The 112,963-nt window shown below is 63.0% G+C and carries 106 protein-coding genes, 2 tRNA genes and 2 pseudogenes (2 of these 110 cut by a window edge); 63 read left to right on the plus strand and 47 right to left on the minus strand.

The window, feature by feature from the left end; translation table 11 throughout:
- The 7 genes in view from ABVK50_RS12165 to ABVK50_RS12195 are tightly spaced (at most 34 nt apart) and all read left to right on the plus strand, a layout consistent with a single transcriptional unit that may run on beyond the window.
- Window positions 1-1,648: the 3' portion of a tape measure protein gene (locus ABVK50_RS12165; protein ID WP_353641317.1), read on the plus strand. It extends 248 nt beyond the left edge of the window; the window shows 1,648 of its 1,896 coding nt (coding positions 249-1,896); its start codon lies off the left edge, out of view; the stop codon is at window positions 1,646-1,648.
- A complete protein-coding gene (locus tag ABVK50_RS12170) occupies window positions 1,648-2,370 on the plus strand; it encodes a hypothetical protein (protein ID WP_353641316.1) in 723 nt (240 codons plus the stop codon). Before ABVK50_RS12165 ends, ABVK50_RS12170 begins: the two co-directional genes overlap by 1 nt.
- A gap of 2 nt (window positions 2,371-2,372) precedes the next feature.
- Window positions 2,373-2,948 (plus strand): transcriptional regulator, encoded by a 576-nt coding sequence (locus tag ABVK50_RS12175; protein ID WP_353641315.1) that lies wholly within the window; start codon window positions 2,373-2,375, stop codon window positions 2,946-2,948.
- Window positions 2,945-3,349, plus strand: a complete 405-nt coding sequence (locus tag ABVK50_RS12180; RefSeq protein WP_353641314.1) for a hypothetical protein — start codon at window positions 2,945-2,947, stop codon at window positions 3,347-3,349. Before ABVK50_RS12175 ends, ABVK50_RS12180 begins: the two co-directional genes overlap by 4 nt.
- 1 nt (window position 3,350) lies before the next feature.
- Window positions 3,351-5,531 carry a phage tail protein gene (locus tag ABVK50_RS12185; protein WP_353641313.1) on the plus strand — a complete coding sequence of 727 codons (2,181 nt, stop codon included), beginning with the start codon at window positions 3,351-3,353 and terminating at the stop codon, window positions 5,529-5,531.
- 34 nt (window positions 5,532-5,565) lie between these two features.
- On the plus strand, window positions 5,566-7,227 hold the full coding sequence (locus ABVK50_RS12190) for a hypothetical protein (protein ID WP_353641312.1): 1,662 nt from the start codon (window positions 5,566-5,568) through the stop codon (window positions 7,225-7,227).
- Window positions 7,227-8,213 carry a hypothetical protein gene (locus tag ABVK50_RS12195; RefSeq protein WP_353641311.1) on the plus strand — a complete coding sequence of 329 codons (987 nt, stop codon included), beginning with the start codon at window positions 7,227-7,229 and terminating at the stop codon, window positions 8,211-8,213. Before ABVK50_RS12190 ends, ABVK50_RS12195 begins: the two co-directional genes overlap by 1 nt.
- 240 nt (window positions 8,214-8,453) lie before the next feature.
- Here ABVK50_RS12195 and ABVK50_RS12200 read toward each other — a convergent pair whose 3' ends face one another.
- The 4 genes from ABVK50_RS12200 to ABVK50_RS12215 all read right to left on the minus strand — a co-directional run bounded on the left by ABVK50_RS12200 (window position 8,454) and on the right by ABVK50_RS12215 (window position 13,627).
- A complete protein-coding gene (locus ABVK50_RS12200; RefSeq protein ID WP_353641310.1) occupies window positions 8,454-8,621 on the minus strand; it encodes a hypothetical protein in 168 nt (55 codons plus the stop codon).
- Window positions 8,618-10,504, minus strand: coding sequence for a hypothetical protein (locus ABVK50_RS12205; RefSeq protein WP_353641309.1), 1,887 nt, complete (start codon window positions 10,502-10,504; stop codon window positions 8,618-8,620). Before ABVK50_RS12205 ends, ABVK50_RS12200 begins: the two co-directional genes overlap by 4 nt.
- Complete coding sequence (locus tag ABVK50_RS12210) at window positions 10,497-12,479, minus strand: hypothetical protein (protein ID WP_353641308.1); 1,983 nt, start codon at window positions 12,477-12,479, stop codon at window positions 10,497-10,499. The genes ABVK50_RS12205 and ABVK50_RS12210 overlap by 8 nt, the downstream gene beginning before the upstream one ends.
- Window positions 12,480-12,640: 161 nt before the next feature.
- Complete coding sequence (locus ABVK50_RS12215; protein WP_353641307.1) at window positions 12,641-13,627, minus strand: putative sugar O-methyltransferase; 987 nt, start codon at window positions 13,625-13,627, stop codon at window positions 12,641-12,643.
- A gap of 364 nt (window positions 13,628-13,991) precedes the next feature.
- On the opposite strand from ABVK50_RS12215, the gene ABVK50_RS12220 reads away from it, so the two are divergent.
- From ABVK50_RS12220 to ABVK50_RS12275, 12 genes are all read left to right on the plus strand, one after another.
- The gene (locus tag ABVK50_RS12220) at window positions 13,992-14,867 is read left to right on the plus strand and encodes a hypothetical protein (RefSeq protein WP_353641306.1); all 876 of its coding nucleotides are present in this window, start codon (window positions 13,992-13,994) and stop codon (window positions 14,865-14,867) included.
- On the plus strand, window positions 14,867-15,001 hold the full coding sequence (locus ABVK50_RS12225) for a hypothetical protein (RefSeq protein WP_353641305.1): 135 nt from the start codon (window positions 14,867-14,869) through the stop codon (window positions 14,999-15,001). Before ABVK50_RS12220 ends, ABVK50_RS12225 begins: the two co-directional genes overlap by 1 nt.
- The gene (locus tag ABVK50_RS12230; protein WP_353641304.1) at window positions 15,001-15,294 is read left to right on the plus strand and encodes a hypothetical protein; all 294 of its coding nucleotides are present in this window, start codon (window positions 15,001-15,003) and stop codon (window positions 15,292-15,294) included. Before ABVK50_RS12225 ends, ABVK50_RS12230 begins: the two co-directional genes overlap by 1 nt.
- Before the next feature lie 125 nt (window positions 15,295-15,419).
- Window positions 15,420-15,800 carry a DUF1515 family protein gene (locus ABVK50_RS12235; protein WP_353641303.1) on the plus strand — a complete coding sequence of 127 codons (381 nt, stop codon included), beginning with the start codon at window positions 15,420-15,422 and terminating at the stop codon, window positions 15,798-15,800.
- Between the two features lie 49 nt (window positions 15,801-15,849).
- Window positions 15,850-16,068 carry a hypothetical protein gene (locus ABVK50_RS12240; protein ID WP_353641302.1) on the plus strand — a complete coding sequence of 73 codons (219 nt, stop codon included), beginning with the start codon at window positions 15,850-15,852 and terminating at the stop codon, window positions 16,066-16,068.
- An 81-nt stretch (window positions 16,069-16,149) separates the two neighbouring features.
- Entirely contained in the window at window positions 16,150-16,440 is a 291-nt protein-coding gene (locus ABVK50_RS12245; RefSeq protein WP_353641301.1) for a hypothetical protein, read from the plus strand.
- A gap of 180 nt (window positions 16,441-16,620) precedes the next feature.
- Window positions 16,621-17,295, plus strand: coding sequence for a protein-L-isoaspartate O-methyltransferase (locus ABVK50_RS12250; protein WP_353641300.1), 675 nt, complete (start codon window positions 16,621-16,623; stop codon window positions 17,293-17,295).
- A 158-nt stretch (window positions 17,296-17,453) separates the two neighbouring features.
- A complete protein-coding gene (locus ABVK50_RS12255) occupies window positions 17,454-18,854 on the plus strand; it encodes a TolC family outer membrane protein (RefSeq protein ID WP_353641299.1) in 1,401 nt (466 codons plus the stop codon).
- A 271-nt stretch (window positions 18,855-19,125) separates the two neighbouring features.
- Window positions 19,126-19,974: a PopZ family protein gene (locus tag ABVK50_RS12260; RefSeq protein WP_353641298.1), complete on the plus strand. Its 849-nt coding sequence runs from the start codon at window positions 19,126-19,128 to the stop codon at window positions 19,972-19,974.
- Between the two features lie 151 nt (window positions 19,975-20,125).
- Entirely contained in the window at window positions 20,126-22,909 is a 2,784-nt protein-coding gene (locus ABVK50_RS12265) for a valine--tRNA ligase (protein WP_353641297.1), read from the plus strand.
- Between the two features lie 362 nt (window positions 22,910-23,271).
- The gene (locus ABVK50_RS12270) at window positions 23,272-24,528 is read left to right on the plus strand and encodes an OmpP1/FadL family transporter (protein ID WP_353641296.1); all 1,257 of its coding nucleotides are present in this window, start codon (window positions 23,272-23,274) and stop codon (window positions 24,526-24,528) included.
- Between the two features lie 503 nt (window positions 24,529-25,031).
- A complete protein-coding gene (locus ABVK50_RS12275) occupies window positions 25,032-25,847 on the plus strand; it encodes a tetratricopeptide repeat protein (protein WP_353645954.1) in 816 nt (271 codons plus the stop codon).
- A gap of 10 nt (window positions 25,848-25,857) precedes the next feature.
- On the opposite strand, the gene ABVK50_RS12280 is transcribed toward ABVK50_RS12275, so the two are convergent.
- From ABVK50_RS12280 to erpA, 5 genes are all read right to left on the minus strand, one after another.
- Entirely contained in the window at window positions 25,858-26,268 is a 411-nt protein-coding gene (locus ABVK50_RS12280; protein ID WP_353647033.1) for a GFA family protein, read from the minus strand.
- A complete protein-coding gene (xth, locus tag ABVK50_RS12285) occupies window positions 26,268-27,059 on the minus strand; it encodes an exodeoxyribonuclease III (RefSeq protein ID WP_353641294.1) in 792 nt (263 codons plus the stop codon). Before xth ends, ABVK50_RS12280 begins: the two co-directional genes overlap by 1 nt.
- Window positions 27,060-27,160: 101 nt before the next feature.
- Window positions 27,161-28,627 carry an NCS1 family nucleobase:cation symporter-1 gene (locus ABVK50_RS12290; protein WP_353641293.1) on the minus strand — a complete coding sequence of 489 codons (1,467 nt, stop codon included), beginning with the start codon at window positions 28,625-28,627 and terminating at the stop codon, window positions 27,161-27,163.
- Between the two features lie 369 nt (window positions 28,628-28,996).
- Window positions 28,997-29,392, minus strand: a complete 396-nt coding sequence (locus tag ABVK50_RS12295; protein ID WP_353641292.1) for a VOC family protein — start codon at window positions 29,390-29,392, stop codon at window positions 28,997-28,999.
- 4 nt (window positions 29,393-29,396) lie between these two features.
- Entirely contained in the window at window positions 29,397-29,747 is a 351-nt protein-coding gene (gene erpA, locus ABVK50_RS12300; RefSeq protein ID WP_353641291.1) for an iron-sulfur cluster insertion protein ErpA, read from the minus strand.
- A gap of 75 nt (window positions 29,748-29,822) precedes the next feature.
- Here erpA and ABVK50_RS12305 point away from each other — a divergent pair, with 75 nt between their 5' ends.
- From ABVK50_RS12305 to ABVK50_RS12375, 15 genes and pseudogenes are all read left to right on the plus strand, one after another.
- A complete protein-coding gene (locus ABVK50_RS12305) occupies window positions 29,823-31,037 on the plus strand; it encodes a deoxyguanosinetriphosphate triphosphohydrolase (protein ID WP_353641290.1) in 1,215 nt (404 codons plus the stop codon).
- Window positions 31,038-31,098: 61 nt separating this feature from the next.
- Window positions 31,099-32,856, plus strand: coding sequence for an arginine--tRNA ligase (gene argS, locus ABVK50_RS12310; protein WP_353641289.1), 1,758 nt, complete (start codon window positions 31,099-31,101; stop codon window positions 32,854-32,856).
- Between the two features lie 103 nt (window positions 32,857-32,959).
- Window positions 32,960-36,430 carry an SPOR domain-containing protein gene (locus tag ABVK50_RS12315; RefSeq protein ID WP_353641288.1) on the plus strand — a complete coding sequence of 1,157 codons (3,471 nt, stop codon included), beginning with the start codon at window positions 32,960-32,962 and terminating at the stop codon, window positions 36,428-36,430.
- Window positions 36,431-36,523: 93 nt separating this feature from the next.
- Window positions 36,524-37,543: a beta-N-acetylhexosaminidase gene (gene nagZ / locus ABVK50_RS12320; protein ID WP_353641287.1), complete on the plus strand. Its 1,020-nt coding sequence runs from the start codon at window positions 36,524-36,526 to the stop codon at window positions 37,541-37,543.
- A 63-nt stretch (window positions 37,544-37,606) separates the two neighbouring features.
- Window positions 37,607-38,404 (plus strand): ScpA family protein, encoded by a 798-nt coding sequence (locus ABVK50_RS12325; protein ID WP_353641286.1) that lies wholly within the window; start codon window positions 37,607-37,609, stop codon window positions 38,402-38,404.
- Complete coding sequence (gene scpB / locus ABVK50_RS12330; protein ID WP_353641285.1) at window positions 38,401-39,126, plus strand: SMC-Scp complex subunit ScpB; 726 nt, start codon at window positions 38,401-38,403, stop codon at window positions 39,124-39,126. Before ABVK50_RS12325 ends, scpB begins: the two co-directional genes overlap by 4 nt.
- A 40-nt stretch (window positions 39,127-39,166) precedes the next feature.
- Window positions 39,167-40,291: an ABC transporter ATP-binding protein gene (locus ABVK50_RS12335; protein WP_353641284.1), complete on the plus strand. Its 1,125-nt coding sequence runs from the start codon at window positions 39,167-39,169 to the stop codon at window positions 40,289-40,291.
- 35 nt (window positions 40,292-40,326) lie between these two features.
- A complete protein-coding gene (locus ABVK50_RS12340; RefSeq protein ID WP_353641283.1) occupies window positions 40,327-40,557 on the plus strand; it encodes a twin-arginine translocase TatA/TatE family subunit in 231 nt (76 codons plus the stop codon).
- 44 nt (window positions 40,558-40,601) lie between these two features.
- The gene (gene tatB / locus ABVK50_RS12345; RefSeq protein ID WP_353641282.1) at window positions 40,602-41,261 is read left to right on the plus strand and encodes a Sec-independent protein translocase protein TatB; all 660 of its coding nucleotides are present in this window, start codon (window positions 40,602-40,604) and stop codon (window positions 41,259-41,261) included.
- Window positions 41,262-41,305: 44 nt separating this feature from the next.
- Window positions 41,306-42,106 (plus strand): twin-arginine translocase subunit TatC, encoded by an 801-nt coding sequence (gene tatC / locus ABVK50_RS12350; protein WP_353645953.1) that lies wholly within the window; start codon window positions 41,306-41,308, stop codon window positions 42,104-42,106.
- A 378-nt stretch (window positions 42,107-42,484) separates the two neighbouring features.
- Window positions 42,485-43,177, plus strand: a pseudogene (locus ABVK50_RS12355) (serine--tRNA ligase); the annotation flags it as partial.
- 222 nt (window positions 43,178-43,399) lie between these two features.
- A pseudogene (gene serS, locus ABVK50_RS12360) lies at window positions 43,400-43,966 on the plus strand (serine--tRNA ligase); the annotation flags it as partial.
- 4 nt (window positions 43,967-43,970) lie between these two features.
- Complete coding sequence (gene surE, locus ABVK50_RS12365; RefSeq protein ID WP_353641281.1) at window positions 43,971-44,729, plus strand: 5'/3'-nucleotidase SurE; 759 nt, start codon at window positions 43,971-43,973, stop codon at window positions 44,727-44,729.
- Window positions 44,726-45,379 carry a protein-L-isoaspartate(D-aspartate) O-methyltransferase gene (locus ABVK50_RS12370; RefSeq protein WP_353641280.1) on the plus strand — a complete coding sequence of 218 codons (654 nt, stop codon included), beginning with the start codon at window positions 44,726-44,728 and terminating at the stop codon, window positions 45,377-45,379. Before surE ends, ABVK50_RS12370 begins: the two co-directional genes overlap by 4 nt.
- Before the next feature lie 127 nt (window positions 45,380-45,506).
- A complete protein-coding gene (locus tag ABVK50_RS12375; protein WP_353641279.1) occupies window positions 45,507-47,033 on the plus strand; it encodes a peptidoglycan DD-metalloendopeptidase family protein in 1,527 nt (508 codons plus the stop codon).
- A 93-nt stretch (window positions 47,034-47,126) separates the two neighbouring features.
- Here ABVK50_RS12375 and ABVK50_RS12380 read toward each other — a convergent pair whose 3' ends face one another.
- The gene (locus tag ABVK50_RS12380) at window positions 47,127-48,002 is read right to left on the minus strand and encodes an ATP-binding protein (protein ID WP_353641278.1); all 876 of its coding nucleotides are present in this window, start codon (window positions 48,000-48,002) and stop codon (window positions 47,127-47,129) included.
- 169 nt (window positions 48,003-48,171) lie between these two features.
- On the opposite strand from ABVK50_RS12380, the gene yajC reads away from it, so the two are divergent.
- The 6 genes from yajC to ABVK50_RS12410 all read left to right on the plus strand — a co-directional run bounded on the left by yajC (window position 48,172) and on the right by ABVK50_RS12410 (window position 53,845).
- The gene (gene yajC, locus ABVK50_RS12385) at window positions 48,172-48,507 is read left to right on the plus strand and encodes a preprotein translocase subunit YajC (RefSeq protein WP_353641277.1); all 336 of its coding nucleotides are present in this window, start codon (window positions 48,172-48,174) and stop codon (window positions 48,505-48,507) included.
- A 54-nt stretch (window positions 48,508-48,561) separates the two neighbouring features.
- Window positions 48,562-51,117, plus strand: a complete 2,556-nt coding sequence (gene secDF, locus ABVK50_RS12390; protein WP_353641276.1) for a protein translocase subunit SecDF — start codon at window positions 48,562-48,564, stop codon at window positions 51,115-51,117.
- 6 nt (window positions 51,118-51,123) lie between these two features.
- Window positions 51,124-51,513, plus strand: coding sequence for an Mth938-like domain-containing protein (locus ABVK50_RS12395; protein ID WP_353641275.1), 390 nt, complete (start codon window positions 51,124-51,126; stop codon window positions 51,511-51,513).
- A gap of 1 nt (window position 51,514) precedes the next feature.
- Complete coding sequence (locus tag ABVK50_RS12400) at window positions 51,515-52,372, plus strand: phytoene/squalene synthase family protein (protein WP_353641274.1); 858 nt, start codon at window positions 51,515-51,517, stop codon at window positions 52,370-52,372.
- Window positions 52,373-52,444: 72 nt separating this feature from the next.
- Entirely contained in the window at window positions 52,445-52,873 is a 429-nt protein-coding gene (locus ABVK50_RS12405; protein ID WP_353641273.1) for a hypothetical protein, read from the plus strand.
- A gap of 3 nt (window positions 52,874-52,876) precedes the next feature.
- Window positions 52,877-53,845 (plus strand): sterol desaturase family protein, encoded by a 969-nt coding sequence (locus ABVK50_RS12410; protein ID WP_353641272.1) that lies wholly within the window; start codon window positions 52,877-52,879, stop codon window positions 53,843-53,845.
- On the opposite strand, the gene ABVK50_RS12415 is transcribed toward ABVK50_RS12410, so the two are convergent.
- The 3 genes from ABVK50_RS12415 to trmFO form a co-directional block, all read right to left on the minus strand.
- Complete coding sequence (locus ABVK50_RS12415; protein WP_353641271.1) at window positions 53,846-54,172, minus strand: type II toxin-antitoxin system RelE/ParE family toxin; 327 nt, start codon at window positions 54,170-54,172, stop codon at window positions 53,846-53,848.
- Window positions 54,144-54,449, minus strand: coding sequence for a type II toxin-antitoxin system ParD family antitoxin (locus tag ABVK50_RS12420; RefSeq protein WP_353641270.1), 306 nt, complete (start codon window positions 54,447-54,449; stop codon window positions 54,144-54,146). The genes ABVK50_RS12415 and ABVK50_RS12420 overlap by 29 nt, the downstream gene beginning before the upstream one ends.
- A gap of 80 nt (window positions 54,450-54,529) precedes the next feature.
- Window positions 54,530-55,939 carry a methylenetetrahydrofolate--tRNA-(uracil(54)-C(5))-methyltransferase (FADH(2)-oxidizing) TrmFO gene (trmFO, locus tag ABVK50_RS12425; RefSeq protein WP_353641269.1) on the minus strand — a complete coding sequence of 470 codons (1,410 nt, stop codon included), beginning with the start codon at window positions 55,937-55,939 and terminating at the stop codon, window positions 54,530-54,532.
- A 306-nt stretch (window positions 55,940-56,245) separates the two neighbouring features.
- Between trmFO and ABVK50_RS12430 the strand changes: the two genes are divergently transcribed.
- Window positions 56,246-56,665 carry a hypothetical protein gene (locus ABVK50_RS12430; RefSeq protein WP_353641268.1) on the plus strand — a complete coding sequence of 140 codons (420 nt, stop codon included), beginning with the start codon at window positions 56,246-56,248 and terminating at the stop codon, window positions 56,663-56,665.
- Between the two features lie 319 nt (window positions 56,666-56,984).
- Here the strand turns inward: ABVK50_RS12430 and ABVK50_RS12435 are convergent, their stop codons facing one another.
- Window positions 56,985-57,125, minus strand: coding sequence for a DUF1127 domain-containing protein (locus tag ABVK50_RS12435; protein WP_353641267.1), 141 nt, complete (start codon window positions 57,123-57,125; stop codon window positions 56,985-56,987).
- Between the two features lie 49 nt (window positions 57,126-57,174).
- Window positions 57,175-57,315: a DUF1127 domain-containing protein gene (locus tag ABVK50_RS12440; RefSeq protein ID WP_008838146.1), complete on the minus strand. Its 141-nt coding sequence runs from the start codon at window positions 57,313-57,315 to the stop codon at window positions 57,175-57,177.
- A 238-nt stretch (window positions 57,316-57,553) separates the two neighbouring features.
- Here ABVK50_RS12440 and ABVK50_RS12445 point away from each other — a divergent pair, with 238 nt between their 5' ends.
- Both ABVK50_RS12445 and ABVK50_RS12450 read left to right on the plus strand, forming a co-directional pair.
- On the plus strand, window positions 57,554-58,666 hold the full coding sequence (locus tag ABVK50_RS12445; protein WP_353641266.1) for a DUF2157 domain-containing protein: 1,113 nt from the start codon (window positions 57,554-57,556) through the stop codon (window positions 58,664-58,666).
- Entirely contained in the window at window positions 58,666-59,247 is a 582-nt protein-coding gene (locus ABVK50_RS12450) for a GDYXXLXY domain-containing protein (RefSeq protein ID WP_353641265.1), read from the plus strand. Before ABVK50_RS12445 ends, ABVK50_RS12450 begins: the two co-directional genes overlap by 1 nt.
- Window positions 59,248-59,281: 34 nt before the next feature.
- On the opposite strand, the gene ABVK50_RS12455 is transcribed toward ABVK50_RS12450, so the two are convergent.
- Together ABVK50_RS12455 and ABVK50_RS12460 are read right to left on the minus strand one after the other, a co-directional pair.
- Window positions 59,282-59,707, minus strand: coding sequence for a BA14K family protein (locus ABVK50_RS12455; protein ID WP_353641264.1), 426 nt, complete (start codon window positions 59,705-59,707; stop codon window positions 59,282-59,284).
- 102 nt (window positions 59,708-59,809) lie between these two features.
- Window positions 59,810-59,894 (minus strand) — tRNA-Leu (locus ABVK50_RS12460).
- A gap of 349 nt (window positions 59,895-60,243) precedes the next feature.
- On the opposite strand from ABVK50_RS12460, the gene tig reads away from it, so the two are divergent.
- The 3 genes from tig to ABVK50_RS12475 all read left to right on the plus strand — a co-directional run bounded on the left by tig (window position 60,244) and on the right by ABVK50_RS12475 (window position 63,009).
- Complete coding sequence (gene tig / locus ABVK50_RS12465; RefSeq protein WP_353645951.1) at window positions 60,244-61,719, plus strand: trigger factor; 1,476 nt, start codon at window positions 60,244-60,246, stop codon at window positions 61,717-61,719.
- 126 nt (window positions 61,720-61,845) lie between these two features.
- A complete protein-coding gene (locus tag ABVK50_RS12470) occupies window positions 61,846-62,382 on the plus strand; it encodes a hypothetical protein (RefSeq protein WP_353641263.1) in 537 nt (178 codons plus the stop codon).
- 108 nt (window positions 62,383-62,490) lie between these two features.
- Window positions 62,491-63,009 (plus strand): DUF1772 domain-containing protein, encoded by a 519-nt coding sequence (locus ABVK50_RS12475; protein WP_353641262.1) that lies wholly within the window; start codon window positions 62,491-62,493, stop codon window positions 63,007-63,009.
- On the opposite strand, the gene radC is transcribed toward ABVK50_RS12475, so the two are convergent.
- The 7 genes from radC to phaC all read right to left on the minus strand — a co-directional run bounded on the left by radC (window position 63,006) and on the right by phaC (window position 71,351).
- Complete coding sequence (gene radC / locus ABVK50_RS12480; protein ID WP_353641261.1) at window positions 63,006-63,761, minus strand: DNA repair protein RadC; 756 nt, start codon at window positions 63,759-63,761, stop codon at window positions 63,006-63,008. The two genes, ABVK50_RS12475 and radC, sit on opposite strands and share 4 nt — an antisense overlap.
- A 98-nt stretch (window positions 63,762-63,859) precedes the next feature.
- Window positions 63,860-64,684: a type I methionyl aminopeptidase gene (gene map / locus ABVK50_RS12485; protein WP_353641260.1), complete on the minus strand. Its 825-nt coding sequence runs from the start codon at window positions 64,682-64,684 to the stop codon at window positions 63,860-63,862.
- A 175-nt stretch (window positions 64,685-64,859) separates the two neighbouring features.
- Complete coding sequence (locus ABVK50_RS12490; RefSeq protein WP_353641259.1) at window positions 64,860-66,557, minus strand: sulfatase-like hydrolase/transferase; 1,698 nt, start codon at window positions 66,555-66,557, stop codon at window positions 64,860-64,862.
- Between the two features lie 290 nt (window positions 66,558-66,847).
- Window positions 66,848-67,189, minus strand: a complete 342-nt coding sequence (locus ABVK50_RS12495) for a hypothetical protein (protein WP_353647034.1) — start codon at window positions 67,187-67,189, stop codon at window positions 66,848-66,850.
- A 533-nt stretch (window positions 67,190-67,722) separates the two neighbouring features.
- Window positions 67,723-67,797: transfer RNA gene (locus ABVK50_RS12500), tRNA-Glu, on the minus strand.
- A gap of 78 nt (window positions 67,798-67,875) precedes the next feature.
- Window positions 67,876-69,300: a YcbK family protein gene (locus tag ABVK50_RS12505; protein WP_353641257.1), complete on the minus strand. Its 1,425-nt coding sequence runs from the start codon at window positions 69,298-69,300 to the stop codon at window positions 67,876-67,878.
- Window positions 69,301-69,521: 221 nt separating this feature from the next.
- Complete coding sequence (gene phaC / locus ABVK50_RS12510) at window positions 69,522-71,351, minus strand: class I poly(R)-hydroxyalkanoic acid synthase (protein WP_353641256.1); 1,830 nt, start codon at window positions 71,349-71,351, stop codon at window positions 69,522-69,524.
- A gap of 107 nt (window positions 71,352-71,458) precedes the next feature.
- Between phaC and ABVK50_RS12515 the strand changes: the two genes are divergently transcribed.
- From ABVK50_RS12515 to recJ, 5 genes are all read left to right on the plus strand, one after another.
- Window positions 71,459-71,887 carry a hypothetical protein gene (locus ABVK50_RS12515; RefSeq protein WP_353641255.1) on the plus strand — a complete coding sequence of 143 codons (429 nt, stop codon included), beginning with the start codon at window positions 71,459-71,461 and terminating at the stop codon, window positions 71,885-71,887.
- Window positions 71,888-71,957: 70 nt separating this feature from the next.
- Complete coding sequence (locus ABVK50_RS12520; protein WP_353641254.1) at window positions 71,958-73,175, plus strand: LL-diaminopimelate aminotransferase; 1,218 nt, start codon at window positions 71,958-71,960, stop codon at window positions 73,173-73,175.
- 38 nt (window positions 73,176-73,213) lie between these two features.
- Window positions 73,214-74,527: a homoserine dehydrogenase gene (locus ABVK50_RS12525; RefSeq protein ID WP_353641253.1), complete on the plus strand. Its 1,314-nt coding sequence runs from the start codon at window positions 73,214-73,216 to the stop codon at window positions 74,525-74,527.
- Window positions 74,528-74,666: 139 nt separating this feature from the next.
- Window positions 74,667-75,647, plus strand: a complete 981-nt coding sequence (gene glpX / locus ABVK50_RS12530) for a class II fructose-bisphosphatase (protein ID WP_353641252.1) — start codon at window positions 74,667-74,669, stop codon at window positions 75,645-75,647.
- Between the two features lie 69 nt (window positions 75,648-75,716).
- Window positions 75,717-77,525 (plus strand): single-stranded-DNA-specific exonuclease RecJ, encoded by a 1,809-nt coding sequence (recJ, locus tag ABVK50_RS12535; RefSeq protein WP_353641251.1) that lies wholly within the window; start codon window positions 75,717-75,719, stop codon window positions 77,523-77,525.
- On the opposite strand, the gene ABVK50_RS12540 is transcribed toward recJ, so the two are convergent.
- From ABVK50_RS12540 to folE, 3 genes are all read right to left on the minus strand, one after another.
- Window positions 77,522-78,484 carry a patatin family protein gene (locus ABVK50_RS12540; protein ID WP_353641250.1) on the minus strand — a complete coding sequence of 321 codons (963 nt, stop codon included), beginning with the start codon at window positions 78,482-78,484 and terminating at the stop codon, window positions 77,522-77,524. The two genes, recJ and ABVK50_RS12540, sit on opposite strands and share 4 nt — an antisense overlap.
- An 84-nt stretch (window positions 78,485-78,568) precedes the next feature.
- On the minus strand, window positions 78,569-79,027 hold the full coding sequence (hisI, locus tag ABVK50_RS12545) for a phosphoribosyl-AMP cyclohydrolase (RefSeq protein WP_353641249.1): 459 nt from the start codon (window positions 79,025-79,027) through the stop codon (window positions 78,569-78,571).
- A 20-nt stretch (window positions 79,028-79,047) separates the two neighbouring features.
- Window positions 79,048-79,686 (minus strand): GTP cyclohydrolase I FolE, encoded by a 639-nt coding sequence (folE, locus tag ABVK50_RS12550; protein ID WP_353641248.1) that lies wholly within the window; start codon window positions 79,684-79,686, stop codon window positions 79,048-79,050.
- 230 nt (window positions 79,687-79,916) lie between these two features.
- Between folE and ABVK50_RS12555 the strand changes: the two genes are divergently transcribed.
- From ABVK50_RS12555 to thrS, 5 genes are all read left to right on the plus strand, one after another.
- Window positions 79,917-80,363, plus strand: coding sequence for an iron-sulfur cluster assembly scaffold protein (locus tag ABVK50_RS12555; protein WP_353641247.1), 447 nt, complete (start codon window positions 79,917-79,919; stop codon window positions 80,361-80,363).
- Between the two features lie 12 nt (window positions 80,364-80,375).
- The gene (locus ABVK50_RS12560) at window positions 80,376-80,669 is read left to right on the plus strand and encodes a nucleotidyltransferase domain-containing protein (protein ID WP_353641246.1); all 294 of its coding nucleotides are present in this window, start codon (window positions 80,376-80,378) and stop codon (window positions 80,667-80,669) included.
- Window positions 80,669-81,037: a HepT-like ribonuclease domain-containing protein gene (locus ABVK50_RS12565; RefSeq protein ID WP_353641245.1), complete on the plus strand. Its 369-nt coding sequence runs from the start codon at window positions 80,669-80,671 to the stop codon at window positions 81,035-81,037. The genes ABVK50_RS12560 and ABVK50_RS12565 overlap by 1 nt, the downstream gene beginning before the upstream one ends.
- Entirely contained in the window at window positions 81,027-81,356 is a 330-nt protein-coding gene (gene yidD, locus ABVK50_RS12570) for a membrane protein insertion efficiency factor YidD (protein ID WP_353641244.1), read from the plus strand. Before ABVK50_RS12565 ends, yidD begins: the two co-directional genes overlap by 11 nt.
- Window positions 81,357-81,476: 120 nt before the next feature.
- A complete protein-coding gene (gene thrS / locus ABVK50_RS12575; RefSeq protein WP_353641243.1) occupies window positions 81,477-83,447 on the plus strand; it encodes a threonine--tRNA ligase in 1,971 nt (656 codons plus the stop codon).
- Between the two features lie 67 nt (window positions 83,448-83,514).
- Here thrS and ABVK50_RS12580 read toward each other — a convergent pair whose 3' ends face one another.
- The 3 genes from ABVK50_RS12580 to ABVK50_RS12590 form a co-directional block, all read right to left on the minus strand.
- Entirely contained in the window at window positions 83,515-84,510 is a 996-nt protein-coding gene (locus tag ABVK50_RS12580; protein WP_353641242.1) for a hypothetical protein, read from the minus strand.
- A 194-nt stretch (window positions 84,511-84,704) separates the two neighbouring features.
- Window positions 84,705-86,225: a winged helix-turn-helix domain-containing tetratricopeptide repeat protein gene (locus ABVK50_RS12585; RefSeq protein WP_353641241.1), complete on the minus strand. Its 1,521-nt coding sequence runs from the start codon at window positions 86,223-86,225 to the stop codon at window positions 84,705-84,707.
- A 63-nt stretch (window positions 86,226-86,288) separates the two neighbouring features.
- On the minus strand, window positions 86,289-87,200 hold the full coding sequence (locus ABVK50_RS12590) for an agmatinase (protein WP_353641240.1): 912 nt from the start codon (window positions 87,198-87,200) through the stop codon (window positions 86,289-86,291).
- A 234-nt stretch (window positions 87,201-87,434) separates the two neighbouring features.
- Here ABVK50_RS12590 and ABVK50_RS12595 point away from each other — a divergent pair, with 234 nt between their 5' ends.
- The 5 genes from ABVK50_RS12595 (at window position 87,435) to mazG (ending at window position 92,177) form a co-directional block, all read left to right on the plus strand.
- A complete protein-coding gene (locus ABVK50_RS12595; RefSeq protein ID WP_353641239.1) occupies window positions 87,435-87,776 on the plus strand; it encodes a metalloregulator ArsR/SmtB family transcription factor in 342 nt (113 codons plus the stop codon).
- Window positions 87,773-88,699 carry an SRPBCC domain-containing protein gene (locus ABVK50_RS12600; RefSeq protein ID WP_353641238.1) on the plus strand — a complete coding sequence of 309 codons (927 nt, stop codon included), beginning with the start codon at window positions 87,773-87,775 and terminating at the stop codon, window positions 88,697-88,699. Before ABVK50_RS12595 ends, ABVK50_RS12600 begins: the two co-directional genes overlap by 4 nt.
- Window positions 88,700-89,197: 498 nt before the next feature.
- Window positions 89,198-89,407: a DUF1127 domain-containing protein gene (locus tag ABVK50_RS12605; protein WP_353645950.1), complete on the plus strand. Its 210-nt coding sequence runs from the start codon at window positions 89,198-89,200 to the stop codon at window positions 89,405-89,407.
- A 690-nt stretch (window positions 89,408-90,097) separates the two neighbouring features.
- Window positions 90,098-91,264: an MFS transporter gene (locus tag ABVK50_RS12610; RefSeq protein ID WP_353641237.1), complete on the plus strand. Its 1,167-nt coding sequence runs from the start codon at window positions 90,098-90,100 to the stop codon at window positions 91,262-91,264.
- An 88-nt stretch (window positions 91,265-91,352) separates the two neighbouring features.
- Complete coding sequence (gene mazG / locus ABVK50_RS12615) at window positions 91,353-92,177, plus strand: nucleoside triphosphate pyrophosphohydrolase (protein ID WP_353641236.1); 825 nt, start codon at window positions 91,353-91,355, stop codon at window positions 92,175-92,177.
- Between the two features lie 6 nt (window positions 92,178-92,183).
- On the opposite strand, the gene hflX is transcribed toward mazG, so the two are convergent.
- The 10 genes from hflX to dusB all read right to left on the minus strand — a co-directional run bounded on the left by hflX (window position 92,184) and on the right by dusB (window position 104,508).
- On the minus strand, window positions 92,184-93,557 hold the full coding sequence (gene hflX, locus ABVK50_RS12620; RefSeq protein WP_353641235.1) for a GTPase HflX: 1,374 nt from the start codon (window positions 93,555-93,557) through the stop codon (window positions 92,184-92,186).
- An 18-nt stretch (window positions 93,558-93,575) separates the two neighbouring features.
- Complete coding sequence (gene hfq / locus ABVK50_RS12625) at window positions 93,576-93,824, minus strand: RNA chaperone Hfq (RefSeq protein ID WP_008838101.1); 249 nt, start codon at window positions 93,822-93,824, stop codon at window positions 93,576-93,578.
- Between the two features lie 136 nt (window positions 93,825-93,960).
- Window positions 93,961-94,821 (minus strand): D-amino-acid transaminase, encoded by an 861-nt coding sequence (locus ABVK50_RS12630; RefSeq protein ID WP_353641234.1) that lies wholly within the window; start codon window positions 94,819-94,821, stop codon window positions 93,961-93,963.
- Between the two features lie 39 nt (window positions 94,822-94,860).
- The gene (locus ABVK50_RS12635) at window positions 94,861-95,622 is read right to left on the minus strand and encodes an MBL fold metallo-hydrolase (protein ID WP_353641233.1); all 762 of its coding nucleotides are present in this window, start codon (window positions 95,620-95,622) and stop codon (window positions 94,861-94,863) included.
- A gap of 25 nt (window positions 95,623-95,647) precedes the next feature.
- Entirely contained in the window at window positions 95,648-97,024 is a 1,377-nt protein-coding gene (gene trkA, locus ABVK50_RS12640; protein WP_353641232.1) for a Trk system potassium transporter TrkA, read from the minus strand.
- Window positions 97,025-97,058: 34 nt separating this feature from the next.
- Window positions 97,059-98,420, minus strand: a complete 1,362-nt coding sequence (locus tag ABVK50_RS12645; RefSeq protein WP_353641231.1) for a sigma-54 dependent transcriptional regulator — start codon at window positions 98,418-98,420, stop codon at window positions 97,059-97,061.
- On the minus strand, window positions 98,410-100,698 hold the full coding sequence (locus ABVK50_RS12650) for a PAS domain-containing sensor histidine kinase (RefSeq protein WP_353641230.1): 2,289 nt from the start codon (window positions 100,696-100,698) through the stop codon (window positions 98,410-98,412). The genes ABVK50_RS12645 and ABVK50_RS12650 overlap by 11 nt, the downstream gene beginning before the upstream one ends.
- A gap of 191 nt (window positions 100,699-100,889) precedes the next feature.
- The gene (gene ntrC / locus ABVK50_RS12655) at window positions 100,890-102,344 is read right to left on the minus strand and encodes a nitrogen regulation protein NR(I) (protein WP_353641229.1); all 1,455 of its coding nucleotides are present in this window, start codon (window positions 102,342-102,344) and stop codon (window positions 100,890-100,892) included.
- Complete coding sequence (locus ABVK50_RS12660; RefSeq protein ID WP_353641228.1) at window positions 102,344-103,483, minus strand: nitrogen regulation protein NR(II); 1,140 nt, start codon at window positions 103,481-103,483, stop codon at window positions 102,344-102,346. The genes ntrC and ABVK50_RS12660 overlap by 1 nt, the downstream gene beginning before the upstream one ends.
- On the minus strand, window positions 103,480-104,508 hold the full coding sequence (gene dusB / locus ABVK50_RS12665; RefSeq protein WP_353641227.1) for a tRNA dihydrouridine synthase DusB: 1,029 nt from the start codon (window positions 104,506-104,508) through the stop codon (window positions 103,480-103,482). Before dusB ends, ABVK50_RS12660 begins: the two co-directional genes overlap by 4 nt.
- Before the next feature lie 140 nt (window positions 104,509-104,648).
- On the opposite strand from dusB, the gene ABVK50_RS12670 reads away from it, so the two are divergent.
- Together ABVK50_RS12670 and ABVK50_RS12675 are read left to right on the plus strand one after the other, a co-directional pair.
- A complete protein-coding gene (locus tag ABVK50_RS12670; protein WP_353641226.1) occupies window positions 104,649-105,878 on the plus strand; it encodes a bifunctional 2-C-methyl-D-erythritol 4-phosphate cytidylyltransferase/2-C-methyl-D-erythritol 2,4-cyclodiphosphate synthase in 1,230 nt (409 codons plus the stop codon).
- Window positions 105,875-106,372, plus strand: coding sequence for a CinA family protein (locus ABVK50_RS12675; RefSeq protein ID WP_353641225.1), 498 nt, complete (start codon window positions 105,875-105,877; stop codon window positions 106,370-106,372). The genes ABVK50_RS12670 and ABVK50_RS12675 overlap by 4 nt, the downstream gene beginning before the upstream one ends.
- On the opposite strand, the gene ABVK50_RS12680 is transcribed toward ABVK50_RS12675, so the two are convergent.
- From ABVK50_RS12680 to ABVK50_RS12710, 7 genes are all read right to left on the minus strand, one after another.
- Entirely contained in the window at window positions 106,369-106,827 is a 459-nt protein-coding gene (locus tag ABVK50_RS12680; protein ID WP_353641224.1) for a type II toxin-antitoxin system RatA family toxin, read from the minus strand. The genes ABVK50_RS12675 and ABVK50_RS12680 overlap by 4 nt on opposite strands.
- A 12-nt stretch (window positions 106,828-106,839) precedes the next feature.
- Complete coding sequence (lipA, locus tag ABVK50_RS12685; protein ID WP_353641223.1) at window positions 106,840-107,805, minus strand: lipoyl synthase; 966 nt, start codon at window positions 107,803-107,805, stop codon at window positions 106,840-106,842.
- Between the two features lie 4 nt (window positions 107,806-107,809).
- Window positions 107,810-108,094, minus strand: coding sequence for a GlsB/YeaQ/YmgE family stress response membrane protein (locus ABVK50_RS12690; protein WP_353641222.1), 285 nt, complete (start codon window positions 108,092-108,094; stop codon window positions 107,810-107,812).
- An 81-nt stretch (window positions 108,095-108,175) separates the two neighbouring features.
- The gene (gene lpdA / locus ABVK50_RS12695; protein WP_353641221.1) at window positions 108,176-109,621 is read right to left on the minus strand and encodes a dihydrolipoyl dehydrogenase; all 1,446 of its coding nucleotides are present in this window, start codon (window positions 109,619-109,621) and stop codon (window positions 108,176-108,178) included.
- A gap of 17 nt (window positions 109,622-109,638) precedes the next feature.
- Complete coding sequence (locus ABVK50_RS12700) at window positions 109,639-110,277, minus strand: SGNH/GDSL hydrolase family protein (protein WP_353641220.1); 639 nt, start codon at window positions 110,275-110,277, stop codon at window positions 109,639-109,641.
- 73 nt (window positions 110,278-110,350) lie between these two features.
- On the minus strand, window positions 110,351-111,754 hold the full coding sequence (locus tag ABVK50_RS12705) for a pyruvate dehydrogenase complex dihydrolipoamide acetyltransferase (protein WP_353641219.1): 1,404 nt from the start codon (window positions 111,752-111,754) through the stop codon (window positions 110,351-110,353).
- A gap of 13 nt (window positions 111,755-111,767) precedes the next feature.
- Window positions 111,768-112,963 carry the 3' portion of a pyruvate dehydrogenase complex E1 component subunit beta gene (locus tag ABVK50_RS12710; RefSeq protein ID WP_353641218.1) on the minus strand. The gene runs 238 nt beyond the window's last position, so 1,196 of the gene's 1,434 nt are visible here — the last part of the coding sequence; the start codon falls outside the window, past its right edge; the stop codon is at window positions 111,768-111,770.

Below are 112,963 nucleotides of genomic sequence, written 5' to 3' on the forward strand. Positions count from 1 at the left end.
GAATGCGTTGAAGGTCGCCGGCTTGTCCGGCGATGAACTGACGCGGGTCTACGATCGGCTGTTCGAAAGCGCGACGAAGAATGCCGCGCCGATCGAGAGCCTGGTGACGCTCTACGGCCGCGCTGCGCTGGTCCAGAAGGAACTCGGCGTCTCGACGGAGGAATTGCTCGGCTTCACGAACAATGTCGCCTTGGCATTGCGGGTTGCCGGTTCCGATGCGCAGTCGGCATCGGGCGCACTTCTGCAGCTGTCGCAGGCCCTCGGCTCAGGTGTGGTTCGGGCGGACGAATTCAATTCGATCCTGGAGGGCGCGCCGACCATCGCTCAGGCGGCCGCAGCCGGCCTTGAAGAGGCTGGCGGCTCTGTCGCCAGGCTGCGGCAGCTGGTGGTCGACGGTGCGGTGTCCAGCGAGGCGTTCTTTCGTGCCTTCGAGGCCGGTGCGCCGATCCTGGAGCAGAAGGTCGCCGGTTCGGTCCTGACGATCGACCAGCGGCTTGTCAACCTGCAGAACTCGCTGATCGACGCGGCCGGCAGGTTCAACGAATCCACGGCGGCAGCCGAAACGTTCGGCACGGCGATCGACAACACGGCGGCATTCGTCAACAGCATCAACTTCGACAGCCTGATCGCGCAGATATCCGCCGTGATCGCGCAGATGGGCGCGGGCATCGATGCCGCGAATGCCTTCGCTTCCGCAATCGGCCGGATCACCGGGCTTGAAAACATCGGCGCGGCCATAACCGGCGGCACCGGCTACAAGGAATTTCTGGGCGGTGCGCTCACCGTGACCTCATCCAAGGGCATCGAAAACCGCATCAACGATGCGTTCGCCGGAGAAATCCAGAAGGCCGGGAAGCTCACCGAAGAAGCCATCCGCAACAGTGTGCTGGGCGAGGGCGGAGCAGCCACGACGAACAAGACTGGCCGGCTTCCGGAAGCGCCTTACGTCACGCCGGTTTCGCTTTCCGATTTCGCGCCGCCTGTTGCCAAAGGCGGCGGCAGCGGAGGAGGCGGTGGCAAAAGCGCCGCCGCCGCCAAACGGCGGGAAGAGGCTGCGGCGCTTCGCGAGGCGGCCAAGGCGGCGAAAGAACTTGAGCGCGCTGAGCGCGAAGCAGAGCGCGCCGCTCAGGACATGGGGAGCGCGATCGGTGACGCTGTTGGCGGCATCATCAGTGCTCTTTCCGACGGCAAGCTCGAGGCGAAGGAACTGCTTGGCATCGTCGCGCAGATCGCGACGCAACTTCTGAGCATGAACGGCGGCGGCGGCTTCGCCGGCGGCTTTTTGTCCAGCATCCTCGGCAGCGTATTCCACGAAGGCGGCGTGGTCGGATCCGGCGGAAGCAAGCGCAGCGTGCATCCGGCGACTTTCGCCGGCGCACCGCGATATCATTCCGGCGGCGTTGCCGGACTCCGTCCCGGCGAGGTTCCGGCCATCCTTCAACGCGGCGAGATCGTGATCCCCAAGGGGCGCGCCCAAGCGCAATCCGCCGGTCAGTCGATCATGATCCACGCGCCGATCAACGCGCCGGGCGCCGACGCTGCGGCACTCGCTCGCGTCGAGAGGTCGGTGAAGGAACTCGGAAAGAACATCCCGAAAATGGTCGACACGCGCACGGATACCCGCAAGATCCGCAAGGTTCGCGCCTGATGGCTCGGATAGTCTCCTGGCCTGTGGGCCTTCGGGCGAAATTCCGCGAGCCGCTGTCCGGACCGCGTGCGGTCAGTGGCGGCGCGACCCAGTCGATCGGCAATTTCGTGCAGACCTTCGCGTCGCCGTTCGGGTTGTGGCGCTGGCGGTTCTCCTTCCCGTCGATCCGGGGCCAGATGTTCCGGCGCTACCGGGGCTGGATCACTTCGCTGCATGGCGGGGCGAACGCCACACGCGTGCCGTTCTGTGACTGGGACGGGCTCAACTTCGCGCAGCGCGGGATCGTCACGACGTCGGCCGAATGGCGAGAAGGGGAGCCCTGGTCGAACGGTCAGCCCTGGTCGAACGGAGAGAACTGGGCGTCGAGCAATCCGGTCGTCGCAGTGACGGCGCCTGCGGCATTCGACACAGACGAAATCCAGCTGGCCGATTCCTTCTGGGGGCACGGGCTCGACATCGGGGATTTCCTCGGCTTCTTCCCGTTCCATTTGGGGCTCTACATGGTTACCGAACGGATCGACGCCGGCCACTACAGGATATGGCCGCCGCTCCGGGTGGCGCTCACCACGTCCGACTTTGCGACCCTCGATCCGGTGCTGGCGATGCGGCTCGAAAGCGAGGAAGCGGCCAATGCGCCTCGCGGTGCGGCTTTCGCCGAAGGCCTATCCGTCACCATGGTCGAGACGCTCGACTATGACGTGCGCGACTATTTCGCGGGCTGACAGTGGCGATCTTTTCGGAAGCCGATCTTGACCGCCTGGCGGGGCCGCATGTCGCCCGGGCGTGGTTCCTCGAAATGGACCTGCCGGCCGGGCTGACCAGGCTGCACAGCGGCACCGGGCGCAAGACGGTCGGCGGCTTCGAGTGGCGCGGGGTCACGGACCCGATTGGGGGGCAGCTGGTCTCTCTGTCCGGGATAGAGGAGCCGCGGTTCGGCCAGGCGGTGGCGGTCAGCGTGACACTTTCGGGCGCAAACGCCGACTTCTTCAAGTCCGTGCACACCGATGCGCGGGCGATCGAGGGCAAGCGCGCCGATCTCTACTGGGCGACGTTCGATGGTGAGACCGGTGAAGTGCTGATCGGACTGAAGAAGCTGTTTCCGGGCAAGATCACCTCGCCGTCGCTGCAATGGCAGGGGATCGGGCTTCGCACCGTGTCCATCACGATCGAAAGCATCTGGTCGAGCCAGAACTATGCCGTGGGCGGCAAGTGGAACGGTGCTGACCAGCGCCGCCGCTATCCCGGTGACAAGGGCCTCGATTTCGTAGGGGTCAAAGTTTCGGAGAACTGGTCAGCATGACACGCGCCGAGCAGCTGCAGGCCTTCGTGATGGCGGTCGAGGGTAAGCCCGTCGAATGGGGCCGCGACGACTGCACGACCTGGGCCGCGGCCTGGGTGAAAGAGGTTACGGGCAGGGCCGTGCCGCAGCTCGGCTCCTACGCGACGCTCGAGGAAGCCCACACGCTGATCGACGAGGCTGGCGGCCTCGACGTTCTCTGGTCGATGGCGCTGGCGCCGCTCTCGATCTACGAAACGCCGGACCAGCCGCAGCTGGGCGACGTCGGCATCGTCAACACGGCGCGGCTCGGCCATGTCGGGGTGATCTTCGCCCAGGACGGCATAGCGCTGTGGCGCGCGATCGAGGGCACGGCGCTGCTTCGCCCGCGCTCACGGGATATCGTCAAGGTCTGGCACATCTGACATGCGGATCCTGCGCAAGCTCCTGCTGGCAAACATCTGCCTGCCGCTGGCTGCCATGCCCGCCGCGGCCGATCCGGTCTCGATCGGCAGCTTCGTCATCTCATCGCTACTGTCGATCGGGGCAGGGGGCATCTTGCCGGCGGTATCGGCGGCGGCGATCGGCAACGCCGTCATCGGCGCGGCGATCGTGGGCGCATCGCTATTGTCTTCGGTTCTCGGCAGTGCACCGAAGATCAACCCGGGCGATTTCAAGTCGACCTTCGAGACTGGAGACAGTGCGGAAATACGCGGCGTTGGCCGCACGCGCGTCGGCGGTCTGAAGGCCTTCGGCAACACCGCCGGCGGCACGCGCCGGTTCCGGCTGATCTGCCACACCAGGGGAAAGGTCACGGCCGTCGAGGAACATTATCTCGGCGGGCGCGAGGTGACGGTCGAAAGCGATGGCGCGGTCTCCTCGCCGCCCTGGGCGCGCTCCGGCGGCTCGTGGTGCTTCATCAAGTCGAAAGTCGGCGACGGGACGGAAACGGCATGGGACGATCTCTTGACCTATTTTCCTGTGCTCTGGACGGTCGATCATCGCGTGCGGGGAATAGCGCAGTCGCTGGTTCAATACATTTCGCCTGGCATAGCCGACGACAAGTTCACCAAACTCTATCAGCAGGGGCCTCCCGATTACGAGCGGGTCCAGCGCAACGAACCGGTTTATGATCCGCGCGAGGTCGGACAGGACGCCGAGGACGAAGGCACTTGGGCCTATGAAGACAATGGCCCGCTCTGCGCCGCGCATATATTGCGCAGCTATCCGAGCCTCGCCGTCGCGGACTTCGATTACGACGGCATAGCGGCCCAGGCGACGCTTGGGGATACGCTGGTGGCGACGAAGACCGGTACCGAACCGCGCTCGCGCTGCTGGGGCATGTGGGCCTCAGAAACACCGCGCGGCGACGTGATGGACCAAGTGCTGAAGTCGATCGGCGCGGAGATTGTCGCTACAGACGACAACACCTTCAACATCCGGCTGATCGACGACGTGCGCACGCCGGAGATCACCTTCACGGCAAAACACATCATCGACCTGCAGTGGCGTTCCGGTCCGGAGAGTGTCGAGCGGCCGAACATCTGCCGGGTGAAGTATTATTCGCCCGAGCGCAATTACGAGATGACGGAGATCGACCTCACCGGCATCGCCTGGGCTCGCAATCAGGACGAGATCGATCGCGTCGGCGAGCAGATCATGGACGTCGACCTGCCGTTCTGCCCCTCGGCCAGCCAGGCGCAGCGCATCGCGCGACGGCTTTTTGCGCTGGCCCGGGCTGACGCTGGCATCGTCACGACGAACTTCGCCGGGCTGGCGGCCTGGGGCCTGACCGTCGCCGACATCGAGCTGCCGGACCTGGACGTGACGGAAACCTGCGCGATTGGCACGCCGCGGGTGAACGATGACGAGGGCACGGTCGAAATCCCCTTCGTGGTCTGGCCGGTGCTGACGCCCTGGAACCCGGCTGTCGACGAGGCCGCCGCGCCGCCAGAAGTCCCGGAAATGACCTATGAAAGCGAGCTGGACACGCCGGTGGCGCCGAGCGAAGCGTCAGTCGTCCAGTATGCAGACCTGTCATACGAAACACGGGTGAAGTTCACCGGCGTCGACGGCGGGTCGATCGCGGAGGCGGTCTATCGAACCTATACCGGCGGGGAGCCGGACGCCTATTCCAGCATGACAGAATATGGCGGGACCACGACTTGGTATGCCTATGCCGCAGTCGACACCACCGGCGAGAAGGTCGATTTCAAGTGCCGCTTCTTCACGAGTGACGATGAAGGCTCCTATTTCTCGCCGCTGCTGACGATCGACCCGATGGCGATCGACAACACCGCTCCGGCCGCTCCTGGCCTCGACGTCGTCAGCACCGGGCCGACAGAAGGTACGCAATACCACGTCACCGCCACCGCAATCCTCAACGGGATGAACGCCGTCAGCTTCAAGATCCAGCAAAAGATATTCCTCGACTGGACTGATGTCGCGACGAGCGAGGGCAGGCCGGGGACAACGCTGATCTATGAAACGGACGTAGGCGCCGACGCGGAGCCCCAAGAGATTGAGTTCCGCGCTATGGCTTACACGTCGAACGGCACTGAAAGCGCTATCGCAACCGACAACGTGACCATTCCCGGCACCGGCTGAAACGCCAAAACACCTGACAATCTGGAGACTTTGAATGAGCATCTTCACGAAGCTCGCGAACGTGTGGGCGTCGCCTTTCAATGCGGACGGAACCTCGCGGCAGATCGCGCCGAAGGACATGCAGGTCTGGGGAACGGAGATCGAGCGGCTGATCGCGGCGGTTCTCGCAGCGGGCGGCAAGATCTATGAAGACAAGGCGGCGATGGACGCCGATGCTGCTCCTGCGATCGATACGCCGGCGCTTGTGCTTGGCGACGCCACCCAAGCAAACAACGGCCTTTACCGCAAGTCATCGGCGGCGGGCGTAGCTGGCTGGACGCGCGAGGGCGACGTGCCCGGATACGGCGTAGTCAAGTTCGCCAATGCCGGCGCGGGCACCGCCGATGCGATCGTGGCGACCGCGACAGGGCCGGTCTACACGACGGCCGGGGCGCAACTCTATTCAGTCAATATCACGGCCGCCAACACCGGCAATGTGACGCTGAACGGTATCCCGCTGCTGACGAATTCCGGCAACCAGATCGCGGCGGGCGGTCTGACGATTGGGATGAACCCATCGTTCTCGTTTGATGGCACCAGCTACCGGTTGCTCTCTGATCAGGCAAACGCTGCTATTCAAGCAGCTGCCGAGGCGGCGGCTGTCCTCGCGGAGGCGTGGGCTGAAGGCACGGAGCCGGATGGCCCTGGCACAAAATCGGCGAGGGAGTACGCGCTCGAAGCTGCGACCTATTCCGGCGATCTGATACCGGAACTGGTAACGGCCGCCACCTATACCCCGGTCATCGGAGACGCCACGAGCAAGATCAAGCGCCTGTCTGACCCGACTGGAGTGGCGCTGACGATCCCAGCTAACGCCGACGTTGCCTTTGACCTTGGAACGGTACTGACGTTCGAGCAGGTGGCTGCCGGGCAAATCACCGTAGCCGGCGGGGTTGGCGTTACTGTTCGCTTTCCTGACGGCGTGATTGCTAAGTCAGCCAGCGAAGGCGCTGTTTTCCAAGCCGTGAAGATGGCCACCGATGAATGGACTCTCCTTGGCGCTCTTGAAAGCAGCCAGATCGGATACCTTCTCGGCTCAAGGCAGATATTCACAACAAGCGGCACATGGACGAAGCCGGCCGGTTGCCGGGCGGTCATGATCGAAATTGTCGGCGGCGGCGGCGGCGGTGGGGGCGCCGCTGATTCCACGACTGGCAACGCATGCGCTGGTGGTGGCGGCGGCGGTCAATACGGCAAGAAGTGGATCACTTCCGCTCTGGGAGCAACTGAGACGGTAACGCGAGGTGCGGGCGGCGCGGGCGGCTTGGCTGGAAACAACAACGGGTCGGCGGGTACGGCATCAAGCTTCGGCTCTCACGCCTCGGTCAATGGCGGCTCTGGAGGCACAGGTTCATCGGCCTCGACGGGCACACTGCTAAATACCGGGGGCGCCGGCGGAACCGGTGGCACCGGCAGTGACTTCCAGATCAGAGGAGGTGCCGGAGGCCCAGGCATTGTTTCTGCAGGACTACGCATCCCGACGGGCTCGGGCGGCGAGACCGTCTTGGGCTCTCGTGTCGGGCAACCAACCAACAATATAGGCACTGCTGGCCAGAATTACGGCGGTGGCGGGTCCGGAGCGGTCGGCGCTGCTGCAGCCGCTCGGGCCGGCGGCAACGGCGCCGATGGCATCGTAATAGTTTGGGAGTACTACTGATGTTGATGCCAGGCATTGTCGGGCTTGGCGGCGTCAGATTCCTCCAAGGCATCGGCTCCAACGTCTCTCCGGGGCTGCTTCCATTAGAGCGGGCGACCTGGCTACGCGCCGCCGCACCGGCGCTGGTTCCTGATGGCAGCGGCTTTGACGGCACGAACATCTTTATGCCGGTCATCGCCCGCAATCTAGACCGCAGCCCATATCAGGACGGCGACGGCAAATATTATCAGTACTATATCGCGACCAGCGTGGAAGATCGCAGCGGGCTTGCGCTCGGAACGGATTTCGACACATGGACGCGGTATTCTGCCGACCCTGTTCTCGATCTCGGCCTAGAAGGTTCGCCAGATTGGGGCGATGCCCAAATCACTTCCGTCTACTTCGACGGAACCGAGTTCGTCGGCTACTACCAGGGCAACGCCAACGGCAGCGGCTCCGGTGGCGATGAGGTCACGGTTTGCCAGTTCACCTCGGCAGATGGAAAAACCCTGACCAAGCAGGGCATTGTTCTTGACCGAGGACCGGTCGGGGACGCGCTTGATTTGTATGTGCCCCGTCTGGTTCCAGCCGGCCACGATGGCTTGCCGAGGCTCTACTACACCGGGCAGGACGCTTCATCGGTGCGCGGCCTTATGTGTGCCGTTTCATTGTCAGGTAATATTCGAGGGCCATGGACGCGGTTGCGGGACGATCACCTTTACCGGGACGGGTCGAGCTTTCTCGGTGATGCCTGGTACGACGCAGACGACGAGCTCTATCACATCCTGTACAGCCCGCTCGATACCGTTCGGGCCATCATGTACGCCACGTCGGAGGACGGGGAGAACTTCACGCTCCGCAGAGAATTGGTCCCGCGCAATATCGGAGAGTGGGATACGAACCCCTTCAATGCCGGATTTTATGAGCTGAACGGGACTTGGTACATCTGGTTCAACAGCTCGTCATCGATCGGCAACGGCTATCACTACGCCGTGCCGCCAGCATAAACATTGGAGAGGAAATCGCAATGAAGACACAGCTATTCACCACATCAGGCACTTGGGTGAAGCCTCAGGGGTGTGCCGTCGTGACAGTCGCAGAAGGCGGGAGAGGTGGTATAGGCAGTGCCGCCGATAACCAGGCTGGCGGAACAAGCGGGTTCGGTTCTCACGTCACGGCAGAAGGCGGGAGACGTTGCGCCGGTTCGGCCACCGTGACGAAAGATGACATAAGCAGCTAGCGCGGTCCTACGCCGTGCCGGCGTGAGGCGTTTCAAGTAGCTGTTCCTCGCTCCAGTGACGGCGCTCGTATTCCTCGAACGCCTCATCCTCGATGTCATCGCAGAAGCTAGGAAGCGGACCGTCGTGTACGGATTTGACCGCCTCATAGGCGATATCTCTCTTTTTCTTGTTCATGCGCGCTTTCTCTTTTTCTTGGTTGCTCGATTAGTGCGAGTAAACCAGAAGAACCGCTGAGCGGCCCGTTCCACATATGGGTCGCCGCGCTTCTCCAGGCTGTCGAGTTCGTCTTCGTACAAAATTGGGGGCCCGACGTAAGCGTTGACGGCGGCGCGGCGTACATACCGGAATGGTATCCCCATGCTGTCGCTGCGGAGGAAGCGCAGATAACCCGCACACAGTCTGCGCAGTTCGGGAGTGACGGCGATCTGCCGCTTTCCTGACAGAAACTGTTCATACTCCTGGCGTGTTTTCAGGACGTCTGTCCCCACCGGATAGTCATGCTCGTTCCAGATGCTAGCTGGCACCACCGGAACGCCCAGGATCGGAAATTCGACGGTGCCCATCCCGTTCCAGAGAAAGACCGCATCGATATCGCTTGCCATTTCGTGGCTATTGAAGGCGCTGTGGGGCAGAAATATCACGTTGTCCGGAAGGTCACTAGGGATCAAATCCCTAAGCATCTGGACTCCGTCGACGACGATCTCTTTACGCAGTTCATGAGGGTGGGGCTTGATCAGAAGGAGGTTGTCCGTCTTCGCAACTGACGCAATGAGATGGCTCATCCAATCAATGAAATCGGAATGAGCCAATCCTCTGTCGCCCGGTGCGGCAAAATCGATGCTCACTTTGCCCATGGAGAGAAAGACTTTTCTGCCTTTCGATCGAACGTCCCGGATCCGCTTGATGATCGCTTGCCGTTCCTCCGAGCCGGCCTCGGAAAGGCTGCGGTTTTGGGTGATCCACGAAAGGACAGTCTCGTCCGCGTCTTCAGCCATATGGGGATTTTCGGCGAGGAACTGCTTGAACCGGTAGGCCCCTCCGAGGACAGGCGCCCGAAGGTTCGGTTGAGCCGTCATGTCATCTATGACGAGAGTGCTGGCTGCCGAAGTACTCAGATTGCTGAAATAGTTCTCGTAAGAGACGCCCATCGCGACGGCATGGATGTCATGTTTCGCTCCCACTTCATAGCACCACTGACGGATGATGCCGGCTGGCGCAAAATGGCTGTCCATTACCCCTATACGGATGGGAAGCCCGGTTTCCGAAAGCCGGAGTAGTTTTTCGCACAGCGTCAAAGCGACATCGGACTGCTTCAGGAGCACCGCAAAGTACTGCGAGGAATCGGGATCCTCGGCAATATCGATCGTGTATCTTCTGGCCTTTTGTGCGACCCGCTCGTGGAGGTAGGCGAAGTAGTTGATGCCATTCACCTCTGCGACGCCCGCCCGCCAGTCAATGTTCCATTTGTGCCGCAGTTGGTCTGTGGATGTCTCCTCGACAAATGACTGCCCGTCGGGAGCGATGCAGCCGCTTAGGTCGTCGAATGCCTGTATGCCAGTGGCGGGTGTGGCGATGGTAGAGGCGACCGCGGCCACGGATGGATAGCCTTGTTTGCTCAACTCGAACGCCAGCGGAACCATCAAACCCGACACGATTGGGTTCTGCACGTTGTAGAAAATCACGAGACCCTTCGGGGAAGCTGGGCGCGGAGCTCGGGCCAGGAACTCTGAGCCCACCCGAAACTGCTGTATGAGGCCCAGTGTGTGGCCTGCCATGTGCTCTATTTTGGGATGGTTTGTGGCGATATCAGCTTCGTTGATAATCGATGTGCATATCTCTGCGCTGCGATCGTACAACCCACCGTTCAGGAGCGTCCGCAGCAGGCGGTGTCGATTCAGGGCGGAAGAACGCGACCACCGTGCTGAATTCACGATGTTAGCCGCGCGGCGTAGGGAATTCTGCTTACCTAGGCGCTGAACGGTTTGCTGAATGTCCTTTTCAGTGGAGTTTTCAGCAAGCCAATCGGCGACATCCACAGGCAAATGCAATTCAACCATTCGCAGTGTCTCCTGCTATAATCGCTGCGATCTTGTCATGCACCACGCCGACCAGCCTCCGGCCAGTCAGATCGAGAGAAAGCGGCACTTGAGCGTGGACAACGTTGCTGAACCAAATATCGCGGGAATCCTCGAGGATACGCCATGAGACGTGATTGCTGCGAGACATTAATACCGCCGGCGTTCCGACCGCGCCGGCCAGCTCCAGATTAGCGGTAGCTGGAGCTACAACAACGTCCAGGCACTTCAAAAAGGCCGCGGTGCCGTCCATGTCATCTCTGATGTCGCATATATCCTTGGCGAAAACAGCATTGCCGCCGGCGGCCTCAAGCACGCGCTGCCTCTCTTCGTCGGTAAGCTCGCTCTGCAGGATATACCAGTGGGCACGCCGTGACCGGATCAAATCGAGGATGGAGTCGATTTCGGTATAATGTTGGGTGCGGGCGTAGCTTAGAAGGTCGCTTCGCCACGAAAGCCCGATCTTCGGCAGATTATTCGTCGGCAGCTTGGCGGCCCACTGCTTCACCTTCTCAGGGTCAGCAATCAAAAGGGGCTCCTTTTGGCCAAACGCCTCCCTCGCCGGAAGCAATGAGCCCACGGCGTCATACATCGTGGTCACGCGGTCGGAACGGAGCGCTGCATCCCAGCCGCTGTTGTCGAAGAAATACGTGAGCTCCGCAGTCGGAACGTTGTCGTAATTGGGGCCTGCAATCCGGTTCACCACCTTGTATCGCCGCTTGACCGGCAGGAACTGCAGGGAGGGGAACGATCGCACGAATAGGGGGTGAAGTCGCGGATCACAGGTGATCACCTGTTGTTCCCGTCCGTAGGGGAGGTGAGAATACCCCGAAGACCAGCGTATCTCATCGCCGAGGCCGGAAACCGCAACAAGCATGCGATTGTCGGAAGCCAGCCACTTATCGAAGTTGGAGTAGTACCGGTCCTGAAGGTAGCCCTGCTGCATCTGCTGATGGGTGGCCCGCTTTTTGTACAACGACCACGCGGTGTCGAACTTTCCCATTGCGGCGTATGCGGTGAACTCAGCCGGGGAGAACAATAGCTTGTCGGCCGGCGTGAGCTGTCGAGCCTTACCAACGAGCTTCAGGGCCCGCCTGTAATCGCCGTCTTCAATGGCGATCTCGGCCAGCTCCAGATGGGGCTTTGGGTTTTGCGCGTTCTTTTGCGCCAGGGCAGAGAACATCGCGGCTGCTTCGGGCAGATAACCGGCGTGGCGCAGGTATCGAGCTATCCAATAGGCCGAGTTTTCCGAGAGCTTCTTGTCATGCAGAAGGGCGGCCATCTCTCTCATGCCAACATTGGGATCGTCACCGAATTCGTATATCTGCCTTGCAACCGTAAGTCGGTGGGCGCCGTGTGCGATCTCCTGCATTTTTTGCAGGAACTGCGGAATCAGTTCAGAGCAGGTCCCGTCCGCCAGGCTCAACCCGCTCACTAGGTCTTTGAATGTGGCCTCCGGATGATCGAGGATCTTGGAGATTGCGGTAGAAGCGGTTCCGGCATCTTCCACCATCGATGCCAAAGTGGCCTCAGCGATTTCCAACTCGATGGCTCGATGTGCGCCTTCCAAATCTCTAGCTTTGCCGAGGGACCCACGGGCAGTCGCGATGTCGCCGCACTCCATTGCCCGATGTGCGATCTTTATATGAAGCGATGGATCCTTATCCGCCTCCTCAAATGATGAGAGGAATTCGGGGATACGCCTTGGGGCGATGAGCGTCAGGAGCACCATGATGATCGTCTTTTGATCAGCTGGAGGTGCCCCTAAGTGTGCAGTCACAAGCCGCTTGGCATCTCCATCAATTCGCCCCTTTCTCAAGGAGGACAAGAGGCTGGCTTTCAGCATTTCCGCGTTTAGCGGGACGAGCTCAACCGGGAGAGCTTCAACGGCCTTGGCGATAACTGCCTCTGCGGGAGCCGCCGTGGCTTGCCGCGCCGCTCGGAGCGCGGGTGCCATTGTGGCCTGCCGCGCTGCTCGTAGCGCCCGCGCTGGGTCCCGCAGCCGTTTCACGGCGCGGTAGACTCTCCCCAGGGGCCCGTGGAACTGAACCGGGATCAGTTTTTTTATGCGTTGAATGGTCGTCACCCTTTTTGGGAGAGCCGATTTTGTTGACTGTGTCATGATTTAGGACTGCGCCTTGACCAGAAGGAATCGACGTAGTGGTAGTTTATCGGGTGAATCGGGGTAGCAAGTGGTGCCGCGAACATGTCCTGAAGTTCGTAGTTCTTCAAGGCAGATCGATATGTTTCGAATGTTGTAGGTTTCAGCACGCCGTGTTCTCCTGCGCTAGGCGCAACAGTTTGTCCAGTCATGGTCTCCATCAAATAGACATTGGACGCCTTTGAGCAGGCTTTCAGATAATGGCGCACGACATCGGGCTCCATTTCCTGGAAACTCGCGGCGTTCCAAAGCAAGTCGAATTTGAAGTTTCTGATGATTTCTATCTGCCAGTTGCACAGGACGTGCACCTTACCTGGGATGAAATCCGCAGCGGAACTGAAGTTTCGTGTTTTGTCATAGCCGATCAGATCATCGCCAAGCACTGCCGAGAGGTACTGGTTTGCCACATATGATTGGGGCGGAATATCGAGAACGACGATGGTGCAGTTTGGGTGGGCGAGCTTCAGCAAATGGGCCTGCTTTCCGCTCCCGGGACCGATCTCAATAATGACCTTTCGAGACAGGTTTATGAATCGGGAAACATAGACGTATCTAAGGTAGTAGTTGAGCCACGATGTCGTATAAAAGCGCCCCCGGAACATAAACCCCAATGGTCCGCCAACTTTTGAGGCCGGCATGAAACGGACGTCTCGTGCGGGCGATCCGCCGGAATGGCGCTGGAGCAGTTTCATCATCGCATCGGGTGACAACTGCGGCTCGTCGTCAGTCGCGCCGAAAGACGTGAAAACCCGCCGCGGGTCTGCCGGATCCCTTGATGGTGTTCGGAAGTTCACGAGCCCATGCGTGCGGAGATACTCAACAAGGCGCGCATTTTTATCGGCCCAATAATTGGTGGTCTGGTAGATCGAGCCTGCCTGCTGATGATCGGACAGCATTTGCTCAAGAAGAGGCAAATCGTCGTCTACTTGTTTGCGATCAGTCACAAGATCTCCCTAAGCCGACAGTCGCCGCCCAAACTACTCGCATTGACGCGCGACGCGCGCCGCCGAGCCCCCGGCCGGGCTCGTCTCGCACAAGCTTTATGAAAACTCAACGCCGAACAGCAACGAACACGCGCTACTGGATCTCCAGAGTGCGCAAACTCACCGCCTTCCCCTGGGTCGGCTGAGTAGGCGGCCGATCAGTCGGTCAACAGTGACTATGGCGACAACCATCACCAGTGCGCCCAGCCAAAATCCACCATCTATGTAGGTGAACATTAGCATACCCTCCTGAGGTGGCGCCCCACCAGCCCCGCTCACCCCTCGCATACCCCCTCTGAAAACTCAACGCTGAAAGGAAACAGCAATGACCGTGCTCGCTCTGCGCGTCGACTACGACGTCGCCATGGAAGTGGCCTCGCACGAGGCGATCGTGCGCCAGGCCTACAAGGACAGCGTCGGCAAGTGGACCTGGAGCGTCGGGCTGACATCCGCGACGGGCCACATGGTCGAGCGCTATATCGGCAAGCCGCAGTCGCTCGAGCATTGCCTGCGCGTCTATGTCTGGGCGCTCGACAACTATGCCGAAGAGGTGCGCCGCGTGTTCAAGGGTGTGGCGCTGACCCGGGCGCAGTTCGCCGCCGCGCTGTCCTTCCACTGGAATACCGGCGAGATCGGCAAGGCCGTCTGGGTCAAGCATTTCAAGGCGGGCCGGATCGCAGAGGCGAAGGAGGCCTTCATGAACTATTCCAAGCCCAAGGAAATCATCCCTCGCCGGAAGGCCGAGCGCGACCTGTTCTTCGATGGCAAATGGTCGAACGACGGCAGGATGACCGAGTGGACGCGCGTCAAGCCGACCGGCCACATCGACTGGAAGAGCGGCAAGCGCATCGATGTCAGCCGCGAGCTGCGCGCCGCGCTGGCCGGCGAGATCCCTGCATCCGACAAGGTGATCGTCGAAAGGCCGGTGAAGGTGGAGGTTCCTGTCCAAGTCCAAGTCGATAAACCGGTCGTGCCGGACAAGGTCGAGGAGAAGGTCAAGGAGAAGTCCGGCTTCTGGCAGTGGCTGACCGGGCTTTTCGGCTCCGGCGCGCTCGGCCTCGGCTGGCTGGCGGGAATGGACTGGCAGGCGATCGTGGCGGGCGGCGTGGTGCTTATCGTCGTTCTGCTGATCCTGATCGCGCTGCGCAGCCAGATCATCGCGGCCGTCAAGGACATCCGCGATGCGGTGGAGGCGGGCTGATGGGCGGCAACGATCCCATTTTCTGGGCGCTGCTCGCTCCGCGTATTGCCGCCGGTCTGTCCTGGCGTATCGCGCTGCACCACTGGCCGGCGTCGTTGGCGGTCGTGGCGGCCGTCGTGTGGTTGGTGCTCTGATGTTCGGTCTGTTCGACTGGATCAAGCTCGGCGCCGGCTTCACGGCCGGGGCGCTCGCCACCGGGTCAGCGGCGTACCTGGTCGGATACGCGGAAGGGGATGGTGCCGGCTATGACCGGCGCGTCGCTGAGGTGGCCGTCGCTGACGGCAAGGCAACACTGGAAAGGAAGGGCGACGATGCGACGCTCCAAACTCTGTCTGACTATGATCTTTGTGTGGTGGGCATGCGCGGGAGCGGCCTGCCGGTCGACGCCTGTGAGCAGCTGCGGCCCGTTCGTGAAGGCGAACCTTAGTCCGGCCGGCACGGTGGCGCTCATCCAGGCTGATCGGTCGGGGTATGAGCGCGTGCTCGGCAACGATCGCGCCGGCAGCCGGGCAGGGTGCTGGAAATGATCTGGCTCGGGCAGGGGCAGGACTGATGGCGGCGAGCCTGAACGAAATCTACAAGATGCTTGGTGAACTCACCGGAACCGTCAGAGCAATCAACGAAAAGGTCGACGATCTCAAGAACGACATGGGCGAATCGGAGGTTGCCAGCGCCACCAGCCGCGCCAATGTGCACAGGCGACTGGATGAGGTGGTGCTGCGAACCACCCACCTCGAGACCGATATGCTTACGGTCAAGAACAAGGTGGAAGGCGTGGAGGCAGTCACGGAAGACGTCATTTCCCTGCGCCAGCAGGCGCTCGGCGCGGGCACGCTCGGCCACTGGCTGATCAGGATAGGCATCGGCGTGGTCACACTCGCCGGCTGGGCGATCGGGATCTACACCTGGATGACCGGCCGGCCGCCGCCGTAAGAATCCGAGCCGGGGCGGTTTCCTCGGCATTCAACGAAGGAGAAGACCGATGACGGTCCGAGTAAGAGCGAAGTTCAGATGCAGTGCTAAAGAGGGGACTACCGTCTTCCTGCACACCGTCTATTCCGAAGACATCCAGTCCGAGAATGGCCGCTTCACCCAGGCGACGCCCTGGGGAGAGCTTCGCATGAACGTCGACAATCCGAACGCTGCAATCCAGTTCGAGCCCGGTAAGGAGTACTATCTCGAGTTCACGCCGGCCGACTGATCCCGTCCGGCGCAATGGCCCGCTGCTCCGAAAAGAGTAGCGGGCTTTTGCGTTTCAGAAAGGCTGCCATATAAATCCGGCATGATCAGCTTCAACACGGTTCAGGAACTCATCGACGGCGGCTATAAGCTGCATGCCCATTGCCACAATTGGAACTGCCAACACAATCAGGCGCTTGACCTGGTGAAGCTGCGCGAAAGGCTGGGCCCGGATCATTCGACCCTGCACGACGACCTGGTGCCAAAGCTGAAATGTTCGAAATGCGGCGGCAAGAAGATCGGCCTCATCAAGACACCGCCTTCGAGCTCGACTGGCTGGGTCAATCCGTACATCAAGTCGAAGGGTCGATGGGTGTGGCAGCACGTCCGCTAAGTCATTGATTGACGGTGATCGCGAATTTTGCCACACCGTCGCCGAAGTGGTTGAACGGATTGAGATCGCGGCTTCCGGGCGAGGCCTCCAATGCCGCCGCAGCCTTCAGCACGTGAAGGTTGTCCGTTCTACCCGGAATGAAAACGCGTTTGAAATGCGCCGCCAGCGGGTCGTTTGGACATGAACACTGACTATTCCGAACAACGCCGGAAAATGGTCGACGGCCAGATCCGCACCACGGACGTGACCAACCCGGCCTTGCTCGACGCCATGCTGACCGTGCCCCGCGAAGCCTTCGTCAGGGCCAGGCAGCGCAGCCTAGCCTATATCGACGAGGACATTCAGATCGCGGCGCCGGACGGCGACCGCTGCCCGCGTTATCTGATGGAGCCGTCGCCCTTTGCCAAGCTGGTGCAACTCGCCGAGGTGAAACCTTCCGATTTCGTGCTCGATGTCGGCTGCGGCACCGGATACTGCTCCGCCGTACTCTCCAGGCTCGCCAGTTCCGTGATCGCGCTCGAAAGCGATTCCGCGCTCGCCGAATTCGCCACAGACGCCCTTGCCGAACTCGGCTACGACAATGTCGTGGTGGTGCAGGGCCCATTGCGTGAAGGTTACGCCTCGGAGGCGCCCTATGACGTGATCTTCGCCGGCGGTTCCGTGGAGGAGGTGTCTCAGGCGTTTTTCGATCAGTTGAAGGAGGGCGGACGTCTGGTTGTCGTGGTCGGGCAGGGCAATGCCGGCGTTGCCCGCATCTACCTGAAGACGGCCGGAGAGGTCAGCGGACGCAGCGCCTTCAATGCGGCAATTAAGCCACTGCCGGGGTTTGAACGCGTCCGCACATTTGAATTCTGAGCCGATTCTTATTGTCTTGCGCCTGTCGCATCGCCATGTTGGCTTTGAGTTTTGAATTGTCGAATCGTCGTAACCGGGGACGGGAGCGATCGGCAGCAAGCAGAATACGTTACGGCTGACGGCTGCATCAGGCGGTGAGCCAGCGGCTTTCTGCCGAAATGAATGAGGGGATTCTACTCGTGTCTGTACGCCAGGGTATTCTTGCCGCGATCTTCTTTTCAACGACGGCGCTTTCTCCACTGACCGCATCCGCCGAGACAATCTTCGGCGCGCTCACCAAGGCATATCAGCTCAATTCGACGCTCAATTCGGCCCGCGCCGGCGTGCGGGTGACCGATGAAGGCGTGGCGATAGCCAAATCCGGCTACCGGCCGACGATAAACGGCGTGGCGAGCATCGACTACTCCTCGCAAATGGGCACCAGGCTCACCACCGGATCGTTCGGCGTCCAGATCAACCAGATGCTGTTCGACGGATTCCAGACCAAGAACAATGTCGCGGCCGCCGAATCGCGGGTGTTCGCCTCCAATGAAAGCCTGCGCAACACCGAGCAGAACATCCTGTTCAACGCGGCCAGCGCCTATATGGACGTGATTCGCGACCGGCAGGTGGCGGTGCTGCTGGAGCGCAATCTTGAGTTCCTGTCGGAGCAGGCGCGCGCCGCCCGCTCGCGCTTCGAAGTCGGAGAAGGCACCCGCACCGACGTGGCCCAGGCCGACGCCAGCCGTTCGGCCGCCGTCGCGCGGGTCGCCGCGGCGCGGGCGCAGGCGCGGTCGAGCGCCGCAATCTACCGTCAGATCGTCGGCGAGGAGCCGGGCCGGCTGGAGGCGGCAGCGCCGCTCGCCAAGCTTCTCCCGAACAGTCTCGACCAGGCGATCGGCATCGCCTCGAGTCGGCATCCCGCCATCATGGCGACGGAGCATCTGGTCGACGCAGCCGGCTTTACGGTGAAGTCGGCCGAAGGCCAGTTGCTGCCGCAGGTTTCGGCCAACGCAAGCGTAGGGCGGAGTTTCACCGAACGGCATGCCGTTGACCAACTGGGACTTCCGGGCGTCACCGAAGGGTCGGGCAATGTCGCCAGCATCGGCGCGACGCTGACAGTGCCGATCTATCAGGGCGGCAGGACCTCGGCGCAGGTGCGCCAGTCCAAGGAATCACTCGGCCAGGCGCGCATCGAGGTCGACGTGCAGCGCGATCAGGTGCGCGCCGCGGTCACGTCGGCCTGGACACAATACATCGCCGCGCAGCAAACGCTCGCCGCGACGCGCGAAGCCGTAACGGCGGCGCAACTTGCGCTCAACGGCGTCATCGAGGAGCGCAATGTCGGACAGCGCACCACGCTGGACGTGCTCGACGCGCAGGCCGATGTCATCGACGCCCAGATTGCCGTCGCCAATTCGCAGCGCGACCTGGTGGTGGCGAGCTATGCCATTCTGTCGGGCGCGGGCGATCTTTCCATCCGCCGCCTCGGGCTCAAGGTCGCCGAATACAAGCCCGAAGAGCATTACAAGGCCGTCAAGGACATGTGGTTCGGCCTGAGAACGCCGGACGGCCGCTAAGCACGTTCGCTGCCTCCATAATCGCTTGAAGGCCGGCAATTTTCACTTGTGGACCTGACCTGGCCCGGGGCCTGCTTCAGGATAGGCGGGATTCAGGGCAGGCCGGCCTCACCTCAATCACAACACGCCTTAATCTGTTGAAATCACAGAACGCCCGTCTGGGGGGATTCTCGTATCTGCCTGCATCCGCTACGCTGACGCCATGATTCGTTTCCGGCCGTTTTTGGCGGACGGAACATGGCAACAGGTCACAAGGGCGGCGGATGTGACGATGGCACAAGCAGGCAGCGCACAGCGCGAACCTTCGATGGAAGAAATTCTCGCTTCCATCCGCAGGATAATCGAAGACAGCGACACGGGCCGCAAACCCGGTGACGAAACCGCCCGCGCCGAGCTCGATGCGGCAAACAGCGCCGCTTCAGTTTATGAGCCGGCGGGGCGCGACGCCGCACCGGTCCAGGGCGAGGGCGCCGTCATCGAGGTCGACGCCTTCCGGGCCGAGCTCCGCGCGCCAAATCCGGCCCCGGAGCCGAGGAAGCCGGTGACGCTGGCGGAAGTGCAGGCGCAGATCGCCGCCGATGCGCGCAAACGAGCCGGCGAGACTATGCCGGCTGCGGAGCCCGAAGCCGCGCCCGCGATCGAGCCGGCCCGCGAAAACCCGCAGCCGGCCGAAGCGCCGGCGCAACCACATTGGCGCGAAGCGTCGGCAGCCCCGGAGGCGTCAATGGCATTGACCACTGCGGACATCGGCACTTCCGGCTGGGAGCGGCGGGAGGATATTGCGGCCTCGGCGCAGCCAGAAGCCAGTTCGTCGGACCGGCCAACCTCCGCAACAGAACCCTCTGCGGGTCCTGACCTCGTCGGCGAGAACCCTCCCGCGGCCACGGAGAGCAATGTCGCCCGGCCGGCGATCATTTCCGAGCATGCAGGCCGCCAGGTCGCCGCCGCCTTCGGCGAATTGTCGGAGGCGTTCGCCGCGCGAAGCAAGAAGACCTTCGACGAGATGGCCGAAGAAATGATGCGGCCGATGCTGCAGGACTGGCTGGACAACAATCTGCCGACTTTGGTCGAGCGGCTCGTGCGCGAAGAGATCGAGCGCGTCGCGCGCGGAGCGCAATAGATCCCGGGCAAAATCGTCGACGGAACGCGCCGCCCACGGGCGGCGTTTCCTTTCGGGAGCCGGCCGGGCAGGCGCCCGCTGTTGACTCGACCAAGCCCTTCCGATTTACACCGGACCGACTAGATTTCCGGACAAATGCGGACCGCTTCCCATGCTTGAAAAGACCTATGACGCCGGCGTCGTCGAGCCGAAAATCGCCAAGCGCTGGGCGGAGGCCGACGCTTTTGCCGCCGGCGCCGGCGCCGAGCCGGATGCGGAGCCGTTCACCATCGTCATTCCGCCGCCCAATGTCACCGGCTCGCTGCATATGGGCCATGCGCTCAACAACACGCTGCAGGACATTCTCGTCCGCTTCGAGCGCATGCGCGGCAAGAACGTGCTGTGGCAGCCGGGCATGGATCACGCCGGCATCGCCACCCAGATGGTGGTCGAAAGGCAGCTTATGGAGCGCCAGATCCACCGGCGCGAGATCGGCCGCGAGCAGTTCATCGAAAAGGTCTGGGAGTGGAAGGCCGAATCCGGCGGCATGATCTTCAACCAGCTGAAGCGGCTCGGCGCGTCCTGCGACTGGTCGCGCGAGCGCTTCACCATGGACGAGGGGCTGTCCAAGGCGGTGATCGAGGTCTTCGTGACCCTCTACAAGCAGGGCCTGATCTACAAAGACAAGCGGCTTGTGAACTGGGATCCCAAGCTTCTGACCGCGATCTCTGACCTCGAGGTCGAGCAGGTCGAGATCAACGGCAATCTCTGGCATTTCCGCTACCCCATCGAGGGCGAGACCTTCGATCCGGAAAACCCCGCCACCTACATCACGGTCGCGACCACGCGGCCCGAGACGATGCTCGGCGATACGGCGGTCGCGGTCCATCCGGACGATGACCGCTACCGGAAGCGGGTCGGCAGGAACGTGTTGCTTCCGATCGTCGGCAGGAAGATCCCGGTCGTCGCGGACGAATATTCCGATCCCGAAAAGGGCAGCGGTGCGGTCAAGATCACGCCGGCGCACGATTTCAACGATTTCGAGGTCGGCAAGCGCCACAGGCTGCGCGCAATCAACATCCTCACGGCCGAGGCGAGGATAAACCTCAAGGATAACGACGACTTCCTCGAAGGTGTTGATGCAAACCCGCTGCGTCAGGGGGTGTGGGACCAGCTTCACGGCCTCGACAGGTTCGAGGCGCGCAAGCTGGTGGTCAGGGTCATGGAGGAGGGTGGCTTCCTCGAAAAAGTCGAGCCGCACCGTCACGCCGTGCCGCACGGCGACCGCGGCGGCGTGCCGATCGAGCCGTTCCTGACCGACCAGTGGTACGTCAACGCCGAGGAACTGGCCCGGCCCGCATTGGATTCGGTGCGCGAAGGCCGCACGAATTTCGTCCCGAAGAACTGGGAAAAAACCTATTTCGACTGGATGGAGAACATCCAGCCCTGGTGCATCTCGCGCCAACTCTGGTGGGGCCACCAGATACCTGCCTGGTACGGCCCGGACGGCGCCGTCTTCGTCGAGCGCACGGAGGAAGAGGCGCTGGGCGCGGCGATCCAGCATTACATCGCCCATGAAGGGCCGATGAAGGCGGTGGTCGAGGATCTGCTCGAAAATTTCAAGCCCGGCGAAATCCTGACCCGCGACGAAGACGTGCTCGACACCTGGTTTTCTTCGGCGTTGTGGCCGTTCTCGACACTCGGCTGGCCGGACGAGACGCCGGAGTTGAAGACCTACTACCAGACGGATGTTCTGGTCACCGGCTTCGACATCATCTTCTTCTGGGTCGCCCGCATGATGATGATGGGCCTGCATTTCATGGATGAGGAGCCGTTCCACACGGTCTATGTCCATGCGCTGGTCCGCGACAAGAACGGCGCCAAGATGTCGAAGTCCAAGGGCAACGTCATCGACCCGCTCGAACTGATCGACGAATACGGCGCCGACGCGCTGCGCTTCACGCTCGCCAGCATGGCAGCGCAGGGACGTGACGTGAAGCTTGATCCGGCCCGCATCGCCGGCTACCGCAATTTCGGGACAAAGCTCTGGAACGCGACACGCTTTGCCGAAATGAACGGCGTCGCGCGCAATGACGAGCTCTGGCTCGGCGACGCGAAACTGACCATCAACCGCTGGATCCTTACCGAGCTGACGCGCGCAACCCGCGAGATTACGGAAGGCATCGAAACGTTCCGCTTCAACGAGGCCGCCAACGCCGCCTATCGCTTCGTCTGGAACCTCTTCTGCGACTGGTATCTGGAACTGCTGAAGCCGGTTTTCATGGGCGACGATGAAGCCGCCAAGGCCGAAAGCCAGGCGGTCGCCGCCTTCGTGCTCGACGAAATCTACAAGCTGCTCCACCCGATGATGCCGTTCATCACGGAAGAGCTCTGGGCCCACACGGCGGGCGAAGGGCAGGAGCGGCAGTCGCTCATCTGCCATGCGCGCTGGCCCGATCCCGATTTCGAGGATGCCGAGGCGGCGGCCGAGATCAACTGGCTTGTGGAATTGGTGTCAGGCATACGCTCGGTGCGCTCCGAAATGAACGTGCCGCCGGCGGCGATCGCACCGCTGGTCGTTGTCGGGGCGAGTGATCTAACCCGCGCCCGTCTTGAACGCCACGATTCGGCGATCAAGCGGCTGGCGCGGATCGGCGCGGTCACGCATGCCGACGCCGCGCCGCAGGCCTCTGCGCAGATCGTCGTCGGCGAAGCGACTGTTTGCCTGCCGCTCGGCAGCCTAATCGACCTCGATGCGGAGGCCGCGCGGCTGCAGAAGGAACTGGCCAAGGTGACCGAGGAGGTCGCGCGCATCCACAAGAAGCTGTCGAACGAGAAATTCGTCGCCAATGCCGCGCCCGAAGTGGTGGCTGGCGAGCGCGAAAAGCTCGCCGAATATCAGGAAGCGCAGGCCAGGCTGAACGTGGCGTTGGCGAGGGTTCGCGGCGAGGCCTGAGCCCGCTTCGATACTGATTCCTGGCCGGAGCCGAAACTGCCGATTTCGGCTCCAAAACCGGCATGACGTAACGTAACCTGTGGTTGCCCGCATATTTTCCACCCCATTGTTGCCGGAATGTAACAACTTCGCAAAAGCCAGCCAAAATCACACAGTTTTGGTCGATTTTGCAGGTGTATTAGCGATTTTGCGGTCTGTTTTTGCCGAAACCGGGTCGATTTGCGGCAATTTAGAGGTTCGCGTTCTGCCTGCATCCGGCTTCCAACGGCCGCATCAAACCCGCATCGGCAAAAACGCTGTTGCACCCTTTTTACGAAATGGTTCTAGCTTCTTCCCACGTACTTTTGGGGAGAGGGACTTTTATGAATAAACCGCTTTTGAAAACGCTCCTGGGGGCAGGCTGCGTTTCGCTGGCCGTAGTCGGAACGGCGAGCGCCGGCGGCCTCGAGCGCGGCGGCTACAACATTGATCTTTTGTTCGATCCGGCGCGCTTCGCGAGCGAAGCCTCGGTCACGTATGTGATGCCGCAGCGCGAACTCGACGACGTGGTCGACATCAATCCGCTCAATGGCATCGGCTCCAACGGCATTGGTGGAGGGGCCACCAATGGCGTCGAAGATACCGAATCCTACGCAATACCGCGCATCGGCTTCAAGGCTTCCATCGGCGACAGCGTTGATTGCATGGTCGATTATTCGCAGCCTTGGGGAGCGCACAGCAATCCCGGCGCCAACTGGATGGGCGCCAACAGCAACATCGAGACCAAGGTCAACAGCGACAACATAGCCGGCACCTGCTCCTACAAGATGCAGGCGGGCAAGGGACAGTTTCGCGTTCTCGGCGGCGTATTTTACCAGCAGGTCGACGGCTTCAAGGAACGCCTCGTAGCTCCGGTGCCGCTCATTGTGGGATCGGACGCTCTCGGCAATGGCATCGGCCGTCTCGAACTGGAAGGTGAGGGGGTTGGCTGGCGCATTGGTGCGGCCTATGAAATTCCCGAAATCGCATTCCGCGCCAGCCTCGTTTACAATTCCGAGGTCGATCTCGGCGATATTACTGGTACCGTCGATCTGACGCAGATACCGTTTATACCCGGCTCTCCGCTCACCAATCCGCTTTTCGGCAGGGTGACCGATGTTGTAGGCGAGCAATCCATGCCGGATTCGGTCGAATTCAAGATCCAGTCGGGGATAGCGCCTGACTGGCTAGCATTCGGTTCGATCAAATGGGTCGACTGGAGCACGTTCCAGGAGATCAGCTTCTGCGCCGTCGGCACACCGGGTCCATGCACGACGGACAACCAAGTGACTTCTCTCGAACTTCTCTATCGCGACGGCTGGACGGTTTCGGGCGGCGTCGGGCACAAATTCAACGATCAGTGGAGCGGGGCGGCGAGCATTGCCTGGGATCGCGGCACGTCGACCACGGTCGGCATTCAGAGCGATACCTGGACGTTCTCGGCCGGCGCCGCCTACACGCCGACCAAGAATATGGAATTCCGTCTCGGCGGCGCTCTCGGCGTGCTGACCAGCGGCGAGTCGGAGGACGACGAGATCACCTACGAATATGGCAACGATCTCGTGGCGGCGGTTTCGGCTTCCGCCAAGATCAAGTGGTAAGCAAACATTCGCGATGATCAAGCCCGGCCTCGGCCGGGCTTTTTTGTATCCGGCTGCAAGGGCGCATCCTGATTCAGCCCTGTCGATTTGTGATGAATCTGCAACAGTCTCCGGCCAAGCCCTTTGCTACAGTGAGACGGACAAAATCCGCCCATTTCCCGCCATAAACCGGGCGCACGGCGGATTGTGGACGGGCATGCAAGACAAAAGGCCGCGGCGAACGCGGCGAGGACAAGAAATTGGACGCCAAGGTAAATTCCAGGGTGGAACTGCCGAGCAGCGCGGCGGCTCAGGGATACGCACCCCAAAAAACCGGGAACGGCGACGCGATCGGCGCGTTTAAAGCTGCCTGCCTGCCGCAGGCTCCGGGCGTCGCCGGGCGTGGCCGTAGTTTGGCCGAAAATCCGGAGCAGTTTTACCGGAACGGTCGACCGGACATGGCCCGCCCCGCCAAAGGGTCGACAGCGCCGCATTTCGCGGCGGTACGGAAGAAGCATGCTGTGATGCGTATGTCGGATGCTTTGAGAACGACTGTTTTGTCGGCGCTGGTTGCAGCCGCTACCTTTGGCTCGGCAGGCGCGGCGCTTTCATTCGAAAACGATATTTTTGACGATTCTGGTGAGGTGAAGGCCGAGTCGAACCCGTGGTCGGTGTTCCAGTTCGGCTATTCCGCCTACAAGAGCGGCCACAAGGATCAGGCCGTCGAGGCCTATCGCTATGCCGCCGAAAACGGCCAACTCGGTGCGACCTGGAAGCTGGCGCGCATGTACGCCGAGGGCGACGGCGTGGCGCGCGACGATTACGAGGCGTTCAAGTTCTTCTCCGAGATCGCCAAGCAAGATGTGGAGCCGGGCAGTCCCGAGGAAAGCTACATGTCCGACGCGCTTGTGGCGCTCGGCAGCTACTGGAAGAAAGGCATCCCGGGCAGTCCGGTCAAGCCCAATCCCGCCGCCGCCCAGGAATACTACATGCGCGCCGCGGCCAACTACCGCAATCCCAATGCCCAGTTCGAGATGGGGAACATGTTCCTCAAGGGCGAGGGCGTGAAGGCGAGCGTGCGCCAGGCCGGCCGCTGGTTTCAGCTAGCGGCCGAAAAGGGCCATGCCGGCGCGCAAGCCACGCTCGGCAACCTCCTTTTCCAGAGTGGCAAGGTCGTGCGCGGATTGGCCATGATGACGGCAGCCCTCGAACGCGCATCGCCGAATGACCGGCCCTGGATCCGCGGCATGCAGGAAGAGGCCTTTGCGCTCGCCGCAGAAGCCGACCGGCGCACCGCGATCGCGCTTGCCGACGACATCCTGACCAAGGGCAACCAATAAAAGCCTGGTTCTAGGTTCGCGGCGAGAACCCGTCATGTTGCGGCAGGTCGGAATCGAAACCCTTCAGCAGGGGGAGCCGCGCGCTGACCCAGATATTGTCCAGCGCCTGGATGGCGTCGGCCGCGTCGAGCGTTCCGATCGAAACGTCGATCGTCGATGAGTCCTGGTAGTCCATGTAGATCTGAGCGCCGCAATCGGGACAATGCGCCCGATGGACTTCGGCTGACGTGCGTCGCACGGCCGGCTGTTCGTTCGTGAAGCTGAAACTCTCGCGGGGAAAGCACACCCAAGTCATGAACGCCGCGCCTGACGACCGGCGGCACATGCTGCAATGGCAATGAACGGCATATCGGTAAGGCAGGCGTGAGCGGTAACGGATCTTCCCGCAAAGGCAGCCGCCTGTTGCAGCCGCGACGCCCATCAGGCGGCTGTCAGCGCCAGCTCCACCGCCACAGGAACGTGGTCGGACGGCTTTTCCCAGGCCCGCACGTGCTTTTCGATCGCCGCCGATGAAAACCGGTCGGCGGCTTCCGGCGACAGCAGCAGGAAATCGATGCGGATGCCGTTGTTCTTCTGCCAGGCGCCTGCCTGATAATCCCAGAACGTATAGGTGTCCGGCGCGTCGGTGACGGCGCGAACGGCTTCGGTAAAGCCGAGATTGCAGAGCCGCCGGAAAGCCTGGCGCGATTCCGGCTGGAACAGCGCATCGTTCACCCAGGCCGCCGGGTTCTTCGCGTCGACCGGCTCTGGGATGACATTGTAGTCGCCGGCCAGAATTAGCGGCTCCTCCAGCCTCAGCCGCTCCGCAGCCCATTGCTCGAGCCTCGCCATCCAGGCCAGCTTGTAAGAGAATTTTTCGGTGCCGATCGGATTGCCGTTGGGCAGGTAAAGCGAGACGACCCGCAGCACGCCCTTTTCGGTCGAGAACACGCCTTCGATGAAGCGCGCCTGCTCGTCGCCGTTTTCGCCGGGCAGGCCGCGATTGACCTCGTCGAAGCGGTATTTCGACAGGATCGCGACGCCGTTGAAGCCCTTCTGGCCGTGCGTCTCGACATGGTAGCCGAGCGCTTCGATCTCGATGCGCGGGAACTGGTCGTCGACGGATTTGATTTCCTGCAGGCAGACAATGTCCGGCTGGCTGTCCCTCAACCATACCAGCAGATTGCCGATCCGGGCCTTGATGCCGTTGATATTCCAGGTGACGATTTTCATGTTGCGACCGTTATCATGAACGCATCCCGGCGATCACCTGAAAAATGACCGGGCAAGAAAAAGGGCGGGAGAGTATCCCGCCCCTTTTTTGGACCGGCCGCTCAGGCGGGCTTCGCCACCGGGCGCACATCGGCCACCCGCAAGCCGTAGTAGATGACGCCGGCGATCGCCACGCCGAAGAACCAGCCGTAGACGCCCCACCAGGACGGCAGCCAGTTGGTGAAGTTGGGCAGGATGCTGGAGAACACGATGCCGATGCCGGCGGCGATCAGCGCCTTGACATGCCAGCCGTTCTGGAAGCGGTACTCGCCATTCTCATGGTAGAGCGCGTCGACGTTCAGCCAGCCTTTGCGGATCAGATAATAGTCGACCATCATCACGCCGAAGATCGGGCCCATCGTGGCGCCGATCATGTTGACGAAGCGGGCCGCGCCGCCTTCCCAGGGGGCGAAAGGGTAGAGCGCGAGCGCAATCAGCGCTGCAATGTAGCCGCCCTTCTTAAAGTCGATGTGCTTCGGGAACACGTTGGCGAAATCGAAGGCGGGGGAGACGAAGTTCGCCACGACGTTGATGCCGAGGGTCGCCACCGCGAAGGTCAGCGCCGCCAGCAGCGCCAGGAACCAGCTGTCGAACTTGGCCGAGATCTGGTCGGGATGCAGCAGCACTTCGCCATAAACCTGGAAGGCCGCGATGGTGGTGATGCCGGCGACCAGGGAGAACAGGATCAGGTTGACCGGCAGGCCCCAGATGTTGCCGATCTTGAGCGAGCGCTCGTCCGGCGAATAGCGCGAGAAGTCGCAGAAATTCAGATAGAGCGCGGCAAAGTAAGTGACCCAGATAGCCGCCACCGCCATCAGCGCACCGAACGAGCCCGGCAGGCCGGGAACGCCCGCATCCTTGGTTTTTTCAAGCAGCACGTCCATCGGGATGTTCGCCGTCAGCGAGACGCCGCCCGCCTTGATGACCAGATAGACCGCCAGGATGAGCATCATCACCCACACCGCCGGACCGGCCCAGTCCTGGAATTTTCTGACCGTCTCCATGCCGCGCTGGATGATGAGCAGCTGCAGCGCCCAGATGACGACGTAGCAGATCACCTCGAGCGTCGAATGGCCGAGCAGATGGCTCGATTGGTGGAATTGCAGCATGCCCTCGTTGCGGATCAACAGCGCCACGATCGCGCCGGAAGCCGCGGCGGTCTGCGCCCCGTACCAGAAGCAGGCGACGATGGCGCGCACCATTGCCGGGAAGTTCGCGCCCCAGATGCCGAACGAGGCGCGCGCCAGCACCGGAAACGGCACTCCGGTGCGGACGCCGGCGATCCCCACCATGTTCATCAGGACATAGATGATCAGCGAGCCCGCGCCGATCGCTATGATAAAGTTGAAGAAGCTGCCGCAGAACAGGAACAGGCTGGCCGCCAGATAGTAGCCCCACAGGCTGTGCACGTCCGAGGTCCAGACGTTGAAGATGCTGAACGGTCCCCAGTTGCGCTCCTTCGCGGGCGCAAGATCTTCGTTGTACAGCGCTGGAGATGCGTTCGGAATTGATGCGTTCGGTACTGTCATGTGATGTCCCCTCTACGAAGCCTGGCTCGCCCTTGCCGGCCTTTGCAAAGCCTGCGATTTGGCGCGGGAAGCTGTCAACAAAGCCGGCGAGGGGAGCGGGAAGCGATTGTCTGCCGGCGAGAGCCGTTCAGCTTCCGCAGCGGAATGCGCCTCGCACCGCCATATGATTTTCCGTTTGGAATCAATGACGCTTCGCGGGCCCTGACAGAATCATTCCCGCTGTCTTCATTCGAAAATGTGGAAGACTTTCAATTTAAATTTTGCAATCGCGTTCCGGAATTCGTTCGCTTGTCGCGGCTGAAACGGCTTTGTGCAGGAGCTACGCCGAACCGCCGCCGAAGTGAGTCTTCGGCCTGGCATCGCTGACTGTCACCCCGGCCGGCGTTCGACCAGGCCAATCATGTTGCCCGCGGGGTCTTTCAGGAAGGCCATCCACTCGTTTTCGCCGGCCGCGCCGAATTGCCCGAGACGGTCGATATGGACGAGCGAAGGCAGCGCCGTGAAGGCGGCGCCGGCGGCGGACGCCTCTTCGCAGAATGCGTCGAGACCAGGCATGTCGAGATAGACGGTCGCCTGCGGCGTTCCGCCGGAAAACAACAGCCGCACATCGCCGACCAGGATGAAGGCTATGCCGGGCGGCTCGAAGATAGCGTGGATCTCCAGCCCGAGAATGTCGCGCCAGAAGGCGAGGGTGGCGTCGAGGTCGCGGCCGGCGGCAAGCGCGACCTGCCGGAAGGCGGTCGGGCGCATGGCCGGGGGCAGCATTGGGCTATACGGAAAAGCTCGTGCCGCAGCCGCAGGAGGCGACCGCGTTCGGATTCCTGATCTGGAATGACTGGCCCATCAGGTCGTCGACGAAATCGATCACCGAGCCGCCCATATAGACCAGCGACAGATCGTCGATCAGCACGGTCGCGCCGTCGCGCTCGATGGCGACGTCGTCGTCATTGCGGCTTTCGACCAGGTCGAATTTGTAGGAGAAGCCCGAGCAGCCGCCACCCTCGACCGAGACGCGCAGCGCGATCTTGCCCGGTTCGTTCGCGACGATCCTGGCGATCCGCTTTGCGGCGGCCTCGGAGAGATCCACACCCTTCATGGCAGTTTTGGCATCAGCGCCCATCGGCGTCACCTTGCTTTCGCGTCCTCACCATAGGTATGAAGCGGCAAGAGGCAAGTCAACGGGCGGCATCGGACCATGGCGAACGAGCTTGGCGACATCGGCTTCGGCTACCGCCCGCGCGCGCCCTATGCCTGCGACCCGGCGCGGTCGCGCGGCCGCTTTGCCCCGGAAGTGGAAAGCCCGACCCGCACGCCGTTCCAGCGCGACCGGGACCGCATTATCCATTCGACCGCCTTTCGCCGCCTGAAGCACAAGACGCAGGTGTTCGTGGCGCATGAAAGCGATCACTACCGCACCCGGCTCACCCACACGATCGAGGTCGCGCAGATCGCTCGCGCTCTGGCGCGGGCGCTGCGCTGCGACGAGGATCTGGCCGAGGCGGTGGCGCTGGTCCACGATTTCGGTCACACGCCCTTCGGCCACACCGGCGAGGACGCGCTCAACGAAAAAATGGCGAACTGGGGCGGCTTCGACCATAACGCCCAGTCTCTGCGCGTGGTGACGAAGCTGGAGCGCCGTTACGCCGAGTTCGACGGGCTGAACCTGACCTGGGAGACGCTGGAAGGCCTGGTCAAGCACAATGGCCCGCTGATCGACGCGAAGGGAAAGGGCCTGAAAGGCCCTGTGCCGCAGGCGATCCTTGACTATTCCGAGTTGCACGACCTCGAACTCGACCGCTTCGCCGGCCTCGAGGCGCAGTGCGCCGCGATCGCCGACGACATCGCCTACAACACCCATGATATCGACGACGGCTTGCGCGCCGGGCTGCTGACGCTCGACATGCTGGAGGAGGTGTCATTGCCGGCCGGCATCCTGCAAGGCGTGCGGGAGCGCTACCCTGCGCTCGACCCGGTCAGAACCGGCCACGAACTGATGCGCCGCCAGATCACGATCATGGTCGAGGACGTGATCTCGACCGCCGGCGCCAGGCTGGCGGAACTGAAGCCGCAAAGCCCCGACGAGGTCCGCGGCGCGGGGAGAACGATCGTCACCTTCTCTGCCGACATGATCCCCGCGGAAAAGGAGCTGAAGGCGTTCCTCTACAAGAACATGTACCGCCACGACGAGGTTCTGCGGGTGCGCGAGGACGCCGACCTGATCGTGCGCCAGCTCTTCGACGCCTATTTCGCCGATCCGCGCGCCATGCCGGAGGGCTGGCGCGAAGGGCTGGACCGGGCCAGCGACAGGGTCAAGGCGCGCCATGTCGCGGATTTCCTGGCCGGCATGACCGACACCTACGCCCTCAAGGAACACCGGCGGCTGTTTGACCACACGCCGGATTTAAGCTAGGGCCGAGCAGGTTTTCGGCGCGCGCCTCGGCCGCGCCTTCAATTTTCCAGAGTTAGTACCAATGAACATCTTCGCCGATTTCAATGATCGGATCATCAAAGCCGTTGAAGCGCTTGATCTAAAAGACAAAGAAGGCGGAAACGCCGATCTTTCCAGGATCACGGTCGAGCCGCCTCGCGATGCCACCCATGGCGATCTGGCGACAAACGCCGCGATGGTGTTGGCCAAGCCGACCGGCCAGAATCCGCGCGCGCTCGCCGAAAAGATCGCCGAGGCGCTGCGGGCTGATGCCGACATATCCGCTGTCGAGGTCGCCGGACCGGGCTTCGTCAACCTTAGGCTCAACGACCGCTACTGGCAGGCGCATTTAGCGACGCTGCTTGCCAGCGGCGCCGAGTACGGCCGCTCGAGCCTGGGCAAGGGCAAGAAGGTCAATGTCGAATATGTCTCGGCCAATCCGACGGGCCCGATGCATGTCGGGCACTGCCGCGGCGCCGTCGTAGGCGACGCGCTGGCCAACCTCCTTTCCTTCGCCGGCTTCGGCGTCACCAAGGAATATTACATCAACGACGCCGGCGCACAGATCGATGTGTTGGCCCGCTCGGCCATGCTGCGCTATCGCGAAGCGCTCGGAGATGAAATCGGCGAGATCCCTGCCGGCCTTTACCCCGGCGACTATCTCGTACCCGTTGGCCATGCGCTTGCCGCCGAGTTCGGCCGCAGCCTGCTGCAGAAGCCGGACGACGAGGCGCTGGCGCTGGTCAAGGACCGCACAGTCGACGCGATGATGGCGATGATCCGCGAGGATCTGGCGCTGCTCAACATCCATCACGAGGTGTTCTTCTCGGAGCGCACGCTGCACGCCAATGACGCACAGGCGATCCGCGCTGCCATCACCGATCTGACGCTCAAGGGCCACATCTACAAGGGCACTCTGCCGCCGCCCAAGGGCGAAAAGCCGGACGATTGGGAAGACCGCGAGCAAACGCTGTTCCGCTCGACGGCGGTCGGCGACGATATGGACCGGCCGCTCGTCAAGTCGGATGGGCAGTTCACCTACTTCGCCGCCGACGTCGGCTATCTCAAGGATAAGTTCGCGCGCGGTTTCGACGAGACGATCTTCATTCTCGGGGCCGATCATGGCGGCTACGTCAAGCGCATGGAGGCTCTGGCCAAGGCAATCGCGGGCGACAGGCTGAAGATGACGGTGCTGCTCTGTCAGTTGGTCAGGCTCTACCGCAACGGCGAGCCAGTGCGCATGTCTAAGCGTTCCGGCGAGTTCATCACGCTGCGGGAAGTGGTGGAGGAGGTCGGGCGCGACCCGATCCGCTTCATGATGCTCTATCGCAAGAATGACGCGCCGCTGGATTTCGACTTCGCCAAGGTCACCGAGCAGTCGAACGACAATCCGGTGTTCTACGTGCAGTACGCTTCGGCGCGGTGCCATTCCGTCTTTCGCCAGGCCCGAGAGCAACTCGGCGAGGCGGCGTTCGATCGCCAGTCGCTGAGCAAGGAAGTTTCCTTGCTGACCGACAAAAGCGAGATTGCGCTGATCCGGAAGCTCGCCGAATATCCGCGCCTCATCGAGTCCGCAGCGCTGGCGCACGAGCCGCACCGGCTGGCATTCTATCTCTATGATCTGGCGAGCAGTTTTCACGGCCACTGGAACCGCGGCACCGAAAATTCTGACTTACGATTTGTTAAGGTTACCGATCGACAATTGACCTATGCCAGACTCGGGCTGGTGCAGGCCGTAGCGGATGTTTTGACGTCCGGCCTGGCGCTGATCGGGGCGGAAGCGCCCACCGAAATGCGCTAGTTTTGCGGGAAAAACCTGTCACCTTTTGCCCACATTGCGCTGGTAAGGGCCAACCTTACGCGACGTTGACAGCGTCCGATTATGTGCGAGTTCGGGACAGAGAATGGCAGAGAGAAACCATCTGAGAATCGCCGATCACAACGATCTTCCCAATGACGATCCGTTCGCGGAACTGACCAGGATTATGGGCTTCGACCCGCGTCAGCCGGTGCGACAGCAGCCTGCGCAAGAGCCCGCCGAGGCTATCGCCGGCGAGGACGATTTCGGTATCGATCTCGAGAAGGAATTGATGGGCGAGTTGGAGGCCGAAGAGGCCGCACCGGTCGCCCAGACTGCTTTCCAGCCCTATGAGGACACGGCCGAGCCGGCAGCTCTGGATGCGGCGGATTCTGCTGAACTGGACGAAGCTTCGTTCGAGATTGCCGCGTTCGAGGACGAACTGGCGGCGTCCCTGCAAGAAGAGCCCGCGCTGCTGGAAGCCGACGCGAAAGAGCAGATTGCGGCAGCCTTCGAGGAAGAGTTCTCGCTCGCCGACGATTTCATGGCGGAGGGCGACGAGGTCCTAGCCGAAGCGGCGCCTGACGAAGCTGAACCCGTCGAAGCTTTTGATGCTGCCGCCCGCGAGAGATTTGCTGCCCATGCCGAAATGGCGCCGGCGGCCGATCTGCCGGAAGTCGCCGAAGCAGAGGCTTTTCAATCCGCAGCAGAAGTACAGGCGTTCGAAGTCGCCGCCGATGAGCCGGAACAGGTCGAGGCAAGCGCCGAAGAGCACGATTTCGCTTTTGACGAGGCGCTGGAGGAAGAGCTGGCGCGCGACGTCGCATCGCCTCTGAACGTCCAACCTGCGGTCCAGGATGAGCCTGCCGACGACGGCGTTTTTGCCACCGATGGCGAGGAGTCGCTGGGCGACGAAAGCTGGGAGATGGAAGCCGACGCGGAAATTCCTCACGCCGGCGAGCCGATTGCGGTTCAGCCCTCGGCCGAAGAAGCATCCGACGAGCCGTTTGCCGACGAGTTCGACGCGGCGCTCGCCGAAGTCGACATGGATTTCTCGGCGATGCGGGCCGCAGTCGACGAACATGTCCCCCCTGCCGAAGATACCGAGCTCGACCGTGGGCTTCAGTTCCGACTCGATGATGGCGAGGCGGAGACGCTCGCGGAGCCGGAGTTTGAGCCTGCCGGGGAGCAGGATGAACTCAGCCTCGAGGACGAACTCAACGCGCTTCTTGGCAATTTGCCCGAGCGCAAGGCCGCTATTGCCGAGGTTCCCACCGTCGAGGCTGCCGCAGAAAATCCAGCCGCCGAAGCTGTTGCTGAAGTTCCTGCCGCCGAGCCTGTCGAGGCCGCCGCGGAGAGCGCTGAAGATTTGCTCGATGATCTGGCGGACGATCTCGATGCCGTGAACTGGGCGTTCGATGCGGCCGAGCCGGCTGAGACGCAAGCTTCATCTGCCCCGGAAGACGATCTCCCGCTCGACGAGGCGATTTCAGCCGATCTTGCCGATTTCGGTGACGATCAGGACGAGCAGCCCGCTTACGCTGAAGCCGAGGAAGCAGCCGAGTACGTGGCCGAGGCCAATTATGCTCCCGAAGCCGCGGATGTCGATGCCGACCTCAATCTCGAATTTGACGACGAAGCGTTCGACGCGGCGATCTCGAACGGCATCGCCGACGAGCCGGTACTGCATGGAGCCGAAAACAGTGCCGCCCCGGTGTGGCAGGAAGCGGAGCAGCCCGTGGCGCAGGAAAACGACGATCCCTATGCCGCTCTTGCCGCCTTGACCGCTTCGATGCGCCGGGCCGAACCGACGACTTCCTGGCGGCGCGAAGAGCCCCAGCCATTCGTGGAAGAGCCGGCCGAACATCAGGCTGCCGCCGAGCAGGAGGGCGGCGAGGCTGACTACGCCCCCTCCGCTTACGAAGATTTCCCCGACATCGAAACGATCGACGTGCCGGAGCATGCCGTCGCGCTTGCCGACGATCTGGATATTCCGGAACTGGCCGTCGAAGAGAATGTGCCGCCGCCTGCCGTCTTCGACGACCTCGACGCGGAATTCGCCGGTCTGCTCAGCGACCTGAACGCGCCGGAAAAAACTGCTCAAGCACCGGCGCCGGCCTATCCCGCCGACGACTATGCGGCGGAGTTCGAACGCGCCTTTGCGCAGCAGGAGCAGCCGAATCCGGTTTCCAGCCATGCCGGCCCCGCTGCATTCGCCGCGGGCTTGGCGGGCGGAGCAGCCTTTGCCGGCGCGTCGCACGCCGCTTACGGTTCGGCAATTGACTCCGGCCCGCGCGATGCCGACTACCTGCCCGGCAGCGAGCCAGTCGCCCAGGATCAGTTCGCCGTGGACGACTACGATCCCGATCTCGACGAAGACATGTCGCTGCCGGAATACGGCGCGGCGACACGTGAGCATCCGCAAAGGCGCGGCATGCTCGTTGCGGCCATCGTCGGCGGTGTCGCGGTTCTCGGCGGCCTCGGCGCTTTCGCCATGTCTTTCGGCGAAGGCGGCTCGGGCGCGCCTGCCATCGTCAAGGCCGATGCCGAACCGGTCAAGGTTCGTCCGGAGAATCCCGGCGGCACGACCGTGCCCAATCAGGACAAGGCAGTCTACGACCGAGTCACCGGTTCTGGTGACGCCGCGCAGCCCAGGCAGGAAAAGCTCCTGACCAGCGCCGAGGAGCCGATCGACGTACCCGCGCCCGAGCCGCGCGTGGTCGAGGCGGTCGCTCCCGCCGCAGCGGCTGATACGGCCGATACGGAGGCTCCCGCCACCCGGTCTGATGCGATCGCGGATACCCTTGCAGGCGTCGACCTTCCGCAGTCCGCTCCCGCGGGCGCTCTGCCGCAGTCTAAATCCTCGGATCTGCCGGGAGTGACGCCTCCGGCAAAGTCTGAGGACCGCATCGCGCAGGTTCTACAGGAGTCGGGTGTCGACGACGGCGTAGAAGTCGCGGCCGTCGCCCCGCGCAAGGTTCGCACGATGATCGTCAAGGCCGACGGCACGCTGGTTCCGCGCGAAGATCCGGAGCCGGTTGCTGAAGCTCCGGCGCCCGCTGCCAAGTCCGCCAATGCGAACGCCGCAGAATCTGCGCCGGAAGCAACCGGCACTGTCCCGCCTGCCGCGGCGACGCCGAATGCCGCAGCCGCGCCCTCGGCAGACGCTCCGCAAGCACCAGCGAAAGCAGCGCCTGTTGTCGAAGCAGCCGCGTCGGCAACGCCCAACTCCGTGCCGCTCGCCCCGGCGCGGCCTTCGGATCAGCCAGTCGACATCGTCGGCGAAGTCAAGGCCAACCAGGTCGCCGCGCTTGATCCTGCCTCCAGCGCCAACGGTGCGTGGTCGATGCAGATTGCCTCGCAGCCGAGCGAAGCCGCCGCGCAGTCGTCTTATCAGGATCTCCTGCGCCGTTACGGCGGCGTGCTCGAGGGTCGCCAGGTTAACATCGTCAAGGCCGAGATCGCGGGGAAGGGCACCTTCTGGCGCGTGCGGGTTCTTGCCGGCAGCCGCAGCGACGCCATCAAGCTTTGCGAAAGCTACAAATCCGCGGGCGGCAACTGCTTCGTCTCGAAGTAAGCCGCCCCGCAGCGACATCGACGAGCCGGCGCGGCATCTCTGCCGCGCCGGTTTTGTTTTAAACCCGCGCCATGACGCGCTAGTCTCGATGCCATGACCGAATCAAAATCCATGATCCTTGGCTGCGCCGGGAAATCGCTCACCCGCGAGGAAATCCGGTTCTATCGCGGCGAATGCCCGTGGGGCTTCATCCTGTTTGCGCGCAACATCAGCGAGGCGGAGCAAATCCGTGACCTGGTGGACGAAATGCGCGATTGCGTCGGCCGCCCCGGCGCCCCGGTGTTCATCGACCAGGAGGGCGGGCGGGTGCAGAGGCTGCGCCCGCCATTGGCGCCCAACTATCCCGCAGGCGCTGCGATCGGCGCGCTGTGGCGCGACGATCACGACGCCGGCGAGCGCGCGGCATGGCTGCTTGCCCGCCTGCACGCCTTTGACCTCCTGAAATTCGGCATAACAGTGGATTGCCTGCCGGTCCTCGACGTGCCGATCGAGGGCGCCAGCGATGTCATCGGCGCGCGCGCCTATGGCAAGGAACCGAAAAGCGTCGGCGTGCTCGGCAAGGCGTCCGCCGAGGGCCTGATGGCGGGCGGGGTGCTGCCTGTCATGAAGCACATCCCCGGCCACGGGCGCGCATTCGCCGACACGCATTTCGAACTGCCGACGGTCGATGCCTCACTGAGCGACCTGCAGCGGCACGATTTCGCCCCGTTCAGGGAGCTTAGCCATCTGCCGATGGCGATGACCGCCCACGTCGTTTACGCCGCGGTCGATCCGGACAACCCGGCCACGACTTCCGGCAGGGTCGTCGACGAGATCATCCGCCGTGAGATCGGTTTTGACGGGCTGCTCATTAGCGACGACACCTCGATGAAGGCGCTTTCTGGGGATTTCCCGTCGAAAGCAGCCGCGATCGTTGCGGCCGGCGTCGATATCGTCCTTCACTGCAACGGGGTGATGGAGGAAATGACGGGGATCGCCTCGCGCACCACAGGGCTTGAGGGCAAGGCGCTGGAACGGGCCGAGCGGGCGCTTAACTACATTCAGGAACGCGACCAGGCCGATGAGGCAGAGATCCGCGCCGAATTCGCGACTTACTTCGAGGCTGTGGCGTAAACCAAGGGAAGCAGGCAGCAATTGCCGGAAGCACAGGAAAAACGGGTAGGGAAGCCCGCGCCGATGGACCGCCTCTGGGCGGAGGACGACTCGCGCGGCCTGACGGAGCCGGCGCTGCTCATCGACGTGGCCGGCTTTGAAGGTCCGCTCGACCTTCTCCTGCACCTTGCGCGCAACCAGAAGGTCGACCTCGCCCGCATTTCGATCCTCGCGCTGGCCGAGCAGTATCTGAAATTCATCGACAGCGCCCGCGCCATCCGGCTCGAACTCGCTGCCGACTATCTCGTAATGGCGGCGTGGCTGGCCTACCTGAAATCCAAGCTGCTTATCCCGAAGCAGCCGGGCGACGACGGCGAAAGCGGCGAGGAATTGGCCGCCGTGCTGCAGTTCCGCCTGAAGCGGCTGGAGGCCATGCGCGACGCCGCGGCTCGCCTCGTCAACCGCAACCGGCTCGGCCGCGACGTCTTCGCCCGCGGCATGCCCGAGATGGTCATCGTCGAGAAGCGCAACGAATATTCGGCCTCGCTCTACGACCTCTTGACCGCCTATGCGGTGCAGCGCCAGCGCCAGGCCATCACCAATGTGCGCATCGCGCGGCGCGGCGTCTGGTCGCTCAAGGAGGCGCGGGACATCCTCATCCGCCTGATCGGCGAATTCCGCGACTGGACCGCGCTCGACCAGTTCCTGACCGAATATCTCGCCAGCGCCGAGGAGCGCTCCACCGCTATCGCCAGTTCCTTTGCCGCCACGCTCGAACTGGTGCGCGAGGGCGCGATCGAGATGCGCCAGCAGGAGGCGTTCGCACCGCTCTACCTGCGCAACCGCCAAAATGCCGTAAAAGCAGCCGAGGCAGCGTCATGACCGACAGCGCAAACGCAACGGTGCTCCCGTTCCTTTCGGGCGAGGCCGACATGAACCCAGCCGAGCGCCTGCACCTTGCCGAAGCCGTCCGCATGGCCGAGGCGATCGTCTTCGCCAGCGCCGAGCCGGTCAGCGAAAAGCAGCTCACCGCCCGGCTGCCCGAGGGCGTCAACATCGCCGCCGCCATGGCCGAGCTGCAGCAGATCTATCAGCGCCGCGGCGTCAATCTTGTGCGCGTCGGCGACGCCTGGGCGTTCCGCACCGCCGGCGACCTCGCCTTCCTGATGAGCCGCGACGCCGTCCAGCAGAAAAAGCTGTCGCGCGCAGCCCTTGAAGTGCTGGCGATCATCGCCTATCACCAGCCGGTCACACGCGCCGAGATCGAGGATATCCGTGGCGTCGAAACCTCCAAGGGCACGCTCGACACGCTGCTCGAAACCGAGTGGGTGAGGATGCGCGGCCGGCGGCGCACGCCGGGCCGCCCCGTCACCTACGGCACGACCGAAAAATTTCTCGACCATTTCGCGCTGGAGGAAATTCGCGACCTGCCCGGAATGGACGAGCTGAAAGGGGCGGGGCTGTTGTCCTCGCGCATGCCGTCGAACTTTTCCGTTCCGCAGCCGCCCTCCGATCCCGACCTTTTGACCGAGGACGAGGATCCGCTGACCGACATCGACCTCGAGGAGCTCGGCCTGCTGACGCCCCGCGTCACGGATGATTGATCGCAAGGCGGGCGCTTCCGCGGCTATATCTCGCGCCGGAATGGCGGGAGTCTCTCGTTTGAACGCACAGGATCTGCACCAGCACGGCCGCGTCCCCGCCGGCGTCACTTTCGCCGCGCGGCTCGCCTTCGAGAACATCAGCCATTCCTTCGGACCTGGCGCCGAGACGCTGCGTGGCGTGACGCTTTCGGCCGAGCCGGGCGAGGTGCTCTGCCTGCTCGGCCCCTCCGGCTCCGGCAAGACCACGCTTCTGCGGATCGCCGCTGGTATAGAGAGCCAGACCTCAGGCCGCGTGCTCCTCAACGACCGTGAGATCGCCGGGCCGTCCGTCTTCCTGCCGCCGGAAAAGCGCTCGATCGGCCTGGTCTTCCAGGATTTCGCGCTGTTTCCGCACATGACCATCCTCGACAATGTCCGCTTCGGCCTGACCGCGCTTTCGGGCGAGGAGGCGCGAAAGGAGGCGCTGATCGCGCTGTCGCGCGTCGGGCTGGAGGATCATGCCGGCTCCTATCCGCATGTTCTGTCAGGCGGCGAGCAGCAGCGCGTGGCGCTCGCCAGGGCTCTGGCGCCGCGCCCGGCGGTGCTTCTCATGGACGAGCCGTTCTCGGGTCTGGACTCCCGGCTGAAAGACTCGGTCCGCGCCGAAACGCTGGCCATCCTGCGCGAAAGCCGGGCCACCGCGATCGTCGTCACCCACGACGCCGAGGAGGCGATGCGCATGGCAGACCGCATCGCCCTCCTCAGGGATGGCAGGCTGGTGCAGGCGGGCCGCGCCGAAGACCTCTACCTCAACCCGGAAAACCTCTTCGTCGCCGGTTTCTTTTCCGAGCTCAATCTGTTCGAGGGACGGGTTAAGGGCGGCGCGGTCGAAACCTCGCTCGGGCGCGTCGACGCTGCCGGCTTTTCCGAGGGCGACGATCTGACCATCGCGGTGCGCATGACCGGCTTCGACGTCAGCGAAACCGCGGGCGACATCCAGGCGCGCATCCTCTCGCGCCGCTATCTCGGCGTCGTGGAATTGCTGGAACTTGCCGTTCCCGGCGCGGAGAATCCGGTCAGGGCAAGGGTACGCTGCGGCGCTTTGTCCGCCAAGGCGAAGGATATTTGGCTTTCAACCAGGAAGTCTGACGTACTTCTGTTTGAAACACAGCGTGAAAACGCATAGATCAGTCTCAGGAAATCGTTCGAGAGAGAGTTATCATGGGTTCCTTTTCAATCTGGCACTGGCTCATCGTGCTTGTGGTGGTGTTGCTGCTGTTCGGCCGCGGCAAGATCCCCGAGCTGATGGGCGACATGGCCAAAGGCATCAAGAGCTTCAAGAAGGGCATGTCCGACGAGGACGAAGGCGCCAAGACCGCCGACGGCAAGACCGTCGAGCACCGCCCTGACGAGACAGTCCAGGCGCCTAGAGAAAAGGCCAGCAAGAGCTGAGCCTTAGCGCCTCGTCTTAATCTCCGCTGGTCGGATGAATAGCCATGTTTGATATCGGCTGGACCGAGATGCTCGTGATCGCGATCGTCCTGATCGTGATCGTCGGCCCGAAGGATTTGCCGCGCATGCTGCGCACCTTCGGCAAGACGACCGCGAAACTGCGTTCGATGGCCGGGGATTTCCAGAAGCAGTTCAACGAAGCGCTGAAGGAGGCGGAGCTCGACGACGTCAGGAAGTCGGTCGATACGCTCCGCGGCATGAACCCGGCGGCCGAGATCAAGAAGCAGCTGAACCCGTTCGAGAAGGCGGCGGCCGATGTGCGCGCCGGCCTCGACGCGGCGATGAAGCCCGCGCCCTCGAAGGCTGCCGAGCCCGCCGCGGAGGCTGTCCAGGCCGCTCAACCCGCAGCAGAAGCAGCTCATGCGGCCGAGCCGTTGAAGGCGGGGGCTACCAGCATTCCGGGCGTCGCCGGCCCTGAAGCCATGCCGACCTCGAAGCCGGTCTTTCCGGCAATGTCGGAGCCCGCGCCCGTAGCGGCGGCAGCGCCTGAACCGGGCAAGACCCCGGCAAAGCCTGCGAAGGCGGCCAAACCCGCATCGAAGCCGGTCGAGCCTAAGGCGGCTGCAAAACCAGCCCAGCCAAAAACCGCGCCGGCCAAGCCGGCGGCGGATAAGAAGAAGAAATCCGCAGGGACCGCCTCGTGAGCGCACCGGAAGACGACGAGATCGAAAAGTCATCGGCGCCGCTGATGGATCACCTGATCGAGCTGCGCTCGCGCCTGATGTGGGCGATCGGCGGCTTTTTCATCGCATTCCTGGTCTGCTTCTTCTTCGCCAAGGAACTGTTCAACCTGCTCGTCATCCCGTTCAAATGGGCGGTAGCGTGGGCGGGCATAGGCGATGGCCAGGTCGAGCTCATCTACACCGCGCCGCAGGAATTCTTCTTCACCCAGATCAAGCTCGCAATGTTCGGTGGCATGGTGCTGGCGTTTCCGCTGATCGCCGCGCAGATCTACAAATTCGTCGCGCCCGGCCTCTATAAAAACGAGCGCGGCGCCTTCCTGCCGTTCCTGATCGCGTCGCCGGTCCTGTTCCTGATCGGCGCTGCGCTGGTCTATTTCTTCTTTACGCCGATGGTGATGTGGTTCTTCCTCGCCATGCAGCAAACCGGCGGCGAGGTGCAGATCTCGCTGCTGCCGAAAGTCTCGGAATATCTCAGCCTCATCATGACGCTGATCTTCTCATTCGGCCTGGTGTTTCAGCTGCCGGTGGTGACCACGCTCATGGCGCGTGTCGGACTCCTGACCTCGCAAGGGCTGGCCGACAAGCGTAAGTGGGCGATCGTCATCGCCTTCGTCGTTGCCGCCGTCCTCACGCCGCCCGATCCGGTCAGCCAGATCGGCCTCGCCCTCCCGACCATCCTTCTCTACGAAGTCTCCATCTGGATGGCCCGGATGGTCGAGCGCAAGCGCGAGCAGGAACGCGTCGCGCGCGAGAAGCAGGAAGCGGCCGAGGCCGCAAAGGAATCCTCGACGCAGGCTGCGTCGTAAGGCGTCGCCGCAGCTGATCCTCCCCGAATTTACGGGGAGGGGGACCACGCGAAGCGTGGCCGCGTTCCTCCTTCGTCATCCCGGCCAAGCGGCGAAGCCGCGCCGAACCGGGACCCATTGGCCAGATCATCGTCGAGGACGTCCCAGTCCTAGCCCTGGCGTACTGCACAGCCCGCGTCCTTCACGCCACCCGGCCACGCTGCTCAATAGGTCCCGGCTCGGCGCGGCTTCGCCGCTTGGCCCTCATCCGACCTCGTTCCGCTCGGCCACCTTCTCCCACGAGGGGGAGAGGGAGAAACGCAGCGCCCGTCTTGCATCGGCGAAGGATGCGGTTTACCCCCTGCACCGGCCTTCCGCCGCCGTTTCGAATGGTGACTTATGCTCGACATCAAATGGATTCGCGAGAACCCGAAAACCCTGGTCCAGGCGCTGGAGAAGCGTTCTTGGTCCTCTGACGAGGCGCAGGAGACCGTCGACGACCTGATCCTCAAGGACGAGGCGCGGCGCGCCCATCTCGGCGAGTTGCAGGTCAAGCAGGAGCGCCGCAACGCCGCTTCGCGCGAGATCGGCAACGCCATGCGCGCCGGCGATTCGACGCTCGCCGAACAGCTCAAGGCCGAAGTCGCCGAGATCAAGAGCTTTATCCAGAACGGCGAGGCGCGGGAGCGCGAGCTCGACAAGGAACTCAACGACGCGCTGGCGGTGATCCCGAACGTGCCGCTGGACGACGTGCCGGTCGGCGCCGACGAGCACGCCAATGTCGAGAAGCGCTCATGGGGCAGGGAACTCATCGCCCAGCGGCAGCCAAGAATGCCGAACAAGCCCAAGGAGCATTTTGAACTCGGCGAAGCGCTGGGCCTGATGGATTTCGAGCGCGCCGCAAAGCTTTCGGGCAGCCGCTTCACCGTGCTGAAAGGCCAGCTTGCCCGGCTGGAACGCGCGCTCGGCCAGTTCATGCTCGACCTGCACACGACCGAGCACGGCTACACGGAGGTACAGCCGCCGCTGATGGTGCGGGATGAGGCGATGTACGGAACGGGGCAGCTGCCGAAGTTCAAGGAAGATTTGTTCCCAGCTCTGAAGCGCTATCCTGATCGAGAAAGATTCGTAGAAACTTATATTGAGAATAGCTTCAGCCAGATCGCAACGGTGATTGGGGATTATGATTTCAACGGAGATCCGGTTAAGCGGTTTCCCAAAATATATGAAGCGTTAGTAGCCAATGTCCGAGCTTTTCTTCCAGAGGATGAGCGCCTCTGGCTCATCCCCACCGCCGAAGTTCCGCTGACCAATCTCGTCCGCGAAGAGATCACGCCGGCGGAAAAACTGCCGCTCCGCATGACGGCGCTCACACCGTGCTTCCGCTCGGAAGCAGGCTCGGCCGGGCGCGACACGCGCGGCATGCTTCGCCAGCACCAGTTCTACAAGGTCGAGCTGGTGTCGATCACCGACGCCGAATCCTCGATCGCCGAGCATGAGCGCATGACCGAATGCGCCGAGGAAGTGCTGAAGCGGCTGGAACTGCCGTTCCGCACCATGACGCTCTCAACCGGCGACATGGGCTTTGGCGCACGCAAGACCTACGACATCGAGGTGTGGCTGCCCGGCCAGAACGCCTATCGCGAGATCTCGTCCTGCTCGGTCTGCGGCGATTTCCAGGCCCGCCGTATGGAGGCCCGTTATAAGGCCCCCGGCGAGAAGCAGACCCGCTTCGTCCACACGCTGAATGGCTCGGGCGTCGCCGTCGGCCGCGCGCTGATCGCGGTCATGGAAAATTACCAGAACGAGGACGGCAGCGTAACGATTCCTGAAGTGCTGCGCCCCTATATGGGCGGGCTCGAAAAGATCGAACGGGCCTGAGCCGATGCGCATTCTCCTGACCAACGATGACGGCATCCATGCAGAAGGCCTCGCGGTCCTGGAACGGATCGCCCGCACGATCTCCGACGATGTCTGGGTGGTCGCTCCGGAGACCGACCAGTCCGGCTTCGCGCACTCGCTGTCGCTGTCGGAGCCGCTCCGGATGCGCAAGATCGGCGACAAGCACTTTGCCGTGCGCGGCACGCCAACCGACTGCGTCATCATGGCGGTGCGCAAGATCATGCCGGAGCCGCCGGACCTCATCCTGTCCGGCGTCAATTCGGGCTCGAACCTTGCCGACGACGTGACCTATTCCGGCACGGTCGCCGGCGCCATGGAAGGCACGCTGCTCGGCATCCGCTCGATGGCGATCAGCCAGGCCTACAAGGTTGTCGAAGAAGGGCGCGAGGTTCCGTGGGAAACGGCGGAGACGCTGGCCCCCGCGCTGCTCAGGAAGCTGCTCGCGGTCGACCTTCCGGCCGGCACCTTCCTCAACATTAACTTCCCCAACTGCCAGCCCGACGAAGTCGAGGCGACGCGCGTCACCAACCAGGGCAAGCTGGTCCACAGCCTGTGGATCGACCAGCGCGCCGACGGCCGCGGCATTCCTTATTACTGGCTGCGCTTCGGCCGCGAAGCGCCGGAATTGAGGGAAGGCGATGACCTGCACGCGGTGCTCAACAGATGCGTCTCGGTCACGCCGCTCAAGCTCGATCTGACCGCGTACGAAGTCCGCGACCAGTTGACGAAGGCGCTTGCATGAACCCCGCGATGGACGAGCGCGAAGGTTTTGCCGCCTTCCTCCTCCGGCTGCGCGGACGCGGCATCGTCTCCAAGGACATGATCGCCGCGTTCGAGGCGACGCCGCGCCGCGGCTTCCTCTCCAGTCTGCACCACGACGTCGCCTGGTCCGACCGCATGCTGCCGATCGAATGCGGCGAGGCGATCGAGGGTGCGGATCTGCAGGCGGCGGTCATCGCGGCGCTGCAGATCGAGCCGGGCAACCGGGTGCTGGAGATCGGCACCGGCTCGGGCTACACGGCGGCGGTCATGGCCAGGCTCGCCGGCCGCGTCATCACGCTCGACCGCTACAAGACGCTGACCGAGCAGGCGCGCCAGCGCTTCGAGGCGCTCGGCATTTCCAATGCGCTCGCGCGCCAGGCTGACGGCGCCAACGGGCTGCCGGGCGAGGGGCCGTTCGACCGCATCGTGGTGTGGGCGGCGTTCGACAGCCTGCCCCGCACCTTCGTCGACCAACTGTCGAGCGGCGGCATCATGATCGCGCCAATTGGTCCGGAGGAGGGTGAACAGGCGCTGGCGAGATTGACCAAGATAGGGAGCCGTTTCGAGCGCGAGGACATCGGCACGGTCAGGCTGCAGCCGGTCGGGCGCGGCGTCGCCAAGATCATCTGATCTGCCGCTGCGGCAGGATTTTTCGATTTCCTGCAATTAGATACGGATTTTATTCAAGCTTAACTGACCAGTAACATTAACGCGCTTTAATCCTGCCAGTCGGTAGTGAGTTGTGCGGGTTATTGCGATGCGTTTCAGTGTTTTCGAGTCGAGCAAGCGCACTCTGGCGCGCAGTGCAGCCATCCTTCTGGTGGCGGGCATGGCGGCGGGGTGCAGCCAGCAGGTCTCGCGCTTTGGCGGCGGCGGCATCGACGACATCTTCACCGCCTCGACCCCCAATCAGCGCCAGATCATCAAGCAGGATCAGCCGTTCCCCGGCGACGTCGAAATGGCAGCCGCGCCCGCCGCGGCTCCGGTCCAGTCCGGCTCTGTCACGCGCGGCAGCCTGACGCCGATCTCTTCGCAGCCGCTTCCTGCGCCGGTGGCGACCGCCCCGGCTCCCTCGGCAAAGCCGATCCGTACCGTTGCAGCCCCGGCACCGACCGCCGCACCACTCGACCAGGCGCCAACCGGCGCGGTCGCCAAGGCCGAAGCCAAGACAAGCTCGGTCATGGCGAGCCTCGAAGGCGAGCCGGAAGGCTGGTCGCGCGCCGGCGGCACGCAGATCACCGCCAAGAACGGCGAGACGGTCTACAACCTCTCTCGCCGCTTCGGAGTCCCGGCCAACGTCGTCATGAAGGTCAACGGGCTGAACGAGCAGAGCGGGCTGCAGGCCGGGCAGAAGGTCATCATTCCGACCTATGTCTATTCGAGCAAGGCCCCGGTCTCGGCGCCCGACAGCAATCCGAACGTCGCCGACGCCAAATCCTCCACCGGTACGAAATACGACATCCCGGCCAACAAGGTGCCGACGCCGACCGGCGCGCCGCAGGAAAAACTCGTCGTATTGCCGACTACGCCGAAGGTGAAGGAAAGCGAGACCCCGTCGCAGGTTGCCGCATCCACCGGCGACAAGGCGAACGCGTCCGGCGCGTCCGGCACCTATACTGTCGCGGCCGGCGACACGCTCTCGCGCATCGCCAAGAAGACCGGCGTCGGCGTGACCGCGCTCAAGTCGGCCAACGGATTGCAGGACGGCCTGCTCCGCATCGGCCAGACGCTGACTATCCCGGCCGCCGGAGCAGTCGCAAGCGCAGCGCCCGCCGCTGTCGATAAGACGACGACGGCAACGGCAGGCCAGGTCAAGGAAGTGGTGCAAGTCCAGCCGGCAGCCTACACGCCGCCTAGGAAAACCGAGAAGTTGATCGAGCAGGCAGACCAGGAAGCGCCCGACGCCACCGGCATCGGACGCATGCGCTGGCCAGTGCGCGGCCGCGTCATCTCGGGCTTCGGCAAGGGCGCGGGCAAAGCCAATGACGGCATCGACATCCAGGTTCCGGAGGGAACGCCGGTGAAGGCCGCCGAGAACGGCGTTGTCATTTATGCAGGCGATGGTCTCAAGGAGTTCGGCAACACCGTGCTCGTCCGCCACGAGGATGGCCTGGTAACCGTCTATGGCCACGCCAGCGAGCTGAAAGTCGCGCGTGGCGAAAAGGTCAAACGCGGCCAGGAAATCGCCCGCTCAGGCATGAGTGGTACGACCGACGCGCCGAAGCTTCACTTCGAAGTTCGCAAGAACTCCGCACCGGTCGATCCGACGACCTTCCTGGAATAGATCAGCACCCAGCAATGCCTAAAGCTCGACCCGCCCCAAAGGGCGGGTCGTTTACTTTTATGCGGCGCTCTAGCCGTGGTGAGAACGGCGGCGCTAATCCCGCAGCGGCTTGCCAAGTCTGCCGGCCAAATCCTGCGTGAATTGCCAAGCGACCCGGCCCGAGCGACTGCCGCGCGTGGTCGCCCATTCCAGTGCCTCGGCGCGCAACTGTTCGGGATCGATCTCCAGCCCGTGATAGCGGACATAGCCGTCGATCATGTCGAGGTAGTCGTCCTGCGAGCATTTGTGGAAACCGAGCCAGAGCCCAAAGCGATCGGAAAGCGAAACCTTCTCCTCGACCGCCTCGGAAGGATTGATCGCGGTCGAGCGCTCATTGTCGATCATGTCGCGCGGCAGGAGATGACGGCGGTTCGACGTGGCGTAAAAGATGACATTGGCCGGACGCCCTTCGACGCCGCCCTCGAGCGCGGCCTTCAATGATTTATACGACGTGTCGTCATGGTCGAAGGACAAGTCGTCGCAGAACAGGATGAAACGGAACGGCGAATTTTTCAGGATCGCCATCAGCTTCGGCAACGTATCGATGTCCTCGCGGTGGATCTCGATCAGCTTCAGAGGCATGGCATCCTTGCGCGCCGCGTTGATCGCGGCGTGAACCGATTTGACCAGCGAAGACTTGCCCATGCCGCGCGCGCCCCACAGGAGCACATTGTTGGCGGGAAAGCCGGCGGCGAAGCGCTCGGTATTGTCCAGAAGGATGTCGCGTACGCGGTCGACGCCGCGGATCAACTCGATATCGACGCGGTTCACGCGATGGACCGGTTCCAGCAGGCCGGGCTCGGCGGCCCAGACGAAGCAGTCGGCTGTAGCGAGGTCGGTCGGGGTGACATCGCTCGGCGCGAGACGTTGGACTGCCTCGATCAGGAGGTCGAGCTTGGCGGCCAGAGTTTCGAGCGTCTTGTCGTTCATTTGGCGATCCGCGGTCCGGCTAATCATGGTGGCAACGCTCTAACACGCTGAATCCTGCCGGAAAAGCCGCGTATGAAGCCGCATGCGCGGTTGCAAAGCGGGCTCCAGCGACTATATTCCGGCCAACTTTGGCGGGACCGTTTGCGGCCTTTATATTTCAGGAGTTTTCATGTTCGTGACACCGGCATACGCCCAGGGCGTCGGCGCAACCCCGGATGTGTTCATCAGCATCCTGCCCTTCGTTCTGATCTTCGTGATCATGTATTTCCTGATCATCCGGCCGCAGCGGCAGCAACTGAAGAAGCGCGGCGAGATGCTGGCGGCGATCCGGCGAGGCGACACCGTCGTTACCGGCGGCGGCCTCGTCGGCAAGGTCACCAAGGTGATCGATGATAGCGAACTCGAGGTCGATCTCGGCGGCATGAAGGTGACCGCGCTGCGGGCCACCATTGCCGATGTGCGTGTCAAGGGCGAGCCTGTGGCCAATCAGAACGCCAAGAAATAACCGTATTAAATGCGGAAACAATGCGTGACTGAACGCCTGAACTGACGAGGCACAATGCTCTATTTTTCGCGCTGGAAGACTGTTTCGATCTGGGCGGTCGTCCTCCTTGGACTGATCTTCGCTGCGCCGAACCTGTTCTCGCAATCAACGCTCGATGCGCTTCCCGACTGGATGCCCAAGCGCTCCATGACGCTCGGCCTCGACCTGCAGGGCGGTTCGCACATCCTTCTCGCCATCGACCGGCAGGATCTCATCAACGAGCGCCTGCAGTCGGCGCGCGACGACATCCGCACCATGCTGCGCGACGCCAGGATCGGTTACACCGGACTTTCCGGTTCCGGCAGGACGATCCAGGTGCGCATTCGCGAGGCGAACGAGGTCGACAAGGCTAAGGAAGCGCTGAATAGCCTCATTCAACCCGTTGCCGCCAATCTGTTCGGTACCGGTTCAGTCACCGAAATGTCGCTGGACGAGCCGGAACCCGGTCTTCTGCGCTATACGCTGACCGACGAGGGCATCAATTACCGGGTCGGGACGGCGGTCACCCAGTCCATCGAGGTCGTCGGCCGCCGCGTAAACGAGCTCGGCACGACTGAGCCGATCATCCAGCGCCAGGGCGTCGATCGCATTCTCGTCCAGGTTCCGGGCCTGCAGGATCCAGAACGGCTCAAGGATATTCTCGGCCAGACGGCCAAGCTGACCTTCCAGATGGTCGACCAGACCATGCCTGTGCAGGAGGCGATAGAAGGCCGGCCGCCGGCGGGGTCGTCGGTGCTTTATTCGCAGGACGATCCGCCGGTCCCGTACCTGATCGAAAACCGCGTCATCGTTTCGGGCGAGAACCTCGTCGACGCCCAGGCCACCTTCGACCAGCGCACCAACGAACCCGTCGTTTCCTTCCGTTTCGACTCCAAGGGCGCCTCGCGTTTCGGCCAGGCGACCCAGCAGAATGTCGGCAAGCTCTTCGCCATCATTCTCGACAACCAGGTCATTTCGGCGCCGCAGATCCGCGAGCCCATCCTCGGCGGAACCGGCCAGATTTCCGGCAATTTCACCGTCCAAAGCGCCAATGACCTGGCCGTGCTGTTGCGCGCCGGCGCGCTTCCGGCCGATCTGACCATCGTCGAGGAACGCACCGTCGGCCCGAGCCTGGGTGCCGATTCTATCGCGGCGGGCGAGATCGCCGCCATGATCGGCGGCACGCTCGTACTTATCTTCATGGTCGTCGCCTATGGCAGCCTCGGGATAATCGCCAATCTGGCGCTTGTAGCCAATGTCGCGATGATCATCGCAATCCTGTCCGTGCTCGGCGCTACGCTGACCATGCCGGGCATTGCCGGCATCATTCTCACCATGGGTATGGCGGTCGATTCGAACGTCATCATCTATGAGCGCGTCAAGGAGGAGAGACGGGCGGGACGGTCGCTTGTGCAGGCGCTCGACGCCGGTTTCACGCGCGCTCTGGCGACCGTCGTCGACGCCAACGTCACCACCTTCATCGCGGCCGTAATCCTCTTTTATCTCGGGTCGGGCCCGGTTCGCGGCTTTGCCGTGACGCTCGCCATCGGCATCGTCACCACCGTGTTCACCGCCTACACCTTCACCCGCTGGATGATCGCCCTCTGGCTGCGCCGCGCGCGGCCGACGCAGATTCCGGAAGGGGTGATCAAACTGGTGCCGGACAACACCAGCATTCCGTTCATGTCGATGCGCAAATTTGCGTTCACGCTGTCTGCCATTCTGTCGATCGGCACAGCCGTGCTGTTCGTAACCAAGGACATGAATTACGGCGTCGACTTCCTCGGCGGTTCGCTGATCGAGGTGCAGGCAAAGGCCCCGACCGCCGATGCGGGCGACGTGCGTTCGCGGCTTGGCGAACTCAATCTCGGCGATGTTCAGGTCCAGGAATTCGGCTCGCCGCGAGAATTGCTCATAAAGATCGAATCGCAGGGCGGCGGCGACAATGCCGAGCAATCAGCTTTACAGAAAGCGCGGCTTGTACTTGAAGACGACTACGATATCCGCCGTGTCGAAGTGGTCGGACCGACGGTCTCCAGCGAACTCGCCTGGGCCGGCACCATGGGCGTGCTCGCCTCGCTTGTCGCCATGCTGATCTATATCTGGATACGCTTCGAATGGCAGTTCGGCCTCGGCGCCGTGATCGCGACGGTGCATGACGTCATCGCCATGGTAGGCCTCTTTGTCGTGGCCGGGATCGAGTTCAACCTGACCAGCATCGCGGCCATCCTTACCATTGTCGGTTATTCGATCAACGATACCGTCGTGGTCTATGACCGCGTCCGTGAGAACCTTCGCAAATACAAGAAGATGCCGATCCCGGAACTGCTTGATTTGTCGATGAACCAGACACTGTCGCGAACGGTGCTGACGGGCTTGACGACGCTGCTGGCGCTGTTTGCGCTTTACATATTCGGCGGCGAGGTCATCGCATCCTTCACCTTCGCCATGATGTTCGGCATCCTGTTCGGCACCTATTCGTCGGTGTTCGTCGCCGGTCCGCTGCTGATCCTGTTCAAGCTGCGTCCCGGCATGATGGATACGGAAAGCAAGTCCCCGGTTCCGACGACGGCGCAGCCGTCCAAGTCCTGACCGGTCATGGCTGCGGGCATCGTTGTTCGCGAGGCGCATTTTCCGGGGCGCGCGCCGGTGGAAGCCTATGGCAATGGCGGCTTCCGCTTTGCTGACATGTCGCATCGCGGCTCGATCCTCTGCCTGCCGTCCGGTGTCTATGCCTGGGAGCCGGCTGACCCGCTGGATCTGAAACCGTCGGACTTCGCCCGGCTTCTCGCCGAGGCGGAGGCGGTCGAGATCCTGCTGATCGGCACCGGCAAGGATATCAGGCGTCTGCCCGCGCCGCTCAGGGATGCTCTCAAGGAGAACAATATCTCGGCTGACGCGATGTCCACCGGGGCGGCGGTCAGAACCTACAATGTGCTTCTGGCCGAAGATCGCGCCGTCGCGGCGGCCCTGATCGCTGTCGACTGAAATGGCCGGCAATGCCGAGATCGTCATGCAGGCTGTGCGCGCGGCCGACCGCGACCGCTATCTTTCCGCGCTTTACGCGCCGGCCGACAAGCGCGACGCGCTTCTGTCGCTCTACGCCTTCAACGCCGAGATTGCTGGAATACGCGACCGCATCCATGAAGCGCTCCCCGGCGAGATAAGGCTGCAATGGTGGCGCGATGTGATCGCCGCCGGCAGTTCCGCGACGGGACATCCGCTGGCGGATGCGCTGGTTGAAACGATCGCGAAGCACGCATTGCCGCTGGCCGCATTCGAGAACTATCTCGATGCGCGGATTTTTGACCTCTATAACGACCCGATGCCGTCGCGCACCGATCTTGAAGGCTATTGCGGCGAGACCGCTGGCGCGATCATCCAGCTTTCGGCCATGATCCTCGATCCGCAAGCCGCGCCGCAATGCGCCCAACTGGCGGGCAGGGCAGGCTGCGCGCAGGCCATTGCCGGTCTCCTCCTGCTGCTGCCGATCCACCGCGCACGCGGCCAGTGCTTCGTGCCGCGCGATATTCTTTCCGCCGCCGGCTCATCTCCGGAAGAATTCATTGCCGGTGACGGTGACCAGGGCGCGCGGAGTGCCGTCGCTGCCATGATCGCGCTCGCAAACGAGCATCTCAGCGCCTTCGAGAATGAAGCATCCAAACTGCCGCAGCCATTGCGGCCGGCCTTCCTGCCGCTTGCGCTGACCGGCGCATATCTCGGACTTCTGAACCGGGCGGGCTTCGATCCGCTTCGGCAGGTGGCCGAACTTTCCGCATGGCGCAGGCAATCGCTGCTGCTCCGCCGCGCCTGGCGCGGATGGCCGGCGCGCTCCTCCTTGACGTAAACGTCAATCGTGCTACGCCTTATCTGGCCCGGACGCCGAAGAATGTGTTCCGGCGGGAGGAGAATGCGGCCGATGAGCCTGCCCGTACTCGTCGCGATCGTCGCCGTCGGGATAATCTTGGCGGTCGCAGCCGTGCATTTTTCCGGCGGCAGCAGGCAGGCAAGCATTTCCAGTGAAGACGAGGCGCTGCAGCGCTTCCTGCTCGATTTTCCGGCGGAAAAGGCCGATGCGGTGCGGGTGACGTCCGACGGAAAGGCGGCGTTCATCTCGCTCCACGGATCGGGAATCGGCATAGTCGGCGTGATCGGCGACAAGTTCCTGACGCGGGTCGTCTCCGCGCGAGACATCAAAAGCCTGACGCTGGCCGGCAATGCGGTCTCGATCCGCTTCCGCGACTTCACCTGGCCGGGCGGCGACTTTGTCTTCGCTGAGCCTGCGGCCGCTCAAGAGATTGCCGAGGCGCTCGATCCGTCCCTCACTTCCGCAACCGGCAGGGCTTGAGCCATGGACGCCAACGATTTCCCCAAAGTCACCGAACTTGCGATCCCGTTCTTCGTCGCGGCCATACTCATCGAACTATGGCTGGTGCGAACCGGCCGCGCCAAAGGGGCTTTCGAAACCCGCGACACGCTGACCAGCCTGATGATGGGAACCGGCAATGTCGTGGCCGGGCTGCTGCTCGGCGTGGTGTCCTATGCCGCGCTGGTCTGGGTGTGGCAGTTCCGGTTTTTCGATCTCGGTCTGTCGTTCTGGGTATTCCTGGCTGCCTTCCTGCTCGACGATCTGCGCTATTATTTTTACCACCGCATAGCGCATCGTGTGCGCTGGGTCTGGGCCGAGCACGTCAACCATCATTCCAGCCAGCATTACAATCTGTCGACGGCGCTGCGTCAGAGCTGGACGGGCCTGTTCACCGGCATGTTCGTGCTGCAGGCGCCTCTGGTCCTGCTCGGCTTCCATCCTGCCGTCATCGCCTTCGTCTTCGGCTTCAACCTGGTCTGGCAGTTCTGGATTCACACCGAGACGATCGGCAAGATGTGGGGCTGGTTCGAGTTCATCTTCAACACGCCCTCGCACCACCGCGTCCACCACGCCACCAATCCACGCTATCTCGACGCCAATTATGCCGGCACGCTGATAATCTGGGACCGCATGTTCGGCACCTTCGTCGAGGAGCTGGAAGAGGACCGGCCGCGCTACGGCATCGTCAAGAACCTCGGCACTTTCAACCCATTGAAGGTCGCCTTCCACGAGTGGATTGGCATGTTCAGGGATGCATTCTCGCCCGGCCTGACGATGCGCCAGCGGCTCGGCTACTTGTTCGCGCCGCCCGGCTGGAGCCATGACGGCTCGCGCGCGACTTCCGAGAGCCTGAAGGCGGATTTCGTGCGCAGGAATCCCGGCGAGGCGGGTAAGCCGGGACTCCCGAGTGCGATGACCGCGGCAAACACGAAAGTGCAGCCTGCGGAGTGATCATTCAGTATGATTGTTCGCGTCACGCAAGATCGCCTCGAAATCGCGGCCGCCATAAAAAACATTTGTTATGCGGACTTTGTTGTCCTCGATGACGTAGGCGATAACGGCAGATTGTTCGAAGGGAACAGTGCGCAATCCCGGCATCAGATCGTCACGTGGGCGGCCACCTCGCGGTGCGTCGCCGATCTTCTCGCAACGGGCCTGAATCCGGTCGACGTAACGAAGAGCGACCAAAGCTGAACCGGATGATATTGCGATGTAATCGACAAGCGCGCTCACATCTGCTCGCGCAGTGCTACTCCAGCGGATCGGAAGGCGCTTCATGAAATCCCCCGGCCGCCTTTGATTCGTAACGTCTTCGCAGTTCTGCGAAGACTTCTTCGGTCGAATAAGTCGGGCCGGTGTCTTCGACCGACGCCCTTATCCTCGCCCTTATCGACGCCATACGCTCGGCGTGTTCTTCTTCATCGCGTTGGAAAGCACGCAAGGCCGCGCGGATCACTTCGCTGGCCGATCCATAGGAGCCGTCTTCGACCCTCTGGCGAATAAGACGCGCCATTGCCGGCGTCACTGTGACGGATAGCTTTTCGGCGGGTTCCATAGTTGCGCTCCAGATCACTCTTGCAGAGTAGGATAGTATCCTACTCGACGGTCGAATCCAACGGTGGTTCTGTCGGGCGTTTATTCCGCTGCCTGTGCGCTCTGCTCCAGCCCAAGCCATTCGCGGCAATCGGCCAGCGCACGCGAGGTCACCGCCCGGCGCTTGGCGACGATCTTGTCCTTGCCACGCAGGCGCTTGCCTTCGGATTTCGGCGCCTCGACCGGTGGGAACAGGCCGAAATTGATGTTCATCGGCTGGAAGGAGCGTTTTCCCGGCTCGTCCTCGGAAACGATATGCCCGCCGGTGATGTGGTTGAGCAGCGCGCCGAATGCGGTGGTGATCGGCGGTATGGAAGGCGACTGGCCCTGCAGTTCGGCCGCGGCGAAGCGGCCGGCAAGCAGGCCGACCGCCGCCGATTCCACATAGCCTTCACAACCGGTGATCTGGCCGGCGAAGCGCAGGCCTTCGCGACCCTTGAGCTGGAGCGACGGGTCGAGCAGCACCGGCGAATTGATGTAGGTGTTACGATGCAGGCCGCCGAGGCGTGCGAATTCGGCATTTTCCAGCCCCGGTATCATGCGGAAGATGCGGACCTGCTCGGCATGCTTCAGCTTAGTCTGGAACCCGACCATGTTGTAGAGCGTGCCAAGCGCATTATCCTGGCGCAGTTGCACGACTGCATAGGCCTTGACCTGCGGATTGTGCGCATTGGTCAGGCCCATCGGCTTCATCGGTCCGTGGCGCGCCGTTTCCGCGCCGCGCTCGGCCATGACCTCGATCGGCAGGCAGCCGTCGAAATAGGGCGTTCCTTCCCATTCCTTGAAATCGGTCTTGCCGCCATCGAGCAGCGCCTGGATGAACGCTTCGTATTGCGGCTTGTCCATCGGGCAGTTGATGTAGTCCTTGCCGGTTCCGCCGGGTCCGACTTTGTCGTAGCGAGACTGGAACCAGCAGACATCCATGTCGATCGTGTCGAAATGGATGATGGGCGCAATAGCGTCGAAGAATGCAAGCGCATCGGCGCCGGTCATCTCGGCGATCGCCTGCGCCAGCGACGGCGCCGTCAGCGGGCCGGTGGCGATGATCGACTGCGCCCAATCGCGCGGCGGCAGGCCAGCGATCTCCTCGCGCGCGATCGTGATCAGCGGATGCGCCTCGAGCTCGGCGGTTACTGCGGCCGAGAAACCGTCGCGGTCGACGGCCAGCGCGCCGCCCGCCGGCACCTGGTGCGCGTCGGCCGCGCGCATGATCAGCGAACCGGCAAGCCGCATCTCGGCATGCAGCAGGCCGACGGCGTTCGCCGTGGCGTCGTCGGAACGGAACGAATTAGAACAGACCAGCTCGGCCAGGCTGTCGGTCTTGTGCGCCTCGGTGCCGCGCACCGGGCGCATTTCGTGCAGGATGACCGGCACGCCGGCCTGCGCCGCCTGCCAGGCCGCTTCCGAGCCGGCGAGCCCGCCGCCGATGATGTGAAGTGGTTTCGTTGTCATCGCAGCGCAATAGTAGCCAGGGCCCGGAAATGCAAGAATCAAGGCCGCGTCCATGGCAAATGAACCTTCGCCGGTGGCATTGCTGCAGGGGCGGAGCGCGGCTAAATTGCTGTAGTGCCACATCGCTTACTAGCTGGCGCCGCTATGGTCGCCGCACTCACTTGGCTTCCCGCAGGGGGAGCCTCGGTCGCGGGCGAAAACACCGCGAAAATCAACGATGCCGGCTCGACGCGCATCGAGATTTGCCATGGATTCGGCTGTCATTTCAGATCGGGGCTGGAGCTTGGGGCCAACGACGGAAGGCGCTTGTCCAGGATCATGGCCGCTGGCGCATCTTCTCCGAAGGCCGAACGTGCCGCGGTATCAAAAGCGGTTCAATATTACGAGAGACGCGCCGCGGGAGTGATCGGCATCCGCGACCAGCCTAAGTCGGATGCCAGTCAGTACGCCAAGCGCGGCCAGATGGATTGCATCGACGAGTCGACCAATACCCGCTCGCTTCTGCTCTATCTCGAGCGGCGCCGGCTTCTGAGGCATCACACCGTGCAACGCAACGTCACTCGGGGTTTCCTTCTGGACGGGCGCTACCCGCATTCTACGGCGGTGTTGCGGGAGAAATCCGGAAAAGAATGGACGGTCGACAGCTGGTATGAGCCGGCAGGCGGTCCGCCGGACGTTCTGCCGCTGTCGGAATGGATGAAGCGCGGCGTCATGGGTGCACGCTGAGCGCCGAATATCCGGCAGGTTGTGTTGAGGGCGCCAAAACGACAACACCCGCCGGGGGAGGAGGTCCGGCGGGTGTCGTTTTGGTGGCCAGCAATCGGGAGGAGGTGAATGCCGGCCGTATTCGCCAGTTCCTGGGAGGAGGTAGGTCCTGACGAAATTCTTGTCGCTTGTTAAGGGAAGCTGGGCCCTTCTGGGAGACAACACCCGCCGGGGGAGGAGGTCCGGCGGGTGTCGTTTTGTGCCGGCCAGCGATCGGGAGGAGGTGAACGCTGACCGTATCCGTCAGGGTCGGGGAGGAGGTCGACCCTGGCGAAATTCGTTAGACCGACTTCCTCGCGACGCGATAGATGTCGCCGCGGCTGATGCCGAGGTCGGTAAGTTCACGGTTCGACAGGCGGCTCAGCTCGGAAACGGTTTCCCGGTAGCGGCGCCAGTTGCGGTAATTGCGGATCAGGTTCATTTCAGTTCTCTTTTTCTTGCTTGCGGACGGGGCCGCAATGGCCCGGACGTCAGACCGACTTGCGCGCGACGAAAGGAATGTCGCTGCGGCCGATGCCGAGGTCTGAAAGTTCGCGGTTCGACAGGCGGCTCAGCTCGGAAACGGTTTCCCGGTAGCGGCGCCAGTTGCGATAGTTGCGGATCAGGTTCATGGTATTTCTCGTTTTCGTCTTTGGTTCGTTTTTCTTCTGTCTCTTGGTACGAAGCCTAAATAGGCCCGCCGGATTCGGATTAAAAGTGCTGTTGGTGCATGGCAGCAATGCAAATTGTGCAATGCAACATCAATCGGTTTTAGGGGTTGGAGCGAAAATTCGGCGAGTCGCAAAAATGCCGCTGCGTCAGCATCTTAGGCTAAAGGCGTAAAGTTGACGCTTGGGTAAGGGGAAACAGATGGCGGGTTACGGGTCGCGTGTGCGGCGGGACATCCTTCGCTGGACGGAATTGGGCCTCATCGACAAGGCGGCAGCGGACGCGCTGCGCCGCGACGTGGACGCCAATGAGCGCAAGTCGCTGAGCTTCGGGTCCGTCCTCGCGATCATGGCGGCGCTGCTGTTCGGCGCGGCCATTCTCCTGGTCATCGCTGCCAATTGGGAGGCATTTCCGCGCCTGCTGCGCGTAGGCGCGCTGTTTGCCGTCATCTTCGCGGCCTATGTCGGCGGCGCGCTTTTCAAATTGCGCGGGAACAGCGCGATAGCCGAAGGCGTCTGGCTGGTCGGCGCGGCGGCGTTCGGCGGGTCGATCGCACTGATCGGACAAATGTATCATCTGTCCGGCGACGAGGCGGACGCGGTCCTGACCTGGTGCGCCGGCACCACGTTGGCCGCTGCCGCGCTGCGCTCCGGCCCGCTCACCGTCGCCGCCGTCGGCCTTGCCGCCTCCTGGCTGTTCCTGGAGGGCGTCGCATTGTGGAACGAGACCCGCGTACCCCTTTCCTTCATTCTGGTCGCGGCCGGCCTCTGGCTCCTGTCCTATTGGACGGCGAGCCGCGCGTCGCGAAACCTGCTGCTGCTCTCGCTGATCTTCTACGCCACGCTCTCAGCCGTGCATCACGACATGCTGGTCATCCCGGCCGTGCTGGCGCTCGTTTCGGCCGCGTTGTTTGCCGCTGCAGTCTACGCTCCCGACGCTGTCGAGAGAATTGCCCGCATGGACGGAAACATGCCCGCCCATGCGCTTATCGGCTTTCTGACGGGCATGACCATCCTTCAGTTCGACCTTGTCGACGAGGGCGCGGCTCTGGTGACCGCCGCACTTGTGGGTTTCGCCGGCATCGCCGCCGCAGTCGTGCTAGGCGGCCGCGAAAGCCGCGGCTTGCGCTGGATCGCCTATCTCGGCTTCAGCTGCCAAATGGCGTTCGTCTATATCGTCACCGTCGGAACCATGCTCGGGACGGCCGGATTGTTCCTGGCGTCGGGCCTCGCGCTCGGGCTCGTTGCCCTCGTCATCATCAGGGTCGAGAGGCGGATGAACGATATGGCGCTGACACAGGGGGGAGCAGCCTGATGAAAAAGCACCGCCTGCTGATTTCCGCAGTTGTCCTGGCGCTCGTCCAGATCGGCTTCCTGTCCTTTATCATAGCCGGCCGCGCGGCCGTCCTGCGCGACGGGCAGGAGGTGCTTCTGAAAGTCGAGCCCGTCGATCCTCGCGACCTCTTGCGCGGTGATTATGTCCGGCTTGGCTACGAGATTTCGAACGTTCCGGTGACAATGATCGGCAATGTGCCTTCCGGCGCGCAACGGACCGAGGCGGGGCCGGTCTTCGTGCGCGTGAAGAAGGATGGTGACGGAATCTGGCATATGGTCTCGGCCTCGCTCTACGAACGTTCGTCTACGTCGCCTGGAGACGGCGAGATCGACATTCGCGGCATGGTCGATAGCGGCCGTAGCCTCGGCCAGATCGATACGCTCAATGTCGAATACGGGATCGAACGTTTTTATCTCCCGGAAGGCGAGGGGCTGGCGATCGAGCGCGACATGCGCGTGCGCAGTTTCAACATCGTGGCCGCCGTCGCCGAGGACGGTTCGGCGCAGATCAAGGCGCTGATGGACGGCGACACCATGCTTTTCCGCGAGCCTCTCTACTAATCGGCGGCGCTCCCGACGAAGGCGACATCAGGTTTCAGTCCAGGCGGACGTAAGGCGAGATGCACCGCCTGCGCGCGCCGTAGTAGGGCTGAAACGTGTCGTTGCGGCGGTTATAGGAGCGGTAGCGATCCGCGCACCAGGTGCGGTGAGCCTGGATAATCCCTTGGCGGGTAGCGAGCCGGCCTCGTCCAAGCGGTTGCTCGGCGGGACGCATGGTCGGAACCCTCACGTCGTACTCGATGCGCGGCTGGCGGTATCTGTTGACCTCGTATCTGGGCTCCTGCCGCCCCATCTCCGGCTCCTGCCAATCGCAAGGCCGGTCGCGCCCGCAGCCGGTGATGCCGGGGCGGAAGACGTCGGGCAGCGGACGGTTCAGATCCTCGAAACCCTGGGCGTTAGCCGGCGTGAGCCAGACAAGGTACAGCGCTAGACAGGCGAAAATCGAAAGTCTTGGTCTCATCCGCTCTCGGCGCCTCCCGCCGCGACCGACCAGGTACGGAATGCGGGGCATTTGGGTTTCGGGCGAGCGGCAGGTCGGCCGCTCGTTGTCGGCCAAGAAGGCTGGTGCGGATGAAGGGACTCGAACCCCCACGCCTTTCGGCACTGGAACCTAAATCCAGGGCGTCTACCAGTTCCGCCACATCCGCATGCCTGGCCCCATCTCATGTGGCCATTATTCTGTCAATGTCGAGGCCGAAATGACGTTTAATGTAGGAAACGCGAAGAGAGTTGAAAAACAACGCCTCCTGTGACAAAAGGCGTGTCAAATGTGACGGGATATGACGGTCCGCTTCGGACGAATGTAGTAAGAAGCAGGAAAAACAAAGACTTACTCGCATTCTTGGAGCGTAATCAGAGCATTTCGTTCGCCGCTGGGAGCAACGGCGCTCAGATTCTCAACCCGCACCAAAAGCCACACCCGGCACGAGACTTCCGGCAGGCTGAACGGCATGGCGTCGTTGGCGCTGCGGCATTCGTGAAAACAAAGGTTTGATGATGCAGGTTACCGAAACACTGAACTCCGGTCTGAAACGCGAAATCAAGGTCACCGTGCCTGCCGGAGACATGGAAGCCAAGCTGGTTGCGCGGCTTTCCGAAGCCAAAAACAAGGTCCGCATCAACGGCTTCCGCCCCGGCAAGGTGCCTCTGCAGCACCTGCGCAAGGTCTACGGCAAGTCCTTCATGGCCGAGGTGGTGAACGAGATCCTCTCCAATTCCACCCGCACCATCATCGCGGAGCGTGGCGAAAAGGCTGCCATGCAGCCCGAGGTCACCATGACCGAGGACGAGAAGGAAGCGGAAAAAATCCTGGCAGGCGGCGCCGATTTCGAGTTCCAGCTCGCCTATGAAGTCATTCCGCCTATCGAGATCCAGGATTTCTCAAAAATCTCGGTCACACGCCCGGTGGTGGACGTTGCGGAAGCGGAAGTGGACGAGCAGGTCAACCGCATCGCCGAATCCGCCCGCTCCTACGAGCCGAAGAAGGACAAGGCGGAAGATGGCGACCGCGTCACCATCGACTATGTCGGCAAGATCGGCGGCGAGGCTTTTGCCGGCGGCTCCGGCACCGACCAGCCGCTGGTGCTCGGCTCCAAGGAGTTCATTCCGGGCTTCGAAGACCAGCTGATCGGCGCCAAGGCCGGCGACGAGAAGCTCGTCACCGTGACCTTCCCGGAAAATTACAACGCCGCCAATCTGGCCGGCAAGGAAGCGACCTTCGACGTCACCGTCAAGGAAGTGTCGAAGCCGGGCAAGCTCGAAGTCACCGACGAGACCGCCAAGAATCTTGGGCTGGAATCGCTTGAGCGCCTGCGCGAGATCGTGCGCGGCCAGATCGAGAGCCAGTTCGGCCAGATGACGCGCCAGAAGGTCAAGCGCCAGCTGCTCGACCAGCTCGACGCTTCCTATTCCTTCGAGGCCCCGTCCAAGCTGGTCGAAGCCGAGTTCACCAACATCTGGAACCAGGTGAACCGCGATCTCGAGGCTGCCGGCCGCACTTTTGCCGACGAAGAGACTACGGAAGAGGAAGCGCGCGCCGAGTACCAGCGCCTGGCCGAGCGCCGCGTGCGCCTCGGCCTGCTGCTTGCCGAGATTGGCGAGAAGGCTGGCGTGCAGGTTTCGGATGAGGAGTTGCAGCGCGCTCTGTTCGAGTTCGTGCGCCGTTACCCCGCCGACCAGCAGCAGGAAGTCTTCGACTTCTACCGCAACAATCAGAACGCGCTGACGACGCTGCGCGCGCCGCTCTTCGAGGAGAAGGTCGTCGATCATCTGATGACGCAGATCTCCGTCACCGACAAGAAGGTGAGCAAGGAAGAGCTGATGGCCGACGATGAGCAGGCGGAAGGCGCCGCCAAACCGGCCAAGGCCGCGAAGAAGGCGGCCAAGAAGGCTGACGACGCCTCGGCCGAAGAGCCGAAGAAGAAGGCTGCCCCGAAGAAGAAGGCTGCAGCCAAGGACGCCGACGCCGAATAGTGCGACACCACAAGGTGGACGATGCAGAGGCCGCTGGAAACAGCGGCCTTTTGCTTTGCCTGCCTCGGTGACAAATGGCGGCGCGCCATGCAATATCCCGCGCACGCATGCGGCCCGGGACAGCACATGACGACACGCGCCTTCGCAATCCTCTCACATGCCGCGCTTGCGGCCGCGATCTGCCTTTTCAGCGCGGCCCAGGCAAGCGGGCAGGGACGCCACACATGGCGCCTGGGCAACGGGCCTGACGGGCAGGTCACGGCTTCGATCTTCTCCCTCAACACGCTGAGCGTCGGTTCGTCGCGCGTCATCGATTATCACCCAGTCCTGACCATTGCCTGTCACCGGGGCGGAGCGCCGCGCTGGAGCCAGTCGCTCCAGCTCAAGGATCCGGTCTCAGCGAGCGGTGCGATCAATGTATCGGTGCGACTCGACAATGGTCCCGCGCAGGCCGAACAGTGGACACCCGGCTTCCAGGGCCGCAGCTTCTCCAAGGAGGGAAGTGCCGGCATTGCCCGCCTTCTCCAGGCAAAGCGGCTGCGGCTATCCTGGCGGTTCGGCTTCCTGGCCGGGCGCGGTGAGGCGGTTTTCAATCTTTCGGGTGTCAAAGAGGCGGTTGCCGGCCTTGCCGGCGCGTGCGGCGTCGAGATGCCGCTGTCCTGACACTCGCACTGCAATCGACTTAAGCGCTTATTCCCGGTTGCAATTTGAGGCTGCGATGGTTGACGCGAAGACACGCTGCCTTAGCTGACGCTTCGGAGGTGCGGTCCCATGGTTCGGTTCGTGGAAATCGTTGCAGTCGTTCTGGTCGCCATCACGATGGCGCTCACGCTCGCGCACGCGCTCGAATTGCCTGGAAAGCTGCGGCTCGACAGGGAACAGTATTTCGCGGTCCAGACGATCTATTATCCCGGGTTCACCATCGGCGGCGGAGCCGAGATACTCGGCATTCTCGTGCTTGCCTTGCTCTTGTACCTGACGCCGTTCGGCGGTGCGCGCTTCCTGTGGACGCTTTCGGCGCTCGCGCTGCTTGTGGCGGTGCACGGCATCTACTGGGTCTTCACCCATCCGGTGAACAATTTCTGGGTGAGGGATGTCGAACTCTCGGGTTTGGGTTCGACCTTCTTTTCGGCTTTCGCGCCGAAGACCGAACCCGGTGACTGGAAGAGCCTGCGCGACGTCTGGGAATATTCCCATGTCGCGCGCGCGGCGCTCGCAATGCTCAGTCTGATCGCGATCACCATCGCGGTCACATCCGCGCATGCGCCGGGCGAGCCGGGGAGTGGCTAGATCAGCAGCAGGCCCTTCATGCTGGCGTGGCCCTTCTTGCCTATGATGATATGATCATGCACGGCGATGCCGAGCGGCCTCGCCGTCTCGATGATTGTTTTCGTCATGTCGATATCGGCGCGGGAAGGCGTCGGATCGCCGGACGGGTGGTTGTGCACCAGAATAAGCGCGGTGGCCGACAGTTCGAGCGCGCGCCGCACCACTTCGCGGGGATAGACCGGGGTGTGGTCGACGGTGCCGGTCTGCTGCAGTTCGTCGGCGATCAGCGCATTCTTCTTGTCGAGGAACAGGATGCGGAACTGCTCGCGCTCCTCGAAAGCCATCGCTGCGCGGCAATAGTCGATCACCTGGTTCCAGGATGACAGCACCTCGCGGCCGGCGATCTCGCTGCGCGCCATGCGGAGTGCCGCGGCCGCGACTATCTTCAGATCGAGCGCCGCGCTCTCGCCGATATCGTCCACCTCGCGCAGCAACCGTTCCGGCGCGCCGAGCACTTCGGCCAGCGAGCCGAAGCGTTTCAGCAGCATTTTTGCGCGTTCCTTGGTGTCGGCGCGCGGAATGGAACGGAATAGCAGCAGCTCGAGGATTTCATAGTCGGAGAGCGCCGCCGCGCCTGCGGTGCGAAACCGTTCGCGAAGACGCTGGCGATGGCCCAGATGGTGAGGCTTTTCCTGCGCCGCCGCCTTGCGCAAGGGCGCGGACGCCTGCTCGGCCAGGAAGAAGCCGCGTTCGTCTTCGTGATCTGTCCCCATATGCCCGCGCCCCGCACGCCAAAGCCGCCTCACGCGATACTAGAGCATGATCCCGAAAAGTTGCAGAGTTTTCGAACCGGTTTCGTCGGAATAGATGCTTAGGCCAGTCCGGGACGGTCGAGACCCTTGGGCGAGAGTGTGAAGATCTCGCAGCCGGTCTCCGTCACACCGATCGTGTGCTCATATTGCGCCGACAGCGAACGGTCGCGCGTCACAGCCGTCCAGCCATCGGACAGCACCTTCACATGGGGTCGGCCGAGATTGATCATCGGCTCGACCGTGAAGATCATGCCGGGCCGCATCTCTACACCCTCATTAGCGCTGCCATAGTGCAAAATGTTGGGTGCGTCGTGGAAAAGCTGGCCGACGCCGTGGCCGCAAAAATCGCGCACCACGGAACAGCGCTCGCTCTCGGCATAGCTCTGGATGGCCGCGCCGATCGCTCCGGTGCGGGCGCCGGGGCGGATCGCGGCGATGCCGCGCATCAGGCACTCATGCGTCACTTCCAGCAGGCGCTCGGCGGCGCGCTTGATCGTGCCTACCGGATACATGCGGCTCGAATCGCCGTGCCAGCCATCGAGAATGTAGGTCACGTCGATATTGACGATATCGCCGTCCTTAAGCGGCTTGGCGTCCGGAATGCCGTGGCAGACGACATGATTGATCGAGGTGCAGGAGGATTTGGTGTAGCCGCGATAGTTCAGCGTAGCCGGCAGCGCGCCCTGATCCATGCCGAACTCGAAAACAAACCGGTCGATTGCTTCGGTGGTCACGCCGGGCGCGACAATGTCGGCGAGTTCGTCCAGGCAGCGAGCCGTCAGGTCGCAGGCCTTACGCATGCCGGCGAACGCTTCTTCGCCGTAGAGCCGGATCTGGCCGGTGTTTCGGGTGGGCGCCGTTGCGGCGTCGAGATAGGTGACCATGAGTTGCAGTCCGGAATTGGCGGGCAGGCATCGGGTGTTTGCGCCAGCGCCCTTGATTTGGCACCGGACGGCCCAAGCATCAAGTCCAAACCGGGCCGATTTGCGACTTGTGACACAGGCTGACCCCGAATCGGTAGCCATCCCGGCGAGGATCGCAGCGCCGCCGGCCGCTGCGTCAGCTTCCCGGGCGGGGATGATCCATGACGTCGAGAAGGCCAGAATCGACCCTTCGCCTCAAATGCCGGTCAACCCGAGCGCGATCCGGGCATGATTGAAACCGTCCACGGCAGCGGTCGCGCAACTCGACGGCCTCGATCATCAGCGGTGAAACCGGAAGACCGGCCGCGTCCGCGAAGCTTGCGCCGAGAAAGGCGATATCCAGCCGGTCGAAATCGGGCAGCTTTTTCGCAAGTCCATGGCCGAAGGCGTGGGCGGTGAAATGGGTGACATAGGCGAGAGAGTCGGGGTTGGCGAGCGCACCTGGTCCTTCGAGCGCCTCGACCAGCGGCAGCGTGACGGACGCCTGGTGATCGCCGAATTCAAGCACGACCGTGCCTCGCGGCGAGGGATCGGCGCGCCGGTCGGACAGGAACGACCGGAAATCCTGGCGCGCAATGTGCACGCGTCGCAGATATTCGGCCATTTCGGCGTCGGCGTTGAGCGGTTCGCCGGGCACCTTCGTGTGCGGATCAAGCCGGGTGTTATGCGGCGAATGGGGGAACATGGTTTCAATCAGGAGAAAGAGAGGCCGCCCGTCGGTGCGGCGATGCTCCGCAAGCAGGCGCTCCGCGCTCTCGTAGATGAAACTGTCGCGCTGGCGCTCGGCGGTCATGCCGATATCGTCCGCGTCGAACACCGTCTGAAAGCCGATCGACCGGAAAAAGCGTCCTTCATTGACGAAGGAATCGTCGACCGGCGTGATGACCGCGGTGCGATAGCCGCACTTTGCCATCACTTCCGGCAGCGCGCCCTTGACCCTGTTCTCCAGCGCCACCGTCACATAAGGCCGCTGCCAGCCGAATTCGCCCGCCGGCAATCCGGTCATGACGGCGAAGGCCGACATCCAGGTACCGCCACCGACGGTTTCGACGCGCAACGCCCGCGCCTTGCCGTCGTCGGAAACGAAACCATCGGCGAAATCGCGAGGCATGGCCAATTGCGGGAAATTGAACGGCGGAGACTGCGTCTCGCTCAGGACAATGAAGACATCCGGCAGCCGCTCCGCGGGCGGACAGGACAGCGCATCGGGGTAGGGCTCCTGCATGGGAACAGCCGCAAGCCGCACCTTGAGGTCGGATTCTCCGAGCATGCTTGCAATGTCGAGCATCGACACGAAGAAGGCCGACGCGTGGTGCCCACCCACGAAATATTCGAAGCGGTGGGCTGTCGCGGAGGCAGGAATCGTAGCCGGCAGGAGGCCGCAAAGCGCCGCCGGAACCAGAAGCCGCCATTTCAGCGGCGCCCGGCTCGCGGGTTCGTTGTACGCGATCGCGCCGAGGCCGATTATTGCGACAGCGGCCGCGGTGGCGACGGGCAGGACCAGATGCAGGTAATTTTCGACGAGGAATGCTTTGAGCGACGAATCTCCCCCGAGGAATACGAGATCATAGGCGTGCAGGTCGAAACCCTGCTCGCGGAACTTGATCATCGACACCAGCGTGATCGATCCTATGACTGCCCAGGCGGCGTAGATAGAAAAAGCGATCCGGTTCGAAAGCAGGAAGAAGATTGCCGCCAGAAGGAGAAGCACGCTGATGCTGAAAGGCATCGTGAACCATTCGTTCTCGACCTCGTGCAGCGCCACGACGCCCAGCGCTGAGGTCAGGACGACGGCCCAGCCGCCTACGATTATCCGGATCGTTCTTAGAATCATTTCCATCGGTCCAAGCCTTGAACCCGGCCCGTGCCATCCCGCGTTTCGAAAGGCCTTGGGCGTTAAGGAAATGTTAAGCACATTTCCTTGCCGGCTGCGGAAGGAGTTGGATTTATGGATAATCGCTAAAATGCGCTGAAATTTTTATGAGCGAGATGGATAGCCTGAGGCCTGCCGCGGTTCGCTCCGTGGGCTTTTCGAGTCCGCAGCCTCCGTTCAACTTTGGGACGTTCGCCGGCGCTGAAAGATTTTTTGCATCGCTGCCGGATTTGAGCGGCTGCTCGACAAGCTCAGCCGCCGAAGCGACGCAACTCGATGCATTTGCTGACGCGACACTCGCCGCTATCCGCAACCGCTATTCTTTCGACTGTGATGATGGAGAGCGCCCCGCAAAAGGACCCGTCCTTCACAAACTGGTCGTAGAGCGAAACTCCCGATGCGCCTTGCCGGTAAAGGACGGCGACGCCGTCGCGATCGAGGGCCTCCTGCACCTCGGCACAGGTCATGCCTTGTACCATATAGCGGACAATTGCCGAGGCCTCGAAGGGGATCATCGAGAAAATTGCAATCAATCCGAGCCTGGTCATCATCGCCACGACTCTTGGCATCGAGCACGCATCGCAGTCGAACAAGGCCTGCCTCCAAATTCTACGGCCCGGCAGAGTGCGCAACATTGAGCTGTTCCGCAAGAGCCGGCCATCGGAGCTAAAACCGGCTTCGCGAGTCACATCAGCTCAAGCCACGAGGGAATATGAACGGCAGCCCTACCGACGGGGACGACAGCTGAACACTTTTTCAGGAAAGTGCAACGCCCGCTACCGGTCCACCCTGGCGGACTATTTCGGGACCTTACCGGCCGCCCAATTCAGCGGGCGGAACACGATGAACCTACCATGGCGCAATTGGCTGGCCTGTAGGAGCCGGATGTCGATGTCGCTTGACAGCCCATCAGCGCGCATATCGCAGTACCAGCAACAAGTGCCATTATCCTTCGGCGAATTCGAAGCATTCCGGACCTCCTCGATCTCCCTCCGCCTGCGACCAACAGCAATTCAATAACAACCCTCTGCACCAGAGGGAATCAAATGACGCTTCACGTTTCAGGGAAAATTCGCCAGGGCATATTCGCCGGATCGGCGAGAGTTGGCTAAGTGCTTGAAAATGTTGGTACGCCCAAGGGGAATCGAACCCCTGTTACCGCCGTGAAAGGGCGGTGTCCTAACCGCTAGACGATGGGCGCGGAACACAACGAACCGGCTTATAGCCAGCTTGCGTGCGGCGAGCAACCCCCCAGAAAGCAGGCTGCTACAAAAGATTTTCAGCCTTTGCGGCGGCGGCAGCGCCAGTTCCAGTCGCGCTCGGGGCCAACGTCGATATGAACCGATTCGGTGTGGCAATAGGTTCCGACGCCGCCGCGGCCTGGCATGGAGCGCACGAATTCGGCGAGTTCCCACTTGCTGACGCCGGGGATCTGCACGTCGACGGCGGCGCAATACATGTGCAGCGAATTCTTGGCGCCGCGCGCGCGCCGGTTATGCGCAGGGCTGCGATAGCCCGACGTGATGACCATCTTCTTGCCGTAGTGGCGCTCGACGGTTTTCAGCGCCCGGACCAGCGACGGCTTCAGGCACGCCACGTCGACGCGGTCGGTCTGCTTCAGGAGCCCGTTGGGGGCGAGCCGCGCCAGGCCGGCGGCGGAAGCCAGAACCGGCCCGCCATCCTCATCCTCGTGCAGGTCGACGTCACTGTCGTCGTCTATGCCGGATTTGCGTTTGATTTCGAACAGAGCGGTCTGGCGGACGCCGGGCAGAGCGTTGTCGTTGCCGAGGGAGGCCATCCTTACCGGCTTCTCGGCCGCTTTCGCCGACGCGAGCGTGACGATCGGCTTCGTCTCGCCTGATTCGGTCTCGACGATCGGCTTCGACTCTTGCCTCTGCTTGATAGGCGAGGGCGCAGCAGACGCCGGAGAGGTGCCGAAGAAGGCCGACAGGAAGCTCTTTTTCTTGGGAGCGATCGGCTGCGGGGCGGGCATTTCGCCTGCCGTCACATAGACGGCATTCTCAGCAGCCGGTTTTTCGGCAGTCGGGGCGGCAGAAGCCTCCGCCGGCTTTGCTTCGTCAGCGGCCTGGGCCGGCTTCGGAGTTGGTAGCGCTGCTGAAGCCGTTGCCGGCGCCGCGGCTGAATCATCGGCGGCGGCGGCTTCGGCTTGCTCCGGCTTGGCAGTCTCGGCCGCCGCCGCAGGCTGGGCTGCGGGAGCAGGCGAGAAGAGGGCCGACAGCAGGCCCTTTTTCCTAGGGGGCTGTGCCGCCGGCATTGCGCTCTCAGTCGCATTTCTTTCGGCAGCTTCACCTGAAGCGGCGACTTCTGCCGGCTTCGCATCGGCCTCGGCGGCCGCTTCGGCTTGCGGGGGCTTCGCGGTTTCAGCCACCGTGGCCGGCACGGCTGCCGGCGTGGCGCCAGCTTCCGCAGTTGCCGTGGCGGCGGTTTCGCCGGCGGACTTCAACGCCGGAACGGAACCAACCTGCGTGGGCAATGGGGTATCGCTTTCGGCGTTCATCACCGGCTGCGGCGCGACGTCGACGCCGGCAGACTGCAGGTCGCCCGATGAAACGCCGCCTGCCGTATCGGTCGCATTGTAGCCGGGCATGCCGATTTCGAGATTGGGATCGGTGGACGAAGTGCAGGACGCCAGCAGGACGGATGTCAGCACGGCCGCAATGGCGCGGCCATTCCGTTTCGCCAAGCGCGAGCACGCCGCTCTCAAACCGGATTCCCTCCCCAAATATTCGCGCCGATACGTTTTGTTGTCCGGCAATCAAAAATCAAAAAACGCAACCATGTAACGAATCTGTAAAGCAGTTCGCTATTGTCCGGCTACGGCCCGAATAAGGCAACACCAAGGTTGCAGGAACACCATTTCGCCCGCTTTTACGCGTGCGTCAACTCACAGGTGGTTTCGGCGGTTCATACACGTACCTTGACGTATGTTCCCGGTGCGTCCCCGAGCACCTTGGTCCGCTCTCCCGGAATTCTTGCGGCGACGCGCGTTGCGTCCTTTTCCTCGATCCATTTCTGCCAGTGCGTCCACCAGGAACCCGGGTTTTCCTTGGCTTTGGCGATCCAATCCTCGAAATCCCCGACTGGCTTTCCGCCAGTCCAGTGCTGGTATTTGCCCGCCGCGGGCGGGTTGACGACGCCGGCAATATGGCCGGAACCCGCCATCACATATTCCACGTCGCCGCCGAAATACTTGCAACCCAGAAAGACAGAGCGCGCCGGCGCGATATGGTCCTCGCGCGAGGCTAGGTTGTAGACCGGGATCTTGATGTCGCCGAGCGACAGGCGGTGGCCGGCCAGTTCCATCTTCCCCTGCACCAGATTGTTGTCGAGATAGCAGTTGCGCAGATAGAAGGAGTGATTCGCGGCCGCCATGCGGGTCGAATCCGCATTCCAGTAGAGCAGGTCGAACGGCATCGGATCCTTGCCGCGCATGTAATTGTTGACGACATAGGGCCAGATCAGGTCGCCCGAGCGCAGCATGTTGAATGCCGTCGCCATCTTGGTGCCTTCGAGATAGCCTTTCTCGCCCATCGCCCGCTCGACGGCCGCGACCTGGTCTTCGTCGACGAATACCTTCAGATCGCCGGCATAGGTGAAATCGACCTGCGTGGTGAAGAAGGTTGCCGATTTGATACGGTGGTCGCCTTCCTGGGCGAGCAGCGACAGAGCCGCCGCCAGAAGCGTGCCGCCGACGCAATAGCCGACAGCATTGACTTCCCTTTCGCCGGTCGCTCGCTCGATCGTGTCGAGGCCGTATTGCAGGCCCTCGCGAATATAGGCTTCCCAGCCCTTCATGCCGTGGCGCTCGTCCGGATTGATCCAGGAAATGACGAACACGGTGTGGCCCTGCTCGACAGCCCAGCGGATGAAGGATTTCTGCGGGTTCAAATCGAGAATGTAGTATTTGTTGATCCATGGCGGGCAGATCAGCAGCGGCCGCTTCAGCACCTTCTTGGTCGAGGCGGCGTACTGGATGATCTCGGCGACGTCGCTGCGCCCCACAACCTTGCCCGGCGTCACCGCCAAATTCTTGCCGATCTCGAAGGGCGAATAGTCGGCCTGCCTGAGCTTCAGATCGCCCTTGCCGGCCGCGATGTCCTCGGCCAGCATCTTCATGCCGCGCACCAGGTTCTCGCCATTGCTGGCGACCGTCTCGCGAAACAGCTCCGGGTTCGTCAGGATGAAGTTCGAGGGCGAGATCGCGTTGGAAACCTGCTTCACATAGAAGCTAGCCTTGTGGCGCGTGTGCTCGTCCAGCCCGTCCGCATGCTCGACCAGGTCGCCGGCCCAGCGCGAGGTCACCAGATAGGCCTGCTTTAGAAAATCGAAGAAGGCGTTGCGGCCCCATTCCGGATCCTGGAAGCGCTTGTCGCCGCGTTCAAGCTTCACTTTATCTTCAACCTGCTCGCCGGCGACCCGCTGGATGGCATTCGACCAGACGTCCAGATAGCCCGAAAACAACCGCGTCTGCGCCTCAAGGGCCCGTGACGGATCGGAGAGCCAGTATTCGGTGAGCTTGGAGAATGTCTTGACCATGTCGGCCATCGGCTCGGCGACGCTGTCGCGCACCTGGCCCTTTTCGCGTGGCTCCGCCCAGGCGGCGGCAGCCTTGCCGGCCTGCTCGATCATGCGAGCAATGTTCAGCGCGAAGCGTTCCGGGTCCTTGACCAGGTATTGCTCGACCGACGAAGCACCGTCGGCGTCTGTCTTGCCCGAATCGGGTGTATTCGACATGGTTCGCGCTGTTCTCCCAAGCGTGTTATTGACACAATATCATGACACGGCGAATAGGGTCTAAATAGCGACTGCCGTGGTTTATTGGAGCCCGCCAGGGGAAAAATATGACGCAGCGGAAGAACTTTTTGGATTTACGGTGGCGCCTCGCGGCCGCCATTGCGGCCATCTGCCTCGCACCGGGCTGCGCCACGTCGACTACCGGGGACGCTGCGCCTACGGCGGCCATGCCGGCCGCGCAGGCACCCGCGATCGCTGCCGCCGAAACAACGCCGTCCGTTGTCTCGGAGGTTCAGTTGTCGTCGGGCGCGCCGAGGAACACCGGCACCTTCCCCAATCTCAACATCCCGCCGCAAGCGGCGGCCAAGCAGATCAGCGCGCAGCAAAAAGCCGCGAGACTGGCGGAACTCAGGGCCGCGCGGACGGGCCAGACAGCGCCTCCCGGCAGCGCCGGCACCAGCGCCTCGAAGGCCAGATTGAAGAAGCTCGCTTCCTCCCACGCCACCGAGGCGCTCAAGGAAATCGAGAACAACTGACGCACTCGACCGTCAATTCGATTGGGTATATATCGCGGCGCGACAAAGCCCTCCTGTTCCTGGGACTGACATGGAAGAATTTCACAAGGTTCGCCGGCTTCCGCCTTACGTCTTCGAACAGGTCAACAGGCTGAAGGCCAGCGCCCGCTCGCGCGGCGCCGACATCATCGACCTCGGCATGGGCAATCCCGATCTACCGACGCCGAAATCCATCGTCGACAAGCTCTGCGAAGTGGTGCGCGATCCGCGCACCCACCGCTATTCGTCGTCGCGCGGCATTCCCGGCCTGCGCCGGGCGCAGGCCAACTACTACGCCCGTCGTTTCGGTGTGAAGCTCGATCCGGAAACGCAGGTCGTCGCTACTTTGGGCTCCAAGGAAGGCTTCGCCAATATGGCGCAGGCCATCACCGCGCCCGGCGACGTCATCTTGTGCCCGAACCCGACCTATCCAATCCACGCCTTCGGCTTCATCATGTCGGGCGGCGTCATCCGCTCGCTGCAGGCCGAGCCCGACGCAGGCTTCATCCCGGCGCTGGAGCGCGGGGTGCGCCATTCGATCCCCAAGCCGCTGGCGCTGATCCTCAACTATCCGTCCAATCCGACGGCGCATGTCGCGACGCTCGACTTCTACAAGGACGTGGTCGCCTACGCGAAGAAGAACGACATCATCATCCTGTCCGATCTCGCCTATTCCGAGATATATTTCGACGGCGATCCGCCCCCGTCGGTGCTGCAGGTTCCAGGCGCGATCGACATCACGGTGGAATTCACCTCGATGTCGAAGACCTTTTCCATGCCCGGCTGGCGCATGGGTTTCGCGGTCGGCAACGAGCGCCTGATCGCGGCGCTGACGCGGGTCAAATCCTACCTCGATTACGGCGCCTTTACGCCCATACAGGTTGCGGCGACCGCCGCGCTCAACGGCGACGGCGCCGACATCGCCGAAGTGCGCGACATCTATCACAGGCGCCGCGATGTGATGGTCGATTCCTTCGGGCGGGCCGGCTGGGCAATACCGGCGCCGGCCGCTTCCATGTTCGCATGGGCGCCGATACCCGAGCCGTTCAGGCATTTGGGCTCGCTCGAATTCTCAAAACTCCTGATCGAGCATGCCGATGTCGCGGTAGCGCCCGGCGTCGGCTTTGGAGAGCACGGCGACGACTATGTTCGCATCGCGCTGGTGGAAAACGAGCATCGCATTCGCCAGGCGGCCCGCAACATAAAGCGCTTTTTCACGTCGTCGGCCAAGCAACCCAACAATGTGGTTCCGCTCGCCGCTCGCCGTTGAGCAATCAATTTTCAGAAGTCTGAGGGACATTGCCGCACATGGCCGAAGCTTTGCGTATTGGAATTGCCGGCCTCGGCACGGTCGGCGCGTCGGTGGCGCGTGTGCTCTCGGAAAAGGCCGCCGAGCTGACCCGGCAATGCGGCCGTGAAATCGTGGTGGCCGCTGTCTCGGCGCGCGACAGGACCCGCGACCGCGGCGTGGATCTCGGCAGTGCGAAATGGTTCGATGATCCAGCCGAGCTGGCAAGAAACGCCGACATTGACGTATTTGTCGAACTGATCGGCGGCGAAGACGGAGCTGCCCGCGCCTGCGTGAAGGCCGCGCTCGAAGCTGGCCGCCATGTCGTCACCGCCAACAAGGCGCTGCTTGCCAAGCACGGCGTCTCGCTCGCCGAAATCGCCGAGAAGAGGGGCGTCCTCCTCAACTACGAGGCTGCGGTCGCCGGCGGCATACCGGTCATCAAGACCATGCGCGAGGCCATGGCCGGCAACAGCGTTTCGCGCGTGTTCGGCATTCTCAACGGCACCTGCAACTACATCCTCACCCGCATGGAGGCGGAAGGGCTGTCCTTCGACGAGTGCCTCAAAGACGCGCAGCGCCTCGGCTACGCCGAAGCCGACCCGACCTTCGACATTGAGGGCCACGACACCGCGCACAAGCTGGCGATCCTGACCAGCCTGGCCTTCGGCTGCAAAATCTCCGCCGACGACATCTATATGGAAGGCATTTCCAACATCAGTCAGGCCGACATCCGCGCGGCCGGCGAGCTCGGCTATCGCATAAAACTGCTGGGCGTCGCCCAAGCCACCGAGAGCGGCATCGAACAGCGCGTCCACCCGACCATGGTTCCGACAGCCAGCGTCATCGCGCAGGTGCACGGCGTCACCAACGCCGTCGCCATCGAGACCGATATTTTGGGCGAACTCCTGCTTTCGGGACCGGGGGCAGGGGGCAACGCGACGGCGTCGGCCGTCGTCGGCGACATCGCCGATATCGCCAAGAGCCGCCCCGGCTTTCAGCACGGGCCGGTTTTCGGCCGGCCGGCCAGGGAACTGATGCCGTACAAGCGCGCGCGCATGCGGTCGCATGAGGGCGGCTATTTCATCCGGCTCACCGTGCACGACCGGGTCGGGGTCTTCGCTGCCGTGGCCAAGCGCATGGCAGATAACGAGATCTCGCTGGAATCGATCGTCCAGCATGCCGCCGAGTCCGAGGCAGAAACAACAAAGACCGTCATCCTCGTCACGCACGAGACCACCGAGGCCGCGGTGCGCAAGGCGGTGGACGGCATCACCAAGGACGGCCATCTGACCGACAAGCCCCAGGTCATCCGCATCGAGCGCGCCGGCTGAACGGCCGCGGCAGTTCTTCAATCGATTGATGTCTGGTCGCGGCCGAATTACCCGTCCGACGGGTCTTGCTGTTGTCACAGCGCTTTGACAAGAAGGGCGCGCCCGGTTCCGGGCCGTTCAATTCCACAGGGACATTCACATGGCGAAAAATAGCGTCGTCGCCGGCCTTGACCGGATCCTCACCATGGAACTCGTTCGCGTTACCGAGCGGGCGGCTGTCGCCGCCGCCAGGCTGCGCGGCCGCGGCGACGAGAAGGCGGCCGATCAGGTAGCGGTCGATGCGATGCGCGCCGAACTGAACCGCCTCGACATCAAGGGAACCGTGGTGATCGGCGAGGGTGAGCGCGACGAGGCGCCGATGCTCTATATCGGCGAGGAGGTCGGCTCCGGCGACGGCCCCGAGGTCGATATCGCGCTCGACCCGCTGGAAGGTACGACGATCTGCGCCAAGAACCTGCCCAACGCGCTGGCCGTCATCGCCATCGCCGAGAAGGGCAGCCTGCTTTTCGCGCCCGACGTCTATATGGAAAAGATCGCCATCGGCCCCGGCTATCCGGACGGCGTCATCAACATCGACGCTTCGCCCTTCGAGAATATCCGCAACCTCGCCGACGCCAAGCGCGTGCCGATTTCGGAGATCACCGCCTGCATCCTCGACCGGCCACGCCACGCCAAGCTGATCGAGGCGGTGCGCAACACCGGCGCGGCGATCCGTCTCATCGGCGACGGCGATGTCGCAGGCGTCATCCACACGACCGATCCGGACGAAACCGGCATCGACATCTATCTCGGCACCGGCGGCGCGCCTGAAGGCGTGCTGGCCGCGGCTGCACTGCGCTGCACCGGCGGCCAGATGCAGGGCAGGCTGCTGCTCGACGCGCCTGACAAGGTGGCGCGCGCGGCAAAGATGGGCATCACCGATCCGAACAAGGTCTATCGCATCGAGGAAATGGCGCGCGGCGACGTGCTGTTCGCCGCGACCGGCGTCACCGACGGCAACATGCTTGCCGGCGTGAAGTTCGGCCGCAATTCCATTACTACCGACACGATCGTGCTGCGCTCCTCGTCGCGGACCGTGCGGGAAATCAAGGCAAGACACCAGGATCTGGAAAAATTCTGAGCCGGGTCGGTTCTCCCACGCCCGCGCGGCGCTGCTGCGCTTTCGAGGCGGATGGCTTATCCTGCGCCAATGGATAATTCTCCGAATCGAGGGCTAGCTATTGAGAAACGCCATTTTCTGGGCGTCAGGCGGTCCGTCACCGGGCTTGCCTGGGAGCACCGCCTGAACGAGCGCCAGGAGATGGCGGCGCTCGCCATGGCGCAGGGACATGGCGTGCCGGACATCGTCGCCCGTGTTCTTGCCGGGCGGGGCGTCGGCGTCGACGAGGTGGCGACCTTCCTCGATCCGACCATCAAGCAATTGCTGCCCGATCCGGCCAAGCTGACCGACATGGATGCCGCGGCGGGCCGCATCGCCGACGCCGTGCTGCGTCGCGAGAAGGTGGCGATCTTCGGCGACTACGATGTCGACGGGGCCGCGTCTTCCGCGCTTCTGAAGCGGTTTCTGACACATTATGGCGTCGAAGCCGAAATCTATATTCCCGACAGGATTTTCGAAGGTTACGGCCCCAATCCTGAAGCGATGCGCGAACTCGTTTCGCGCGGCGCCAGGCTGATCGTCACCGTCGATTGCGGCACCAACAGCGCGGCCTCGATCGACGCGGCGCGGCAGGCGGGAGCCGATGTCGTGGTGCTGGATCACCATCAGGTTGGCGGACCGCTGCCCGCTGGCGTTCCGGTGGTCAATCCCAATCGCGAGGACGATCTTTCGGGGCAGGGCCATCTTTGCGCCGCAGGCGTGGTCTTCCTGACGCTGGTCCAGACGGCGAGGGTGCTTCGCGCAGCGCTGCCGGATGCGCCGCAGCCGGATCTCCTGTCGCTTCTGGATTTGGTCGCGCTCGGGACGGTTTGCGACGTGGTGCCGCTGACCGGCGTCAACAGGGCCTTCGTGGTCAAGGGGCTGCTCGCCGTCCGCCAGCAGAAGAATGCCGGGATTTCGGCGCTGGCGCGCGTCTCGCGCATCGGCGAGCCGATCAACACGTTCCATCTCGCCTTCCTGATCGGGCCGCGCATCAATGCCGGCGGGCGCATCGGCGACGCCGCACTCGGTAGCCGGCTGCTCGCCACTGACGATCCGGTCGAGGCCGGCAAGATCGCCGAAACGCTCGACCGCCTGAATCAGGAGCGCCAGGCGATGGAGCAGGACATGCTGGCGGAGGCGCGCGCCGAGGCCGACGCCGAACTCGCTGGCGGGGCAGGGCCGGCGGTCATCGTCACCGCCAGCCAGAAGTCGCATCCCGGCATAGTCGGCCTCATTGCCTCTCGGCTGAAGGAACACGCGCGCCGTCCCGCCTTCGCCATCGCTTTCAACGCGAACGGCGTCGGAACCGGCTCCGGCCGGTCGGTTTCCGGCTTCGACCTCGGCAAACTGGTGCGCGAGGCGGCAGAACGCGGCCTGATCGTCAAGGGCGGCGGCCACGCAATGGCGGCCGGCATCACCGTTCAGCGCGAAAAACTGGGGGAATTGCGGGCGTTTTTCGAAGCGCGCGCTTCGGCCGACGTATTCCGCCTGCAGGATGAAGAAAGCCTCGGCATCGACGCCGCGCTTGCCGCGGATGGCGCGACGCCCTCGCTGCTCGAGGCGCTGGAGCGCGCGGGGCCGTTCGGAGCAGGGCACCTGCCGCCGGTTTTCGTGCTGCCGCGCCACCGCGTCGCCGATGTGCGCTTCGTCGGCGCCAATCACATCCGCGCAGATTTGCAGTCGGATGCCGGCGGACGTGTCCAGGCGATCGCGTTCCGCGCGGTGGATACGCCGCTCGGCGACTTCCTGATCAAGAGCAGGGGGGCGTACATCCATGTCGCCGGTTCGCTGTCGGCGAATTACTGGAACGGCAACAAGACCGTCCAGTTTCGCCTGATAGATGCGGCGGTAGCTTAAGCCAATACCGTCTGCAGGCGGGTCAGATCGGCCATCTGCCCCATGGTCGCCTCGTAGCCGAGCCGTATCGCTTCGTCGGCGCGATGGAATTCGGTGAGGCCGATATGGCCGAGCTTCGGCTGCACCGAAAGATCCGGCGGATCGCCGGCGAGCCGCGCCCGCGAAATGCGGTCCTGAATGATGTTGAAAGCTTCGACCATGACGCCGGTGATGCCGATGCGAGCCTCGCGCGTGTCGGCATTGTACCGCCCGGGGGCCGGCGCGTCCTGTTCCACGGTCAGTTCGCCGGCGCTATGCTTGATGACGGCGGCGCGGCCGAACAGATCGTAATGCAGGTTCACGGCCACGACCAGCCGCTGCTCGTAGGCGCGGCAGACGGACACGGGCACGGGGTTGACCAGCGCGCCATCGACCAGCACGCGCTTGTTCACCAGGACCGGCTCGAATACGCCGGGCAGGGCGTAGGAAGCGCGCATCGCCGTGATCAGCGAGCCGTCCGACAGCCAGATTTCATGGCCGGTGCGGATTTCGGCGGCGACGCAGACGAACGGCTTCGCCAGATCGGCGAAGGTCGTGCCGTTCATGTGTTCTTGCATGCGGGCGTTGAGCTTCATGCCGCCGAACAGACCGCTGCCGCCAATATGCAGGTCGAGCAGCCCGAACAGCCGGCGCTTGGTCAGGCTGCGGGCAAATTCTTCCAGTTCGTCGAGCTTGCCGGCCAGATAGCAGCCGCCGACAAGCGCGCCGATCGAGGTGCCGGCGATCATGTCGATCTGGATGCCGGCTTCGTCGAGCGCGCGCAGCACGCCGATATGGGCCCAACCGCGCGCCGCGCCGCCGCCAAGCGCCAAAGAAATTCCCGATCTTGGAAGCTGCGTTTCGATTGCGCCGCCGGATGATGAGGGGCCGTTCGCTTCCCGCACGTCAGCCCTGTTACGCAAGGACGCCCATTCGAGCATCAAATATCTCCTTGTCCCCGGTCAATTCTACCCGGGGTCAGTATCGAAAGAATGAATCTGTGTGACTTTCAAGACCGAAACGGTTCACTCTGCATTACGATATGTTTTCTTCGCGTCGAACAATGGCTTGCTGCCGTCGTCGCGAAGCACCGCGATGCCGTCCTCAAGTCCCACCGTCCGATAAAAGCAAGAACGCCGGCCAGTGTGACAGGTTGCGTCGTGGCCCAACACATTTACGCGTAGCCATACTGCATCCTGATCGCAATCGGTGCGCAGTTCAGTGACGTACTGCACATTCCCGGATGTTTCGCCTTTTTTCCAGATTTTGCCGCGCGAGCGCGACCAGTAATGCGCGATTCCGGTTTCGAGAGTCAGCGCCAACGCCTCGGCGTTCATGTGCGCGACCATCAAAAGCATGCCGTCGCGCGCGTCCGTGACGACGGCGGTCACCAGACCGCCGGCGTCGAAGCGCGGCGCAAAAGCCCCGCCTTCCTCGAGCGTCTTCTTGTCCGTCGGGGGATCTGGAAATTCGACTGCCGACACCGGGGCTCCTTGCGAGCGGCTCAAGCCGAGAGGCCGTTCCGCAACATCGTCACGAAACGAACCTGCTCTTCGGGGCTGTCCTTGAAGACGCCGGTGAAGGTTGAGGTCAGCGTGGTCGATCCTTGCTTGCGAATGCCGCGCATGGCCATGCACATATGCTCGGCCTCGATCATGACGGCTACGCCGCGCGGGTTGAGCACATCCTGGATGACCGCGGCGATCTGCGCTGTCATCGCCTCCTGCGTCTGCAGGCGATGCGCGAATATATCGACGACGCGGGCGATCTTGGAGAGGCCGACGACCTTGTTGTCAGGCAGATAACCGACATGCGCGCGGCCGATGATCGGCACCATGTGGTGCTCGCAGTGCGAGTGGAAGTTTATGTCCTTGACGATGACCATGTCGTCATAGCCGGCAACCTCCTCGAAGGTCCGGCCGAGTTCTTCGGCCGGACACATGTCGTAGCCGTTGAACATTTCGCGAAACGCCTTGGCGACCCGCTTTGGGGTGTCCTTGAGGCCCTCGCGGTCCGGGTTATCACCGGTCCAGCGCAGCAGCGTCAGCACTGCGGCCTCGGCTTCGGCCTGGGTCGGCCGGTGCGTGACCGGCTTTTCCATATATTCCGAGCGAGGCATGATTTTCTTGATTACGGCGTCCATGAAAGGCGTCTCCCGTAGTTCCCCTCTCAGGAGGAACGAGTTGAACGGACCACTTCCTTTCGCGGGCCGCTCAAGGCCCGAAAGCGGGGTGGAATGCGCCGGCAGGCTTAGTCGCCAAGTGGCTGCCTTGCTGTCGCCGGGGCACGAGCATTATATAAGGGCTTGCGCCGGGATTGAAAGACGCGGACGCGCTACGGGCTGTTCTCGAAACGGCGACGGATTGGAACAAAATGATCGACGACGTCTATAATGCGAAAATTCTGGCTTTTGCCGGAAATATCGCGCGGATCGGCCGGCTCGACCGTCCCGACGCCAGCGCGACGGCGCATTCCAAGCTCTGCGGCTCGACCGTCACCGTCGATATCAACATGCGGGACGGCGTCGTCACCGATTTCGCACACGACGTGAAGGCCTGCGCGCTGGGCCAGGCTTCATCCTCGATCATGGCCGCGAACGTCATAGGCGCGACGACCGAGGAACTGCGCGCGGTGCGCGAAATCATGCGGAAAATGCTCAAGGAAAATGGCAGCCCGCCCGCAGGCCGCTTTGCCGACCTGAAATATCTCGAGCCGGTGCGCGACTACAAGGCCCGCCACGCCTCCACCATGCTGACATTCGACGCCGTGGTCGACGCAATCGGGCAGGTCGAACGCAAGCTGGCCGAGGCGGCGGCCTGAACGGAGGAAGACGTGCGTCCTTCGGAAGCACTGGCCAAACACCGCGATGAGGTCCTGCGGATCATTGCACGCTACCCGGTGAGCAATCCGCGCGTCTTCGGCTCGACGGCGAGGGGCGAGGACACCGAGGATAGCGATCTGGATCTTTTGGTGGATCCGGAATTCGGCGTGACGACTTTCATTGACCTCGCCAATCTGGAAATCAAGCTCGAAGCGTTGCTCGGCATCCCGGTCGATGTGCGCACACCCGGCGAATTCAGTGTCCGCGCCTCGGCGCGGCTGGCTGCAGATGTACGGAGCATCTGATGGCGGGAAGGGCCGGAAGGTCGGTTGACGACTTGCTTTGGCACATCGTCGAGTGGGGGGAGCGGCTTGAAAAGGTAGTCGGCAAGATTTCCTGGCTGGAGTTTTCCGAAAGCGAATTGCACCGTCTAGCGGCCTCGAAATGCATTGAGGCAATCGGGGAAGCCGCGGGCAACTTGCGCAAGCTCCACCCTGACTTTGCCTCCAAGCACCCGGAATTGGCTTTCGAACAAGCTTATCGAACGCGCAATCGCCTTTCCCATGGATATGACACTATAGACTGGACCGTGGTCTGGACGACCGCCAGGCGCTATGTTCCCGAGTTGGTGGGCCACGCGCGCGGTCTGATTGCACAAAACGATGGCGAATAGCACCCGCAACTGGCCCGGCCCGTGGCGAAAAACGCCAGGCCGCGTTCTCGGCACGTCGCTTGTCCGGCTGTACCAGCTGACGCTTTCCGGCTTTGTCGGCAATTCGTGCCGCCATCTTCCGACCTGCTCGGAATATGCGCATGAGGCGATTGCCCGTCATGGCCTATGGGCCGGCGGCTGGATGGGTCTGTTCCGCGTCGTCCGCTGCGGGCCGGGCGGCACGCACGGCATCGACCGCGTGCCGGAAAGCTTGGCCGATCGCTATCGCTGGTTTGCGCCGTGGCGCTACTGGCGCATCGGTAAACCGCACCGCCATTGAGCTTTCTCGGCGCTGCAATCTTTACGCCGAAAAAAACTCCCACTAGAACACCGCTCGCCGGTCGGATCCGGCAATCACCACCCGCGCTCGTTTGCGGGACTGGATAGATGGAGAACTGCCTTGCCGAATTCCGTTTCCCTGACATTTCCCGATGGCTCCGTTCGCGAATACGACGCGGCGATGACCGGGGCTGCCCTTGCCGAATCCATTTCCAAGTCGCTGGCGAAGAAAGCGGTCGCCTATGCCGTCGACGGCGTGATCCGCGATCTGTCCGACCCGCTGGAGCGTTCCGGCAAAATCGAGATCGTCACCCGCGACGACCCGCGCGCCCTGGAATTGATCCGCCATGACACAGCGCACGTGCTGGCCGAAGCCGTACAGGAATTGTGGCCGGGTACGCAGGTGACGATCGGCCCGGTGATCGAGAACGGATTCTACTACGATTTCGCTCGCAATGAGCCGTTCACGCCGGAGGATTTTCCCGCCATCGAAAAGAAGATGCGCGAGATTATCGGCCGCAACAGGCCTTTCACCAAGGAAGTCTGGCCGCGCGAAAAGGCGAGACAGATCTTTCGTGATAAGGGCGAGGCCTACAAGGTGGAGCTGATCGACGCGATCCCTGAGGACCAGGATCTCAAAATCTACTTCCAGGGCGACTGGTTCGACCTCTGCCGCGGTCCGCACATGGCCTCGACCGGCCAGATCGGCAACGCCTTCAAGCTGATGAAGGTCGCCGGCGCCTACTGGCGCGGCGATTCCAACAACCCGATGCTGACGCGCATCTACGGCACGGCATGGGCCGACCAGGCGCAGCTCGACACCTACCTGACCATGCTGGAGGAGGCGGAAAAGCGCGACCACCGCAAGCTCGGCCGCGAGATGGACCTGTTCCATTTCCAGGAGGAGGGGCCGGGCGTCGTCTTCTGGCATTCCAAGGGCTGGAAGATGTTCCAGAACCTCGTCTCCTATATGCGCCGCCGGCTTGCCGACGACTATGAGGAGGTGAACGCGCCGCAGGTGCTCGATCATTCCCTCTGGGAGACTTCCGGCCACTGGGGCTGGTATAAGGAAAACATGTTCGCCGTGCGCACGGCCGACGAGGAGGCCGAGGACCAGCGCGTCTTCGCGCTGAAGCCGATGAACTGCCCCGGCCACGTCCAGATCTTCAAGCACGGCCTGAAGTCATATCGCGAACTGCCGATCCGGCTTGCCGAATTCGGCGCGGTGCATCGCTATGAGCCGTCCGGCGCGCTGCATGGGCTGATGCGGGTGCGCGGCTTCACCCAGGACGACGCTCACATCTTCTGCACTGAAGAGCAGCTCGCGGCCGAGTGCCTGAAGATCAACGATCTCATTCTCTCGACCTATGCGGATTTCGGTTTCAACGAGATAACCGTCCGCTTCGCCACGCGGCCTGAAAAGAAGGTCGGCTCGGACGCGCTTTGGGACCATGCCGAAGGGATAATGAGCGGCGTTCTGAAGGAGATCCAGCAGTCCGACAGTCGCATCCGGACGGAGATAAATCCGGGCGACGGCGCCTTTTACGGCCCGAAGTTCGACTACTCGCTGAAGGACGCGATCGGCCGCGAATGGCAGTGCGGCACCACGCAGGTCGACTTCAACCTGCCGGCGCGCTTCGGGGCGTTCTATATCGGCAGCGATTCGGAAAAGAAGCAGCCTGTCATGGTCCACCGCGCCATATGCGGTTCCATGGAGCGTTTTCTCGGCATCCTGATCGAGAATTATGCCGGGCATTTCCCGCTCTGGTTTGCGCCGCTGCAGGTGGTCGTGGCGACGATCACCTCAGACGCCGACGACTACGCCACCTCCGTCGTGAAGCGCCTGAAGCAAGCCGGGCTTTCGGCCGAGGCCGACCTGCGCAACGAGAAGATCAACTACAAGGTCCGGGAGCACTCGCTGGCCAAGGTTCCGGTCATTCTCGTCTGCGGCAAGCGCGAGGCTGAGGAAAACACCGTCAACATCCGACGGCTCGGCTCACGCGACCAGCAGTCGCTGTCGCTTGACGAGGCCGTTGCGAGCCTCGCCGAGGAAGCCGTCCCGCCCGACCTCAGGCGCAAGGAGCTTGCCTGATCAGGCCACAAGCAGTTGATTTCATGAGATGAAGGCGAGGGCAGGCGGGTCGCCTGTCCCTCGGCCTTCAGTCGACGTCGTCGACTGCGGCCGCTTCGGTCGTTACGACCTCGACCTCCTGATTGCGCCCACCGACGACTGTGAAGTCGCGCTGGTAGATGCGGTCGCGGTTTTTGGCGACGATTGAATAATCGCCTTCGGCAAGCACCATCGAGGCGTAGGCGCCGACGCTTTCGCGGACGGGATCGCCGGATTCGGTCAGGACCGACCAAGACGTGTCGGCGATGGCCTCGCCGCCCGGTTCGCGCACGAGCTTCATCGTCAGTTCGGCCGCGCGGTGCTCGACCGTGGCTTCGGTCAGCTTGCCGGCTTCCACGCGGATATCGGACCGGATGACCGCGTTGACCGAGCCGTAGGTCGAAACCACGTGATAGACGCCGGAATTGAGGCGAATCACGGTGTTCGGGCTCACATTGGGAAGGATCAGCGCCCGGTCACCGTCGGCATCGGCCTCAGCATCGTAGATGGAGAAGCGCAGCTTTTCCGGCGGAATGCGCACGCCGCCTGAAAGCACCGCGTCGAGTTGCAGTCCGCCGGCGTCGAGGACGAAATCCTCGCGTTTTGCCTCGCTTCCGACCGTGATCCGCTTCGTCGCGCCCGCCCGGCCGAAGGCTGCGTGCACGAGATAGCTGCCCGGACCCAGCTGGAACGTTCCGGTGCCGCCCCGAGACGAGGCGACCAGCGGCAGCTTGCCGTCCTGTCCGGGCTCGGGCTTGAACACCCGCCAGACCAGCCCGCGCGTTATTTCGGCTCCGCCTTCGGTCATCTGCGCGGAGAGCGTGACCACGCCGCCGCTGCCCTGGGCCAGCGGCGCCTCGCTCTGCGGCGATGCAAAATTCGTGATGGCGGGAAGCTCGAGGGCCGGAAGCTGGTCGCCGAACTCCTGCGCGGAAACCACAGCCGGCGCCGCCGTCAGCACGACAGCGCTCGCGGCAAGCGCAAGAAACCGGAAAATCCCCTCGATCATGATGGCGTTTAGAACCCAGACGCGCGGCAAATTCAAGGCCGGTTGTTGCGCGCCCGATGGAGTTGCGCAACCTGACTTGCCGCTGCAATCCGAAAGTGCCTGGCTGCGCTCTGGGCGCGCGAAACCGAAGCAAATGCGGCGGTCTGCCTAACGAGAAAGTTCCATAATATATCTTATGCGACTTTCTCTTGTAGCGCCTGCGCGGTCCGTTTGCGATGTCGCGCTGGCCGTCACTCCGGAAGACCGGCCTTGCGAAAACCATCGACGAAATGCTCAAGCGTCGCTGCGTCGCGGAATGGCTCCGTCGCGGCCCAGTGGCGAATTGTGAAATGCGGGTTGCCGACGAGGAACAGTTCGACCTCCGCGCGGGCCTCGTCGAGCCGGCCGAGTTGCGCAAGGCTTGCCGCCAGGAAGCGGCGTGAGCTTGTCCGATACGTCTCGTCCCTGCGCAGTGTCTCGACCGCGGCTTCGTAGTCGCCGGCCGCATATTGCGCCTGACCCAGCGTCAGATAGTACCAACTTGCCGGAAACGGGTTCAGCCGGAACGCCTTGCGAATGTGCTCAAGGCCCTCCCCGACCCGTCCGGCCAAAACTGCGATGTCCGACAATGCCGCCCAGGCGTCGGCCTCGTTCGAATCGAGCTCGATCGCCTTGGCGAATTCCGCATCCGCCTCGGCGAAGCTGCGCTCATATGCAAGCAGGTAAGCCAGGACCCAGCGGCAGCCGGCATCGTTGGGATCGATCGCCACGGCTTTGCGCGCCAGCTCCAAGGCAGCGCTACGGCTAGCTTCAGTTGGTCCGCCCGAATGCACCCATCCCATCCAGTGGTTCATGGCAAGCCAGCGATAAGCCTCGGCGTATCCCGGATCGAGCGCAACCGCGCGCGTGAGCATCAGATGCGCTTCCCGCGCCGTTTGCGGCGAATCATCCATCAGCCTGCGCGCCCGCACGCAGAGATCGTACGCCTCGAGATTTTTGGGCCGATTGCGCGGCGGCGGCGCGCGCAGCCGGCCGAGCAGCGCCTCCACGATCTTGCCGGTGACCTCGTCCTGAACGGCAAAGATATCCTCCAGGCTGCGGTCAAAGCGTTCCGCCCATAGATGGTCGCCACTCACCGCGTCGACCAGCTGTGCGTTGATGCGCACGCGTCCCGCGGCGCGTCTTGCGCTGCCCTCCAGCAGGTAGCGCACACCAAGATCCCCTGCGATCCCGCGCACGTCCATCGCCCTTCCTTTGTAGGCCAAGGCAGAGTTGCGTGCGATGACGAACAGGCCGGAGATACTGGACAGGTCGGTGATCAGGTCTTCGGTCAACCCATCCACGAAGGCGCCCTGCTCCGGATCGTTGCTGAGATTGACGAAGGGCAGCACGGCTATCGATGGTTTGCCGGGCAGCGGCAAAGGTTTTCGCTCAGCGCTACCGAGCTGTTCGACGGCGGCCGTGAAGCGGTAGCCGACGCGCGGAACCGTGGCGATCCATTCGCCGCCCCCATTTCCGGTCTTGTCGGCCGGACCAAGCAGCTTCCTGAGCTGCGCGATCTGGACGGTGAGATTGCCTTCCTCGACCGCCCTGCCCGGCCACGCAGCGTCCATCAACTCGGCCTTGCCCAGGATTTCGCCGGGCCGTCCGACGAGCGCCGCAAGCAGTTTCAGCCCGCGATAGCCGACGGCAACGGGGACATCGTTCCGAAGCAGCGTTCCCGCCTCCGGATCAAGCACAAACGGACCAAAGGCAAAGGGCGATCCCTGCATGCGGCGCATCCTTAGAGCGTTTCAAGCTTAGATGGAACCGTTCTGCCGGAGGGAAGCCGGGTTTCAAACCTGCCGAACGATGGTGCCGATCACATTGACGAGAAGGCGCGCGGCGGTCAGGGCCGACAGGCCGTCAATGTCGGCGGGAGGATAGAGTTCGACAAGGTCGAATCCTGCGATCCTGGCCCGCCTGCCGACGCCCGCGATCAGGTCGATCACCTGCGTGTAGGTGAGGCCGCCGGGCGTACGCGCCGCCACGCCCGGCATGATGCCGGGATCGAGGCCGTCGCAGTCGAGGGTGACGACAACCCGCGCTCCTTCCGGAATATGCCGGAGAGCGGCTTCGACGCCCTGAGCATGAACCTCACGGGCGGTCACGAGGCGGCTGCCATAGTGCCGCGCCGCTTCGATTTCGGTGAGGCGTGCGCTGCCGACGCTACGGATGCCGACCTGCACGATGCCGGCGACATGCGGCATCTCGCTCGCCCGGCGCATCGGGTTCGAATAGCCATAGCGTTCGCCATGCAACTCGTCACGCCAGTCGATATGGGCGTCGATCTGCAGGATCCAAACCAGCCCGTGATCCGCAAAGCCGGCGAGGAAGGGAATGGGCACGGAATCGTCACCGCCGAGCAGGATCGGTACGGCCGGCAATGCCAAAACCTCACGCGTCTTCGCCTCGATCAGAGCCCGATTGCCGGCATTGTCATGCATGGTGGTCGGGATGTCGCCGGCGTCGATGCAGCAGACCGGGTGGTCGTCGAACAGCGGGCCGCCGAGATCGAAATCCCAGTGCTCGACGAGCGCGGCATCGCCCTGGCTCGCAGCGCGGATGGCGTCGGCGGCCAAGGCATAGCCGCTGCTGTCCTTGCCGGGATATGTGCTGCCGTGACCGGCTCCGAAGATCACCGCACGGGGCATGCGGCCATCGGTGAGGCGATCGGGAAAGCCGAGGAAGGCAGGTGAGACTGTCATTTCTTGATGGTTTTGATGACGGTATCGCAAGATTAGCCCGTTTGGAAGTTTTTGGAACTATTTGGGAGAGCTTAATTTCGACGCCGTTCGCGTTTCTGCAGAAGCGATCCTCCGCCGCACGCCCAGTTCGACTGCAATCGCCAACATTGCGCTCGTGATCCGGGAAGCGGAAAACTTAGCAGACTGACGAAGTTTTCTCTTGCGCCTCGCAGCGATGAAGTGATAGTTAGCTGTATGGCTAAGCATGATCCTGATCTCTCACTGTTGTTCCATGCCCTGGCAGACCCGACCCGACGGTCGATCCTCACCCGGCTGGCCGAACGGTCCGCCCGGGTGACGGATTTGGCTGGGCCTACGGGACTGCGTCTGCCCACGGTAATGCGGCACCTTTCCGTACTGGAGCAGGCGGGGCTGATCGCCACGTCCAAGGACGGGCGGATACGCACCTGCGCCATCGTACCCGAGGCTATGGAGCCGGTGCGGACATGGCTCGATGAACAGCGGGCCATTTGGGAAGCCCGGCTCCACCGGTTGGATGCATTTGTGATGAATGTGATGAAGGAACGCGGAAAATGACATCGAACTTGAAGCCGAGCAGCAAGCCCCGTACGGCGCCTGATGATAGGAGGGATCGTTTTGCGACGCTGACCTTCGAGCGGGAGGTGGCCGCGCCGTTGTCGGTGCTGTGGCAGGCTTGGACGGCCCCGGCCGCGCGGGCGGTCTGGGCTGCCCCATCGCCCTTGGTCATTGTGGAATTCTTGGAGGCCGACACAAGGGTGGGTGGACGCGAGGTCTCGCTCTGCAAGGTGGAGGGCCAGCCCGACATCCGCTGCGAGTGCGGCTGGCTGGAGTTGCAGCCGGCGGTGTGCAGTGTGAACTACGAGGTGATCTCGTCTGGGGGCGTGACGCAATCGGTGGCGCTGGTGACGGCGGAGGTCTCAGGCACGGGCGAGCGCAGCCGGCTGGTCGTGACGGTGCAGCTTTCCTCGCTGGCCGAGGATATGGAGGCGGGCTACCGACAAGGTTTTGGGGCGGGACTGGACAATCTCGCCGGCGTGGCCGAGCGGACCATGCTGCTGCAGCGCGTGATACGTGCGCCGCGAGCGGTGATCTGGGGCGCGTGGATGAACAACGAGACTCTGCCGCAATGGTGGGGACCGGACGGGTTCTCCTGTCGGACGAAGAGGATAGACCTGCGGACAGGCGGCGAATGGGTCTTCGACATGATTGGGCCGGATGGCACGGTCTTCCCGAACCACCATCGCTACGGCGAGGTCCGCGCCGAGGAAAGGATGGGCTACACGCTTCTCTGGGGCGAGAATGGGCCGAAACATGCCGATGCCTGGGCCTCGTTCGAGGATCACGACGAGGGCACGAAGGTGACGCTGGGCATGATCCTCAGCACGGCTGCCGAGTTCCAAGAGGCGAAGGGCTTCGGGGCTGAAGAACTGGGACTGCAAACTCTGGGCAAACTAGAGCGCTTCGTCACATCCCGGTGAAAAGCTACCGCTTCCCATCGCTACAGAACGGGTTTGCCGAAATGGGCGGGCCACTTTCTCGAGGCAAGCACTAGCGGCGGGTTTGGGGAGCGGCTCGCTCCGGACGAACGGCGGGCAAGGGGGCCCAGAGCTGCCGTTCACACATTTGACGTGTGGACGTCACCAAGGGGTCCAATTCCAGCCGCTTGCATATCGCCCATTAGGAAGTTTTTGGAACTATTTGGACGCGCTTAATTACGCCGCTGTTTCCATCCTGCAGAATCCAACCTCTTCAGGTCGATGGGCTTCCGGCCCTCAACCCGTATGGAGTTTGCCATGAACAATACTCTCCCCGGGAGGCCAGGACGACCGCATATGACGTTGGTCACCCCCTCCGGCCCTTCGGGCCAACTCCCCCGTCGAGGCGGAGGGCGTGGAACTTGGCACCTCTCCCTCCCCTCGATGGGGAGGGAGCTGAGCGTAGCGAGGCGGGTGGGATGCAACGCCTTGTCATATGCAATTGCCCTACCCACAGGACCGTCAAGCGTGTCGCGCCGGCGCTACAGCCTGGCTACCCTGCGAAGCATCATCGCGGCTTGGAGCGAGCGGATGCGCTTTCGCTGGGAACTTGAGCAAAAGGCGAAGGACAGTCCCCACTTGATCGACGATATCGGTCTGACAAGACGGCAGGTCGACGCGGAGATCGCCAAGCACATCTGGCAAGCATAAGGCGAATGTTGCAATGAAACGGGATCGCCAACGTCCGCGCGCCGCAGGGGTCCAGGGCAATCGCTTGAAGAGATTTCCCCCGCCCCGCGTCGCGGCTGCCGTCGTCAGCATTCATCAGGGTGTGAATATTTTCCTGCCATCCGGAATATTCTTGAAGGATCTTTTCCGGCGATTTCAATCTCTTAGCCGTTTGCCGCAAAAAAGTTCGCTCCTATTTTGTCCATCTCTGAAAAACCTCCCCGACAATAGCGCCATCTCCCGCACGGGAACTCGGGTCATGAACCGAATGAGCGAGGCGGGAGACGGTGTCCGGATCGGTCGCGCAACGGTAGCGCGGCTGGGCGATGAGCCCCCAGGTCCGGGCCTGACGGAAGGGTCAGCGTGCGCGAATGCATCCACTCTTCCAGGGCAAGAACACCGGGCAGCGGCCGCGAGGTCGCATTATCGGGCGGCTTACCACCGCCCAGTCAGCGACCGGACGGCCGCTGCCTTCCCACCTTCGGGGAATGCCGGAGGGAGAATATCCAGGCCGGTGAAATTCCGGAGCGTGGAAACAGGGAAACTCAGACCGATGGAGACCGCGATGAATGCCGGGCCTGGAATTCCTCGCCCCGGCCAGCCCGAAGCCAAAGCGCCTGCAAGTCTGCGCGGAACTCGCCGGACCTTGTCGGAATCTGCTGGGAAGTCCGCATGACTGCCGAAAGCACGACATCACCGCGCGAGGATCGGATCCTGTGGGCTGCGATGGCGGGCATCATCGCGACCGTCACCGTGTTCGCCTTGGCGCAGGGGCTGACCTATCCGCTGCTCAGCTTCATCCTGGAGCGGCAGGGGATGACGCCCGGCCTGATCGGCTTGTCGGCGGCGATGACGCCGCTGGGTTTCATTGTATCCGCGCCCTTCATTCCGGCGCTGGTGCGGCGCTTGGGCGGGGCGCGGCTTGCGATCCTGTGTTCGATCCTGGCCGCCCTCACCCTGATCGCGATTGCCTGGACGCAGGATGTCTGGGCCTGGATGCCTCTGCGCTTCCTGCTCGGCTTTTTCGCCAATCCCCTTTACGTGATCAGCGAAACCTGGCTGATCACGATCACGCCTGCGCCGCGCCGCGGCCGCATCATGGGCTTGTATTCATCGATCGTTTCGGGTGGCTTCGCCCTCGGCCCGCTGTCACTCGGCCTGGTCGGCACTGAGGGTTGGCCGCCTTTCATGATCGGCATCGTGGCCTTCCCGCTCTGCGGCCTGATCGTGCTCGCGGTCGTGCCGCGCCTGCCGAAGATGCCGCGTGAAGGCGAGGCCATATCGGTTGGCGGCTTCTTCGCACTGGCGCCGCTCCTGTTGTTCGCGGTTTTCACTGCTGCCGCCTTCGAGCAGGTCGTGGTTTCCTTGTTCGCGGTCTATGGCGCTGCGCTTGGCAGCGCCGAGGCGCGCATCACTGTGCTCATCGCCGGCTTCACCGCAGGCAATGCCGTGCTGCAGATTTTGCTCGGGCGCGTGGCCGAACAGTTCGGCTCGACGCGGACCATGTTATTTTGCGTTCTGGCTTGCCTGGCCGGCTGCTTGCTGCTGCCGTTGACCTTCAATTGGTGGGTCAGCTGGCCGCTCGTTTTCGTCTGGGGCGGGGTCTCCTTCGGGATCTACACCATGTCGCTGATCCAACTCGGCGAGCGTTTCACCGGTCAGGCCTTGATCGCCGGTAACGCGGCCTTCGCGTTCGTATGGGGCGCCGGCGGCATCGTGGGCTCGCCCGCGACGGGCCTCGCGATGCAATTGGTCGGACATCAGGGGCTGCCATTGTCCCTTGGTCTGCTGAGCTGTGTATTGGCGGCGCTTCTGATGGCGGAAAGACGGCGGGTTTGATGAGGCAGCTGGGCAAGCTATGTGGAAAAACCGCCTCGGCCGAGCAACATCATTGTGCCCCCGCCCCGCATCGGGCTAGCGTCACGCGATGAAGCCCTCCCGAGATATTTCGCGCCTGATCGAAATCATGGCGGCGCTGCGCGCGCCGGTGACCGGCTGTCCCTGGGACATTGAACAGTCCTTCGAAACCATCGCGCCATATACGATCGAGGAAGCTTACGAGGTTGCCGACGCCATCCAGCGCGGCGACATGGACGACCTTCGCGACGAGCTCGGCGATCTCCTGCTGCAGGTCGTCTATCACGCGCAGATGGCCGAGGAAGCCGGCGCCTTCTCATTCGGCGATGTGGTGAACGCCGTCACGACCAAGATGATACGGCGGCACCCGCATGTGTTCGGCGACGAGGACGCGCGCGGCGCCGGAATGGCCAAGGGTGTTTGGGAAAAGATCAAGGCCGAGGAAAAGGCCGGCAAGCGCGCTGAGCGGCTGGCGCGCGGGCTCGACGCCGAGGATCACGGTCAGGGCTTTCTCGACAGCGTTCCAGTGGCGTTCCCGGCACTGACCCGGGCGCTGAAACTCCAGGAGAAAGCCGCCCGCGTCGGCTTCGACTGGAGCGAGGCACGGTCGATCCTCGACAAGATCGAAGAGGAAATCGGCGAGTTGCGCGAGGCGATGGAGAATGCCGACGAAGCCGAGATCAAGGACGAATTCGGCGACGTCCTGTTCGCGCTGGTCAATTTCGGCCGGCATCTGAAGATTGATTCGGAGGCTGCGCTCACAGGCACCAACGAGAAATTCCGGGCGCGCTTCCACCATGTCGAGCGCGCCCTGAAAGCTTCAGGCCGTACCCTGGAGCAAGCTACTCTCGACGAGATGGAAGCGCTCTGGCAGCAGGCAAAAACCGCGAAGTAAGGCGCCCTACCCTTTGTTATTGCGCCTTAATCTGCTTTCGATCTCTTCGCGCGCCGCAGCCGTGGCTTTCAATGAGATCGAGACGCTGCCGTCTTCGTTGTCGGTCCTGCCGATCACGTCGCCGTTTCGGTAGAGCCAATCCGTCAGACCGAGTTGGTCCGCCTGAAGCGTCACCGTCACCGGCTTGAGCTCGCCCGAAAGCCGCTCTTCGACGATCGCCGCGAGCGCGTCGATGCCCTCACCCGTGATCGCCGAAATCGGAACCGGCGGCGAAGCCTTCCCGCCGGCGCCGTCTGCAAGCAGCCGCTCGCGGGTACCCTCGTCGAGGAGATCAATCTTGTTCCAGACCTCGATGATCCGCTCTGTGTCGGCGACATCGACGCCGAGATCCGCCAGGATGCGCTCGACATCCTCTGCCTGCGCGGCAGTATCCGGGTCCGAAATATCGCGCAGATGGATGATCAGGTTGGCTTCGACCACTTCCTCCAGCGTCGCGCGGAATGCCGCAATCAGATGCGTTGGCAGGTCGGAGATGAAGCCGACCGTGTCCGACAGGATTACCGGCGTGCCATGCGGCAGCCGAACCCGGCGCAGCGTCGGGTCGAGCGTGGCGAACAGCATGTCCTCGGCAAGCACCCCTGCTCCGGTCAGCCGGTTGAACAGCGTCGATTTTCCGGCATTGGTGTAGCCGACGATGGCGACGACCGGGAACGGCACCTTCTCGCGCTTGGCGCGGTGCAGGTCGCGGGTGCGCCGCACCGTCTCCAGCTCGCGCTTCAGCTTGGTGATCTTTTCCTGAAGTGCCCGTCGATCGGATTCGATCTGGGTTTCGCCGGGACCGCCAAGAAAGCCGGCGCCGCCGCGCTGGCGCTCGAGGTGGGTCCAGCTTCGCACCAGGCGGCCCTTCTGGTAATTCAGATGCGCCAGGTCGACCTGCAGCGTGCCTTCCTTGGTCCGCGCGCGCCGGCCGAAAATCTCGAGGATCAGCCCGGTGCGATCCAGCACCTTGGCGTCTGTCGCTTTCTCCAGATTGCGCTGCTGCACCGGCGTCAGCGGATGGTCCACGATCACCAGCTCGGCTCGGCTCTCCTTCACGATCTCCGCCAATTCGTCCACCTTGCCGCTACCGAGCAATGTCGATGGACGCGGGTCATTGACGGTGACAATGGCGGTATGGATCGGATTGAGATCGATCGCCTCGGCGAGACCCACGGCCTCGTCGAGGCGCGCCTCTGCCGACCGGTTCAGGCGCGGACGGTTGGAATCGTCGTCGGAACGCTGGTTGCGAGGAAGCACCGGCGCGATGACGACGGCGCGCGTAAGCTCGTCGCGGCCGGCGTTAGACGTGCCGCCCCTGCCCTTGCGTGCCCCGTCGCCCACGCGTCCATCTTGAGCCAATCAGGCGCCCTGGCCGTTTTCCTCACCATCGAACATCTGAACCGGCTGGCTCGGCATGATGGTGGAAATCGCGTGCTTGTAGACGAGCTGTGAATGACCGTCGCGGCGCAGCAACACGCAGAAATTGTCGAACGAAGTTACGACGCCGGTCAGTTTCACGCCGTTGATGAGAAAGATTGTAAGTGGGTTTTTGCTCTTGCGAACTGAATTCAGGAACAGGTCCTGAAGATTTTGCGTACGTTCCGCCATTGTTTTTATCTTTCGCCGGTCCCCTCGATTGCGAACCAATGCGCCAAATTTATTGGCTCATGTCAAGCGCGCAAACCATGCCCTCGCCGCGAGATGCGACGAGCGGAACGGGATGTCTATTTCCATAATGCGGTTATCAGGCCGGCCTTTTTTCCGCAATGTCAAAAAAAGCCCGCCTGAGCGAAAGCGCAACCGATCCGGGATGTCCGTTGGCGATCGGCTGGCCGTCGATCTCCACGACCGGCATGGCGATCGTAGTAGCGGAACTGATGAAAGCCTCGCGCGCCGCTTTGGCCTCGGCAACAGAGAAGCCGCGCTCTTCGATCTTCAAGCCCAGCTTGGCCGCCACGTCGAACAAAGTGGTCCGGGTAATGCCGCGCAGGATGCCGTACTCAGCAGGCCGCGTGACCAGAGAACCATCTTTGGTAACTATCCAGGCATTCGATGATCCGCCTTCCTTGACGTTGCCCTCGACATCGACGAACCAGGCTTCCTGGGCGCCGGCTTCCTTGGCCTTCTGTTTCGCCAGCACGTTCGGGAGCAGGCCCACCGACTTGATGTCGACGCGGTCCCAGCGATTCTCGGGCACGGTGATGACTTTGATGCCGCCCTCGGCCCGCTTCTGGCCAGCCGCAGGGTCGACTTTCCTGGCAGTCACGACCAGCGAGGGCTTTGTATTCTGCGGGAAAAGGAAGTCGCGGCTGGCCACGCCGCGTGTAACCTGAAGGTAGACCAGCCCGTCCTTGACCCGGTTGCGGCGCACCACTTCCGCCACCACGATCTCGAATGCGGCCCGCGTCATCGGCCAGTCGATCGACAGTTCGGTGAGTGAGCGGTTCAGGCGGTCGAGATGACGCTTCATCTCGACGATGTAGCCGCGGGCGACCTCGCAGACTTCATAAACGCCGTCGGCGAACTGGTAGCCGCGATCCTCGATGTGCACGCAGGCTTCGGAATGGGCGACGTAGCGTCCGTTGACATAGGCAATGCGCGACATTTTTTCCTGTCCCCGATGTGTTTCCTGGTGGCGCGCCGCTTAGCGCCCGGCGGCCGGCAATGTAAGCAGCTCGCCGTCAGCCGGAACGAGCAAACGTTCGCGCGACAACCGACGCGACGTGGCATGAGCTCGCAGTTCGTCCCGGCTAACCGTGGCGTGGTCGAGCGCTTCCATGTGGGTGGCGATCACCGTGGCCCGCGGCGCGATCTCGGCCGTCTCGACCGTCTGCTCCGCATCCATCACAATCAGCCTGTCGTCCCACCGCGCGCCGCAGGAGTGGGTTACGATCAAATCCGGGTCAAATGCCTTGATGGTTTCGAGCACCGGTGGGTAGAGCACCGTATCGCCGGCCCAGTAGACCGACGGCTCTCCCTCCGCCTCCAGCGTAAAACCCATCACCCGCCCCATCTTCTCAAGCACGGCTCCGGTGCCGTGATTGCCCTCGCGCCGGGTGATCCTGATACCGCGCCAGGTGAGTTCGCTGGCGAGCGGCGTAACATTGGTGAAGCCGGCCTGTTGGATAGTAGCCTCGTCGCTGGGCTGGCAGACCAGAGGCCAGTGCTTGGGCAGGACTTCTTTCGCGACGGTATCGAAATGATCGGTGTGAAGATGCGAGACAATAACCAGCTCCACGCCGTCGAGGATCTCCTCGACCGTCACCGGCAGATCCACCATCGGATTTTGCGAGCGGCCGGTGAAGGATGGCAGGCTGTGTTTCGGCGCAAAATACGGATCGACGAGGATAGTCGCCTCGCCATAGGCAAGCTTGAGCGTCGCATTGCGGATGAGCTGGAGCTGCATGGATGTCCTGATTTCCGAGGGACGGTCAAAAGAATTCGAGGCTGACTCGGAACATCTGCTCGACCTGCTTGACGGCATGGGCGAGCGCGAAGATCACCACCCTGTCCTTGGGTTTGATGCGCAGCGACCCGCTCGGCTTGATAACCTCGCCGTCGCGATAGATCGCGCCGATGCGCATGCCGTCCGGCAGATCCAGTTCGCGCAGGAAAGGGCCGACCAGCGGTGATGTTTCCAGCGCCTCTGCCTCGATGATCTCGGCCACACCGCGCTGTATGGAGTGCACGGCACGGATGCGCCCTCGCCTCACATGCTGCAGGATGCGCGAGACGGTGACCGTGCCGGGATTGACCGTTGCGTCGATGCCGACGGATTTGGTCATGTCGAGATAGGCAGGATTGTTGATCAGCGCCAGGTTGGACTTGCAGCCGAGCCGCTTGGCCATGACGCTGGACAGGATGTTGACCTGGTCGTTGTTGGTCAGCGCGATCATCAGGTCGGCTTCCTGAATGTCGGCTTCAAGCAGCAGCTTCTGGTCGAGCGCGCTGCCGTTGAGCACCACAGTCCGGCGCAGCTCGTCGGCGATCGCCACGGCGCGTTCGCGACCGTGTTCTATCATCTTGACCTTGGTGCGGTTCTGGCGCTTCTCGATGGTCTTGGCCACGAACAGCCCGATATTGCCGCCGCCGGCGATCACGATACGCGTGGCTTCCTGCTCCTCATGGCCAAAAAGGCCAAGCGTTCGCCGCACCTGGTCCTTGGTGGTGACGACATAGGCGAGGTCGCCGGCGACCAGTTGGTCGGCCGAACGCGGGATGAACAGCTTGCCGTTGCGGGTGACGCCGACCACTGTGGCCGGGAGGTCCGGAAAAAGCTCGCTCAGCTGCGCCAGCGGCGTGTTTATGACCGGGCAGTCCTCGAGGCACTCGATCGCCACCATGGCGACCTTGTTCTCGGCGAAGCGCACCACATCCGTCGCGCCGGGCAGCGCAATGCGGCGCAGCACCATCTCGCCCACTTCCAGTTCTGGCGAGATGATCACGTCGATGGGCAAATGGTCGCGCGAGAACAAGTCCTGGTAGTGCGGCTGCAGGTATGACTGCGAGCGGATCCGGGCGACCTTCATCGGCACGTTGAACAGAGCATGCGCAACTTCGCAGGCGACGATGTTGACCTCGTCGTAGAGCGTCACGGCGATGATCATGTCTGCCTGCTGCGCGCCGGCCTTTTCCAGGACTTCCGGATGCGAGCCGTGCCCGACGAAGCCGCGGACGTCGAGCGAATCGCGAACTGCCTGAATGAGCTCGGGCGAGGTGTCGATGATCGAGATGTCGTTCTTCTCGGCCGCCAGTCTTTCGGCAATGCCGTAGCCGACCTGCCCTGCACCGCAGATTATGATGCGCATCTAAGGTTCGGCCGAATGCTGGAATTGGACACGATCAGACTCCGAGGGATTTCAGTTTGCGGTGCAGCGCCGACCTCTCCATACCAATGAACTCGGCCGTACGCGAGATGTTGCCGCCAAACCTGTTGATCTGTGCGATCAGATATTCCTTCTCGAACATTTCGCGCGCCTCGCGCAGCGGCAGCGCCATGATGTGCTGGTCCGACTGGTTGGGCGCGCGCGGCATGACATCGCCGATCTCGGCGGGCAGCAGGTCGGCGGTGATCGGCGCCTCGACATCATTGCCGCGCACCAGGATCATCAGCCGCTCGATATTGTTGCGCAGCTGTCGCACATTGCCCGGCCAGTTATGCGCCTGCAGCACCGCCATGGCGTCCTCGCCTATGCGGCGCGGCTTGATGCCTGCGTGCCTGGCGACCTGCTTGATGAAGCCGTCGACGAGGTAGGGAATGTCCTCGCGCCGCTCCGCGAGGCCAGGCACCATGACCGGCACCACCGCCAGGCGATGATAGAGATCCTCGCGGAAACGGCCCTCGGCGATCATCGCCTCCAGGTTCTGCGCAGTTGACGAGATGATTCGCACATCGACCTTGACCCGCTTGGTGCCCCCTACCCGCTCGAATTGCTGGTCGACCAGCACGCGAAGGATCTTGCTCTGGGTCTCGCGCGGCATATCGGCGACCTCGTCGAGATAGAGGATACCGCGATGCGCCTCCTCAAGCGCGCCGACCTTGCGCTCGCCACCATTGGATTCGGTGCCGAAAAGCTCGATCTCCATGCGCTCGGGCGTGATCGTGGCGGCGTTGAGTGAAACGAACGGCCCGGTCTTGCGCGCCGACAGCGCGTGAATGGCGCGCGCGACCTGCTCCTTGCCGGAACCGGAGGGGCCGATGATCATGATCCGGCTGTTGGTCGGCGCCACGCGCTCTACCGTCTGGCGCAATTGCGTCATGGCCGACGACATGCCGATCAAATCGTAGGTCTCGCCGCTACGCATCTTCAGGTCCGAAACCTCGCGCTTGAGCTTGGAGGTTTCGAGTGCGCGCTCGGCGATCAGGATCAGGCGGTCCGCCTTGAACGGCTTCTCGATGAAATCATAGGCGCCGCGTCGGATTGCCGAAACCGCGGTTTCGATGTTGCCGTGACCCGAGATCATCACGACCGGCAGGTGCGGATGCATGGTCTTGATCTCGTCGAGCAACGCCAGCCCGTCGAGGCGCGATCCTTGCAGCCATATGTCCAGAAACACGAGCCGCGGCACGCGATCCGCGATCGCCGCAAGCGCGCTGTCGGCGCCATGCGCCGTACGGGTTTCGTGACCTTCGTCGCTCAGAATACCGGCGACGAGTTCGCGGATGTCTTCCTCGTCATCGACGATGAGAATATCAGACGCCATTATCGACCTTTTCAGTTTCTCGTTCGGCCGCGCCGCTGTCCGGCGACAGCGCTGCGCTTTCAGGTGCGGTGGGCAAAAGCATGGTGATCATTGCGCCGCGTCCGTCATGGAAGTCTGGCGGCGCATCGTGCAGTTCCAGCCGGCCGCCATGGTCCTCCACTATCTTTTTGACGATGGCGAGGCCGAGCCCGGTCCCCTTTTCACGCGTCGTCATATAGGGCTCCAGCAGGCGCTGGCGATTTTCGCGCGGCAATCCCTTGCCGTTGTCGATGACATCGACGCGGATCATCCTGCCTTCTCGCCGGGCCTTGATCCTTATCGCGCCCGCCCGCCCGTTTTCGCGCTCGGCTGCCTCGATCGCCTCGGCCGCGTTCTTGATGACATTGCCGAAAGCCTGCGACATAAGCCGGCTGTCGAACTTGCCCTTGAGCGGCTCATTGCCGAAATCGCGCTCGAAGGCGATGTCGGAGCGGCTGACCTCGATGAGGAACGACGCCTCTCGCAACGGCTCGCGCAGGTCCATGATCGTCATATCCGGCTTCGGCATGCGGGCGAAGGCCGAAAATTCATCGACCATGCGGCCGATGTCGCCGACCTGCCGGATGATGGTGTCGGTGCACTGGTCGAAAACCTCGCGGTCCTCGGTGATGACCTTGCCGTAGCGGCGCTTGATGCGCTCGGCCGAAAGCTGGATCGGGGTCAGCGGGTTCTTGATCTCGTGGGCAATGCGTCGCGCCACATCCGCCCAAGCCGAGGTGCGCTGCGCCTGCACCAGGTCGGTGATGTCGTCGATCGTCACCACATAGGATTTTTCATCATCCGCGGTTTCGCCGGCCTCGACCGTAACCTGGACGTTGAAGGTTCGCTCGGCGCCGGCGCGGTAGAAGGTCACCTGTTCGCGATAGACCGGCCTGCCGGACTTGCGCCCGATCTCGAAGACGCGCCCGACCTGCGGCAGCAGCGTCGACAGGTTCTGGCCGACCGAAGTTTTCGCCGAAAGCGCCAGCATGGTTTCGGCCGAGCGGTTGACGATGGTGACGATGCCGTAGGGATCGACACCGATGACGCCGGCGGTGACGCCGGCAAGCACGGCCTCGGAAAAGCGCCGGCGCTCGTCGACCAGGTCCTTGGCGGCGAGGATCTCGTTGCGCTGCGATTTCAACTGCAGCAGCATCTTGTTGAAGGTGTCGCCGAGCGAGGCGACATCGCCGTCCGAAGGCCGGACCGGTACGGCAACGTCGAGATTGCCTGTCGCGACCTCGTCGGCCGCTCCGATGAGCTGGCGGATAGGCCTGACCAGCCGGTCGGCGACCGCGATGCCGGTCCATATCGCCGATAGCACGATGACCAGCGTCAGCCCGAGATAAAGCAGCGCGAAAGCCACCTGCGTGGTGCGGCGGTTGGCTTCCAACCCCCGATAGGCGTCGGTATTGGCCGTAACGATCTGGCGGGCTCGGATCACTTCCGGGTCGACCAGCCGGATCGTGTAGAGATAGACGTCCGGGATTTCCCTCAGCTTCACGACAGCGCCGACAATATTGCGTGTCCGCGGCTCGATCAGCACTGGCCGCCCGTTCTGGGCATCCTGCACAGCACCCGCTGGCGGCTCCGGCATGGTGAAATCGGCTGCCGTCTCCGCACTCATGATGAATGATCCATCGTCGCGGATAAGCGCTGCGTGTGCGAGCGCCCGGCCTACCGCCTGCTGGCTCATGAAATTGCGGAAGCCGGTGCGGTCGAGATTGTAGAGGGTGCGGGCATTGTCCAGATCGTAGGCCATGGACAGCGTCGTCCCCTGCAGATTGCGGGCGTTCTCCTGCACATAGGCTTCGGCGATCGACAGCGACGAATTGACGATCGTCTTGGTTCGGATCTCGAACCAGCGGTCGAGCCCGATATCGAGCGTAATCGACGCGATGACCGCAACCAGAATGGCCGGCAGCGCCGCCACAAGCGAGAACATGGCGACGATGCGCACATGCAGCCGCGATGCCGCCTTGCCGCGCCGGCGCGCCGCCAGAACACGGTGTACCTCGCGGCCGATCAACGCGATCAGGAAGAGGATGAAAGCGGCGTTGATGCCGATGATCAGCGCCAGCGTGGTGGCGTCGTCGGGTTCGATCGGCGTCGCGCCGACCAGAATTGCGAACGAGATCGCGGCCGTGGCAAGCGAACCCACGACGGCCACGATTCCCGGCAGCGCCAGCAGACGGCGGCCGTCGAGCGACCCGGCTTGCGAAAAAAGCCGTGTGGTTGCAGGTGATGCCGGAATCGCCATGTGTGCAGTGGAGCCTCGTTTGCGTTGGATGTATGCAACGCATTGTGGCGATTATGCAACAAAATGGCCGTGAGCGGAAATGTTTGACGTTACGCCGGAGTGCATGATCCCGAACCGAAGGTCCGCGTAGCGTACAAGATCACGCAGCTAAACAAACTGGAGCCATCCTCGCCCATCGGATGGCGCGGAACTCAGGCCTGTTTCGACGCCCGGTAGACGTTGACGCCCAGTTCGCGGATCTTCTTGCGCAGCGTGTTGCGGTTGAGGCCGAGCAGTTCAGCCGCCTTGATCTGGTTGCCGCGCGTCGCCGTCATCGAAGCGAGCACCAGCGGAAATTCGACCTCGGAAAGGATGCGCTGGTAGAGGCCGGCCGGCGGCAGATCGCCGCCGAAGGCCGAGAAATAGCGCTGCAGATAGTGCTCGACCGCCTGCCCGATCGACAGATCGTCGGGAATGAGGCTGCCGCCCGGCACGGCCGGCTGTGCGCCGGTCTTGAGCTCGATCTCGATGATCTCGGCCGAAATTTCGTCCTGGGCGTAGAGCGCGGCGAGCCGCCGGATAAGATTCTCCAACTCGCGCACATTGCCCGGCCAGGGATAGCGCTTCATCAGTTCGATGCCGCCGCTGGATATGCGTTTGGTCTGGAGACCTTCGCTCTCGCCCTGTTTGAAGAAGTGCCGGACGAGATCAGGAATGTCCTCCGAGCGTTCGCGAAGCGCTGGAAGTCGTAGCGGCACCACATTGATTCGATAGAATAAATCTTCTCGGAAAAGCCCTTGGTTGATGAGCGTTCGCAGATCCTTGTTGGTGGCTGCGACGATGCGCACATCGGTCTTGATCGGCGTGCGGCCGCCGACGGTGGTGTATTCGCCCTGCTGCAGAACGCGCAGCAATCTCGTCTGCGCCTCCATCGGCATGTCGCCGATCTCGTCGAGGAACAGCGTGCCGCCTTCGGCCTGCTCGAAACGGCCGGTAGAGCGGTTCTGGGCACCGGTGAACGCGCCCTTCTCGTGCCCGAACAGTTCCGACTCGATCAGGTCGCGGGGAATGGCCGCCATGTTGATCGCCACGAACGGGCCGTTGCGCCGCCGTCCATATTCATGCAGCGCCCGCGCCACGAGTTCCTTGCCGGTTCCGGATTCGCCGGTGATCATCACCGTCAGGTCGGTCTGCATCATGCGGGCGAGCATGCGGTAAATGTCCTGCATGGCCGCCGACCGCCCGACCAGCGGCATCGATTCGGGCTGCTCGTCCGGCTGGACATCGCCCTGCGGCCGCCGTGGCTCCGACAGAGCACGGTTCACAATGTTCATGAGTTCGTTCAGGTCGAACGGCTTCGGCAGATATTCGTAGGCGCCCGTCTCCGAGGCGCGTATCGCCGTCATGAACGTGTTCTGCGCGCTCATAACCACGACCGGCAGTTCGGGCCTGGCCTTCTTGATGCGCGGCAGCATGTCGAATGCGTTTTCGTCGGGCATCACGACATCGGTGATGACCAGATCGCCCTCGCCCGCCGCCACCCAGCGCCACAGCGTCGCCGCATTCGAGGTGACGCGCACCTCATGGCCGACCCGCGAAAGCGCCTGGTTCAGCACTGTGCGGATGGCTGCGTCGTCGTCGGCGACCAGAATATTGCCTTTGACCATTACGAGGCTCCCTGGCTGTCGCCTTCATGCGGAATGGACATTTCCTTCCACGCCGGCATCAGGATGCGGAAGGTCGTGCCGCGCGATGTGGAATCGCATTCGATGATGCCGCCATGCTCGCCAACGATCTTGGCGACCAGCGCCAGGCCAAGGCCGGAACCGTTCGGCTTGGTCGTGATGAACGGATCGAACAGGATCGGCAGTATGTCTTCCGGAACGCCGGGCCCGTTGTCGTGCACGCAAAATTCGAGCGGCAGCGAAACGCGATCCTGCGAACCCGGAGCCGAGACGCGGATGCCGGGCCGGAACGCGGTCGACAGCGAAATCTCGCTGGTCGGCTGGTTGCCGGCCGCCTCAGCGGCGTTCTTCACCAGGTTCAGGAACACCTGTACGAGCTGATCCCGGTTCGCGAATACCGAAGGCAATGATGGATCATAATCCTCGAAGATCTTGATCCGGCTTGCAAAACCGTTCTTCGCGATCGCCTTCACATGGTCCAGCACCACGTGGATGTTGACGGGATAGCGGTCGATCGGCCTCTCGTCGGAAAACACTTCCATACGGTCGACAAGCGAAACGATGCGATCGGTTTCATCGGTGATCAGCCTCGTCAGAGCGCGATCTTCGTCCGGCACCACCGTCTCCAGAAGCTGGGCCGCGCCGCGAATGCCCGACAGCGGGTTCTTGATCTCGTGCGCCAGCATGGCCGCCAACCCCGTCACGGAGCGCGCCGCGCCGCGATGCGTCATCTGGCGGTCGATCTTGTCGGCCATCGAGCGTTCCTGGAACATCACCACGACCGAACCAGGCAATTCGGGAACCGGCGCGACATAGAGGTCGACGATCCGTTCGACGCCGAGACGAGGCGAGGATATGTCGACGCGGTACTCATTGACCGGCGCGCCGCGCTCGCGGACCTGCTCGACCAGGGCGAGGATCGGGCTGCCGAACGGCACGAAGCGCGCCAGCGTGTTGCGGGCAAGCATGGCCGCGCTCGACCGGAAAAAGTCCTCGGCGTCGGCATTGGCGTAGCTGATCAGGCCGTCGGCGTTGATCATGATGACCGGACGGCGGATCGTGTTCAGCACGATCTCCGCCGCCGAAGGCTCGTCCACGACTGAGGCTGCTGGCAGGTTCATGCGGCGCTCCTCGCGGCTTCGGTTTGCCACAGTGTGGTCAGGGCTTCCCTCAGCGCGGCAATGACCTGTGCCGGCTCGAAGGACGACAGAACGGTCCGCCGAAGCTCCGCCGGCACACCGTCCGCATGGCAGTCGAGATACCAGCCGAGATGTTTTCGCGCCTGGCGCAGCCCACTCTCGACGCCGTACAGCGCCAGCATGTCTTCGTAATGGGCGACGGCATAGTCGGCGATGTCGCCGGCCGTCAGCGGCACGCCCGGCGCATCCGAACCTGCAGCACCGTGTGCGATCGAACCCGCCATCCAAGGCGCGCCATAGCTTGCCCGGCCGACCATCACCGCATCGGCGCCGGAGAGCTTCAGGATTTCCCTTGCATCGGCCAGCGAGCCGACATCGCCATTGGCGACGACGGGTATCGAAACCGCCTCCTTGACGCGCGCTATCGCTCGCCAGTCGGCCTTACCCTGGTAAAACTGGCAGCGCGTGCGGCCGTGCACCGTCACCATCCTGACGCCGGCCTGCTCCGCCCGCCGCGCGAGGAGCGGCGCGTTCAGCGCGCTTTCATCCCAGCCGAGCCGCATCTTGACCGTCACCGGCACTTCGACCGCGCCGAGCACCGCCTCGATCAGCCCCAGCGCGTGGTCGAGATCGCGCATCAGCGCCGATCCGGCATAGCCGCCCGTCACCTTCTTGGCCGGGCAGCCCATATTGATGTCGATGATGTCGGCGCCCTCGCCCGCCGAGATCCTTGCGCCTTCCGCCATATGCGCGGCTTCGCGGCCGGCAAGCTGGACCATGTGCACGGGCAGGCCGGAGTGGCGGACCCGCCGCGCGGATGCGGCATGGCCCTTGGCCAGTTCTCCGCTGGCGACCATTTCCGAGACGACCAGCCCTGCGCCATGTGCATAGGCGCGCGTGCGGAACGCTTCGTCGGTGATGCCCGACATCGGCGCCAGAAACACCCGGTTGCGGATGATTACGCCGCCGATTTCGAGCGGACTGGCCAGATTGCTCAATTCAGGCATGCACAAAAACAAAGCACCTTTTCACGCTGCTCAATCCCTAGACATTTTGAACGTCGCGCGCAACCGCCCGATGGGCCGAAATCGTCGCAGAACCGGGAAATTGCTGGTCATCGCCACGGCCTGCGACTATGCGTCTCGTCATGGAGAAGAGTTCCGACAGCCCGGCCGAGCACATTGACGGCCCCGTCGCCGTGGTCATTGTGGCGGCGGGCCGGGGCGAGCGCGCCGGCCAGTCCGACGGCCCCAAACAGTACCGGAGTATTGGCGGGCGCACCGTCATCGCACGCACGCTCGACGCCTTCCTCGCGCATCCCGATATCGGTCCGATCGTGGTGGCTGTCCATGCCGACGACGAGGCGCTGTTTCGCGCAGCCGCCGGCGAAGCGGGCGAACGGGTCATGGTGGTGCATGGCGGCGCGACGCGGCAGGATTCGACGCGCCTCGGCCTGCTCGCCCTGCAGGAAAAATCGCCGGGCGCGGTGCTGATCCATGACGGCGCGCGGCCTTTCGTCGACACCGAGACCATCGACCGCGTCATCCTAGCCATCGACGCCGGCCATGGCGCGGTGCCGGCTCTGCCGGTTTCCGACACGCTGAAGAAGGAAGCCCCGGACGGCACGGTGTCCGAAACCGTGCCGCGCGCCGGCCTTCATGCCGCGCAGACGCCGCAGGGCTTTCCCTTCGGCCCGATCTTCGCCGCCCACCAGAAGGCTTTTGAGGCGGGCGTCGCCGATTTCACCGACGATGCGGCGATCGCCGAATCGGCCGGCATTCCGGTTCGCATCGTTCCCGGTTCCCCCGACAATCTGAAGCTCACCTGGGCCAGGGACATTGCTATGGCCGATCAGCGCCTCACCGGATCCAGAAGCGTCTTTCCCGATGTCCGCACCGGCAACGGCTACGACGTGCATTCCTTCGAACCGGGAAACAGCGTGACGCTGTGCGGTATCGCAATCCCGCATCACCAGAAGCTTTCGGGCCATTCCGACGCCGATGTCGGCCTGCACGCGCTGACAGACGCGCTTCTGGCCACTTGCGGCGCCGGCGACATAGGCACGCACTTTCCACCCTCCGATCCGCAATGGAAGGGCGCGGCCTCGCGAATCTTCGTCGAACACGCCGCAATGATCGTGCGCGCCAAGCGTGGGCGCATCGCCAATGCCGACATCACGCTGATTTGCGAGTCGCCCCGCATCGGCCCCCATCGGGAAGCCATGACGGAGGCGCTCGCGACAATGCTCGGCATCGACCGGTCACGGATTTCGGTGAAGGCCACGACCAACGAGAAACTCGGCTTCATCGGCCGCGAGGAAGGTATTGCGGCGATCGCGACGGCGACCGTCGCCTATCCTGGGGAACTGCCCGAATGAGCACTACGGAGCCCCTCGCCCGCGCCGTGCTCGACGCCTGCACGCAGCGCGGCATTATGCTCGCCACCGCCGAAAGCTGCACCGGCGGCATGATCGCCGCCGCGCTCACCGACATCGCCGGGTCGTCAGCGGTGGTCGACCGCGGCTTCGTCACCTATTCCAACGCCGCCAAGATGGAGATGCTGGGCGTGTCCGTCGTCACCCTCGACGTCTACGGGGCTGTGTCCGCGGAAACGGCGCTCGAAATGGCCGTCGGCGCGATCGCAAGCTCGCGGGCGGGCATCGCCCTTTCGGTGACCGGCATTGCCGGGCCAGACGGCGGCTCGGCGGATAAACCCGTCGGGCTGGTATGGTTCGGGCTCGCGATGAAGGGCGCCGAGCCGAGAACCGCGCAGCGAACCTTCGAAAATCGCGGCCGCGATTTCATCCGGCGCGAATCTGTGCGGACAGCGTTGGAGATGGCGCTGAAGGCGCTTCAGAAAGCGCCTCGCTAGGCTGCTGCATGCCCGTAAATCGCGTCGGCGCGCCGCTCGAAGGCCTCGGAGAACGTGTGGAACGCGCGATCGAACATCGCGCCCATCATCGCGCCGAGTATCCGGCTCTTGAACTCGTAATCGATCGAGAAGACCACGTTGGAGTGGCCGCTGCCGGCCGGCTCGAAGCGCCAGATATTGGTGAGATAGCGGAACGGCCCGTCGACATATTTCACTTCGATGACGTTATCGTCCGGCTTCAAATGCACCTGGCTGGTGAAAGTCTCGCGGATTGCCTTGTAGCCAACCGTCATGTCGGCGAGCAGCATAGTGCGGCCGTCGCGCTCCCGGCGCGAGCGCACCGAAAGCGCTTCGCAGAGCGGCAGAAACTCCGGATATTTTTCCACGTCGGCAACCAGCGCGAACATCTCGTCCGGAGTATGGTCCACCCGTCTGGTTGTTTCGAATTTCGGCATGAATCTGGGTAGTTACGCGGATTTGCTCAGGAAAGCTTCGCGCGCGGCGCGAAGTTTTGCGAAGTCGTCCCCGGCATGGTGCGAGGAGCGGGTCAGCGGGCTCGATGCGACCAGCAGGAAGCCTTTCGACTTGCCGATCGTCTCGTAGGATTTGAACTCTTCCGGCGTGACGAATTTCTTCACCGGATGGTGCTTTTTCGTCGGCTGGAGATATTGGCCGATCGTCATGAAGTCGACATCGGCCGAGCGGAGATCGTCCATCAACTGCAGGATTTCGTTCCGCTCTTCGCCAAGCCCCACCATGATGCCGGATTTGGTGAAGATCGACGGATCAAGCTCCTTGACCCGTTGCAGCAGTCTGATCGAGTGAAAGTAGCGCGCGCCGGGCCGCACCGTCAGGTAGTTTGACGGCACCGTTTCGAGATTGTGGTTGAACACGTCCGGCTTGGCCGCCACGACGATCTCCAGTGCGCCATCCTTGCGCAAAAAGTCCGGCGTCAGGATCTCGATCGTCGTCTGCGGCGTCGCGGCGCGGATAGCGTGGATGACGTCGGCAAAATGCTGCGCGCCGCCATCGTCGAGATCGTCGCGGTCGACCGAGGTGATGACGACGTGGCTGAGGCCCATTTGCTTCACTGCCTTGGCGACGCTGTCCGGCTCGTTCAGGTCGAGCGCCGTCGGTCGCCCCGTTGAGACGTTGCAGAAGGCGCAGGCGCGGGTGCAGATCTCGCCCATGATCATGAAGGTGGCGTGCTTCTTTTCCCAGCACTCGCCGATATTCGGGCAGCCGGCCTCCTCGCAGACAGTCACCAGCTTGTGCGACTTCACGATCTCGCGCGTTTCGGCATAGCCTTTGGAGGTCGGCGCCTTGACCCGGATCCAGTCCGGCTTGCGCAGCACCTCCTGGTCCGGCCGGTGCGCCTTTTCAGGGTGCCTCAGGCGCGGCGCGCTGGAAATCGTGTCGAGTACGGTGACCATTTCTTCAGTTCACTCCGCTCGCCTTTGCGCGCCCGAAAATCCACAGCAACAGAACCGCGCCGGCGACAGCCACGATCAGGTTTCCGAGGAAGCCCTGGTATTGGATGTTGAGCAGCCCTGCGAGCGTGCCTCCGACGAAGGAGCCGGCAATGCCGACCAGTATGTTGGTAAGCAGCCCGTGGTTGCGGCTCATCGCCTTTTCGGCGACGTAGCCGGCAAGAAAGCCGATCAGAAGCATGCCGAAAAAGCCGACGCCCGGCATGCCCATTATACCGACGCTCTGTTCCATCATCCGCTCCTGTGCCGCTCAGCCAGAACCCGCATATATGTCAGATCGACCTGCCGAAACAGCCCTGCCGCCGGCAGGCTGTCATGCGTTCAGCGCGCGGCCGTAGGCGTCGAGCACGCTTTCCTTCATCATTTCCGACAGTGTCGGGTGCGGGAAGATCGAGTGCATCAGCTCTTCCTCGGTGGTTTCGAGGTTCATCGCCACGACGAAACCCTGGATGAGTTCGGTGACTTCGGCGCCCACCATATGCGCTCCCAGAAGCTGCCCCGTCTTCTTGTCGAATATGGTCTTCACCATGCCCTGGTCCTCGCCGAGCGCGATCGCTTTGCCGTTGGCGACGAAGGGAAAGCGGCCGACGCGAATGTCGCGGCCCTCGGCCTTTGCCTTAGCTTCCGTCAAGCCGACCGATGCGACCTGAGGATTGCAGTAGGTGCAGCCCGGGATCTTCAGCTTGTCCATCGGGTGGACGTTCGGCAGGCCGGCGATCTTTTCGACGCAGATCACCGCCTCGTGCTCGGCCTTGTGGGCGAGCATGGGCGGACCGGCGACGTCGCCGATGGCGTAAAGTCCTGGCACATTGGTCTTGCAGTAGTCGTCGATGAGCACCGTGCCGCGGTCGATCTTGACGCCCAGCGCCTCCAGCCCGAGATTTTCGACATTGCCCTGCACGCCTACCGCTGAAATCAGCCGGTCGGCGGTGATTTTTTCCACCTTGCCATCCTTCATCTCGACATGGGCGGTGATCGAATTCGCCCCCTTCTCGACCTTGGTGACCTTGGCCTCGAGGATGATCTTCATGCCCTGCTTTTCGAACTGCTTCTTGGCGAAAGCGGAGATTTCCGCGTCCTCGACCGGCATCACGGCCGGCAGCAGTTCGACAACCGTCACCTCCACGCCCATCGTGCGGTAGAAGGAGGCGAACTCGATGCCGATCGCGCCCGACCCCATCACCAGCAGCGATTTCGGCATTTCGGGCGGCACCATCGCCTCGAAATAGGTCCAGATCAGCTTGCCGTCCGGCTCAATGCCGGGCAGCGCGCGCGGCCTCGCGCCGGTCGCCAGGATGATGTGCTTTGCAGTGTAGGTGCCCTCGCCCTTGGTGTTCTTGGGCAGCGGCGCCTGCGGCTCCATCGGCTTTTTCGACGATTTCCCCACGACGATCTCGTTGGGCTTGGTGAGTTTCGCCTCGCCCCAGATCACGTCGACCTTATTTTTCTTCATCAGGAAGCCGACGCCGCCATTCATGCGCTGCGCAATCCCGCGCGAGCGGTCGACGATCGCCTTCAGGTCCGGCGTAACCTTGCCCTCGATCTTGAGGCCGTAATTCTTCGCATGCTCGGCATAGTGGAAGATCTCGGCCGAGCGCAGCAGCGCCTTGGTCGGGATGCAGCCCCAGTTGGAGCATATGCCGGCCAGATGCTCGCGCTCGACGATCGCGGTCTTGAGGCCGAGTTGCGCCGCGCGGATTGCCGCTACATAGCCGCCGGGACCCGAACCGATGATGATGACGTCGTAGGTCTCGGCCATGGCTCTCTCCTGAAAAATCAAATTGCGAGCATCACGCGCACCACGGGCGCGAGCGCTTCGCCAATCCTGCGCGTGTTCTCGGCGTCGAGATGCACGCCGTCGAGCGGCGTGGTTTCGGCGACGGAACCCGCATCGAAAAAGCCGCAGCCGACTTCGTCGGCCAATGCGGCATACATGCCGGCCAGTTCGCGGGAGGCGGCGTCGCCGCCGGCGAACATGCCGGAAAATTCGGCGTTGTCAGTGCGGCTGACCGGCGGCGGCGAAACGAGCAGGATCTCGGGCGCTTCCGCATCGAGCGGATAGGCGTGGCCGCGCACGATATTCACCAGCCTGCCCATGCCCTGCTTGGCCGCCAGCGGATTGCCGTGGATCCAGGGCTTCATGTCGTTCGAACCGAGCATGATGATGATCACGTCGATCGGCGAATGCGTGCCGAGCAGTGTCGGCAGCGTCCGCGCGCCGTTGCGATCCTCTCCGGCGACATTGTCGTCGAAGGCAGTGGTGCGGCCGTTCAGCCCCTCGGCGATGACCTGCACGCCCGCTCTGAGTTCCGCCTGCAGCACGCTCGGCCAGCGGTCTTCCAGCGGATGGCGGCCGGGACCGACCGCGTTGTAGCCCCATGTGAGCGAATCGCCGTAGCAGAGGACGGTTTTCATGGATGCGCCTTTTCGACTTTCCCGTCGCGCCAACACCCTCCCCGCAAGGGGGAGGGTTTTGCGCCGAGCGTGCTCAAACCAGCATTCCCATCGGGTTCTCGATGTGGCGCTTGAAGGCGCCGAGAAGTTCGGCCCCGAGCGCGCCGTCGACAGCGCGGTGGTCGGTCGACAGCGTCACAGACATCATCGTCGCGATCTTGATCTCGCCGTTCCTGACCACCGCCCGCTCCTCGCCCGCGCCGACCGCCAGGATCGTCGCGTGCGGCGGGTTGATGACGGCGGCAAAATCCTTGATGCCGAACATGCCGAGATTGGAGACGGCCGTGGTGCCGCCCTGATATTCCTCCGGCTTCAGCTTTTTGTTGCGGGCCCTTGCCGCCATGTCCTTCATCTCGTTGGAGATGACCGACAGCGTCTTTTCGTCGGCCTTGCGCACGATCGGCGTGATCAGGCCGCCGGGGATCGAGACGGCGACGCCGACATCGGCATGTCTGTGCTGGACCATGGCGCTCTCCGTCCACGAGACGTTGGCGGTCGGCACGTCGCGCAGCGCCAGCGCCATCGCCTTGATGATCAGGTCGTTGACCGACAGCTTGTAGGCCGGGACCTCGCCCTTGTCGGTCTTCTTGACCGGGGCTGCGGCGTTCAGCTGCGACCGCAGCGCCAGGAGCGCGTCGAGTTCGCAGTCGAGCGTCAGATAAAAATGCGGGATGGTCGACTTCGCCTCGACCAGCCGGCGGGCGATGGTTTTGCGCATATTGTCGTGCGGGACGAGTTCGTAGGAGCCCTCGGCGAAGAGCTTCAGCACCTGCTCGTCGGACATGGCCTTTACTGCCGGAGCAGCAGCGGGCGCTGCGCCCGGAGCCGCCTTCTCCGCAGGCGCCCCCTTGGCCGCGCCGCCGGCGATCGCGGCTTCCACGTCGGCCTTCACCACACGGCCATGCGGACCGGAACCGGAGATGGCGGAAACGTCGATGCCCGCATCCCCCGCGATGCGCCGCGCGAGCGGCGACGCGAAGGTGCGGGAACCGTCGCCGGAAGGCGCTGTCTGCGCCGCCGGCTTGGATGCAGGCTCGGGCTGCGCAGCGCCATTACCGCCCTTCGCTTCGGGCTTCTTCGGGGCCTCCTCCTTAGGCGCAGCCTCTTCTTTTGGCGCTTCCCTGGTGGCTTCCGCCTTCGGCGTCTCTGCCTTGGGAGCATCACCGCCGCCCTTTGCCGCCACGCTCGCATCCTCGCCTTCCGCGGCCAGGATGGCGATCAGCGCATTCACCTTGACGCCTTCCGTTCCGGCCGGCACGACCAGCTTGGCGACAGTGCCCTCATCGACCGCCTCGACCTCCATCGTCGCCTTGTCGGTCTCGATCTCGGCTATCACGTCACCCGGCGCGACCTTATCTCCCTCCTTGACCAGCCATTTGGCGAGATTGCCCTCTTCCATGGTGGGCGAGAGAGCCGGCATGGTGATGTTGATCGGCATGGCGCATCTCCCCCTAGGACCTGTACGTTACGGCTTTCACCGCCGCGACCACCTCACCGACATTCGGCAGTGCCAGCTTTTCGAGATTGGCGGCGTAAGGCATCGGCACGTCCTTGCCGGCAATGGTGATGACCGGCGCGTCGAGATGGTCGAAGGCGCGCTGCGACACCTGGTTGGCGATGAAATCGCCGACCGAGGATTGCGGGAACCCTTCCTCCACCACCACGAGCCGGTTGGTCTTCTTGACCGAGGCAATGACGGCGTCGAGATCCATCGGCCTGATGGTCCGCAGATCGATGATTTCGACGTCGATGCCCATGCCGCGCAGTTCGGCCTCGGCCTTGACTGCATAAGTCATGCCGATGCCCCAGGAGACGAGGGTGACATCCCTGCCCTGCTTGTGAATGCGCGCCTTGCCGATCGGCAGGACAAAATCGTCGAGCTTCGGCACGTCGAAGGACTGGCCGTACAGGATCTCGTTCTCGAGGAAGATGACCGGGTTGGGGTCGCGGATCGCGGCCTTGAGCAGCCCCTTCGCGTCGGCCGCCGTATAGGGCATCACCACTTTCAGGCCCGGCACATGGCTGTACCATGCGGCATAATCCTGGCTGTGCTGCGCTGCCACGCGCGCCGCCGCCCCGTTCGGACCGCGAAATACGATCGGCGCGCCCATCTGGCCGCCCGACATATAGAGCGTCTTGGCCGCCGAATTGATGATCTGGTCCATCGCCTGCATGGCGAAGTTGAAGGTCATGAACTCGACGATCGGCTTCAGCCCGGCCATCGCGGCGCCCACGCCGACGCCGGCAAAGCCGTGCTCGGTGATCGGCGTGTCGACGACGCGCCTTTCGCCGAATTCCTGTAGCAGGCCCTGCGTGATCTTGTAGGCGCCCTGGTACTCGGCGACCTCCTCGCCCATGATGAAGACATCGGGGTCGCGCCGCATTTCTTCGGCCATAGCGTCGCGAAGCGCCTCGCGCACCGTGGTCGACACCATTTCGGTCCCGGCCGGAATGTCCGGGTCGGCGGCGATCTCGGCCTTGGGCGCGGCGGGAATTTTGGCTGCGTCCTTGTCCGCGCTCGGCTCTTGCGAGGGCTCGCGCGCCTTGCCGCCCGCCTGACCGTCGGCCTGCTTCGGCGTGTCCGAGTCGGTCGCCTTTGCCTTCGGCGCGCTCGGCGCCTCGCCGACCTGGCCGACATCCTCGCCAT

This window comes from Mesorhizobium sp. WSM2240 (assembly GCF_040438645.1).
GTDB lineage: Bacteria > Pseudomonadota > Alphaproteobacteria > Rhizobiales > Rhizobiaceae > Allomesorhizobium.

What these genes read in the sequence shown, in the direction of transcription:
- ABVK50_RS12230 (WP_353641304.1), top strand. Translation starts at nt 15,001, where the DNA reads ATGTTCGGTCTGTTCGACTGGATCAAGCTCGGCGCCGGCTTCACGGCC.
- xth (WP_353641294.1), bottom strand. Translation starts at nt 27,059, where the DNA reads ATGAAAATCGTCACCTGGAATATCAACGGCATCAAGGCCCGGATCGGC.
- ABVK50_RS12340 (WP_353641283.1), top strand. Translation starts at nt 40,327, where the DNA reads ATGGGTTCCTTTTCAATCTGGCACTGGCTCATCGTGCTTGTGGTGGTG.
- ABVK50_RS12635 (WP_353641233.1), bottom strand. Translation starts at nt 95,622, where the DNA reads ATGCAGCTCCAGCTCATCCGCAATGCGACGCTCAAGCTTGCCTATGGC.
- ABVK50_RS12280 (WP_353647033.1), bottom strand. Translation starts at nt 26,268, where the DNA reads ATGGGCGTCGCGGCTGCAACAGGCGGCTGCCTTTGCGGGAAGATCCGT.
- ABVK50_RS12205 (WP_353641309.1), bottom strand. Translation starts at nt 10,504, where the DNA reads ATGGTTGAATTGCATTTGCCTGTGGATGTCGCCGATTGGCTTGCTGAA.
- lpdA (WP_353641221.1), bottom strand. Translation starts at nt 109,621, where the DNA reads ATGGCCGAGACCTACGACGTCATCATCATCGGTTCGGGTCCCGGCGGC.
- ABVK50_RS12415 (WP_353641271.1), bottom strand. Translation starts at nt 54,172, where the DNA reads ATGAAGCGCCTTCCGATCCGCTGGAGTAGCACTGCGCGAGCAGATGTG.
- tatB (WP_353641282.1), top strand. Translation starts at nt 40,602, where the DNA reads ATGTTTGATATCGGCTGGACCGAGATGCTCGTGATCGCGATCGTCCTG.
- lipA (WP_353641223.1), bottom strand. Translation starts at nt 107,805, where the DNA reads ATGGTCACCGTACTCGACACGATTTCCAGCGCGCCGCGCCTGAGGCAC.
- ABVK50_RS12400 (WP_353641274.1), top strand. Translation starts at nt 51,515, where the DNA reads ATGGCCGGCAATGCCGAGATCGTCATGCAGGCTGTGCGCGCGGCCGAC.
- yidD (WP_353641244.1), top strand. Translation starts at nt 81,027, where the DNA reads ATGGCGAATAGCACCCGCAACTGGCCCGGCCCGTGGCGAAAAACGCCA.
- ABVK50_RS12600 (WP_353641238.1), top strand. Translation starts at nt 87,773, where the DNA reads ATGACATCGAACTTGAAGCCGAGCAGCAAGCCCCGTACGGCGCCTGAT.
- ABVK50_RS12630 (WP_353641234.1), bottom strand. Translation starts at nt 94,821, where the DNA reads ATGTCGCGCATTGCCTATGTCAACGGACGCTACGTCGCCCATTCCGAA.
- ABVK50_RS12195 (WP_353641311.1), top strand. Translation starts at nt 7,227, where the DNA reads ATGTTGATGCCAGGCATTGTCGGGCTTGGCGGCGTCAGATTCCTCCAA.
- ABVK50_RS12650 (WP_353641230.1), bottom strand. Translation starts at nt 100,698, where the DNA reads ATGGCGATTCCGGCATCACCTGCAACCACACGGCTTTTTTCGCAAGCC.
- ABVK50_RS12585 (WP_353641241.1), bottom strand. Translation starts at nt 86,225, where the DNA reads ATGCAGGGATCGCCCTTTGCCTTTGGTCCGTTTGTGCTTGATCCGGAG.
- erpA (WP_353641291.1), bottom strand. Translation starts at nt 29,747, where the DNA reads ATGGGCGCTGATGCCAAAACTGCCATGAAGGGTGTGGATCTCTCCGAG.
- ABVK50_RS12660 (WP_353641228.1), bottom strand. Translation starts at nt 103,483, where the DNA reads ATGAACCTGCCAGCAGCCTCAGTCGTGGACGAGCCTTCGGCGGCGGAG.
- ABVK50_RS12680 (WP_353641224.1), bottom strand. Translation starts at nt 106,827, where the DNA reads ATGCCGAAATTCGAAACAACCAGACGGGTGGACCATACTCCGGACGAG.
- ABVK50_RS12290 (WP_353641293.1), bottom strand. Translation starts at nt 28,627, where the DNA reads ATGACAGTACCGAACGCATCAATTCCGAACGCATCTCCAGCGCTGTAC.
- yajC (WP_353641277.1), top strand. Translation starts at nt 48,172, where the DNA reads ATGTTCGTGACACCGGCATACGCCCAGGGCGTCGGCGCAACCCCGGAT.
- ABVK50_RS12610 (WP_353641237.1), top strand. Translation starts at nt 90,098, where the DNA reads ATGACTGCCGAAAGCACGACATCACCGCGCGAGGATCGGATCCTGTGG.
- argS (WP_353641289.1), top strand. Translation starts at nt 31,099, where the DNA reads ATGAACATCTTCGCCGATTTCAATGATCGGATCATCAAAGCCGTTGAA.
- ABVK50_RS12555 (WP_353641247.1), top strand. Translation starts at nt 79,917, where the DNA reads ATGATCGACGACGTCTATAATGCGAAAATTCTGGCTTTTGCCGGAAAT.
- ABVK50_RS12325 (WP_353641286.1), top strand. Translation starts at nt 37,607, where the DNA reads ATGGACCGCCTCTGGGCGGAGGACGACTCGCGCGGCCTGACGGAGCCG.
- ABVK50_RS12255 (WP_353641299.1), top strand. Translation starts at nt 17,454, where the DNA reads ATGAATGAGGGGATTCTACTCGTGTCTGTACGCCAGGGTATTCTTGCC.
- ABVK50_RS12455 (WP_353641264.1), bottom strand. Translation starts at nt 59,707, where the DNA reads ATGAGACCAAGACTTTCGATTTTCGCCTGTCTAGCGCTGTACCTTGTC.
- tig (WP_353645951.1), top strand. Translation starts at nt 60,244, where the DNA reads ATGCAGGTTACCGAAACACTGAACTCCGGTCTGAAACGCGAAATCAAG.
- ABVK50_RS12225 (WP_353641305.1), top strand. Translation starts at nt 14,867, where the DNA reads ATGGGCGGCAACGATCCCATTTTCTGGGCGCTGCTCGCTCCGCGTATT.
- ABVK50_RS12210 (WP_353641308.1), bottom strand. Translation starts at nt 12,479, where the DNA reads ATGGCACCCGCGCTCCGAGCGGCGCGGCAAGCCACGGCGGCTCCCGCA.
- ABVK50_RS12440 (WP_008838146.1), bottom strand. Translation starts at nt 57,315, where the DNA reads ATGAACCTGATCCGCAACTATCGCAACTGGCGCCGCTACCGGGAAACC.
- ABVK50_RS12375 (WP_353641279.1), top strand. Translation starts at nt 45,507, where the DNA reads ATGCGTTTCAGTGTTTTCGAGTCGAGCAAGCGCACTCTGGCGCGCAGT.
- ABVK50_RS12595 (WP_353641239.1), top strand. Translation starts at nt 87,435, where the DNA reads ATGGCTAAGCATGATCCTGATCTCTCACTGTTGTTCCATGCCCTGGCA.
- ABVK50_RS12540 (WP_353641250.1), bottom strand. Translation starts at nt 78,484, where the DNA reads ATGCTCGAATGGGCGTCCTTGCGTAACAGGGCTGACGTGCGGGAAGCG.
- ABVK50_RS12450 (WP_353641265.1), top strand. Translation starts at nt 58,666, where the DNA reads ATGAAAAAGCACCGCCTGCTGATTTCCGCAGTTGTCCTGGCGCTCGTC.
- ABVK50_RS12250 (WP_353641300.1), top strand. Translation starts at nt 16,621, where the DNA reads ATGAACACTGACTATTCCGAACAACGCCGGAAAATGGTCGACGGCCAG.
- ABVK50_RS12445 (WP_353641266.1), top strand. Translation starts at nt 57,554, where the DNA reads ATGGCGGGTTACGGGTCGCGTGTGCGGCGGGACATCCTTCGCTGGACG.
- ABVK50_RS12235 (WP_353641303.1), top strand. Translation starts at nt 15,420, where the DNA reads ATGGCGGCGAGCCTGAACGAAATCTACAAGATGCTTGGTGAACTCACC.
- trkA (WP_353641232.1), bottom strand. Translation starts at nt 97,024, where the DNA reads ATGCGCATCATAATCTGCGGTGCAGGGCAGGTCGGCTACGGCATTGCC.
- ABVK50_RS12475 (WP_353641262.1), top strand. Translation starts at nt 62,491, where the DNA reads ATGGTTCGGTTCGTGGAAATCGTTGCAGTCGTTCTGGTCGCCATCACG.
- ABVK50_RS12395 (WP_353641275.1), top strand. Translation starts at nt 51,124, where the DNA reads ATGGCTGCGGGCATCGTTGTTCGCGAGGCGCATTTTCCGGGGCGCGCG.
- ABVK50_RS12520 (WP_353641254.1), top strand. Translation starts at nt 71,958, where the DNA reads ATGGAAGAATTTCACAAGGTTCGCCGGCTTCCGCCTTACGTCTTCGAA.
- ABVK50_RS12380 (WP_353641278.1), bottom strand. Translation starts at nt 48,002, where the DNA reads ATGAACGACAAGACGCTCGAAACTCTGGCCGCCAAGCTCGACCTCCTG.
- ABVK50_RS12675 (WP_353641225.1), top strand. Translation starts at nt 105,875, where the DNA reads ATGAGCACTACGGAGCCCCTCGCCCGCGCCGTGCTCGACGCCTGCACG.
- ABVK50_RS12170 (WP_353641316.1), top strand. Translation starts at nt 1,648, where the DNA reads ATGGCTCGGATAGTCTCCTGGCCTGTGGGCCTTCGGGCGAAATTCCGC.
- ABVK50_RS12265 (WP_353641297.1), top strand. Translation starts at nt 20,126, where the DNA reads ATGCTTGAAAAGACCTATGACGCCGGCGTCGTCGAGCCGAAAATCGCC.
- hfq (WP_008838101.1), bottom strand. Translation starts at nt 93,824, where the DNA reads ATGGCGGAACGTACGCAAAATCTTCAGGACCTGTTCCTGAATTCAGTT.
- dusB (WP_353641227.1), bottom strand. Translation starts at nt 104,508, where the DNA reads ATGCCTGAATTGAGCAATCTGGCCAGTCCGCTCGAAATCGGCGGCGTA.
- radC (WP_353641261.1), bottom strand. Translation starts at nt 63,761, where the DNA reads ATGGGGACAGATCACGAAGACGAACGCGGCTTCTTCCTGGCCGAGCAG.
- scpB (WP_353641285.1), top strand. Translation starts at nt 38,401, where the DNA reads ATGACCGACAGCGCAAACGCAACGGTGCTCCCGTTCCTTTCGGGCGAG.
- ABVK50_RS12405 (WP_353641273.1), top strand. Translation starts at nt 52,445, where the DNA reads ATGAGCCTGCCCGTACTCGTCGCGATCGTCGCCGTCGGGATAATCTTG.
- surE (WP_353641281.1), top strand. Translation starts at nt 43,971, where the DNA reads ATGCGCATTCTCCTGACCAACGATGACGGCATCCATGCAGAAGGCCTC.
- ABVK50_RS12670 (WP_353641226.1), top strand. Translation starts at nt 104,649, where the DNA reads ATGGAGAAGAGTTCCGACAGCCCGGCCGAGCACATTGACGGCCCCGTC.
- map (WP_353641260.1), bottom strand. Translation starts at nt 64,684, where the DNA reads ATGGTCACCTATCTCGACGCCGCAACGGCGCCCACCCGAAACACCGGC.
- glpX (WP_353641252.1), top strand. Translation starts at nt 74,667, where the DNA reads ATGGCGAAAAATAGCGTCGTCGCCGGCCTTGACCGGATCCTCACCATG.
- ABVK50_RS12590 (WP_353641240.1), bottom strand. Translation starts at nt 87,200, where the DNA reads ATGACAGTCTCACCTGCCTTCCTCGGCTTTCCCGATCGCCTCACCGAT.
- mazG (WP_353641236.1), top strand. Translation starts at nt 91,353, where the DNA reads ATGAAGCCCTCCCGAGATATTTCGCGCCTGATCGAAATCATGGCGGCG.
- secDF (WP_353641276.1), top strand. Translation starts at nt 48,562, where the DNA reads ATGCTCTATTTTTCGCGCTGGAAGACTGTTTCGATCTGGGCGGTCGTC.
- folE (WP_353641248.1), bottom strand. Translation starts at nt 79,686, where the DNA reads ATGGACGCCGTAATCAAGAAAATCATGCCTCGCTCGGAATATATGGAA.
- ABVK50_RS12180 (WP_353641314.1), top strand. Translation starts at nt 2,945, where the DNA reads ATGACACGCGCCGAGCAGCTGCAGGCCTTCGTGATGGCGGTCGAGGGT.
- ABVK50_RS12515 (WP_353641255.1), top strand. Translation starts at nt 71,459, where the DNA reads ATGACGCAGCGGAAGAACTTTTTGGATTTACGGTGGCGCCTCGCGGCC.
- trmFO (WP_353641269.1), bottom strand. Translation starts at nt 55,939, where the DNA reads ATGACAACGAAACCACTTCACATCATCGGCGGCGGGCTCGCCGGCTCG.
- ABVK50_RS12435 (WP_353641267.1), bottom strand. Translation starts at nt 57,125, where the DNA reads ATGAACCTGATCCGCAATTACCGCAACTGGCGCCGCTACCGGGAAACC.
- ABVK50_RS12690 (WP_353641222.1), bottom strand. Translation starts at nt 108,094, where the DNA reads ATGGAACAGAGCGTCGGTATAATGGGCATGCCGGGCGTCGGCTTTTTC.
- ABVK50_RS12700 (WP_353641220.1), bottom strand. Translation starts at nt 110,277, where the DNA reads ATGAAAACCGTCCTCTGCTACGGCGATTCGCTCACATGGGGCTACAAC.
- ABVK50_RS12410 (WP_353641272.1), top strand. Translation starts at nt 52,877, where the DNA reads ATGGACGCCAACGATTTCCCCAAAGTCACCGAACTTGCGATCCCGTTC.
- ABVK50_RS12470 (WP_353641263.1), top strand. Translation starts at nt 61,846, where the DNA reads ATGACGACACGCGCCTTCGCAATCCTCTCACATGCCGCGCTTGCGGCC.
- ABVK50_RS12525 (WP_353641253.1), top strand. Translation starts at nt 73,214, where the DNA reads ATGGCCGAAGCTTTGCGTATTGGAATTGCCGGCCTCGGCACGGTCGGC.
- ABVK50_RS12275 (WP_353645954.1), top strand. Translation starts at nt 25,032, where the DNA reads ATGCGTATGTCGGATGCTTTGAGAACGACTGTTTTGTCGGCGCTGGTT.
- ABVK50_RS12565 (WP_353641245.1), top strand. Translation starts at nt 80,669, where the DNA reads ATGGCGGGAAGGGCCGGAAGGTCGGTTGACGACTTGCTTTGGCACATC.
- ABVK50_RS12490 (WP_353641259.1), bottom strand. Translation starts at nt 66,557, where the DNA reads ATGATTCTAAGAACGATCCGGATAATCGTAGGCGGCTGGGCCGTCGTC.
- ABVK50_RS12335 (WP_353641284.1), top strand. Translation starts at nt 39,167, where the DNA reads ATGGCGGGAGTCTCTCGTTTGAACGCACAGGATCTGCACCAGCACGGC.
- ABVK50_RS12185 (WP_353641313.1), top strand. Translation starts at nt 3,351, where the DNA reads ATGCGGATCCTGCGCAAGCTCCTGCTGGCAAACATCTGCCTGCCGCTG.
- ABVK50_RS12305 (WP_353641290.1), top strand. Translation starts at nt 29,823, where the DNA reads ATGGCGAACGAGCTTGGCGACATCGGCTTCGGCTACCGCCCGCGCGCG.
- ABVK50_RS12295 (WP_353641292.1), bottom strand. Translation starts at nt 29,392, where the DNA reads ATGCTGCCCCCGGCCATGCGCCCGACCGCCTTCCGGCAGGTCGCGCTT.
- ABVK50_RS12260 (WP_353641298.1), top strand. Translation starts at nt 19,126, where the DNA reads ATGGCACAAGCAGGCAGCGCACAGCGCGAACCTTCGATGGAAGAAATT.
- tatC (WP_353645953.1), top strand. Translation starts at nt 41,306, where the DNA reads ATGGATCACCTGATCGAGCTGCGCTCGCGCCTGATGTGGGCGATCGGC.
- ABVK50_RS12315 (WP_353641288.1), top strand. Translation starts at nt 32,960, where the DNA reads ATGGCAGAGAGAAACCATCTGAGAATCGCCGATCACAACGATCTTCCC.
- ABVK50_RS12270 (WP_353641296.1), top strand. Translation starts at nt 23,272, where the DNA reads ATGAATAAACCGCTTTTGAAAACGCTCCTGGGGGCAGGCTGCGTTTCG.
- ABVK50_RS12370 (WP_353641280.1), top strand. Translation starts at nt 44,726, where the DNA reads ATGAACCCCGCGATGGACGAGCGCGAAGGTTTTGCCGCCTTCCTCCTC.
- ABVK50_RS12245 (WP_353641301.1), top strand. Translation starts at nt 16,150, where the DNA reads ATGATCAGCTTCAACACGGTTCAGGAACTCATCGACGGCGGCTATAAG.
- ABVK50_RS12190 (WP_353641312.1), top strand. Translation starts at nt 5,566, where the DNA reads ATGAGCATCTTCACGAAGCTCGCGAACGTGTGGGCGTCGCCTTTCAAT.
- nagZ (WP_353641287.1), top strand. Translation starts at nt 36,524, where the DNA reads ATGACCGAATCAAAATCCATGATCCTTGGCTGCGCCGGGAAATCGCTC.
- ABVK50_RS12240 (WP_353641302.1), top strand. Translation starts at nt 15,850, where the DNA reads ATGACGGTCCGAGTAAGAGCGAAGTTCAGATGCAGTGCTAAAGAGGGG.
- ntrC (WP_353641229.1), bottom strand. Translation starts at nt 102,344, where the DNA reads ATGGTCAAAGGCAATATTCTGGTCGCCGACGACGACGCAGCCATCCGC.
- ABVK50_RS12705 (WP_353641219.1), bottom strand. Translation starts at nt 111,754, where the DNA reads ATGCCGATCAACATCACCATGCCGGCTCTCTCGCCCACCATGGAAGAG.
- phaC (WP_353641256.1), bottom strand. Translation starts at nt 71,351, where the DNA reads ATGTCGAATACACCCGATTCGGGCAAGACAGACGCCGACGGTGCTTCG.
- ABVK50_RS12200 (WP_353641310.1), bottom strand. Translation starts at nt 8,621, where the DNA reads ATGAACAAGAAAAAGAGAGATATCGCCTATGAGGCGGTCAAATCCGTA.
- ABVK50_RS12420 (WP_353641270.1), bottom strand. Translation starts at nt 54,449, where the DNA reads ATGGAACCCGCCGAAAAGCTATCCGTCACAGTGACGCCGGCAATGGCG.
- ABVK50_RS12645 (WP_353641231.1), bottom strand. Translation starts at nt 98,420, where the DNA reads ATGGCGTCTGATATTCTCATCGTCGATGACGAGGAAGACATCCGCGAA.
- recJ (WP_353641251.1), top strand. Translation starts at nt 75,717, where the DNA reads ATGGATAATTCTCCGAATCGAGGGCTAGCTATTGAGAAACGCCATTTT.
- ABVK50_RS12220 (WP_353641306.1), top strand. Translation starts at nt 13,992, where the DNA reads ATGACCGTGCTCGCTCTGCGCGTCGACTACGACGTCGCCATGGAAGTG.